Source organism: Beggiatoa alba B18LD, assembly GCF_000245015.1.
Lineage (GTDB): Bacteria > Pseudomonadota > Gammaproteobacteria > Beggiatoales > Beggiatoaceae > Beggiatoa > Beggiatoa alba.
This window is the reverse complement of sequence record NZ_JH600070.1, coordinates 1,872,308-1,956,533: the sequence shown is the minus strand read 5'-3', so window position 1 is coordinate 1,956,533 and position 84,226 is coordinate 1,872,308. Positions and strand designations below refer to the sequence as shown.

The window sequence follows — 84,226 nt, the reverse complement described above, 5'->3', positions numbered from 1 at the left end:
ACCCATGGCCAGATATAGAATCTTGCCACGCTAAAGTGGTTTATGACATTACAGGACAGGTGCAATTATTAGTGCCTTTTGTCGATATTCCTGAAGCGAATGTGATTTATCAAGCATTATTAACACAAAGTAGCGATGACACATTTACCTTAGTACACCTGAAAGAAGTTCGTTTAAATCGTTTAGAGCCTTTAACAGGCGCATATTTTGGCGCAAATATTGACTGGACAAATGCAAGCGTACAAGGCACGAATGACAGTTTCGGCTTAAACCTCAATGCGTTTGTTCGTTTTGAAACCTTTCCCATTTCTGATGAAGATGGTCAATGGTTAGACCAAAGTATTGAACAAATTAAAAATACGGGTACAGGCGCAATGATGATTCTGACGTTAGAACCTCATGCAGGCTTATCCGTTGTTACGGCAGAGGAAGCAGAAAAACTCGCGCAACGGCTTAAAGGCTATAACGATATGGGTGTGCCTGTCTTAGTGCGGTTTGCACATGAAATGAATGGTTCTTGGTATTCATGGTCGCAACAACCTCTTGAATATATTCGTGCTTTCCGTGCTATCGCGGAAGCAATACATCGTGTGACGACAAACTCAGCTATGCTGTGGGCCCCAAATAACGGTGGTGGTTATCCATTTACAGGGGGCGTTTATGAAGCAAAACCAACTGCAAGCGATTTTCATCTATTAGATACCAATGGTAATGGTGTATTAGATAAAGCCGATGATTCTTACGCACCTTATTATCCAGGGGATGACGCGGTAGATTGGGTGGGCATGAGTTTATACCACTGGGGAAGTGCTTATCCATGGGGTGAAAATGAAATTCCTGAGCATGGCAAATTTATCGCTCAATTAACAGGAAGATATGTAGGCTACTCAGGTGATGAGAGTATTGTTCCTGATTTTTATGGTATTTATGCTGAAGGAAAGAATAAACCGTTAGCAATTCCTGAAACAGCCGCGTTATTTGTGCCTGATGGGCAAGGCGCAGACGAAGAGCAATTGATTAAACAACTATGGTGGCGACAAGTCTTTGACCCAACTTATCGAGAACTGTATCCCAAAATTAAGCTGATTAGTTGGTTTGATTGGAGTAAAACAGAAAGTGAAATCGGTAATCGTCTGGTGAATTGGCGGATTGGTCATGATGGTTACTTAACTTATATGTTTACAGAAGATTTATTCCGCTCAGGTGTTGGGATTTTTATCCGTAAATAACACAATTGTGTACCTTACTGATGTTTAACGCATTAGTATGAGTCAAAGGATACTATTGATATTGATAGTATCCTTTTTTTATGAGCTGTGTTTATCGTTTGTGAATTGGGAGTAAGCATTCATGACATTTTCTTTATGGCATATTGCCGAGTCAGATAAAGTCGCACGTCCTGTGGGAGAAATAGGAAATAAACAAGTTGTTTTTGACAGTCTGGCATTGGCTCAGGATTTTATTCAATTATTACCTGAGGCAACAATGAAGGGCGTGATTGTTATTATTGATGATGATAAAGAAGAAATCGTCCATGCTGAGGATTGGCAAACGTTGTGCGCATGGATGAAATCGGAGGGTAATAAATAACCTAAGTTCTGCGAGATTCTTTTAAAAAGACAACAGTTTGTCTGAATCAGAATTTTCAGGATTAAAAGATTGTCTGAATCAGAATTTTCAGAATTAAAAAGACAAGAAAATTAAAAGAACCTAAGTTCGGCGAGTTTTATAAAATAAAACAGAGACCTGCTAGGTTTTCAAAACCTAGCAGGTCTGTTGGAACACGCGAAAAGGGTTGACGGACTGGCAGAGATTATTCTCTTTTTTTTCATCAAGATTCACCAGAAAAGATTACAACATTGTCTGAATCAGGATTTTCAGAATTAACAGAATTAGCAGAATTTAAAACCCTTAAACCAAAAAGTAAGATGAATCATGCTTTTTAATTCTGCTAATTCTGAAAATTTTGTGAATTCTGATTCAGACAAATCGTTGTTTTTTTAACAGAAACTCGCTAGAACTCAGGTAAAGAATAAAAATTATGTTTTTAATTCTGCTAATTCTGAAAATTCTGTGAATTCTGATTCAGACAAAAAAAGACCTGCTAGGTTTTTAAAACCTAGCAGGTCTCTGTTTTACTTTAAAAATATATTACAACTCATGCAATTAGCGTTTAATAACTCGTAAAGGATAATCAGGCCATTGTTGTTTTAATTTTTGATAGATTCGTTTCACTTGTTCTTGGTCAGTGTAACGCATACCTAAGCCCTTTTCGCGCCAGCCTCCCCCTGCATCATCCGACCATTCTTTGGGGTGGTCTTTATTAAAAATGAGACAGATAACATAAGCCTCTGTGGTCGGTTTTGTCGCTTTTGGTTCAGCTTTGGGCGTTGCAGGTGTCACTTTTTTGGCGACTTTGGCAACGGGAGCTACCGCCGATTGGATGGCAGGTGCTTTATTATTCATTGCAGGTGGTTGTGACGGTTTTACGGGGCTAGCGTGTTTAACCGTTTCTGTCTTATTTTTTGGAGGTGGCGTGGCTGTTCGCGCTGGGGCAGACTGCGCAATTTTTTTCTCCATATCTGCAAGTAATAGGCTTGCTTTTAGTTGATTTAACTCAGCAAGATATTGTTCATCTTCATCCAACTCTTCTGTTGGTTGCTGTGGTTCGTTTTCGTGTAACAACTCTTTTTTTAATTTGTGAATTTCCTCAAAATAGCGTCTTTCGTTATAGTCTTTAACTTCATATTCTGTCTCGATTTTATGTAGTTTAGCCTCTAGTCGACTGATTTCGTCCATATCACGTAGTGTCGCGTAATCAAAATCTTCTTTTTCGATTTGATAAGAGTCTATCCTGCTTAATACAGATTCGAAATCATGTACGATGCGTTTAAAATCGCGTAGTTTTTTTAAATCGCCTTCTTGACGCAATTGCTCTACTTCTAGCCCTTTTAAACGATTGCGTAGTTGTTCCGTAATTTTTATCGCCACTCTTGTTGCTCTCCAAGACAGTACTTTATGTTTATCCTTCCTGTGTGACGCGCAATAATTCTTCTACAGTGGTATTGCCTGCTAAAACTTCTTGCGTGCCATTGTGCAACATGTTGTGATGTTGTTGATGCGCATAGTTTTCTAAGGCATGTTGTCCTGTTTGGTCGTGAATCATGGTGCGTAAGGTACTGTCGATATCAATTAATTCATAAATGCCTGTTCGTCCTTTGTAGCCGATATGATTGCAGTGTTTGCAACCTTGGGCTTGGTACAACATGAAATCCCTTGTGTGATGTTGTAGGGTGTGTTGTTCTAGTTCTGTTGCTGGGGTTAAGGTTTTGCAGTGGGGGCAGAGTAAACGGACAAGGCGTTGTGACATCACTGATAAAAGACTGGATGACAGTAAAAAGGGTTCTATACCCATATCCCGTAGCCGTGTCACTGCACCAATGGCGGTATTAGTATGTAAGGTCGATAATACTAAGTGCCCTGTTAAGCTGGCTTGTACGGCAATTTGTGCCGTTTCTGCATCACGAATTTCCCCTACCATAACAACATCAGGGTCTTGCCGTAAGATTGCGCGTAAACCTCGCGCAAATGTCATATTCACTTTACTATTTACTTGTGTTTGTCCAATACCATCTAGGTAGTATTCAATTGGGTCTTCAACCGTCATGATATTACGGCTATGGTCGTTAAGATGGTTAAGCATGGCGTACAAGCTGGTGGTTTTGCCTGAGCCTGTTGGGCCTGTGACTAAAATAATGCCATGTGGTTTCATCAATTGGGTTTGTAAGCGTTCTAACATGGTAGAAGGCATCCCAATATCTTGTAAATTAAGTCGTCCTGCCTGTTTATCTAAAAGTCGTAAAACGACTCGTTCGCCGTGTCCGCTTGGAATTGTTGAGACCCGCACGTCAACTGCTCGTCCTGCAATCCGTAGGGAAATCCGTCCATCTTGTGGTAAGCGTTTTTCAGCAATATCCAGTTTTGCCATTACTTTTATACGCGAGACTAACAGCGGGGCTAATACACGTCGGGGTTGTAGGACTTCGCGCAATACGCCATCAATTCGAAAACGCACGACTAAACGGCTTTCAAAAGGTTCGATATGAATATCGGAGGCGTTTTCTTTAATTGCTTCTGATAACAGGGCATTAATTAAGCGGATGATGGGGGCATCATCACTGCTTTCTAATAAATCTTCAGGTTCTGAAGAGAGTTGTTGGGCAACTTGGAATAAATCTAGTTCGTCGCCGATACCTTCCATCATTTGCATGGATTGATTCGCCTGTTGCTCATAATGGCGAGTGAGCAAAATATCAAATTGTTCATTGGATATTGCTTCTAGTTGCAAAGGGCGTGCTAGAAAACGGCGAATCTCGTTTAAAGTCTGTAAATTTAAGTCGGCACGGTAATATAAATGGGCTGACTCATCTGTGAGTTGTTTGAGGATAACACCGTGTCGCTTTGCAAATGCAAAAGGTAACGTAACAGACATGTTCATAAATGATGGTAATAAATTGATGTGAGATAACAAAATTAAGTTATTAAACTTGAATTCAGTGAGTAAAGTTTTAAAACTTAGTCGCTTATGATGGAAAACTTAGGCTAATTATTTCATTGTATTATAAAAATGCGGGTGAAATAATAAATTAAAAAATAAATCCTTTTTTGCAATGAGATGCCCATTGATACTATAGATGTAAAGTGATTTCTCGCTAGGGACTCTAATATAAAATAATAGAATATTCTTGATATTTGTGGGTTAATGTGAATCCATGCAATTGAATATTATGTATTTTCCACGACTGATTGCTGTTAATCCGCCTGCTGTCGGTGGCGATGAATAACAAAGTTGCCTACTTATTTGCTATGATGTTTAAAGTATTCACTTTGCACATGCTATGCATTTACAATGAAAGATAACAACTCTGCTCCTGCACAAACACCGTGGTTGACTCTCCAACAGCAATACTGGGATATGTGGCTAAACCTCACTCGGCAGTTGTTGCAGGCGAAAGCTGATACAGCTTCTACAGATGAACCCGACAGTTTACAAAATATCGCCCCTTGGCTTGCAAACATTGAGTTGTGGTGGCAAGCCCTTTCCCCAATAATTCCTAGCGAAAATCAAACCATCCTTCGTAAGTTTATCGATCAAGGTAAAAATTATTTTCAGTTTAATCAAGAATTTTTTGAAATTTTTCAATCTTTTAAACACGATGGTGATGATACAGAAGAGAGTATTTTGCACATTGAAACCGCTTTGCAGACATTGCGCGATAATCTTCTGAAATATTTGCAGGAACAAAAAAACGTACCGGGTTTTTGGAATCTTCCATTAGATAATTGGGGGCGTACATTTTCTGCTTTATCGCAATTTCCAAGCGATTTTTTACAAAACGTGAAAACAGGGTTAAAACCTGAGCAATTAGCGCAACAGGAAAAATTAGAGCACCTTTTATCAATGCCTGCCGTTGGTTATACCCGTGAATGGCAAACACAAATTCAAAAAGGCTTGCAATTATTATTAAACTATCAAGCGGCACAGCAGGATTATAATCATCAGTTTCAATTGATTATTATTCATACAGTAGCGTTATTGCGCGATAGGTTACTTCAACATGTACAGCAAAAAACGGCAATTAATAGCTTACGGGTGTTATATGATGAATGGGTTGAATGTGGCGAATTAGCCTATGCGGATATTGTCAAAACGGATGAGTATAGCGAAGTGAATGCCCGTTTATTAAATAGCTTGATGACGTGGAAACAGCATGAGCAGCGCATGATTGATGAAATCTTAGGCACGTTAAATATGCCTACACGAAGAGGCTTAAATACGTTACATAAACGTATGCAGGAAATGCGGCGAGAAATTAAAAAAACGCAGACTGAAACGAGTGAACCTAGCAAAGAAGTCTTGTCGTATGAAGATTTAAAAGATGAAATCAAAGTTTTGCGGGCAGAAGTGGAGTTAATTAAACGTACAGAGAAAATCGAAAAGAAAAATATTGCACCACGTCAACCCCCTAAGCCTACGGATAAGCCATCGTAACAGGGTATAGGCTGCTTTAATCATTTTTTATGATGTACTTATCCGACTTGTGTTTATTGGCATATATCCCCACCGTAATTAATAATCAGCAATTCTAAGTTGAGAAATATGGTAGTGCTAAACATGTCAGGTTTTAAACGCGCTAATCCTGATTCAGACAGATTAATGAGTAAAACTTGACTGGTTTAGCACTACCTAATTTGTTAAGTCTGTTCTCTGATAGAACTTAATGAGTTAATTATCAGGCGGTGCATCATGTCAACATCTATCACTAAAACCTTAGAACGTTTGGAAAAATCAGCACGCTACGCAATTGGCGTTCCCTGCGTCGCGTTGGTGGACAATCATCGAATAGAAGTTATTTCTAGTTTACGGGGTGGTTTTGTCACCTTGACGTATAAGCAGAATTATCAAGTGGTGAGTCGTAATGATATTCTGTTGTTAAGCGTTTAAAATCAGTATTTTTATTTTTTATTAAATAGTTACTTCACTTTGTATCACTTCTTTCAATGGGCAAGGCTTGTTATGATGAATTGCTTTCGCCATATACAACAACAGGCCTCCCAATTTCTCAACGCTCTGCCATTCATCAACCAACCATGTGGACGATAGCAACTCGAGAACTACGCGCCCTTTTTTATTCCCCGCTTGCATGGATTATTTTAGGCGTAGTGCAATTAATCCTTGCTTTTCTATTTGCGAAACAAGTTGAACTGTTTTTAAGTCCGAGTGTACAAGCACAAATTAATCACACGCCCAATGCACTTGGATTAACAGATATTGTGGTGGGTTATCTTTATGTTTGGGCGGGTATGTTGTTTTTACTGATTACCCCATTATTAACCATGCGTTTAATCAGTGAAGAACGTCGCAACAAAACCTTAGCCTTGTTACTCTCTGCGCCTGTCTCAAGTGCTGATATTATTTTAGGAAAATATTGCGGATTATTACTCTTTTATCTCTTGCTGATGAGTTTGCCCGCCTTGATGTCTTTAAGTCTTTTACTCGGTGGGCATTTAGACCTTGGACAATTAAGCCTTTGTGTGTTAGGGCTTGGCTTGCTTGTGGCGGCAATGAGTGCGATTGGTTTATACCTATCCACATTAACCCAACATCCCATTATTGCTGCGGTGGGGACATTTGGATGTTTACTATTTTTATGGATTATCGATGTTTTAAGTGATGCGCCAAACAGTGTTTTAGCCTATTTATCATTCGCAAATCATTATCAGCCCTTATTGCAAGGGATATTAAATACACAAGATATTATTTATTACCTGATTATGATTGGCTTATTTCTTTTGCTGAGTATTTGGCGATTGGACAATGAACGTGTGCAATAAAAGTTGATATTCATAGGGTTCAGCCGTTTACATGCCTGTCATCAAAAAAGCCAAGATGTTAAACTATAAGAAATTTTCCATTCATTTCTACTGTGTATTTTAATGGTTTAAAACAGTAAAGCGTTTGGCATAGTGCATATTGAGTGCATAAGGAACTTTTTATGTCGGAAACTCCAACCATACAAAAGAAAACGTTTGTAGAAAACTTAATGACCGTATTGAGTCATTTACGATTTTATAAAACACCGTTTTTTTTAACCTACCGCCCGCACAGCTTTGTTTTAAAGGGTAAAGATACACGAGAGGTTATGCGTTTAATCAAAGCGGGCGATATTCTATTACGAACACATAATGACTATTTAGATAATCGTATCCGACAAAAAACTTTTACTAATGCAGGCTTTTATTTAGGTGAAGTGACTGACAATCATTTGCGCCAACTTGCCAAGGTTGAGAGACCTGAGCAGTATGCGACGGGCGAACAAATTGTAATACACGCGCAAGCGGATGGTGTGGTATTAGAAGATTTAATCCAATTCTGTCGTTGTGACGCGCTGGCTATTTTACGCTTTCCGTCACAAATCGTTTTACAACAGGGCATGAGCGCACCTGAATTGTTGTTGCAATATTTTGATGCCGAATTAAATAGTGCAACTAAAAATCCTTATTTGCCTGTGATTCGTGCAGAAAAAGATATTGTTACGCGCTTAACTCGTGGGGAAAAATTGCCGTATGAGACGCTATTTAAAATTTTTTATCGAGTTGCTTTAAGTCAATTATCCACGCCAAATACGTTTGATTTCGGTTTTGACCATTTTCATAACTTTAAAGCAACAGAACTGATTTATTTTATTATGAAAAGCATTTGCTGGAATTACGGCATTGAACCGCAGATGCAGAAAGTTTTATTTCAACAACGACGTGTCATCGAACCTGATGCGTTTACGGCGACAGAATTAGAAGAAGTTTGGAAAAAAGTGGGATAACACATGACAGATTCAAGCAATGATATGCTGATTAAAATACGGGGCTTGTGCTTTTCACGAGGGCAACGGGTCATTTTTGACAATATTGATATGGACATCCCACGTGGTAAAGTCACCGCCATTATGGGCCCAAGTGGTACGGGAAAAACGACGTTATTGAGTTTAATCGGACGACAATTGCGCCCACAAGCAGGGTCGTTAATCGTTGATGGAATGGATGTTAATAAAGTATCGTTGCATGACCTGTATCAATTGCGGAAAAAAATCGGCATGTTGTTTCAAAGTGGCGCGTTATTAACCGATTTAACCGTTTTTGAAAACGTTGCCTTTCCTTTACGTGAGCATACGCAGTTGCCTGAATCCTTAATTCACCACTTAGTTTTGATGAAATTGCACGCAGTCGGATTGCGAAATGCACGGCATTTAATGCCCAGTCAATTATCGGGCGGCATGGCGCGACGGGTTGCGCTGGCGCGGGCGTTGGTGTTAGACCCAATGATGATTATGTATGATGAACCTTTTACAGGACAAGACCCTATTTCTATGGGGGTTTTAGTACGTTTAATCAGTTCGATTAATAAATCATTGGGGGTGACAAGTTTGATTGTGTCGCATGATATTCATGAAACCGCCAGTATTGCCGATAAAATTTATATTATTTCTAATGGAAAAGTCGTCGGTGAAGGGCATCCTGATGAATTAAAACAGTCAGAATCGGCATGGGTTAGACAATTTATGAATGCAGAACCTGATGGCCCTGTCCCTTTTCATTATCAAGGGGTGGATTATCAAACGGATTTATTAGGCGCGGAGCAGGGATAAGTCATGCTAGACCATTTACAAGCTATCGGTCATCAAACACTTGCCATTTTTGAACGGCTTGGGCGTAGCGTCATTTTTATGCTGAATTTGTTATCGGGCGTACCGAGTTTATTCATGCGCCCCCGTTTAGTGATTGCTCAATTATATTCTGTTGGGGTGTTATCACTCAGTTTAATTTTAGTATCAGGCTTATTCGTTGGTATGGTGTTGGGTCTGCAAGGCTATAATATTTTAGTAAATTTTAATGCAACAGAAATGTTGGGCGTGATGGTTTCTTTATCTTTGTTGCGTGAATTAGGGCCCGTCTTAACCGCTATTTTATTCGCAGGGCGTGCAGGCTCTGCATTAACCGCAGAAATTGGTTTGATGAAAGCAACAGAACAGCTTGCGGCAATGGAAATGATGGCAGTGAATCCCTATCACCGTGTGATTGCCCCGCGATTTATTGCGGGTTTATTCGCCATGCCTTTGCTCGCTGCCATGTTCAGCATGGTTGGGATTTTTGGCGGGCATTTAGTCGTTGTTAATTTATTAGGTGTTGATGCAGGTTCTTATTGGTCACAAATGCAAAGCACCGTTGAATTTTATGATGATATTTTTAACGGCTTACTGAAAAGTTTCGTATTTGGGATTGCGGTAACGTGGATAGCGGTATTTGAAGGCTATGATTGTATTCCAACTTCTGAAGGCATTAGTCGCGCAACCACACGCACCGTAGTCTATTCTGCATTAGCAACCTTAGCATTAGATTTCATGTTAACCGCTTTAATGTTCAACGATATTTAAAATTCATGCCGAAGAAACCGCTGATTAATCCTTGCCCCTGTGGTTCTGAACGCCCCTTGCAACAGTGCTGTTTGCTCTATATGCAGGGGGAAGTTTTTCCCCCCACCGCAGAAGCCTTAATGCGTTCTCGCTATACGGCATATGTCTTGGGAAATACAGATTATTTACGCGCTACTTGGCATCCTGAAACGTGTCCCACGACGTTAAATTTAACCGAAGCTCATCGTTGGACACGTTTACAAATCGTTAAGACACAAGCAGGCAGTGCAACAGAGACACAAGGTGTTGTCCATTTTAAAGCCTATTACAAATTGCCGACTGGACGGGGCGGTCGCTTAGAAGAAATCAGTCATTTTGTTCGAATTGGTCAACAATGGTTTTATGTCGATGGTCAATTATGTGAATAATTGGCGTGATAATTGCCCATCCTTACAAATAAACAATTTCTACCCTATTCCTTGTGAATGCGTAACAGCTATCATTATTTCTAGGAAAAACTCCTTTATACTAAGCAACAAGAACTAGGATCAACCGCCCCACGCTCGCACCGCATACCGATACATCGGGGTTATACGGTCAACAACCGCCGTAGAGGATTAGATTGCATGGCAGTGAACAACCCTCGTCACTCTCGCTTTTTCTGGCGTTCATCCGCAATGTTTGGCATTCTCGACAATGAATGTCAATTTAAAGAAGTGAACTCTGCTTGGGAAAAAACCCTAGGGTTATCAACTGGGCAATTGTTAGCAAAGACTTTTTTTGCTTTCGTGCATCAGGAAGATCAGCCTTCTACCAAATACTATTTTGAGCAGTTAGAAAAAGGCATGGCATCTGTGTCATTTGCCTGTCGCTTCCGCCATCACGACGGCTCTTATCGCCAGATTCTATGGGAAATTAACGGTGCCGCTTCGCAAGAATATGCTTATCACGCTGTAGGGATGGATATTACAGGACGTGAACAGCCGATGATTGCGGATGAAATCCTTAGTGTGCTGCAAGAAGGCGTGGTCTTACAGTATGCAAATGGCACGATTGGCGCGTGCAACCCCAGTGCTGAACGAATTATCGGTTTACCTGCTGAACAAATGATGGGCTGGACACTGATAGACCCTGATTGGCGTGCTATTCATGAAGATGGCTCTCCTTTTCCAACAGAAACCCATCCCGCTATTTGTACACTCCGCACGGGTCAGGCTTACTCTGATGTTGTGATGGGGGTTGTTAAATCGGATGAAAGTATTTTTTGGTTACGCGTTAATTCTTACCCGCTGTGGCGTGATGATGTCACCACCCCCTATGCGGTGGTTATCTCTTTCTCAGACATTACCCATTATAAAGAAAATGAATTAGCCATTCGGAAGGAAATTCAAAAACGGAATAGTTCCCCCGAAGCGGCAAGCGATCATAACTATGAATTATGGGATTGGAACTTAGATACAAACGAAGTGCACTTTTCCAGCCGTTGGAAAAAAATGTTGGGCTTTGAAGAAGCTGAATTGCCTAATCATATTGATACATGGCATCAACGCATTCATCCCTCTGACTATAAAAAAGTCATGGCGGATATTCAAAATCATTTAGAAGGTGTAACCCCTGCTTGTGAAAATACCCACCGTTTACAACATAAAGACGGAAGCTATCGCTGGATTTTAAGCCGTGCCGTTGCCGTACGGGATGCTAACGGTAAACCACAACGTATCGTCGGTACGCATATCGATGTTACTGAAACTCGGCGTGTTGAAGAGGAATTACAGGAAACTGAGAAAAAATATCGGCAGTTATTAGAAGTCGAAAATAATGCCGTCTTTTTAATTGATGCGGACAGCACCGAAATTTTAGAAATCAATAAAGCCTCTGTCCAAATGTATGGATATGGGCGCAATGATTTATTAAAAATGAAGACGTTGGATTTATCCGCGCAACCTGAAAAAACAGCAAAATCTATTAAAAAAGGGCTGAAATATACCTCTCAGCAGTATCATAAAAAAGAAGATGGGACGGTTTTCCCCGTAGAAGTCACTGCAAATCCATTTATTTGGCGGGGTCGTCAAGTCTTAATGATTATCGTCCATGATATTACCGAGCGACAAAAAATTGAGACTGCGTTATGGGAAAGTGAATCCAAATATCGTCAACTGTTTGAAGCCTCTTCTAATCCGACGATTGTGTTTGATGCAAACACACAACAGATTTTTGATGTCAATCATGCCGCTGTCGATTTATATGGGTTTAGTAAAGAAGACTGGTTGCGTTTAAAAACGGAAGATGTTTCGGCTGAATCCATGAAACAACGTTCAGCATTTGGCGGTGGCATAACGAAAAAAGTACAAACGATTCCACTGCGTTGGCATCGGAAAAAAGACGGTACAGTCTTTCCCGTAGAAATCTCCACAGGCAACACTTACCTATTTCAAGGGCGTTCCTTAATTTGTGCAACCGTGCGCGATATTACCGAACGTAAAGCAGCAGAAGAAGCCTTGCGTAAAGAACGCGACTTTATCAATACCCTTGTTCAAGCCTCACCTGCTTTCTTCTTTGCCCTTGAACCTGACGGCAAAATTCGTTTAATGAATAAGGCAATGCTGAATGCCTTAGGCTATAGCTTGGAAGAAGTCACTGGTAAAGAATATTTAAGTTTTGTTCCTGAAAATGAACGCGGAATTGTTGCAACGGAGTTTGATACCCTGCGTAAATCGATGCAACCGTCTTTATTAGAAAGTCACGTATTGAGTAAAACAGGCGTGCCTTTATTAGTAGAATGGCATAGCCGTGCGATTGTTAAAGCAAATGGCGCGCTCGATTATATTTTTGGGGTTGGTATCGATGTCACAGAGCGGAAAAAAGCACAAGGACATTTACGCTTATTTAAATCCATTATTGAATCATCTGCCGAAGCAATTTTTGTCAGTAATCCTGAAGGACAAGTCGTTTATGTCAATCCTGCTCATGAACGCTTAGTCGGTTACACAACAAAAGATTCACGGCAAATGAATTACCGCACCTATTATTCTGATTCCTCACTGATGATTTGGGAAAGAGATGTACATCCTGCATTAGAAGAAGGGGGAAGTTGGGAGGGTGAATTAGAAGTTCATACGCAAGACGGGCTAATTTTCCCCGTTTGGGAACGGGTGGATGCAGTACGCGATACAGCGGGTAATATTCTGTTTAGCTTTGGTTTATTACACGATATCAGTGAGCAACAACGCACACGAGATACCTTATATAAACAAGCAGAAGAAAATCATGTGATTTTAAACACAATTCCCGCATTTATCTGGTATCGAGATAAAGAAAATCAGTTAATTCGCCAAAACTTACTGGCAGATACAACCTTTGGTTTAGACAATCCGTTAGTCATGCAGTTAACCGATGGTAAAGATGTTTTACGTAACGGGTTAGCGCAATTAGGTATTTTACAGACTTATCCGACTAAAACAGGTGAAGCAATCCGCTTAAAAATTGACAAATTGCCATATCATGACAGCTTAGGGCGTGTCAGTGGGGTGATTATTTATGCAACGCCGTTGCAAGATAATTTAACGACCACATTGCCAATTAATAAAGTTCCTGATGATAGCGTGTATGAAGCCCTACATAACTTGCCATTTATGCTCATGGCATTTGATAAAGCGGGCGTTTTATTAGTCTGGAATACTGAAAGCGAAGTGATTACAGGCTATAGCAGCGAGGAAATGTTAGGCGACCCCGCTGCCTTGAAGCAGTTATATCCAAGTATCGACCAACTAGATGATATTCTTTTAAACCCCAGCAACAAATCTCCATTCCAGTGGGAAAGTTTACTGACGGCAAAAGATGGGCAATTAAAAACCGTGGTTTGGTATAACTTAGCGCGTTATTTCTCACTGCCTAAATGGTCTGCATGGTATTTAGGATATGAAGTGCCTTTAGAGCCTCAAGCATTGGATACTTCATATGATGATGAAGTGATGTTAGCCGCTGTTTTCGATGCTAGTAAGGTCGGGCTATGCTTAACAGATGATCGTGGTCGCTTTTTACGTGTTAATCGTACTTATGCAGAATTATATGGTTATCGCCAAGAAGAATTATTAGGGCAACCATTTACTTTGGTTTTACCTTCCAATACGCATAGTGAAGCAGTGCGTGAGTATTACAGTTTATTGATGACGAATGAACAAGCCATCATGCATAAACAACGCAGTGAACAGCATCGCACAGGGAATATTTTTGAAACTGATGTGATGGCAAGCCGTGTTGTGTTAAATGATAAACGGCGGTTATTATTGAGTATTGTGAATAAATTAGCGAGTTTTGAAAAACTCTCTTAATTTTGTGTAATTTGATGCAGTTTATAACAAAGAAAGGCAGGTTAAATACCTGCCTTTCTTTTTTAGTAGTGCTAACCTGAGTTCGGCGAGTTTTATAAAATAAAACAGAGACCTGCTAGGTTTTCAAAACCTAGCAGGTCTGTCGGAACACGCGAAAAGGGTTGAAGGACTGGCGGAGATTACTCTCTTGTTTTTCATCGGAATTCACCAGACTAGATTAAAACATTGTCTGAATCAGGATTTTCAAGAATTAACGGAATTTAAAACCCTAAAACCAAACATTTAAGGTGAATAACGCTTCTTAATTCTGCTAATTCTGAAAATTCTGTGAATTCTGATTCAGACAAGCTGTTGTCTTTTTTTTTAAACTCGCCAAACTCAGGTTATGTTTGAATTTTTTTATTAAAAACAGTCATATATCGCACTTTGTATTATTGCCATAACGTTGCACTTTTTTGTGTAACACACGCCCGCGCCCCGTCTATATCACCGCACAATAACGGGATTTTTGCTTGACTTTCCAACTGTTGTGCATAGTTTGGATGCAGAACGTAAATACTATCGTCGGCAATTTGTCCTTGCTGAATCTGTTGCAAGGTCTGTTCGCAAATTGTTTGCACCTGCACAATATTCACTCGTGCCGCCCGTCCGCTATTAAACGTTAGTCCATACTTAGCCGCTAAATACGCATAAGGGGTAGCTTCTCCAACCGACATCCCGCAAATATTCGGCGACCCCATCATCACGAGATGATGATAATGCGGAGCTGCTTTTTCCCATAATGGATTTTTTAATGGATTGTCCCATACAAACGCTTTACTATCTTGTTGATGGGCTATATTGGCGTAATGTAAAGGAGATAAATCAATCGCTTGTAATATAAGTATGAGGAGCAAACCAAAGATTGCCGATTTTTCCTGAAATCTATGGATATATAAGACTAAAGCACTAAAAAGAATAAAATAGTTGACCGTCCAAAAGAAACGCCCCGACGATTGAAAAACATTTAACAGCGAAAAATATTGACTGTTCCAATCCCATAACACTTTATCCGCAAATGTCCCTTTATTGCTTAATGCAAGCAGGGTAAAACCGACGCAGAGTAATAAGAGTGGTAGGTAAAATAAGACCGTTTTCTTTTGGGGTGGATAACGAAAAAGCGCGTAAATTGCCCAAACACTCAGGAAAATACCGCCCAGTCCAAAATAATTAATCCCTTCATATTGTCCCCCTGTGGCTTTAGGAATTGTAGGGAAGCTCAAGGCAAATCCCATGGAATCTAAAGGGGCTAGCAAATTCATGGAGTAGTAGCCCAAACTGGTTTGAGTCGCAACGCTTTGTGTACTTGGAATTAAAAATAATCCAATTTGCCACCATGCAACAAAAACTAAAGCAATGATTAAGCAAAAATAAAAAATACCTTGCTTTAATGACTGTTGTCGCTCTATGCCCATAATGCGCCCATAAAAAGCGACCACTAATCCGCAAACCATCGCTGTTAGATAAGGGTGAATCATTGCACTGAGTAGGGCAAGCAATCCCCAACGCCAAAACCAAGCACGGGCAGAGTAATGTTGTGCGGGAAAACTATATAAATATAATCCAGCTAGCAGTAACCATTGGGAACATAAAGTAATATGTCCAATTCGGGTTAATAAAATCGGACTGAGCACAAATAAACTCGCGCCTAAGGTTTGTAACACTAAGCTATCTGTAATACGACGCAGTAATAATGCGCCAAAAATACCTTGTAACATAAAACATAAGCATAACCACAAGCCTAAATATTGAAACTCATACGGTAGCCATGGGTTAAATAATTTAAAAAATAATGCCATTAATGGCACTGTATCCGCGTAGCCAATCGATGAACCCACAGGATAGAAATAAGTCGCAATTTTACCGAGTGGAAATTGCCATGCTTCAGCGCGAAAAAATTGCCACGCAAGAAAATTAAATTGCCAATCTTGATTAGGTTGCAATATCCAACCAATTTGACGAGGGTCTAAATAAGACAAGCCTAAGGTATGAAAAAATAGAATAAGCCCCGTTAATCCTCCCGTCATAATTCCTAACAGAGAATAACGCGACTGTGGGGCGAAAATACCTATTAATCCACATAAAAGAGTAAATAAAAAATAGGTAATATAATGACTTAAGTTGTGGTAAAGTGTTGGGTTGGTACTATTAGGAATATACGTAAGCCATAACAAACCCAGCAGATAAATGCCTAAAAGTCCCCAATGAAAACGTGAAATTGTGTGCATGAGTGAAATAGTGAAAAGTTTCCCCTCTAAAAATAGGGCTGTAACGAATCAGGATGAATAAACGCTTAAGGTAAAACACCACTTGCACCTGCATTGATTATTTTTAATAAACTTTCTTGACTATTCTGCAGTTGCAATTGCATGGTTTCATCCAATCTTGCTGTGCTGTGTGCAAACAAATTTAAATTAAACGTTGCAAGCCATAACTGATTATTTGCATCTTCGTACAACATAATGCGGTATGGCATCAACATCGCGTAATCTGGTGCACGACTGACTAGTGCTAAACTGTTTTGCAAATCCGCCAATTCAAAAATTTCTAAAAAACGCGCTTCTTTACCAGAAAGTTCACTAAAACTCTTTGATAATGCATGTCGAGCAACTAAATTCATCCGATTTTGTGGGGCAGCCGTTTGAATCGATTTAATCACATCCTGAATTTTTACGCCTTGCTCTATTGGCGTTTTTACCATCATGGCATCTAACATATCAGACACTAAGAGACGCTCGATAAATTGCCCAAAGAACGTCATAAATTGTGTGTCGAATTTTTCAGTTGCCTGTTGTCCTTGGGTATAAAAAAACAAACCCGCACCAACAACTAAAACACCTATTAATGCGAATAAGTCCCGCAATAATGTTGCTACCCAACGAATGGGACGCATCAATTGCCATTGCTTACTCGGTGTGGGGAGTTGAGGATAAATAATTTTTTCTTGCATCATATTTCAAGGAACAATGGTGGCAAATAAAATTGTCATTTTAATAATCAACAGATTACTGTTGTCATTTATGGAGGTATTGTTAATGCAACGACGACTTTTACAAATTTATTGTTTTATCTGGTTAAGCTTGACTTACACGTTGAGCTATGCAGTAGAAGAAGACAGACAACCGCAAATTTTCGGCACTCATGCTGCGGGATGTATTAAAAACGCAGGCAGATTACCCCCAGAAGGGGAAGGCTATCAACTGATACGCTTAAGCCGACAACGCTATTATGCCCATCCTAGCCTAATTTATTTCCTACAAAGTACGGCAAAACAGTTTTTTAGACAAACCCAACGGCATTTATTAATTGGAGATATTGGACAAGAAGGCGGTGGCGCAATGTCGGGACATGGTAGCCATCAAATTGGTTTAGATGTCGATATTCTTTTTTTACAACCGCAAAAACCTCGCTTATGGAGCGTGGCAGAACGGGAGAAATTCGCCCCAATTTCCCTTTTAAATACCGCACAAACAACATTAGATAAACACCGCTGGCAACCTGTTCATGAATTCATGGTCGAACTGGCTGCAATGCACCCACAAGTCGAGCGTATCTTTGTCAATCCACTGATAAAAAAGCATTTTTGTGAACGCTATCCCAATGTAGCATGGCAAACTAAAATCCGCCCGTGGTGGGGACATGATGGTCATTTTCATGTGCGCTTACGCTGTCCGACAGATAGCCCTCAGTGTTATGTCGCTAGCCCTTTGCCTGCAAATGATGGTTGTGGAAAAGAGCTTGACTGGTGGTTTAGCGCGGAAGCGACTCGGAAAGCAGAACAAAAATATGATAAATCTAAACCCAGTAAACCAAAAGTAATGCCTACGGAATGTAGCCTACCGTAAAAACAAACCGTATTCAGATATAATAAGACGATTTTCACCTTGTGCGATAGTTGCGCATTTAACCCTTTCTATTCATCCTTCTACGTTATTATTCCCATTTATGTATGTTCATCATTGAAGTTGTTATTTTACTCTTATTAGCAATTGTCATTTTATTGGCAATTTTTGGTAAACACCTCTCTATACCCTACCCTATCTTATTGGTTATTGGTGGATTAATACTGGGTTTTATACCAGAGTTACCAAAATTAGAACTTGACCCACAACTGATTTTTCTCTGCTTTTTACCGCCTTTACTCTATTCAGCCGCATTATTTACATCATGGCGTGATTTTAAAGCGGATATGAGCCATATCAGCTCCTTAGCCATTGGTTTAGTATTTGCCACAACATTTGGCGTTGCCCTCGTTGCCCATTGGGTGATTCCCGAATTAACGTGGACAGCCGCATTAGTGCTTGGGGCGATTGTTTCCCCCCCTGATGCCGTTGCAGCGACCAGTATCACCCAACGTTTAAACGTACACCCGCGTTTAGTGGCAATTTTAGAAGGTGAGAGCTTAATCAATGATGCCAGTGGTTTGATTGCCTACCGCTTTGCTGTTGCGGCAGTTGTTACGGGGAGCTTCTCCTTTTGGGCTGCGAGCTTACAATTTATCACTGTTGCCGCTGGGGGTGTTTTATTGGGGTTAGCGTTCGGTTGGATACTCGCGTATATTCAAAAACGCTTAAACGACCCGCCTGTACAAATCACCTTATCGTTACTCACCCCCTTTATGGTCTATCTTTTTGCGGAAGAGTTACACCTATCGGGCGTATTAGCAACGGTTGCAACAGGGATGTACATCGGCAGACATAACCCTGAAACCTTAGAACCGACAACCCGTTTAGAATTAGCAGCCGTCTGGCAAGTGGTTGTCTTTGTGTTAAATGGATTTGTATTTATTATTATTGGTTTACAACTACCATTTATTTTAGAAAATATCCTCAGTGAAAAACCTTTAATGACATTAATGTGGCAAGCAAGCCTTGTCAGCATTGCCGTTATCGTTATTCGCTTACTGTGGGTATTTCCCTCCGCTTACTTTCCACAACTCTTGGGCTATCTCATCCCCCGTTTGCGAAAAAACCATGCAGAACAGCCACCATGGCAAGCGGTATTAATGGTTGGCTGGTCAGGAATGCGTGGTATTGTTTCACTGGGAGCAGCCTTAGCAATTCCGCTCTATCTGGCAGATGGGCAAGCATTCCCTGCACGGGATTTAATTATTTTTCTAACCTTCTGCGTCATATTCTCCACCCTTGTTTTACAAGGTTTAACCCTGCCTGCTGTTATTCGCTGGCTCGGTGTTACCGATGATGGGGAATCCACTAAGGAAGAAATACAAGCACGAATTAAAGGCTTACAAGCAGGGATTGAACGCATTGACAATCTAGTTAATGAAGGATTAGCCCATGTTCCTTATGAAAAATTAGCCTATATTCGTTACTGGTATGAAGACCGTGTGAACCGTTATATTGCCCGTTTAGAAAATCGCACGGATGAAAAGCAAGCGGCTTTAGATGCTGCCGTTGCCCTGCTACAAAGCGAAGCCTTAAAAGCAACACGCCAGAAAGTGATTAGCCTACGCAATGAAGGCAAGCTCAGTGATGAAGGATTAAGACGAATTCAACATCAGTTAGACCTTGTCGAATCACATATTCATCATGACATGCTGACCCTAGAACACTCGTTACGCTTGAAAAATCATTAAACGAGAGCAAATAAGGCTCAGTCAACCGCATTAACAGGTTGCAGGTCGTAAAACCATTTATTGCGCTCGTACCTGCAACCATCCATTGAGCGCGACAATTTCACTATCACCTATCCCTATGATAGGCAAAGGTAAAATGATTTAAGATGTCCAGCATCAGTTATGAAATTTTCTTTATTCTTGTCTTAGTTGTTTTAAATGGCATCTTTGCCATGTCAGAAATGGCGATTGTTTCCTCACGTAAATCACGGTTACAACGCCTAATTAATGAAGGCGATAAAAAAGCTATTGTAGCGTTACAATTAGCCAACGAACCTAACCGTTTTTTATCTACGGTACAAATTGGAATTACACTGATTGGGATTTTAGCGGGCGCATTTGGCGGCGCGACAATTTCTGAAAAACTCTCCAACTACATCAAGAACATTGATTTCTTAGCACCTTACAGCGATTTTATCGGATTAGGTATTGTTGTCTTAATTATCACCTACTTATCGCTGATTGTGGGTGAACTTGTTCCTAAACGGATTGCCTTAAACAACCCTGAACGCATTGCCAAAATTGTTGCAATTCCCATGAGTTGGTTATCAATTATTGCAACGCCGTTAGTGTTTCTACTCAGTCTTTCAACCGAAAAAGTATTGAAATTTCTGGGAATGTATCACCAAGAAGAAACCCCTGTAACAGAAGAAGAAATTAAGGATTTAATCGAACAGGGCACACAAGCAGGGATGTTTCATGAAGCGGAACAAGTCATGGTTGACCGTATTTTTCGCTTTGCAGACAGACGCATTACCGAAGTCATGACCCCCCGTGTTAGCCTCGTGAGTTTAAATATTGAAGATGACCTAAGCACCAATCGGGAAAAAATTCTGGAAAAGAGACATTCACAATTCCCTGTTTGTCAAAATAATATCGACAATATCTTAGGTGTGATTCATGTAAAAGATTTATTAAGCTCTCTCTTAACAACACAACAGATTGATTTACAATCAGGATTAATCGAACCTTTATTCTTTTCAGAAAACATGTCGGCATTAAAAGCCTTAGATTTATTTAAACAATCAGGCAAACCCGTCGCTTTCGTGGTGGATGAATACGGCAATATTGAGGGCATGGTCACATTAAACGATATTTTTGCATCCGTTGTCGGCAATATAGAGTTGCAAGAAGAAGACCCTAGCAAAGCAGTACAGCGTGCTGATGGTTCTTGGTTACTTGATGGCATGATGCCGATTGATGAAGTAAAAGACGTGTTACAACTGCAAAAGTTACCTGATGAAGAAAAAAATTACTATCGGACGTTAGCAGGCTTTGTACTCACCCATTTAGGCGATATTCCCCATGTCGCGGATTACTTTGAATGGAATGGCTTACGCTTTGAAATCGTTGATATGGATGGCAAACGCATCGATAAAATATTAGTAACCTTAGTGAGTTAAGCAACGGTTAGCGATATTTATAAAATCAGGTCTTTTTTTGTCTGAATCAGGATTTTCAGGATTTAAACCCCTAAAACGGAAAACTAACGCGAATAAATCTTTTAAATCCTGTCAATCCTAAGTCAGGCAAACTATATAGCCTGAGTTCGGCGAGTTTTATAAAACAAAACAGAGACCTGCTAGGTTTTCAAAACCTAGCAGGTCTTTTTTTGTCTGAATCAGAATTCACAGAATTTTCAGAATTAGCAGAATTAAAAACAATTAAAAACATAATTTTTTATTCTTTTAATTTTCTTGTCTTTTTAATTCTGAAAATTTTGATTCAGACAATCTTTTAATCCTGATTCAGACAATGTTTTAATCTTCTCTGGTTAATCCTAATTAAAAACAATAAATCAGCAAGTTACGCAGGTAAATATTGAGCCAGATTTCTATCAGGATTTAATAAGTCATTCACTAAAGCAACGATGTGAGGTGAACTGTCTTTAATATAAGGTCTTAATCGCTCCTGTAAATCTGTTGGCTTAAGATTGGCGAGTGTCCAAATCGCTGTTTCTCTTAATAATGCATCGCTTGCATTCTCAAGTACTTTACTAACAATCGGTTGTAAATTAGTGCTGGATAAATTCCCCACTGAAAAAAGGGCGCAGGCTTTTGTCCATGTACTGACGGCAATCGGTGTGCTTTCTAGTAATTCACGCAAACGTAATTCACGGCTTTTATGCGTTTGTGGAAAGAGATTATTTAAGCGGGCAAGGCGTTGCGTTGGCGTTAAATTGTCTAATAAGGGAAATATTAAGTTTTTAATATCATGGCTGATAATATTATCTAGTGCTTCTAACGCATAAGCACGTTTTTCCGTTGATTCATCACTTAATTCCCGTTGCGCTTGGAAAATCGATTTTGCTGGGTATAAATAAGCCAGTAAAAAGAAAATTAATTCCTGACTTTTTTGTATTTCATGATACAAACTTTGTACTAATAACGCGGTTGTTTTATCTATGCCCATGTCTTGAATACTGGCTAACCATAAGGTGATATGTCGCACTTCACGCTCGATAAAAAATTCAATCCGTTGTTCTTCTTCTGCACCACTGACTTGATAACCAGAGGCAACAAGCGATTTAAGCAGTTGGCAATAGACTTCTCGACGGGGCGGAGATAGCAGTAGTTTTTTAAGGAATTGAGTTGTTTCTATACCACCAATACGAGCGCACACTTTTAGGATTCTAATTTGCACAGTGTAGTTATTTTCTTGTCGGGCGAGTTCTTGTTCTAAAGTTGGCAGTGCGACTTCGCTAAATGCGACGAGTGCCACTGTTGCTGCTTCGCGGGTATCCGCATGACTGAGGTTATCTATAATCAAGGGCAATAATTTTGGATTTCTTAGCTTGCCACAAGCTGCGAGTGCTGAACGGCGGACACAGACATTATTATCATGTAACAGTTTGATAAGTGGTCGATAAAAACTAGTAATACCGACTTCTCCTAAAATATCTGCTGCTAAACAGCGGTCTTGTGCTTGTAAAGAAACCAGTAAGCCATTTAGTGTCTCGCCTGCAGCTAATACGCCATCAATTCCCCCATTTTTTAGTAAGCCAACAATCGCCCCCTTTTTAATATTAGGGTTGTTGACGTTGGTATAAGTCGCTACATGTTCAAAGGCTTCCGCGTCACTGATTGCGCAAAATGTACGAATAGCTGTACCTAACGCGGCTGTATTTTTTTCAATTAATAAGTGTTGATTAACGGTTTTTACAGCTTCGGTCACATTGTATTGTTCAATTTTCCGCAGGGCATGAATGCGTACTTCGGGCTGTGGATGGTCTAGTAGCTTGATAAAAAAGTTATTAATATTATTATGTTCCATTTCCTCTAAGGTGTTTAAGCAGTAAATAACTTCGCCAGCAAGTGGACTTTCTAAACCTTTTTGGAGAACGGCAACGCTAGAGCCATCTTCTAAGGAGAGTGATAAACCATTTAAACGGCGGTTACTGAGTGCGTTCATTAAAACGCGGGTGTAGTTTTGGCGGAGAAAAAATGCAATGGTGATCCATGCAACCAGTAAAATTAAAAAGAGCATTGCTAAATGCAAAGCGGAAAGCGTTGTGATTGTGGTAAAAAGTAGTAGGAATATCCCCGTTAGACCAATCGCCGCTGGCTCAACAATAGATTCACGTACCCCTTGAAGCCGTAACCGTTCTGCAACAGGAAAGGGTTGATAAAGAATGCGAAATGTCGGGGATTCAAATGCAGTGCGGAGGACTTCATCTAATAGCTTTGTGAGGGTGACAAGCCATAAAAACGCGCCAACCGTGCCATTTAGTACACCAATGGTGACAGATAAGCTCGTTGTTATAAAAACCATGACAGGGAGAGATAGTAATCCTACCGTTAGACCGTAGAGCGTGAGTAATCGCCCTGATAGTAAGGCACTACTGAGAAAGTTTATAAAGCCTAATAATGCGAAAAATAAACCGAAAAAGCTCGCTAGGTCTTCCTCGCGGGTGTAGTGTGCGCCCACTGTGTCATAAAAGATAAAATCGACAAAGTAGTAGCCCATAGAGGATATGGCAGAAATACAAAAGAATAAGATGACATAAGGTTCTTTAATGAGAAGACCTAAGGGTTTTCGGGCAACTTCTTCACCATTATCATTTTTTTCCGTTGTTATTAAAAAACTATCAGGGCAACTATGGGCGATATAACGCAAAATCCCCAATGCACCTGTTAAACCAATCAGCGAAATTAAAAGTAATTGTGTCGTTCCTATCCAATTGACTAAAAACGTGACTGAAGCCCCGCCTAAGATAATTGCAACAATGTCACCTGTAGAGGTTAAACCAAATAAGCGTTTGCCTTGACGGACATTAAAAATTAAGCCTGCCAATGCCCAAAACTCTAACGTTAATAATATCCAATGCACACCTTTCCAAATCATCATTGCGATAGCAAAAAAGGGAGCAATTGCGGCTATTTCTCCAAAAAGCAAGAGAGAAACATAAAAGAGGAGTAAGACTATCCAGAGTAGCCATAAGGTATAACTTAATAATTTATCAGGAGATAATTTAGCCTCTAATTTAGAATACATTACACCAAAGGCTATCGATAAACTGGCTGTTGCCATATAGACATATGGCAAATAGTGTGAGTCAAACTCTCTTAAAAAAAGTGTATTTGCTGTTGTTTCAAAAAAAACGGTTGAAACGCCCTTAAAAAAAGAATGTATCAAGAGTAAAAGTAGGGGAAACCCTTCACCAGCGCGGATATTTAAAGCATTTGCTAATACACTTTTTAGCATGGACATGCACAACCTATCGTAATGGTATAAAACGATTTAAGTATAAGAGCTGACTTAAAACTTTTTATAAATAAATTAATATAATATCAATGGTGAAATAACTCAGGAGTCAATCATCTCTCTCCATTTTTTAGGCAATTTTACCAATTTCTGCTTTTAGGCATTAGTTTTTTCTACTCACTTACGCTAAGGTTCAGATTATGAAACCAACACACCTTATTATTGCGGTTTTATTGATAATTATCGCAGGGATGGGATTTTATCAATATCATTTGTCGACTCAGATGACCGTAACGCCTACAACAACACAACTACCAAAACGGGTTATTATCGTGACCGAGGCAAGCTATCCACCGTTTAATATGTTGAATGAAAAAGGGGAAGTAGAAGGATTTGACATCGACTTAGTAAAAACACTCTGTGAACGTGCTCATCTTGAGTGTACGGTGACTGCCCAATCTTGGGATAAAATTGTGACAGGGTTACAAACAAAACAATATGATGCAATTGTAAATAGCATGTCGATTACACCTGACCGTAAACTTTTTCTTGCCTTTAGTAACCCCTATCAATCGAACACCCTCGCATTTGTTGTTCCTATAGACAGTAATATTCACAAAAATAATGAATTAAAAGGAAAAACAATTGCGGTTCAAAAAGAAACCGTCAGTGCCCATTATTTAGAACCTGCGGTTAATTTTGGCGTGTTACAGGTCAAAGTATTTGAAGAGCAACAAGCTGTTTGGGACAGTTTAATTAAACACGAGGTTGATGCTGTCTTAACGGATAAATTGCTGGCGTACACATGGTTAAAAACAGAAGCAGCAAAACCATTTCGTTTTACTGACGAGTTTATTGTCTCTGAGGACAAAATTGGGATTGCATTCCGTAAAGAAGATACCGCATTAATCGATAAATTTAATCAAGCACTTGCTGATGTCTTAAAAGATGGTACTTATAATAAATTGAATACAAAGTACTTTCCTTTCAGCATTTACTAGGTAAAAACACTTATCATTAGTTGGCTGTACGGTTACAATCTAACTGTATGGCTAACTGTCTCTTATTTGGATACTGACTAAAGCGTTATAACGGTTCTTCTTAATTGTTAGTGAATGTCCAATCATTCACGACTTGTGATAAACAGATGGGCTGAAACATTTAAATTTTGTTATTTGTATTCTATATTTAGTATTTTCAGAAGTTTCTTAACGCTATCAAATATCCTGATAACTCATTAAGCTTATTACAAGATAATACAGAATTATCATGGTAAAAATACGTTTTAAAGATAGATAAAATCAAGCCAACTTATTTTAAGATAAAGTAACTTAGTTAATTAATTTTGTTAAATAAATGTAATAAGATACATTTGTTTAATAAAGATTGATAGTATTTTACAAAATCGTTTTATTAATCACTTGATTAGTAATAATCAAATATTCTTTTAAATATGAGTAAAAAAATGTTATTGCTACATGATATTTCTATTAAAAGTAAATTACGTTTTATCATTTTGCTAACCAGTGGTTTCGTTCTTTTGCTCGCATCGACTGCTTTTATCGTTAATGAAATGCTAACGTTCCGTCGTAGCATGGTACAAGATTTGTATACCCTAGCAGACCTAGTCGGTCTCAACAGTGCGGGCGGATTATTGTTTAAAGATAATAAAGTCACACAAGAAACGCTCGAATCGCTAAAAGTTAATAAACATATTGTTTCTGCTAGTATTTTTAAAGATGATCACATTAGTTTTTCCAGTTATGCCCGCGACAATAATTCAACACAAATTACGCCAGATTTATCCGTTTTACACCGTTTAGCAAAAGACATTAATACGTCAGAAATTTATTTTTTTAAAGATGACTATGTAGAAGTTTATAAAGAAATTTTTTATGAAGGCGAAAAAATCGGTACAACTTATTTACGTTCTGATTTATTAGAACTGAATGAACGCATTAGTTGGATTGCCATGATTACCATTTTAGTATTAATGGTTTCGCTTTTATTTGCTTTTCTCCTTGCCTCGCGCTTACAACGGGTTGTGACTAAACCTATCGATAATTTGCTCCACACCATGCAAAACGTCTCGGAAAAAAATGACTATACGTTGCGAGGAGAAAAAATTAGTCATGACGAACTTGGCGAATTAGTCGATGGCTTTAATCGGATGTTACAACAAATTCAAGGTCGTAACACAGAACTTGCCAAATATCGGGAACATTTGGAGGATATGGTTATCGAGCGCACAACAGAACTTGCTGAAGCCCGTGACCAAGCCCTTGCTGCTAACAGAGCAAAAAGTATTTTTTTAGCCAATATGTCGCATGAAATCCGTACCCCCATGAATGCAATGTTAGGCTATACTCAAATTTTACAAAGAGATACAAAATTAACAGATGAGCAACGACAGTTTTTACAAACGATTTTAAACAGTGGTAATCATTTATTAGGTCTGATTAATGACATTTTAGATATTTCTAAGATTGAAGCAGGTGCAATGGAACTGCGCGAAGAAAACTTTTATCTAAATGAATTTGTTAATGATATTGCCGTCATGTTTAAAATGCGTTGTGAACAAAAACGCTTAGGTTGGCGAGTAGAAACAACCATCAGCCAAGATGTGATGGTACACGCAGATCAGGGCAAATTGCGTCAAGTATTGATTAACCTGCTAGGAAACGCCGTTAAATTTACAGATCAAGGGGAAGTTGTCCTACAAATTAATCATTTAGAAGAAGATTTTTATTGTTTCGACGTGATTGATACAGGAGCAGGGATTGATAGTAGTTCGATAGAAAATATTTTCGAACCCTTCCAGCAAGATACCGCAGGGCTAGAAAAAGGCGGAACAGGCTTAGGGTTAGCCATTACCAAACGTCAAGTTGACTTGATGAATGGAAAAGTAAGTGTTGTTTCTGAATTAGGTAAAGGTTCTACGTTTTCCGTGTATTTACCCTTACCGCAAGGGGTTGGTGATGTCTTAAAAGAAGTGGAAGAACAACGCATCAGTCATTTAGCGGAAGGTTATCATGTTATTGCATTAGTCGTTGATGATATTAAGGAAAATAGAAATATTCTCAGCTATTTCTTAACAGAAATAGGGGTAGAAGTGCATGAAGCAGTCAATGGACAAGACGCACTCGATAAAGTTGCGGCTAAAATGCCCGATATTGTTTTAATGGATATTCGAATGCCTGTCATGGATGGCATGGTTGCAATTCAACATCTTCATGAACGTTACGCAGATAAAATGCCTGTTTGTATTGCAATTTCTGCATCTACACTCCGCCATCAAACACAACCATTATTAGATGCGGGGTTTCATGATTTCATATCTAAACCCTTCCGTTTTCAAGCGATTTGTACCTGCTTAAAACGCTTTTTACAAGTCGAGTTTGAATATAAAGACATTATCGAGAACACACAAAATACTTCCGAACATCCAGCAGAACTGAATTTATCACAGGTGGTATTGTCTAAAGATATTTACCATCGTTTACAAGAAGCCGCTGAACTAAATGATTTAACCGATTTAGAACAAGTCATTGAAGAACTGAGTCTAGGAGAGAACGAAAACCATAAACAACTTGCCAAAACCTTCCAAAATTTATTAGCAAATTATGATATAGATGGCATTCTAGAACGCTTAGGAAATATTCAATATGAGTGAGCAACAGTTAGATTTAAGTAGCGCAAGAGTGCTGATGGTAGATGATACCCCCGCAAATATTGATGTACTCCGCAAAGTATTGACTCCTGAAGGATACAAATTATATTTTGCCAATAATGGTGAAAAAGCCTTACAAATTGCTGAAAAAGCCTTACCCGATTTAATTCTATTAGATGTGATGATGCCGGGGGGCATCGATGGTTTTACCACCTGCACGTACTTAAAACAAAAGCCCGCAACTGCCCATATTCCTGTCATTTTTATTACCGCTAAAACAGATACACAAGACATGATTGAAGGATTTCGTGTTGGGGCGGTGGATTACATTACGAAGCCTTTTCGTCAAGAAGAAGTCTGCGTTCGTGTTCGCACACACTTACAAACTCGTATCTTAATGTATCAACGGGATAAACTGATACAAGATTTAAAAACCAGTGAAGAACGTTTCCGCTTATTGGCAATGTGGTCGCCTGCGGGTATTTTTCAGGCGGATTTAACAGGAAAATTTACTTATACCAATCAACGTTGGCAATCTATTTTTAACGTTAAAACGCATGATACAGAGGAATGGTTAGCGGTTTTTTTACCAGACAGCCGCGTAAATTTTAAAAGTGCATGGCAAAGCTTTTTAGAAAACCCCGAGCACACAAAAAAATTTATGCATAAATGTGCATTACAAATTGCTGATAATAGTCGGTGGGTACAAATTATTGCAAATCCGTTAGTGCAAGATGGCAAATTAGTGGGTTATGTTGGGTCTATTGAAGATATTACGGATTTTAAATCACGTGAAGAACAAATGCGTTTAGCGCAAGAATCGGCAGAAGAAAAAGCCCAAGCCCGTGCGGAATTTTTAGCGGGGATGACCCATGAATTACGCACCCCACTGAATGCCATTATTGGCTATAGCGAAATGTTGTTAGAAGAAGCAGACGCAAAAGAAGATGGAGAAGATTTAGAAAAAATTACTTCTGCCAGCAAATATTTATTAAATCTTATCAATAATGTACTTGACCTCTCCAAGTTAGAAGCAAATAAAATGACGGCGAGTTTAACGCAAGTTGATATCGTGCATTTAGTCAAAGATGTCGTTTCTACCATTAGCCCTTTAGTGACAAAAAATCAAAATACCTTATCAGTTGAAATTCACCCTGATATTAAAGAGATATATGTAGATGATACAAAACTAAGGCAGGTACTTTATAACCTTTTGAGTAACGCCTGCAAATTTACCAAAGCAGGTACAATTCACCTACATGTATATCCTGATAAATGGAATGAACAGCCAAGTACCTGTTTTGCTGTAACTGATACAGGCATAGGCATGACCGAAGAACAGCTAAAACGCCTATTTAATAAATATGCACAAGCAACAGATAATACCGCCAGCCAATACGGCGGTACGGGTTTAGGTCTTGTATTAAGTCAACAATTTTGCCGTTTACTTGGTGGTGAAATTACCGTCCACAGTGAAGAAAATAAAGGCAGCACATTTACCGCCATTATTCCTGAACAAACTCCCGCACATCCTTAACATTTACTAGTTTTCCTACAAAGTAACCTGAGTTTGGCGAGTTTCTTTAAGAAAAGATAACGGCTTGTCTGAATCAGAATTCACAGGATTTTCAGGGTTAAAAAGCGTCATTCACCTTAACTTTTTGGTTTGAGGGTTTTAACCTGAGTTCGGCAAGATTTATAAAATAAAACAGAGACTTGCTAGGTTTTCAAAACCTAGCAGGTCTGTCGGAACACGCGAAAAGGGTTGAAGGACTGACAGAAATTATTCTCTTGTTTTTCATCGGAATTCACCAGACAAGATTAAAACATTGTCTGAATCAAGATTTTCAGAATTAACAGAATTTAAAACCCTAAAACCAAAAATTTAAGGTGAATAACGCTTTTTAATTCTGCTAATTCTGAAAATTCTGTGAATTCTGATTCAGACAAGCTGTTGTCTTTTTAAAAGAAACTTGCCGAACTCAGGTTAACCGTACCATAAAGTGATTTAAATCTAGGACTGGCAGTCCTTCATGTCGTTTTATAATACGTTTGCTATATCAATTATCTCGCCGTACTCGGGTTAATACTTGAATGTCTAACCTCTAATTCAGACTGGTTAAGTAATTCGGCTAGCAATAAATTGGCGACAGCGTTCTGAACGGGGTGCGTAAAATACTGCTTGAGGCGTGCCTTGTTCTTCAATAATCCCTTGATGTAAAAAAAGTACTTGTGAAGAAACTTCTCGCGCAAATCCCATTTCGTGGGTAACTATCACCATCGTGCGCCCTTCTGCGGCTAGTTCTGTCATAACTTTTAAAACATCGCCCACTAATTCAGGGTCTAAGGCTGAAGTGGGTTCATCAAATAACATCACGTCGGGATTCATTGCAAGGGCGCGGGCAATGGCGGCTCGTTGTTGTTGTCCACCTGATAAGCGGAGCGGGTACTCGTGTTTACGGGCGTATAAGCCGACTTTTTCTAACAGTTGTTCTGCCTGTTCTATCGCTATTTGGCGGGGGATACGTAATACATGGATAGGGGCTTCTATGATATTTTCTAATAGGGTGAGGTGTGACCAGAGGTTAAAACTTTGAAAAACCATGCTAAGGCGGGCGCGAATGCGTTCCACTTGTCGCGGATTGCTGGGTTTTAGCGAGCCATCGCGTTGTGGGCTTAAGTTGAGTGTTTCACCATGTACAATAATTTCCCCTTGGTTGGGGATTTCTAATAAGTTGATACAGCGTAAAAATGTGCTTTTCCCAGAGCCTGACGAGCCTATCATCGAAATCACATCGCCTTTTTGTGCGGTGAGTGACACGCCTTTGAGCACTTCTAATGTACCGAAACGTTTATGTAAGTTGTTGACGATTAGAGCAGGAACATCGCAAGCATTGGGATGATTTATCATGTGTTTGTCTTGTGGGTGCGCAAACAGTAATGGCAGTTTTAGCGGTCTAACTCATCTAAGTCTAAGAGTTTGCGTGAAATCGTGTTAGATAAAACGTGCATTTCTGTGACTAATTTATGCACTCCGTCCATATCGCCTACTTTTTTTAAGTCTAGGGCTTGCTTGCTGATTTGGTGAAAGCGTTCATGGGGTTCAAATAGGCTGGAGAATATCTCTTTTGCTATGGGGTTGTTCAGTTGAGAAACTTCGTTATCTCCATCACCGTATAACCATTTTCCTAATTTGCAGTCATGGCAATCAGTGCCTTGAAAATCTCCTTTATCGCTTAAAGTCGCATCGATTTTTTTTAAGTATTGGATGTGGTCATTCAAGCGCATAAGAAAAAATGCTTTACTTGCCATGGTGTATCCTTTCGCAGTGGTTAAGGGCTGTTATCTTGCGCACGTAAACAGGGGTCAAGGGAAAACATGAGGGATTGTAGTAGTAAAGAAACATCTCGTTTTGAGCGCGCATCTACATCAAATAATGGGGGCTTTATATTAAATTTTTTTAGTCGCTCATGATAGTCTGTAATGCGTGGATAGGCATTTACATCCATACGAGTAATGCCAATGGCGACTTTGGTGTTGTGGATAAATTCATTAAACTTACTTACAAAAAATTCTAGGTCGTCTAAGGGATTTATCCGTGCATTATCAATGAGTATGATAAGCCCTAATCCGCCTTCTGTCAGTATGTCCCACATAAAGTCAAAGCGTTCTTGCCCCGGTGTTCCATAAAGGTGAATTTTGTCTTGATTGGGCAGGCGAATAACGCCGTAATCGAGTGCGACGGTAATCGTTTGTTTATAGCGGTGTCCTTCGTTACGTTCTTGGGCTTTTGCTTCGGTGGTAACGACGGGAATGTCACTGAGTGCCGCAATTGCGGTGGATTTGCCCGCCCCTGAAGGACCTGTGAAGATTAATTTATAGTTGCTCATGAACGTGTCTCCACTGGTTAGAATTTACCGCGTAAATGTGAAAGAACACGTTGAAATAACCCTCTTTTTTCATAGGATTGTTCTTGTTCATCACGGATAGATTCTTGTAATTTTTCTTGTGTTGTGAGTTTGAGCGTCGTTGCTGCACTGTAAAATGCGAATACGTAGCGTTGGCGGATATTGAGTAATTGAGCCGTTGTCAGGAGTGGGTAAGCGCGACTTGTCCACAATGCGGCAATTTCCATGGCATGGGGCGTTAGTTCTAAGCGGGTGAAATTGGGCCAATGGGTTAAAGACACGGCTTTTTGTAAATCTGTTCCCGTTGGTAAGCGTCCGCGTGCTGTCCATAAAGTTATTTTCCAGAGAAAACTTTCAATACTTTGGCGGTTAAAATGTTGGTGACTAATTAGTTTTTTTAGTTCTTCTTGTGCAATGGGCGTAATTTTTAAGCGCGTTGTGTTGCTCAATGGCATTAAGGTCATGGTGCGTAATTTACTTTCTGTAAAATTTTGCCCAAATAAAATGATGGATTCATTGGCTAACATAAGAATCGGTTCTGCAAACCCTTGTAGTAACATAGCAGGGCTTTCATGTTGTTGTGTTTGTAAAAACGCTTTTTCAAAGAAGCCTTGTAGATAATCTTGTGGATTGTAATAGGCGCGTTGTTGGCTTTCTGGGTCATTGGGGTCTATGTCTTTTGAGTGACCACAGAGAATATGCAGTTGTTCTTCTTCTTGTTCTAATGCTAAGGTGCTGGCTAAACGCACGTCATATTCTTTTTGTGTTGCGACAATAGGCGCAAAGTTTGTCGCTGTTGTCTTAGGTAAAGACAGCGATAATTGTTTCAATTGTGCAAGTGCTGTCAATAATTTGTCGACTTCAATGGGTTTTTTGACAAAGCAACAGGCTTTATCTAAGGTTGCAGGTTGTTGTAGTGCAACGATAATAGTAGGTAAGAGGGGAGTTTGTTGACGATATTCTTTCCAAACGTTATCAGCATTTAGACAGTCCTTATCAAAAATGCCTGCTTCTGCAAGATTCAAATCATCAACTAAAGTATATTGTCCTCGTCCTGGCCCTTTGAACACCAGCTCAAGTAAATGACGCGCCTGTTTATCCATTCCTACTGTGGCAATTTGTAAGGAATTATGAGTTGTTTGGTGCATTGTTGGCGAAGGGGAGGCATGTAATAACGCGGTCATAGTAGGTTATCCATACGCTCGTCAAATAGTGGAAAAGTTCTTATATTCTGAACAGCTAAAAACATGCCAGTCTGTTTTATTGGGTTTTTTCTTTTATTTATAATAAGGTTCAAGTGATAACAGTAAGTTCGCTTAAATGCAAGTGACAACGTTGTAAAACTAACTGTTTAACACGACCACTGTTTTTTAGACTAACCTTGAGTTCCGCGAGCTTCTTTTAAAAAGACAATATAGTAAACGCACTATAAAACGATGCGGAGGACTAGTAGTCCTGTGAGGGCTGCTAGTCCTATTTTAACCTGAGTTCGGCGATATTTATAAAATAAAACAGAGACCTGCTAGGTTTTTAAAACCTAGCAGGTCTGTCAGAACACGCGAAAAGGTTTGAAGGACTGGCAGAGATTATTCTCTTGTTTTTCATCAAGATTCATCAGACCAGATTAAAACATTGTCTGAATCAGGATTAACAAGATTTATAGTAACCGTACCATAAAGTGATTTAAATCTAGGACTGGCAGTCCTGTGAGGACTGCCAGTCCTTCATGTCGTTTTATAATACGTTTGCTATAAAACCCTTAAACCAAAAAGTCAGGTGAATCACGCTTTTTAATCCTGAAAATCCTGTGAATCCTGATTCAGACAAACTGTTGTCTTTTTAAAAGAAACTCGCCGAACTCAGGTTATTTTATTGAGGAGTATGATGGGGGGAAAATATTGAAATACGGATGGTTTTATCGTTGATATTGTGACGATGGGAGTGCGAAATATCCTACTTCTAACGGGTGGCAGGTTCAAAGAAGAACCTAGCAACACTCGTCAGATTTTTTAATCATTACTGTTGGTCTAACTTAACTTGTCTAATTCTAATAGTTTTGTGGTCAAGGTATTAGACAGTACGTGCATCTCTGTCATTGCTGCTTGCGCACCTGCGTCATCACCTGATTGCTTACAGGATAATGCTCTATGCCCAGCGGCATGAAATTTTTCGTGTGGTTCTAACATACTGTCATAAATTGTTTTCGCCTTATCTTTTTCTTGTAAACTGGCGATTTCATTAAGTGCTTCACCATAAATCCATTTACCTAACTTACAGTCTTGGTGGGTCATGCCTGCAAAATCACTTTCACCTTTTAATGCAGCATCCATTTTCCGTAAGTATTGTATATGGTCGTTTAGCCTGAGCATAAAAAATGCTTTATTCGCCATCAGCATAACTCCATTTTAGCATCAATGTTTTCTTATCATGCCTTACATGATTTTGCTAATTGATGCAGCAGCACGTTTGACATCTAAGAAAATTAAGCCCAATTTAGCCGTTGGTTTAGCGACAACAGAGACGACCGTATCAGGGCCCGCATGGGTTAATAAGACATATCCTTTATCACCTTTGATTAGTACTTGTTCTAACTCACCTCTACCTAATTCATGGGCGGTACGATCACCTAATGACAACATAGCAGCCGCCATTGCACCAACACGATCTTCGTCCATCGTACTAGGAAGCATTGCGGACATAATTAATCCGTCCGTAGAGATAACAGCCGATGCTTCGATATCCGCTGATGTGCCGTTTAGTTCGCTTAAAATTGAACGAAGCATTTCTTCACGCATTGCATACTCCTTAAGGTATATAAGATTTCCTAATCAACCAATAAATCATGCTAAGTGCTGATTTTGCAGTTAGTGTTGATGCGACATCATGCCATTGTTACCGTCATCAAAGCTATCGAATATCGCTTTCAAAGCCCATTATAGTACGGTATTTGTTAGAAATGTGTAGAGTTTGCGTGTGTTAGAATTTGCTAAAATACTAACGTACTTTATTTAATTAAACAAAGTTTTTTTAAAGTACAAACTCATAGCAAATTGGTTCTTTAGATAAAGTTTTTGGTAGTGCTAAACAGGTAAGGATGAGTTGTAATGATCAATGAAAAAAATGATAGCTCCCACGTGATTTTGCAATTTCTTAGAGAAGGATAACGTTTTGCGAACTAAGCGACTGACTCGCTGTCTCAATGTGTTAAATCGTTCTATATGATTAGTTAAACCTGTCTCCTTCCCAACCGTTCGGTGACGTTTACTGGGTAATACCCCTTTATACGCCTCCCAAAAATCCGTATAACACACTGCACATTGACGATAAACGCCTAGAAGGGATTTCCATCATGCTGACGCACCACTCTTATCTCGTTTTCCAACCACTTCTCTTTCACGACGCTTACCCACGAATGACCTCATCGCACTCTAATTGCAACGCTCCTTCGGTTCACATAACGTTGTAGCCATGTCCCTGAAATGCCTGCAAGGGAGAGTTTTTCTTTTAACAATCTCTCTACCTGTTCCTAGCTCTCTTGGCTGATTCGCTTTGGGTTGGCATTTTCTACAAATTGGCGACCACACCCACGACATTTGTCGTTTTGTTTGCCTAAATGCGTTTTTCCCTTTTTAATCACATGAGGACTTTGACATTCGGGACAATCTGGCATTTTGCGTTTTGCGTTCTCTTTTTCTGGGAGGTTCTTTATATCCTATCAACCTTACCTGTTTAGCACTATCAACGTTTTAACTCAGGTAGTAAATGGGGTTGTATGGTTTGCAAAATCCCTTTAAAAATTTTGGGACTCCCTGCCACAATATTACCTGTTTTAAAATAGTTAAACCCGCCACTAAAATCGCTTAATAATCCCCCCGCCTCTTCTACTAATAAAACGCCTGCGGCAATATCCCATTCTTGCAAGCCAATTTCCCAAAATCCATCTAAACGACCACAGGCAACATAGGCAAGGTCTAGCGCGGCAGAACCTGCACGGCGAACATCGGAAACCATTGGAAACAAGGCGCGAAAAGTTGCCATATAACTGTCGATATAGAGCGGATATTTAAATGGAAATCCTGTTCCAACTAACGCATCGTCTAAATTGGCTAGTGATGAAACACGAATTCGACGGTCATTTAAAAATGCTCCTGCACCGCGAGAAGCGGTAAAAATTTCTTGTCGTAAAGGGTCATAAACAACGCCCTGTTCAATACGTCCTTGATAACGTAGGGCAATGGAGACTGCAAAATGAGGCGAGCCGTGTAAAAAATTACTAGTCCCATCTAAAGGGTCAATAATCCATTCATAATCGCTATTTTTGGGGTTAGTTTGTAATCCACTTTCTTCAGCAAGAATCGTATGTTCGGGGTATGCGCGTTGTAGCGTTTCGATAATGATGGCTTCGGCTTGTTTGTCTATGTTGCTAACAAAATCCCCCTTGCCTTTACGATCTACAGTGTAGTTTGAGCCTTGTTCTCGAGCGCGAACCATCAGCGCACCAGCAAGGCGGGCGGCTTTGATAGCAGTATTTAACATGGGGTGCATAACAGCGAATTTCCTTTAACAGCTTATTGAATGTGGGCAAGTACAAATTGGGTGATTTCTTGTAAAACGGTTGCGATGGCTTGATTCATCGCTTTTGCGCCCCCATCGGCATCAGGTGTATTGGTGGGGGCGACTGCTTCAAAAACACGGGTTGCAATAATTTGTTGATGTTCCATGTTAAGCAGTTGTGCTCGTAGCATAAAACGCACTTGATTGTTTGGGCTTAAAAATTCTTGTTGAATACGTAAAATTTCAGTATCTAAGCGGTATTCACCGAGCATAGAGGCTGTGGAGGCGGATAAAACCGCACCGAATTTGCCCGTTGCTTCTAATCGATTGACAAGTAGTGGCAATAACATGCGGGCAGGTGTATCAACCCATTGAGTATGGTTATAAGTTTCTAAGGTTGCAGGAGTACGGATGTAAGTTTGTTCAACACGGTCATAGCCTGAAGTGGCTTGTGGCATAGAGACTAATAGGGTTTTGCCTGTTTCTGTGAGGGTGATTGTTTGTAATGGCAAATCAAAGAAGTAGTTTTGAACGGGGATATCTTCTTTTCTCAGGGGATTACATGCGCTGATGCTGAATAATAATAGGTAGATTATCCCATGATAAGTCTTCATTTTTCTCCGGGTCCTCGTGCAGATTTAGATTTTCCAAAGAAAATAATGTTTGGATTACGTTCTAATTCACGACTAAGCCCGCGTAAATTAGCAATCAGTTCGCGTAATTCTCGTAATGTGTTATTGACTTCGGGAAGGGTTTGTTGCGTAAAGCTATCAATACCGCGTTTACTTTGATTGACCGTGATTTCTACCCCTTGCGCGGCTTTAGCGATAGCTTGAGTTGTTTTGCCAATGTCTGAACGGCTTGCGTCAACAACGGTATTGATAGTATTGGCTGTTTTGGTGAATTGTTGCGCAGTTTGTTCTAAAGAACTCAAGGTTTTTGCCAATTGATTAAGCAGATTAGGCAAGTCTTTAGTCACTTGTGCACTATTTTCTAAGGTGTTGTGTGCTGAGACTAGGGTATTATCGATTAAAGTGGAACGATTGGCTAAGGTATGAGTCAGCGTTTCTATATTTTGTAGTGTCTTAGCAATCATCGTGCGGTTCTGTTGAGAAAAAACATCATCAACAGAGGTCGTTAGATTTTTAATATCAGCAAGTATCCCATCCGTTGCAGTCGACACTTTATTGAGATTACCCATTAATTCTGAAACAGCTGTATCGAGACGGACGAGCAAAGAGGGTTTAGTTTTTAACTCAGGGTATTCATCACCGATATCGGGTTCTTTTGATAAAAACTCTCCTGTTCCACCTGTTAACTCTATGTATGCAAGTCCTGTTAAACCTTGGGATGAAAGTGTCGCCGTTGTATCTTGACGAATAGGGGTCGACCATTCAATTTTAAGCAGGACTTGGACTTCATCAGGGCGATTAGGGTCTAGGCTGATATGGTGAACATAACCCACCTCTACCCCTTTGTATTTTACGGGAGATTTAACATTTAACCCTGAAACGGATTCATGGATATAAATTTGATAAGTGATATAAACCTTTTCTTCTGTACCGACCGTTAACCAGAGTACAGACGCTATCATGACAATACTCAGGATAATCACGAATAAGCCGACAAGGGCATAATTAGCTTTGTTGTCCATTGTATAGATATATTTCTTAATGAAAGCAGTAGATTATTTTTTGTGTAATCGCGCTTTCATTTCAGCAAGTTCTAATTGATATCCCCCTGAGAGAATGGGGAAGCGACACCAACTGCGCGGATCTAAGTTTTCATCATCTAAATGAAAGCTCGGCGCGTAGCGTTCCCTTTTCCATTGATTTCGACTCCACAGGGTAAAAAAACGTTCTACCCATGTCAAAAGTTGTGTTTCTTGATAATCAGGGAAACGAGTACGCAATAATTGAAAAATTTCTCGCGGAGTTTGTCTATCACGTATCGCAGCTTTTTCAATCACATTCAGTAGATTATACGGCATTAAATCCTCTTCATCCGTTTGCTGCTGTTTTCCTTGCGTATTCGGACGTAACTCTGCTGTTGGGGCTTGTTGATTAACCAATGCAAGCGCGGGAATTGCGCCTAAACTGATAGCCCCCTCGTGTTCTAACCAACGTAACCAATGGCGGAGGAAATCTTTATCAATCCCTGCCAATGGGCTTAAACCGCCCGCCGTATCCCCGTCCATTGTGGCATAACCGAGTGCGACTTCTGAACGATTACTGGTTGCGAGTAATAAGGCATTACGAATATTGGCAATTAACCAAACACTAGGGGCGCGAGTGCGGGCTTGAATATTTTGCAAGGCTAAATCATCTTTTTCCCATGTTAAATCATAGCGCGTCGCCGTACTGACAATTTCCATATAGGCTTTAACCAGTTTATTAATATTCAACTCTAAATAATCTGCACCAAGTGCTTGCGCCAATGTTGCAGCCGCTTGGCGGGTTATTTGCGTTGAATTTTCTGTTGCCTGATAAACACAAGTCAGTAATTGTTTAACCATATCGCCAATGGTTGTTTGCGGTAAGGTTTTAATATAAGGCAATTTATTACAAAATCCGCGCACGCCTAACTCTTCTAGCCCTAACGCCACCATTAAGCGCACTAAACAAGCAATAGCAGAAGAATCCGCCCCACCGCTAAGGGACACGACAAAACCATGAGAACGACTTTTACGTAAATAATCGAATAAGCCTAAACTAACCGCCCGTGTAAATTCTTCCTCTTTCAAAGTCGGGCTTGATTCCCATGATGGCTGTTGTGTTGTTCCGCCTTGAGTTGGTAAATATTCAGGATAATTAAACGGGACATAAATACGGGTGTCCAAATTGGGAACACAATCGCCCGTTCGTGCTTGCGAAATACGGGTTAAATCGACATCAACCAATGCACTAATTAATTGCAAATTAGCAAAACTAAAGCGTTTACTGGTTGCTAATAACTGCCCCCCTGTTGCGATTAAACAATCGCCGTCATAAATTGCCCGTCCCGCCTCGTTCCCCAACAAATTGGCATAAACATAACTGACACTAAACGCCCGCGACCCTTCTAAAACAAAACGCTCTCTAACAGCATGTTTATCAAAAGCAAAATGACTCGCACTGGGATTTAAAATAATATCCACGCCTTTCTGCGCAAGCCGAATACCAGGACGATTAGCAACCCAAGCCTCTTCACAAATTTCAAAACCAATCCGCACGCCACCACAATTAAAATAAATATCGCCTAATGGGTAACGTTTGCCCTGTAACTCGATTTCAACATAAACACCAGATGTCCAAGGCTTAAACCAACGGGGTTCATAATGAATCCCATCCCCTGCTAAAAATTGTTTTGCGACAAAACCACAAATCTCACCATTCACCAATAAACAAACCGCATTATAAATACGATTTTGATAATTAATCGGCAAACCAACCGCAACCACCATTTCTTTTGTATGGGGGACTATTCGATGCAACACCTGCTGAGATTCAATCAACGTATTCGGAGATAAAAACGCATCTTCACAACCATAACCACTGATACACAACTCAGGTAAACATAAAATACTCACTTTTTGCGCCCGTGCTGCCTCAATCGCCGCAAGGATATTTTGTTGATTCCCTATCCAATCTAAAGGCGTTTGATTCAGTGCGGCTGCACCCACTTTGATGTATTTCATGCCCGATATCCCTAGTCTTTAGTCGCGCAGACTTCAAATCCTGTTTTAATTTCCAAAACTAAAACAACAGATTGATATTGGAAAACGATATTCAATAAGACAAACGATAAACTATCCGTTTGCAATGAGAAATGATGAGAAACTCAATAACCACACGCGCCCCGCCCTAGTGCTAAAGACCAAAGCGGAGCGCGTCTTAAGTTATTTTATCACTCTTTGCGGGTATATAATAATTGTGTGATTTGCTCAGAGACTAAACCAATTAAAAATATAAGGATAGCGGTTGTAAACAACACCGCGCCCATATTCGTAAAACGACCATCTGTAAAAAAAGTGTAGCCATAATAAGACAATGCCAACAAGAAAAAAGCCACACTCAACGAACCAAATAATTTTAATGGCGCGTATAACGTCCCAATTTTAAAAATAATCAATAAAAACCGTACCCCATCCCGAAATAAACGAATATGACTTTTACCAATCCGTTTATGTGCCACAATCGGAATATAACTCACACTATAACCTGCACGGAAAAATGCCATTGTAATCGTGGTCGGATAAGAAAACGTATTCGGCAATAACGATAAAAATTCCTTAAACAGCTTCGCCCGCACCGCCCGAAAACCCGATGTTAAATCAGCAATCGGCTGTTCAACCATCCAACTGGCTAAACGATTATAAAAAGTATTCGCAAATAAACGCGCCGTACTTGCCTGCGACTCCATGCCCCGCGCCCCGACAACCATATCATGCCCCTTATCAATCTCAGCCAATAACCGCTGAATATCTGCGGGGTCATGCTGACCGTCAGCATCCATAAATATCAAAATATCCCCTGTTGCCTGACGCGCCCCTGTTTTAATCGCCGCACCATTGCCTTTCCGATAAGGATGGCGAATAACTTTTGCCCCCATCCGTGTTGCAATCTCTGCCGAATTATCAGAAGAACCATCATCTACCACAATAATTTCTGCATGAGCATACAACGCAGTCAATTTTTGCAAAGTCCCTTCTAAAGCACCTGACTCATTTAAACAGGGTAAAATAATGCTAAGGCTTGTTGTTGTCATTTTCCTTCCCAGAAAAGTTGTTAGCGTTCGCAGGTTGTTGTGCGAGCAAAGCCTCACGAGTTAAGGCTTCTAAATTATCCAATTCACTGCTAAATAAATGACGATTTGTCAAAGTTAAGCGTTGGCGCATAGACTGAATTTGTTCTAAAACAGCCTGAAAATCCCGCATCTCAAATAACCAACGAATAACATTATAATGCAGCTGCGCATCATACGCTAAAGCCAATGATTTGTTAGCAATTTCTATTGCTAATGGCAAGTTTTTCTCGAAAAATAATAAATCGCTATAAATTGCATAAATATCTTTGCGATGTATAGAACTCTTTGGATTCTGAATTAAATTTTCTAAAATCGTATGCACTGTTTCACGAGAAACTAACGCACACTGTTGTTGCTTCTGCAAACCAACAATAGCATTAACCCCTTCTAAAGAACCATTACTCACACGACCTGTTTTGGTTTTTTCCAATAAAACAGACATATCAGGTGTTTGTACCTGTTCACTAAAACAGCGAAAAGCTAACCATAACAAATAAGGTGCACTATCCTCAGGACTTTGTGCAATCATCTGTTCATGATACTTCTGCGCTTGCGCAAATTGCCCAAAACTGGCCAAAACAGAAGCTGCCTGTGATTGCGCATAAAAAGATTGCGGTCTTTCTTGCGCCCAGACAACGGCTTGCTTAATCGGATTACTCCAAATATCAACTTCTAAAGCTGTTTTAAGCCCCATCATGACCACCCACAACCCCATTACCCCTATTAATACATGCCGTATAATCGGTTTCTCTATCCGCTGAATACCCCAGACAAAGCCATAAGCCACTATCCACAACATGCCAACCATCGCCAAATAGTTACGATGTTCAAAATAAATCACTAACGGAATAATGCTTGATTCTAAAAGATGACCACTAAAAAACCATAAAATCCCACTGGCAACAACCGTAAAACGCTTACGCCAATATAACGCCCCAACAAATAAGCCCCCTAAAAAAACGACTGACAATAAAGTTGTTATCGGCGTGAATAAAGCGCGACTAATAGGAAAATCATCTTGAAATAACCCGAAAGGATTTGTATTAATGAGAAAAATTTTAGATAAATAATCAACAAGCACATGACTTTGCGTTAATAACCGTTCAGTCAAATTAAAATCTCTAATCGTATAAATAGTTAAAAAATCATCAATTTTTGTTCCTAAATACCCTAAAAATAATAAAGTTGGCAAAAATAGAAAAAGACTTGCCCATATCCACCAAATACGGGGCTTAGGGGCAACGGTCAAAATACTCACTTCTAACGCTAACAGATAAAAAAGAATTAACACCCCGTTTTCTTTACTTAATACAGCCAATAACCCGCCACCCACTAAACCCAACGACATGAAAAATAAGGCTTGATAAGGTTTAACCGTTATCCATTGTCGACCATATAAATAAGTCATAATGCCAAATACAGTGAACAAGGTGGATAACTGCGTCATCCGTTGCACAACATACAAGGTTGTAGAAACATTTAAAGGATGAATTAACCACAGGCTACTACTTAATAAAGCAAATAATAACGCTTGATTTTCCGTCACTTTTAAATATTTTGTCAGTTGCAACGACAATATAAATAATAAACAACCGATTAATAAATGAATTCCTAAGTTGACTAACTTAAAAACCCAAACATTATTGGCTTGCCATGCGTCAACCTGTAAGGCAAAACTTAATAAAGAAATGGGTCTGCCCAATTCCCCCGCAATCCCTTGCCAAACAAACTTATTCCAATCTTCAGCCGTTTTAACACTGTTTAACTCACTCAAATTACTATAATCGTCAAACAGCACACCGCCTTGTAAACCTGACCAATACAAGCAGCCACAGAGAAATAACGCAACAATCAATCCTAAAAAATAACGTGTTTTTAAAGTCAAGTGCATAAAATTCATCGTAATAAATTAGTTATAAAAAGAGGTTCAGCATCTCTCACTGTGTGGGCTGCCCTTGCTCATTTTTAGGGTTAGAAAGCGCGATTTTAGCAATTTCACGTTGCCAAAAATCTAATTCATCTTTATAAATCAGACGTTGTAAAAAGCTAAACTGTTTTTCAATGTCAGCAAATGCCTGCACCGTATCTGCTTGACGATTAAGGCTTAATAGCCAAGCTAACCGCCAAAAACGATAATCAGGTGTGTCATCTTTTAACGCAATGGCTTGTTCAATCCCTTGCAATGCTTGCTCAAATTTTGATTGATGACTATAAAATAGAGACTGTAATACATACAAATTACGCTTATAACTGCCTGTTTGCGGGTTTTCTAATAAATATTGCAAGGTTTTTTCTACCGCTTCTACTGAGATGGCTTGACATCGCCCCGCCATTCGTTCATTAACAATGGTATTTAACGCCGCAATAGAGGCAGAATCTGCTCGCGCTGTTTTTACCTTATCATATAAGGCATTAATTTCTACATCGGTTAAATTTTCTTGGAAAAAACAACGTCTGCCATATAACAACAACATGGGGCCTGTTGCATTGGGAAATCTCACCAGCATTTCACGGTAAACTTGTTCGCTTTCTGCCTCAAATCCTAAAGAAATATACACAAAAGCTTTTAAAGACTGAGCAATGCGTGAATCTGGATGTTTTTCAGCCCATAAGTTTGATTGATATAAAGGGTTTACCCAAATTGTCGCTTGTACCCAGCAAAGATAGACCGCAAAACTTAACCATAATGCCCCTGAAAAAATGATAATCCCCTGCATTTTGCTTTGTTTAAGATAGTTATATAACCATAAACAGCCATACACCAAACCAAAACTAACCCCAACAAGGGGTAAATAATTGCGATGTTCAAAATACAGCATTAAAGGGATAACGCTAGATTCTAATAAATGTCCCGCAAAAAACCATAGAACACTGAATGAAAAAACAATAACCGTTTTTCTAAACCAAAACCCAGCAATTAGGAAAGCTAAAACTACCCCTGTGGTAAATAAGGTAATCGATGGTTCTAACAAGCTGTGAGAGAGCACATAGTCATCATGTGCTAAACCGAATTGCTCAGGATTTACAAGTAAAATTTGTAATAAATAATCAAATAAAACCCGCGATTGTGTTAATAATCGTTCAGTAACGGTAAAACCTAATGTGATGTAATTCTCGTGTGTTTTTTGGCTAAATCCAACGCTATACAACAGGTAAGCAATTAATAAGGCGCAAGGTAAATATAAAAAAACAAATTTCCAAGATTGCCAATAAACAGGGGTTTTTAACGATTGTAATAAGGTAAATTCTAAAACTAATAAGTAAAAGACTAATAAAACACCATTTTCTTTACTGAAAACTGCCAAAATACCGCAAATTACAACGGCACCGCTAACCGTAAAAAAGCCGATTTTTAATTTGTCCGCAGCTAATAAAAAACGTCCTTTTAAATACAGCACAATCCCCAATAAAATAAATAGGGTAGAAAGCTGTGCCATGCGTTGCACAACATATAAAGTTGTCGATATTTGAATGGGGTGGAATAACCAAATAGCCGTTGCTAAGAAAATGAGAATATGGCGTTGATGCGGAGAAAGTGCTGTTAATGGTGCAATAAGTACAAATATCCAAAAAACTAAGCTACCGTTTAATACATGAATCATTAAATTCACATATTTAAATGCTTGGATATCTGACCACGCATGATATTGTAATGCAAAGGATAAAAGAGAAATCGGGCGACCTAATTCCCCTGCTCCACCTTCTGTTACGAATTGACCAAATTTAAGCCAAAAATTATCTTCACTAAAATCTTTTAACGCATTGAGATTAGAAAAGTCATCCAGAATAAACATTCCTCCTAGGTAAGGGAGTAAGAGTAATACATGACTAATTAGTAAAAGGAAAAATAAAAACCCTAAAATGAATTCTGCGATTGAATAATGATTTAATAATTTCATGGCATAAGTGCTAAGGCTAAATTTTAGGGAGATTGCTCTACTGAAGAAACGCGCTCAAGTTCAGCTCGCCAAAACGCAATTTTGTCTTTATAGATATAGCGTTGTAAAAAGTTAAAATTTTTCTCAATTTCCACGAGTGCTTGTTTTGCCTGCGTAATTTTTCTTAAATTAATCAGCCAAGTCACCCGCCAAAAATAATGCGCTGGTTTATTATCATGTAGTGCAATCGCTTGGTCGAGACTATTTAAAGCGGCTGCAAACTGGGCTTTATAGGCATATAAAATAGACTGTAAAACATAAACATGACGTTTATGAATACTGGTAGATGGATTTTCTAATATAGCGGTTATTATCTTTTCAGTGACCGCTAAAGGAATCGCTGTACATTGTTGGTTTACTTGTTCAGTCACTATCACACTTAAAGCGGTTAATGTCGCTATATCTATTTTGGCTGTCTTCACTTTGTCTATGAAGAAATCAATTTCTACGGGGGCTAAAACCCGCTGAGATGAGAAGCAACGTCGGCTATACAAAAAAACAGTTGGTGAGGCTATTTCTGGAAATTTGCCAACCATTTTGTAATAAGTTTGCTCGGCTTCAGTTTCTAACCCAAGAGAAAGATAAGCAGAGGCGCGCATCGTTTGTGCGACTAATGAATTGGGATGTTTTTCTGCCCATAAATTTGCTTGATAGAGCGGATTAGCCCAAATTTTTGCTTGTACAGTACATAAGTAAACGGCAAATGATAACCATAACAAACTAAAAAAAACAATGAAATAGCGTATATTGCTTTTATTAAGATATGTAAAAAGCCAAAAAACACTATAAACAAGTCCAACGCTAATGCCCATTAATGGTAAGTAATTCCGATGCTCAAAATATAGCACGAGGGGAACAACGCTTGATTCTAATAGATGTCCAGCTAAAAACCATAACAGGCTAAAAGAAAAAATGAGGTACTTTTTTCTTAATCTAATCGCGGAAAGAAAGAGGATAATGAGGGAAACACTGGTAAAAAGAGTTATTGGCGGAGAAAGTAAGCTCCGAGAGGACATATAATCATCGTGCATTAAGCCATACTGTTCAGATGTTATTAATAATATTTGAGATAAATAATTAAACAGAATGCGACTTTGTGTTAAAAGTCGATCAATAACAGTGAGGTCTAAAGCGGTATAACTGGCATGAAATTTTTGGCTAAACAAAACACTAGCGAGTAAATAAGTAATTAATAGTAAACAAGGTATATAAAGAAAGCTAATTTTCCAGTATTGCCAATATCTTGGCGTTCTTAATTTTTGCAATAGTGTAAATTCTAATACTAATAAGTAAAAAACGAGTAATACACCGTTTTCTTTACTAAACGTAGCGAGAATTCCGCCCAATATCACGCCACAACTCACACTAAAAAAACCTAAACCCAAACGATTATCCGCTAATAAAAATCGCCCTTTTAAATATAAAAGAATTCCCAATAACATGAATAGCGTAGCAAGTTGTGCCATACGTTGCACAACATATAAAACCGTTGATATTTGTATTGGATGGAATAACCAAATAACAGTAACTAATAAGGCAAATGAATAACGTAGGGAGTTAGATTTTAAGAATAGCGGTGTCAGTAAAATGAGTATCCAAAAAATTAAACTGCCATTTAATAAATGAATCATTAAATTCACATATTTAAAGGCTTCAACTTCTACATTAAACCAAGATTGATATTGTAGTGCGAAAGAGAATAAAGAAATCGGGCGACCTAATTCCCCAGCACCGCCTTCGGTTATAAATTGGATAAGTTGTCGCCAGAAATTATCGGCATTGATATATTTCAACCCATCAAGGTTTGGGAAATCATCAAAAATAAATCCCCCGCCTAAATAGGGAGATAGCATAAATACATAGCTAATTAAGCATAAAAAAAATATCCCGCTAATTGTATAAGTTTGTAAATGAGGCGTTTGAATTAATGTCATAAGCGGGTGAATCAATTGAATGGATACTGTATTGATAGATTAGGTTAATCAGACAGCCCCACAAAATAAAAAACCCACCTTAAACTTAAGGTGGGTTTTTATGAGCCTAACTATGCAAGATTATTTGCAGTTGGTAGGAACATATTTGTAGATGTCGGCAGCAGGATCAGCGTAGCAAGTCCAAACTTTCTTCGTGGTGTTATAACCTAATTGGACTTTACCATTGATTTTGGTAAAGCTGGACATTTCTGCGTAGTAGGTTGCTAAACCAGTGTCTTTGTCTACGTTTTTGACGTATTTACCAATGGTTTTTGCGCTGATGGATTTGATTGGTGGGAATGTGCCTTTGTTGCTGTACCATTCTTCAACAGGGGTTTTTAAACCACCGAGTAATTGGACGGCTTCAGAGACTTGGGCTCTCTTGATGTAGTCGGTGTAAGCAGGAATTGCGATAGCAGCTAAAATACCGATAATCGCGACAACGATCATGAGCTCGATTAAGGTAAAACCTTTTTGAGTGGCTTTCATGGATGTTACTCCTAAAATTCGGTTAAAGTTTTTGTGTTGCCTGAGTAGAGTATTCAGTTTTTACTGTTCAGGCTACTTTCCTAGAGGCATAGAATGTGCCAATTTTTTAAAATCAAATAAGCTATTTATTTTATTAATTAAAAATTTGTATTATTCAGTAATCCCATTATCTGTCTATTCCTCACTTGTCTATTTTCAGCAGGTTTTATTGTTGTTCAACAGCACTTTTAGTGAGGAATTGTTTTATTCTCAGTTGTCTTCTTTCCTCACTAGGGGATTTGCCTCTATCATATAACGTTTTTTTTAACTTCTTTTAGGGAAAATCATGTCTGTCGAAACTGAGTTAAAACTGCGTTTTACGCCAGAAGATGCAGAAAAAATTAAGCAACATCCTTTATTAGTTGCTGTTCAACAAATGGGTGAACCTCAACGGTTGTATAACACTTATTTTGACACTGCTGATTGTGCATTATTAGAACGTGGTATTGGCTTGCGCATACGCCGTTTAGGGGATAAACGGATTCAAACCGTTAAAACAGCTGGGGCAGTCGTCAGTGGTTTACATCAGCGGGAAGAGTGGGAAACAGAAGTTTATAGTGATACGCCTGATTTTAAACTAATGCCAAAAAATTTATTGCCCAGTCGGTTTTTACATAAAAAAAATTTAAGAAATATTCTACCCATTTTTACAACCGATTTTGTACGGCAAATTTGGTTAATCGATTTTAATGGTAGTCATATTGAAGTCGCACTGGATCAAGGAGAGGTTAAAACCCTCACGAATCGTGTCCCCTTGCATGAGATTGAATTAGAGTTAAAAGCAGGGGTTGCAGAAAATCTTTATTTACTTGCCTTAAGTTTTCAAGATTATGTGCCTTTAATCATTGAGAATAAGAGTAAAGCAGCTCGTGGGTATGGGCTTTATGCCCCACGCTCTCCCCAATTTTATAAAGCGCAAGATGTCACCTTGACAGAACAGATGAGCGTTGAGGAAGCGTTCTCTCAAATTTTATGGCAATGTTTGGCGCATTTGCAGGCAAATGAAAATATGGTGTTGGCAGGCACTGACCCTGAGGGGGTGCATCAAATGCGCGTTGCCTTGCGACGGTTGCGCTCTTGTTTAAGTTTGTATAAACCGTTAATTCCTGTCAGTAGTTATGCTGAATTGCAGACGGAATTAAAGTGGTTAGGCAGTATTTTAGGAATGGCGCGGGATTGGGATGTATTCCATTTAAATATTCAGCAAATGAGTGCATCTGTTCATGATGCGCAGGTCTTAGCAGAATTACAGTCGATAAGTAGTGATTTTAAAAATCGGGCTTATGCATTAGTTCGTCAAAGTTTGCAAACACCGCGTTATAGTCGCTTATTATTATCTTTCAGCAGTTGGTTAACACAAAAATCTTGGCGGACTTGTGTAGATGAGACGGTATTAAATACGTTAGCGCAACCTGCTAGTCATTTTTCTGACCAGATATTAAGTTCATATGATAAGCGTATTAGTAAACGGGGCAAAAACCTGTTACAACTTTCTGCTGAAAAGCGTCATAAATTAAGAATTTTAATTAAGAAAATGGTTTATGGAAGCCGTTTCTTTGCAACGTTGTACCCTTCTAAATCGACGCGAGAATTTATTAAATCCTTGGCTCTTTTACAGGATGATTTGGGGATATTAAATGATTTAAATGTTGCAGATGAGTTATTAACACAGGCGGGAGTTGGTTTAGAAGCACCCATGCGCTATTTTCTAAAAGGTTGGTATGCGCATCAGCAAGCGAATCAATTGGAAACACTTTTTACGCATTGGCAGACATTTCAACAACAACGGGCTTTTTGGAAGTAGTGGCAAACAGATTAAAATAGACCTGAGTTCGGTGAGATTTTACGGAAAAGACAAGAGGCTGTCAGAATCAGGATTCACAGGATTAACCCGATTTTCAGGATAAAATCGGTTTAAGGTTTGTAATCCTGCGAATTGAGTTAATCCTGAAAATCCTGATTCAGACAAAAACAGACCTGCTAGATGTTGAAAACCTAGCAGGTTTGTTTTATTCATGATGCGTCAAAAAGTTTAATAGACTTAAGACTTATCTATAAATCAAATACGCTTAATTGAATGTCTTCTAACGCTTGGGCAATGCGGCTGCGTAACGTATTGATAGGTGAAAGGGCGATATCCATAAAAACAACACGGGCATGATGTAAAGGCACATTACGCTCAATAATGCTCAAAATCCCTTTATTGCCTAAGCTGTCGATGTAACTGTTATATAGATTTTTATCAACGGGCATTTCTGCCATGCCTTTAGATTCTTCGCTATCAATGCCTAGCTCTGGCAATTGTAAATAAGTAATGCCCAATGTGGCGCAGGCTTCATTCAATGTTTCCTTGTTAAATGCCATATCGCTGCTAATCGCATTTCGACGAATATCCACTAAAACGGTTACATTTGCTAATTGCAATAGCTCGCTTACTTGTTCCCAAGTACGATGTGCATATCCCATTGTAAAATGTTGATACTGATTAAGCCCTAAACGGCGATAATTCCAAACTAATTTTGCGTGGAATTGTGCCTGAATGGATAAACTCTCAGCTTCTTTTGCTGTAGAAATGGGGGAAGGTGTTGCTGTCTCAGGCGTATATTGAGGCAAGACATCGATAACTTCAGATTGACTCTCTTCTTGTTGCGTCAACTCTTTAACGATTTTTTTAACCAATGACGAAGTTGGCTTGCCATCGGGTGCCATTTCTACCGCTTTTTGCCATGCTTGCCGCTGTAGTTCAGGCTCTAACTTTACCAGCGGACGCGCTTGCGCCTCATTGTGTGGCATTGATAAACCGACAGGGCGTAAATTTTCGGTCACTTCAAACGCCTGAATTAAACGGTCAGCTTGACGACGAACAAAACCCCATTTTTCTTGGCAATACTCTTCAAAACTATTAAATTCTGCACGGTATAACCGCTTATCACGAATGGTTAATAAGGCTTCTCCAATGTCATAAAAAGTTTGTAATCCTGCTTTTACAATCGCCTCATGTTGGGCGAGTGCTTGAAATTCCTCAGGGCTTAAAGGGCTATCAGTTTGTTCTATTAAATTTGTCATAAGTCTTAAAAATATTTCTGTAAAAAAGAGAAAAGGATAAGTAACTATTTATAAATATTCACTTTTATATGCGGTGGCAAAATTTTTGCGTTTGACCTTTTACAGCATTTATTCCCGTTTTTATACAAGGTCAGCCACCATGCTACAAAAAATAATAACAAGCCTCTTCAGCATTCGAGAGGGCGAGGGCATGTTATTGCTCTTACTATTGGTGCAGTCCTTTTTTAATGATGTATCCGTCTTATTCTTTGACACCATTGCGAATACCTTATTTTTAGCGAATTTCGGTTCTCAACAATTACCCTACGTTTATATTTTATCTGCATTTGTTATTGTTATCGTAGGGATTTTTTATGCTCGCCTAGAAGCCTATTTATCCCCTACCCGTTTACTCATCACCATGATGTTTATCCTCTTATTTGCCGTATTGGGGTTTTATCTCTTTGCTTTACTGAGCAACGCAGATTCACTCGGCATGTTATTGATGATATGGCGGGGTGTGCATTTTACGTTAATTAATCTCGTTTTTTGGGCATTAATTGGATTTTTATTTAACGTCAGACAAGGCAAACGTTTATTTGGCTTAATTATTGGTGGTGAAGTTGTTGGTGATGTATTAGGCGGTATTACGGTTACACAGTTAGTTTCTGTCATCTCTACTGTGCACCTCATTCTATTTTCAGCGATTTGCATCGTGTTTTCGCTGATATTTATGTTTTACACCATTCATTATTATGCACATCAATTTCAATTAAACCCCGAAGAAGAACCAGAAATCGAGCGCAAACCCTTACATAAACTCTGGCAAGACCATTATTTAAAACTCTTTTTTATCCTCTCCATTATTTCCACCATTGGCGCGAATTTTACTGACTTTATCTTTTACGATACCGTAGAAGCCGCTTACAGTAGCGAAACAGAAATTGCTGCATTTTTCGGAACTTATTTTGCCATTCAAGGCATTATCAACCTACTCTTTACTACCTTATTATCAGGCAAATTATTAACCCATTATGGCGTTGGTTTAGGCTTAATCGCGCTTCCAACAAGCGTACTTTGCGGTTTAGGATTAGCCAGTGCTTTTGCACAACTAGAGACATTACCACATAGTTTTTTCTGGATTATTGTCGCAACCACTATGGCAGATGTTGTACTACGTCTCTCTTTAGAAACGCCGACCTTTAGAATTTTATATCAACCTTTTCTTTCTGGAGAACGCTTATATATTCAAGGGTTACGTGAATCTATTGTTGAACCATTAGCGGTAGGATTAGCAGGGGTTATTTTACTGATACTCAATAACTTCTTTCATTTATCAGGCTTGCAAATTGTTTACATTAACTTATTTATTCTACTTGCTTGGATAGCAACCGCAGCCCTGCTCCGTAAAGAATACACCAGCGTTTTACTCAGTGCCTTAGCTAAACACAAATTAGGGCGCGGCGCGTTAGAACTACACGACGGCTCAAGCATTGCTGTTTTACAGAAAGGGCTTGCAAGCTCACGCGCAACAGAAGTGATTTATTGTTTAGAACTCTTAGAAGAAATTGAGCATCAATCCTTGATTGATACCCTGATTAAACTATTAGAACATCCTGCTCCCTCAGTACGGGTTCACGTATTATACAAAATAGAAAAACACCCCATCCCCCGTGCATTAAACATGGTTAAAAAATGTATTCAACAGGAAAGTCATTCCGAAGTGATTGGTGCAGGATTACGCACTTTATGTGCATTACAAGAAGCAGAAGCCGTTGAATTTGTGCTTCCATACTTACAACATCCTGATACTGAAATTAAAAAAGGTGCAATGGTTGGATTATTACGCAGTAGCGGACTTGACGGTATTTTAGCCGCAGGGGAAACCCTCAACCAATTGTTATCCTCTGCAAATGTTGAAGAACGAAAGTTCTCGGCAAATGTGCTGGGCAATATTGGTATTACAACCTTTTACCGCCCATTACAAACCCTATTACAAGACCCCGATATTGAAGTCAGACAACAAGCCATTATTGCAACCAGCAAACTCAAAACAGTTAAATTAATTCCATTATTAATTGATAATTTAAGCCACTACGAACTACGTAACCAAGTTACACAAGTCTTAACCCAATTTGGCGAACAAATTCTACCTGCCGTTGAAGAAGCCTTTGAACGAAATCTATTAAATAACTTCTCCCGTGTTCGCTTATTACGGGTATGCGGTCGTATTGGTGGCTTGAAAATTCAAACTTTTTTACAAAAACAAACGGCTTTCCCTGCACAAGATGTCAGACAACAAGTTTTTGAATCCCTAGTTAATTGTGGTTATCGCGCGTTAGGAAAAGAAGCGAGACAACAAACTGTTAATTTAATTCATCAAGAAGTTGCAAATATGACCGCTTTACTAGCGAGTGTGCGAGATATTGGCGATGCGAGCGAAGATGCACTATTAATCCGTGCCTTACAACAAGAGATTAAAACAGGCTTAATGCAGACATTCTCCTTACTCTCTTTTCTCTATCCACGTCGGACTATTCAACGGGTTAAAGCCGAGCTATTACTTAGTTTACCCAAAGCCTTTTTACAAGAACGTCGCGCATATGCACTTGAAGCATTAGATAATTTATTACCACAAGACTTAAAAGGGCTCATTTTCCCTTTTTTAGACGATGTTCCCCCAATTGCGCAACTACAACGCTTACAAAATCAGTTTCCACAAACAGCTCTCAGCCGTGAGCAACGTTTATTAATGCTATTAACACGTCCAACCGATAAAGGCAGTACATGGACGCGGGCTTGCGTATTATTCAGTATTGGACAAAATCCTGAACCGCTGTTCTATGAAGCCGTTAAACATAACGCAAACTACACTGATTTTGTGGTGAAAGAAACCGCAAATTGGGTATTAGCAAAATTTACACATCCACTTGATACAAGCATACAAGTTGCACAATAAACAGGAAAACAAGACAGTGACTAATTTCTAATACAACCCCAGCTTTGCAATATTTATGAAATAAAACAAAGACCTGATAGACTTTCAAAATCTAGCGGGTCTTTGTTTGTCTGAATCAGAATTCACAGAATTTTCAGAATTAAAAAGCGTGATTCGCATTAATTTCTTGGTTTAAGGGGTTTAAATCCTGTTAATTCTGATTCAGACAAGCTGTTGTCTTTTTTAAAAGAAATTCGCCGAACTCAGGTTACATTATGCTTTTGTTCTAATTTCATCAATAAAGCGTGCAGAAACGCCATTAACCAAAGAACGATTAATCATCGGATGGTCTTCATCTTTTGCCCCGAAATCCGTATCAGGATGATAAGCAATCACCACTAATTCATCATTCGCATCAGTATGAAATGAATGAATAGTATCTGTTGGAATGACAAAAATATCTCCCACGACTAACGGCACTTGATGGTCAGGTGTTGCACAAATCCCATGCCCACGAATAACCATCCCTATCCTAACACTGGGATGTGTATGCGGAGTTTGATGCGTATTTACAGGGAAAAACAGCGCGTTTAAGCACGCATCCCCAAATTTAACAGGAGGCACTAATAAAGAATCGGTACACCCATCGATATACCGTAACCGCCCTAAAGGTTCAACTTCTCCGCCAATACTGAACATGCCGCGATAATTCAAGCGTTCAATAATAATCGCTTGCCCATTCATCGCCTTAATTTCGCCCGCAGTCACACACGCATACATCCCCGCATAAACAGGCAAATTATAATGTCCTGTTAAGACACTATGTCCTTGATGCTGATATAAAAAACAAGTGCTATTTTCAGGTACAGTAAATTTAGCATTGCCTGACAATTCATACAGCTTAGAAGGAAATATATCCGTTGATTCGTCATATAATAAATTTACTTGAGGAATAACGCTGGAGGCAGGAAATTTAAATAAATTAACGATATGCATAACTTCAATAGACATCCCATTGATAAAAATTAACTTAAGAGTGAGTGCTCCGCTATTGCGAGCGGCTAAAGGCTATTTAACTCTGTTGACTTCGTCAATTGAGAATTACCCTGTTTAAAACAATCTAATATTAAATTGATAAAAATCAAGCAAATAAATATTTATCAATGTAAACAGTGTATTATTTTTATCTTCAAGTATTCACATCATAAAGGTATAATTAAAAGTTTTTAGTCATCGTTTAGAATTTATGCTAAAGCTCTAAAAACCCCCCCTGTCATCAGGTCTGTACACTGACTTCATAAAGGAAAGGGAGCTATTCGTATAAATTCTTTAGTATTTTTAGGTTGTCTTCTGCTTTCTTTTTGATGGGGAGGTACACAAATAATGGAAGACAAAATTGCTTTGCACGGGTTCAATAACCTAACTAAAAGCTTAAGCTTTAACATTTACGATATTTGCTACACACAACGTGCGACCGAGCGGGAAGAATTTCTCGCTTACACCAATGAAATGTGTAGCGCGCAAAAATTAGAAACGATACTTTCTGATGTCTGCGATATCATCGGCGCACATGTCCTAAGCGTCTCCACGCAAGATTATGAACCTATGGGCGCGAGCGCGACATTTTTAATCGCGGAAGAGCCTGTTTCTCAACCTGTTACCCTCAAACGTCCTGAACAAACTAAGCCTAAAAGTAACAATCCCTTTTTAGTCGCACACTTGGATAAAAGCCATTTAGCCGCACATACCTATCCTGAAGGCAGTTCTAAAACGGGTATTTCTACCTTCCGCGTTGATATAGACATCGCTACCTGTGGGCATATTTCCCCCTTGAAAGCGTTAAATTATCTCCTACGGGCGTTTGATTCTGATGTCGTTTCTGTTGACTATCGCGTGCGCGGTTTCACCCGTGATGTCCGTGGCAGAAAACACTTTATAGACCATAAAATTTACTCTATTCAAGAGTATATCGCCTCAGAGATTTTACAACGTTATCAGACAGTAGATATTAACGTCTATCAAGAAAATCTCTTTCATACCAAGATGCTCTTAAAAGATGTCAAACTCACCGATTATCTATTTGGGATGAAAGATGAAAATTGGAGCGAAGCCGAACGGCAACGTGTCACGACTTTGTTACATCAAGAAATGACAGAAATTTTTTACGGCAAAAATATTTTCCACGCCTAACCCCTGTCTTTTCTCATCAAAAAGGTCGAGAAAAAGGTCGAGTTTTTATGCGATAGCGTAAGCTGCTATGCATCACAAAACTCGACCTTACTTATTTTGATAAGACCGCATTCGAAGGATTCAGTATGTCTGTTGATATTACACACGATTTTTATAACGGTTGGTATTTAGAACGTAGTCGTGGCTGGGCGTTAGGTTTAGCCTTAGAAAACAAATTGTTCGAAAAACAATCTGCTTACCAAAAAATCACCGTTTACCAAACACAAACTTTTGGCAAACTCTTGTTATTAGATGACATTATTATGGTCACGGAACGCGATGAGTTTGTTTATCATGAAATGATGGCACATGTCCCACTGAACGTACATCCTAACCCTGAGCGCGTGCTCGTGATTGGGGGCGGAGATGGGGGCACAATTCGTGAAATCGTCAAACATCCCGCTGTTAAAGAAGCCGTATTAGTTGAAATCGATATCGATGTGATTAATACCGCCCGCGACTATTTCCCCAGTATTGCCAGTGAATTATCTAACCCAAAAGTTAAAGTATTGGCAGAGGATGGCGTTGCTTACATTCGTAATAATCAAAATTACTTTGATGTCATTATGATAGATTCATCCGACCCGATAGGCTTTGCAGAAGGTTTATTTCAGGCTGATTTTTATCAAGATGTGTATAACGCCTTAAAACCCGATGGCATTATGACCAATCAAACCGATAGCCCTTTGTTATCGCCGATGATTGTGGAAAAGACTTATTGTGAAATGCAGAAAGTTTTCCAACATTTATTTATGTATCAAGGCTATTGTTTAACTTATCCCGGTGGATATTGGACATTTGGATTTGCCTCAAAACGGTATCACCCCTTAAACGATTTTGACCCTAAACGTGCTCAAGCGAAGGGATTAAAAACCAAACATTACAATAGCCATTTACATAAAGGAGCGTTTTATTTGCCCAATTTTGCCCTAGCCACTTTACCCGCGACTTGTGAACAAGTTCATTGGGTGCATGGATAATCAGTTGTAAAACAATGTATAGTAAATGTAACCTGAGCACAGAAAGATTATTTTAAAAACAACAGTTTGCCTGAATCAGAATTCACAGAATGAGCAGAATTAAAAAGCGTGATTTGCATTAATTTCTTGGTTTAAGGGGTTTAAATCCTGTTAATTCTGAAAATCCTGATTTAGACAAACGCTTGTCTTTTTAAAAGAAACTCGCCGAGCTCAGGGTATTTTAGAAAAATCGTAATAATTCATTTTCAGGATGATTCATCTTTATTTTTTGCTAATTCATGTTGCATATCAGGTACCATGCCATAAGGTAATACCATCAGGACTTTGGGTTGTTGGCTTGTGCCTTGTGCTTGGACAATCACTTCATAGGCTTGCTGATTACGTAAGCCAACCTCTTCAGTTGTTTCTTCGGTTTCTTCATCATAAGTGGTTTTTGTTTCTAATGGTTTTTGTGATACAGCTCGACTTTTTGGCTCAATCACTATGGTGTAGTAATTACTGGATGCAAAATTAATCCATGGTATAAATTCAGCAATTTGATTGGGTTTTAAAACATTATTAAAATCTTGTTGGGTTTTTATCTCTTTGGTTTTACGTAATTGAATGATTTTATCAACCGCTTCAGCATCTAATCCTGGTAATAATAATAAGGCTTCGCGCGTTGCTAAGTTAGGATTAACGCCCGTAGAACTTCCGTAAACGGTGAACGCGGAATACATGGAAACATTTTTAAAAACATCTTTAAAGCCTTTAATCAACAGTAATTCTTCTACGGTTTCAATCACGCCATTACGGGGGACGTAAGGTGGTTCTAAGTCTTCATAGTAATCTTTTTCCGCACCGCCTAAGCGTTTCATATCATCTGCGTCGACCCAGTCTTGCCATGCATCGTCTAATTTAGATAATTCTTCGGGTTTATCACCAATGATTTTTTTAAGAATTTGCCGCATTTGTTGCGTGGTTAGGCGTTGTACATTGATTTTTCCCACTTCGTCGTAAATACGCACATTAACGCTATCAGGTTGTGTATAAGCAAGATTTAGCACTTGTCCATTAAATTTATAGGCGGGATTTTTGCGCTCGGCAGGTGACAGTTTATTTTCGGGGTCATCTGGTGACAGGGGCATACGGGCAAGCATTAGTTCCATTTGTGCCATATTCAGGGCTTTGAGTGTATCGCTCCATTGTTGAAGATTGTCTTGGTTGTGAAAAACGGTTTTTGCAGACAAGCGCGTTTCGCTGGCTAGGACGGCAACAAGCACAGCAGCCATTGCTACAAACCAGAGAATCGCAATAAGAATAAAACCTTGTTGAGGGGGACGCATAGTAGGCTCTGTTTTTTTGAATATGGTGCGAGTGACTCGCACCGTGTGTTTTTATGCAATAGTAATGCAGAAAAAAGCGTTTACCATTTTATTGAGCGGGTTGTTGTGTGGCGGATTCTCCCGCGTAGGCTTGACGACCAACAATGCTTTCAATAGCATCCATAAAGTTGTTGCCCAGTGTGTAAACATTCATATCATTAGGCAGATAGCCTTTAACGTTTTGGTGAGCGGACGCTAATGATTTAGCAATTTCAACTTTCACATAAGAATCAGAGCCTTCTACTGCAAATGCACTGAGTTTTAAGCGTTGGGCTTCTGCTTCGGATTTACCAATAGCGATAATCCCTTCTGCTTCTAAGATGCGTGCATCTCGTGTACCTGTAGCTTCAAGGACTAATTTTTGTTGTTGGGCTTCTGCATGTAGAACGACTTGCCGTTTAGAGGCTTCGGCAGCAAGCATTGATTGTTGTGATTCTTTTTCAGCGTTTAAAATCCCGACTTGTTTATCGCGTTCTGCTTCGACAACACGGCGTTTTAAATCGGCTTGAGCTTCTGCTTCTGCGCGTAGGGCTTCGGATTGGGCGGCTTTGGTTTGTTCATCCGCTTTTAAACGACGTTGGGTTGCTACCTGTCTTTCGGTGATTTCTCCAATATATTTGGGGTCTAGGCGGATGCCTTCAATCACAAAGTTTTCTACAATCACTCCTCGGCTTCGTAGTTCTCCGCGTTCATCAACCAGTGCGGTGAATATATCTGTTTGTAATTTCACTAAGCCTTGACCTGAATAGGCTTCGATAGCGGTGCGTTTAGTTGCTTCATCCTTCACGACGCGCATAACGACGGGGCGTAGCATTTTTTCTTCAATATTGTCGCGGACAGTTCTGTGAATATCGACGACTTTTGCAGCGTCTATACGCCATTGCACATTAAGGGATATGTGCATGTCTTGTCCTTCGGAGGATTGAACAAGATAGGAGTCTTTTTCCCGTCCTTCTGCAAACTCTTGATTATAAGCCTTATCATTCATGACAAAGACTTGTAGTGATAAAGGATAAGTAAACATGGTTTGCGAAAACCCTGGAAATAAAAAGTAGGTTCGTGCGGGATAAGGCTCAACTTGTACCCCGCCTGTCCATGTTTCTAAAACGCCGACTTGATTACCGTTGACGGTTTCTATTTTTAAAAGTAAAGGCATCAGTATGCTGATGGCAACTAACGATATAATCAGTCCTATTAACCAGCCAATTCCTGTTTTTATCTGAGAGATGAAGCCACTAGTGGCAGGCAATTTACTATTCATTGTGATGAACTCCTTTAGGATGGAATAAATAAGGTTAAGACTTCATTTAAAAAACGTTGTCCTGTTGGGGTTGTTTGAATTTGTTCTCCTGTTTGTGTCAACCAGCCACGTTGTTGTGCTTCGGTTAAATAATCGCTTAAACAGCTTGGTGATAAGCCTGTGTGTTGCGTAAATAATGACAGTTCAAATCCTGCATTTAAGCGTAGCGCATTGAGCATAAATTCAAAAATGGCATCCGCTTTGGTGATGGATTGTTGAGTTGCTAATACTGCCGTTGTTTGTGCAGTTTCTATATAAGTGCGGGGATGACGTTGTTTACTATAACGGGTAATTGTGCCTGTAGCTGCATCAGAAATTTTGGCATGTGCGCCCGCACCAATCCCCAAATAATCACCGAACGTCCAATAGTTGATATTGTGTTGACAATACTGCTGATTACGAGCATAGGCTGAAACCTCGTATTGTTCATAGCCTTGAGCGGCTAATAATGTTTGTCCTGCGTTTTGAATATCCCAGCAATTATCATCATCAGGCAAAACAGGCGGATGGTGATAAAACCACGTATTAGGCTCTATGGTTAATTGATACCATGATAAATGTGACGGTTGCGCGTTGATTGCGATATTTAAATCAGTTAAGGCAAGCTCGACCGTTTGTTGGGGTAAACCAAACATTAAGTCGAGATTAAACTGCTTAAATCCTGCTTGATGAATGGCTTCAATAGCTTGCAAAGCAATTTTACTGTCATGTACACGTCCTAACGCTTGCAAAGCGGTATCAGAAAAACTTTGAACGCCTAACGATAAACGGTTAATACCTGCTTGGCGGAAACCTTGAAAACGTGCATTGTCAACCGTGCTGGGATTGGCTTCAAGCGTGATTTCTGCCTGTGGCAACACACGGATACGGCTACGAATTGCCATTAATAAGCGGTCTATTGCATCGGGTGAAAAAATGCTCGGTGTTCCTCCGCCAAAAAAAATACTGCTGACTGTTCGCCCCCAAACTTTGGGTAAATCTTGCTCTAAATCAGCGATTAGCGCATCAATATAAGCCTGTTCGGGTAAGGCATCATTGACCTCGTGTGAGTTAAAATCACAATAAGGACATTTACGTACACAATAAGGAATGTGAATATATAAACTCAATGGCGGTAGGGTTGTAAAATGAAACATGACAAATCATTAGCTCGTAGAGAGTGATATACTAAAAGTGTATAGTTTAGGCTAATTCTGTGAAAATATTACGGTTAGTAATTAAACGCTTCAAGGAATGGAAAACATGAAAACCATACAAATCAATTTACCCGATGACGTACTTGCCCGCTTTGAAAAAGTTGCCGCACAACGGGGCGCGGATTATACCAGCGTCAACTCAGATGAAGTAAAGGGTAAAGATGCCTTATTTACTGATTTAATTGTGCTAGGTTTAGACGACTTAGCCGCAGGGGAGGAATTCTACCCTGATGATGTAGAAACTGAATAAGTCAGTTATTAAAAAAGGGCGAACGATTTCGCCCTTTATTTTAAGCGTTAGAAAATTTGCTTTGTCATTAGGATTTTTATGAGCGATGACGAAATTCTCAATACGGCTGGAATACGACGAGAATGGATGTTACGACAAGAAGGCTTACAAGAAGAAGCTCAAACGATTTTACGACTACTGCTCGAAAAACGTTTTGCCCACGTTCCGCCATGGGTTGCAGAAAAGTTGCAACAAGCGACAAAATCACAACTTGAAAACTGGACACTGCGCATTTTAGACGCGCAACACATCGAACAAATTTTTGATGTATAAAAGACCCAAAACACACATTACACTTTACCAAAAACAATCAATATAATTACTTACGAAAAGCACGAACCGTCTTTTTTCGTGTTTTTCGTGTCTTTCGTGGTTCAAAAGCAAGTTTGTCGAACCCCTTTATCTCCACAAACAACAATAACGCAAGGCTCTCGTATGACAACAAAAAAATACGTTTACGCATTTACCGAAGGCGATGGCAAAAACAAAAAATTACTTGGTGGCAAAGGCGCGAACCTCTGCGAAATGACCCAAATCGGCTTAAATGTTCCCCCAGGTTTTGTCATTACCACAGAAACCTGCTTAACCTATTTAGATAATCCACAACGCATTCTCCCGCCTGAGGTTATTAACGAAGTTAAACAACACATCCAAGCCTTAGAACAAACCACTAAAAAAGGCTTTGGTAATCCAGACAATCCCCTGCTTGTTTCCGTCCGCTCTGGCTCTGCTATCTCCATGCCAGGGATGATGGATACCATTTTAAACCTAGGTCTAAATTCCCAAACCTTACAAGGCTTAATTAAACAAACTGATAATGAACGTTTTGGCTATGACGCTTACCGCCGTTTTATCCAACTATTTGGAAAAGTCGCGCTTGGTGTTGCCGATGAACACTTTGATAAACACCTAGACGCAATTAAACGCCGTGCTGCGGTTAAAGACGACGTGAGCTTAAGCGCGAGAGACTTAAAAGAAGTCTGCGCCTTATTCTTACAAGTCGTACAAGAAAAAACTGGGCGACCCTTTCCTGAAGATGTATTTGAACAATTAGAAATTGCCATTAAAGCCGTGTTTAACTCATGGCTAGGAAAACGCGCGATTGACTACCGTCGTCAATTCAATATCACCCCCGAACAAGCCAACGGCACCGCCGTGAACGTCGTCGCTATGGTCTTTGGCAACATGGGCAACGACAGCGCGACAGGGGTCGGCTTTACCCGCAATCCAGGTACGGGCGAAAACCAAATGTATGGCGAATATCTCGTCAATGCACAAGGCGAGGACGTAGTCGCAGGGATACGCACCCCCAAACCTGTGCAAGACATGGCAAACGAAATGCCCGCGCTGTACGCCCAACTGGTCGAACTCAGCCACAAACTCGAAAGCCACTACCACGAAGTCCAAGATTACGAATACACCATTGAAAAAGGCGTGTTGTACTGCTTACAAACTCGTAACGGCAAAATGAATGCGACCGCCTTAGTCCGCACCTCCGTTGAAATGGAAAAAGAAGGCTTAATCAGCAAAGAACAAGCCCTACTCCGCGTCAATCCTGAACACTTAGAACAACTATTACACCCCCGTTTAGACCCCGACAGCACCACGCACGCCGTCGCGCAAGGCATTCCCGCCTCCCCTGGTGCAGCGGTTGGCAAATGCGTTTTTGACGCTGATCAAGCCGAATTATTAGGCAAATCAGGGGAAAAAATTATTTTAGTGCGCGAAGAAACCAAGCCCGAAGACATTCACGGCTTTTTCGCCGCCCAAGGGATTTTAACCAGTCGCGGTGGAAAAACCTCACACGCTGCCGTTGTCGCCCGTAGCATGGGCAAAGCCTGCGTTGCAGGTGCGGAAAATATTCACGTCGACAGCAAATTGCGCCAAGCGATTATTGGCGATAACGTCATTCAAGAAGGCGATATCATCACCATCGACGGCTCTACGGGCAAAGTCTATTTAGGCGCAATTCCCACCATTCCGCCCAAATTCTCCCAAGAATTAAAAATCTTGCTCGGTTGGGCGGATGAAATCGCCCGCTTGAAAGTCATGGCAAACGCCGATACACCCGAAGCCGCCAACAAAGCCGTTGAATACGGCGCGATGGGTATCGGTTTATGTCGTACTGAACGCATGTTTAACGCGGCTGACCGCCTGCCCATCGTGGTTGAAATGATTCTTGCGCAAACCCCACAAGAACGAAAAACTGCGCTTGACCAACTTTTACCAATTCAACGCGCTGACTTTACTGAAATCTTCAAAGTTCTTGCCCCACATCCTGTCACCGTGCGCTTGCTTGACCCACCGATGCACGAATTTCTACCGACTGAGCGCGAATTATTGGACGAAATCGCCCATTTACGTGAACTTTATGCCATCTCCAAAGGTGTAGAACATTTAGCCAGTGCCTCACGTTTCATGCGTGACCGCGAAGGCGGGGCATTAAAAACTATTCCCGCGCCCTTTGACAGCATTAACGCTAATTTAGTCAGCGATGCGATTAGCAAAAAAGAACAAATGTTACGCAAAGCCCGCGAGTTGCACGAAGTCAACCCCATGCTAGGACATCGGGGTGTGCGTTTAGGGATTACTTATCCTGAAATTTACGCCATGCAAATCCGTGCGATTTTTGAAGCCATTGCGGTTTGTCAAAAGGATAAAGTCGCGGTTAATGTTGAAATCATGGTGCCACAAGTTGCGACCGCGCAAGAACTTACCCACGTGAAAAAGCTCATTGATGGTATTCGCACACAGGTGGAAGCTGAACAAAATGTAACCTTACAATTTAAGTTCGGCACGATGATTGAAGTTGTTCGTGCATGTATGCGGGCAGGGAGTTTGGCAGAGTTAGCCGAATTCTTCTCATTTGGTACGAATGATTTAACGCAAGCAACATTCTCATTTTCACGCGAAGATGCAGAAAATAAATTCTTGCCTGACTACACCAATTTAGGCGTTTTACAAGATAACCCGTTTGAAGTTTTAGACGTAAAAGGGGTAGGACAATTGATGGCGATGACGGTAGAACGCGGACGGAAAACCCGCCCCAATATGAAAATTGGGATTTGTGGGGAACAAGGCGGACATCCTGAATCTATCCGTTTCTGCCACTATGTCGGTTTAGATTATGTCTCTTGCTCCGCACCCCGTGTGCCAATTGCGCGTTTAGCAGCAGCACAAGCGAAGTTGTTAGAGCAAAAGTATCAGATTGAGTGGTAAATCCCTTCATCTCGTTCCCGCGCTCCCGCGCGGGAATGCATGTTGCGTCACATTAATCATGTGAGTCTGATGATGTTTAATACATTAAAGCCTATGCGTTTTGTATTTGCTTTATTGAAAAATTTTTTACTTTTCTTATACTTATTATCTATACTGATAAGCATAATGTTCGTTTTTTATATATATACCGTTTTTTTGCCACATCTTCCAACTATCAAAGAAACATATAACGCAATACCTGAACAGCAAAAAATTTTTCTTACTTCTCATCAAGACATTTTTTTATGCAGAAAAAACAGTAAATCACTTTCAATTCCTGTTGCAAAATCTCTAGTGAAACAATTCTTATGGACAAATAAGATGAAACTAGCAGAGTGGCACATTCAATTTTTTCTTTGGAATTACCTTATAAAATGGTCATTGAGTGAAAACGAAATTCTTATTTTATATTTTCACTATGAGTTACTACTTAATCAAAATAATAATATGGAAATTTTAGCAAGGGATTTATTTAACAAAGAATTAAATACACTCACAATCAATGAAACGACTGTTCTTTTCTGTACTATGAAAAGAATTGCAGGACGAAAATATCCTTGTTCGCTTTGTATAGAACCTATCGGAAACTCTTAAAAGAAAGCAAGATAAGTAATTATTTTTTAATCAGTAAATGTGGCAAATATAACTCATGTGGTCTAAAACTGGTCTATCTCCGCAATTACCTCAACCTGAGTTTGGCGAGTTTTATAAAGTAAAACAGAGACCTGCTAGGTTTTGAAAACCTAGCAGGTTTGTTGGAACACACGAATCGGATTGACCAGACAAGATGAAAAGATTGTTTGAATCAGGATTTTCAGAATTAACAGAATTTAAACCCCTTAAACCAAAAAACTAACTTGAGTAACCTGAGTTCGGCGAGTTTCTTTTAAAAAGACAACAGTTTGTCTGAATCAGGATTTTCAGGATTAAAAGATTGTCTGAATCAGAATTTTCAGAATTAACAGAATTTTCAGAATTAAAAAGACAAGAAAATTAAAAGAATAAAAAATTATGTTTTTAATTCTGCTAATTCTGAAAATTCTGTGAATTCTGTGAATTCTGATTCAGACAAAAAAAGACCTGCTAGGTTTTAAAAACCTAGCAGGTATCTGTTTTATTTTATAAATATCGCCGAACTCAGGTTTGAGTAAATCTTTTTAATTCTGCTAATTCTGCTAATTCTGCTAATTCTGAAAATTCTGTTAATTCTGATTCAGACAAAAAAAACCTGCTAGATTTTGAAAATCTAGCAGGTTTTATATTTAACATGCTGAATAATAAAATTATCAGTTTGTTAATTTTTTATACAGATTCTTTCGGGGGGACATAGCCCTCTGGTGGTTTTACTTCGCCGCTAAATAAAAAGCGTTCCATTTCTTCTTCTAACATCTTACGCGCTTGTGGATCTACAGGGGACAAGCGGTATTCGTTAATTAACATCGTTTGGTGTCTTAACCATAATTGCCATGCTTCTTGTGAGGTATGGTTAAAAATCCGTTTGCCTAATTCACCAGGATAAGGCGGGACTTTTAACCCTTCGGCTTCCTTACCTAATTTTGCACAAAAAACGGTGCGTGTCATAGTAACAATGCTCCTGTCGTTTTCGCTAATTGTTTTAAAAATTTTACCACAGGCGTGGCAAGCCCTATAGTGGGTGGGTTATACAAATCGTACCAGCAGGTATGCAAAAGTGATATGGTCGGTGGTGTTTGATTAATCAGTAGATATAGGGGCGTAATCTCTAAATGAAAATGGGTAAAGGTGTGTTTGAGGTTAGTTCCTTGCTTTATTTGATAGTTGTCTAGTTGTAGCTGGGTTTTCATCCATGTTTCTACTTCTTTTAGTTGTGTGCATTCAGGAAATGCCCATAAACCACCCCAGATGCCTGTTTGTGGTCGTTGTTGGAGTAAGACGCATCCGTCAGGACGTTGAATAATTAAAAAGATCGTGTTTTTCGTCGGTAAGGTTTTGCTGGGTTTGCGAACTGGGTAAGCCGTTGGATTACCTTGTTGATAGGCGAGACAGTCTGCTTGTACGGGGCAGGTTTGACAAGCGGGTTTTGTCCGTGTGCAAACGGTCGCGCCTAAGTCCATGATGGCTTGGGTATAGTTTGCAACTTGGATATTTGGGGTGTGTTGTTCTGCTAGTTGCCAGAGTTGGGCGATGGTTTGGCTATCGGTTGGGGGATTGGGTATCGCGTGGTAGCGACAGAGTACCCTTTTTACATTGCCGTCAAGAATGGTTTGCCGTTGTCCTTGGGAGAGTGCCAGAATTGCGCCTGCCGTTGAGCGACCAATTCCTGATAGAGCTTGCATGGCTTCTAGTGTGTTGGGGAATTCGCCTTGATAGTGTTCGCAGAGGGTTTGGGCGGTTTTGTGTAGATGGCGAGCGCGGGCGTAGTAGCCAAGTCCTGTCCAGTGGTGTAGCACTTCGTCTAGTGGTGCATTGGCTAGGTCGTGTATGGTTGGGAAACGTTGCATAAAGCGTTCGTAGTAGGGAATCACGGTTGTAACTTGGGTTTGTTGTAACATGATTTCGGAAACCCACACTCGGTAAGCGGTGGGGTTTTGTTGCCATGCTAAATTTTTGCGTCCTGCTTGTTCAAACCAAGCTAGTAGGTGTTGGCTAAAGGTGTCGTGCGGGTGCATAAGGTTGAGTGGAATATGTTAAGAATTAGAAGTCTTTCCATTCGCTATTTTTTGTTGCGTGTGGGTGTAAATCTTTTTGCATCGCTCGATGTTGTGTTGATGGGGTTTTAGGTTTTGTGGTGGTGGGGGTAGGCGTTTGTGTCGGTGGTGATGTAAGGGTTTTTGCAACTTTGAAAAAGCTGACTTGTTGTTTTAAGGCGCGTACTTGTTCCATCAGTGATTGACTGGTTGAGGTGGATTCTTCTACCAGTGAGGCATTTTGTTGGGTCATTTCGTCCATTTGGCTCACTGCTTTGTTGACTTGATGAATACCTGCGGATTGTTCTTGGCTGGCGGCTGATATTTCGGCAATGATGTCGCTGACTTTTTTAACCGCGTTGACAATATCGGTGAGGGTTTCGCCTGATTGGTTGACTAAACGCCCGCCTTCTGTGACTTTAACAACGCTATCGCGGATTAAGGCTTTTATTTCTTTTGCGGCCGCCGCGCTGCGTTGGGCAAGGTTACGTACTTCAGTTGCAACAACCGCAAATCCGCGTCCTTGTTCGCCTGCACGGGCGGCTTCTACGGCAGCATTTAGGGCTAATAGGTTGGTTTGGAAAGCGATATCATCAATAACGCCAATAATGTCGGTAATTTGTTGGCTACTTTGATTAATCGCATTCATGGCTTTAATTGCTTCGCCGACAACTTCTCCGCCAAGTTCCGCTTTTTGACGGGCAACGGTTGCTAATTGGGTTGCTTGATAGGCGTTGTCTGCATTTTGTTGGACAGTGCTTGTCATTTCTTCCATGCTGGCGGCGGTTTCTTCTAATGAGGCGGCTTGTTGTTCTGTGCGTTGGCTTAAGCTTATTGTGCCTTCGGAGAGTTCTTCAGTGGCTTTGTTTACCGTGTCTGCGCTGGTGCGTATCATGCAGATGACATCTGTTAATTTTTGTACGGTTGCATTTGCATCTGTGCGTAGTTGTGCAAATGCGCCTACATAGTTGGTTTGTACGCTTTGGGTTAAATCTCCTTTCGCAAGGGCGGCAAAAACGCGCATGGTGTCTTGTACAGCTTGTTGATTGACCGTGATAATTTGGTTTAAGCTCTCGCTGACGATTTTTAGAAATCCTGTTTTACCTTCTAAATTAATGCGTTGTTGAAAATCGCCTTGTGTTGCTGCATGAATGACGGCATTAATTTCTTGTTCCATTAGTAATTGTTCAGTGATGTTGTTAAATTCGGCGACTGTGCCTAAACGTTTGCCTTGTGTGTTGATAACAGGGGTTAAGTAGGTGTCTAAACGGGTTTCGCCCATTGTTAGGGTAAATCGATGACTGCTGATTAATGCGGCTTCTAATGCGCGTTGTTTTTCGGGGTCGTGGTAAAAAATATCGATGGGTTGTCCTACTAAGTTTTCCGCATTAAAAGATTGAAAATAAGGGTCTTTCCGAATACGTTGGGTTTCTTGGGTAAATAGTCGGGTAGCAGCGTGGTTGCTGTAAATCAGTTTGTAATGGTTATCGGCAATTAAAACGGCTGTTGTAACATTATCTAAAGCACTGGTAATGCGTAAGGCTTCTTCAGCGATTCTTTTATCTTTTGTGATGCGTTCTTGTAGTTGTTGTTGCATATGGGCGAGTGCTCGAGAGAGTTGCCCAATTTCATTTTCATGTGTGATTTTAATTTGATTGTCTAATTTTCCGTTGGCAATGTGGTCAGCAACTGTGATGGCATTGGATAAGCCTTGTATGACCCGTCGGCTTAACGTTAGCATCAGCGGAATAAGTAAACATAGGGTAATAAAGACGGTTGCAATAATACTGATGCGGCTGCGTAATAAAATTTTTTCTAAAACTGTTGTCTCTTCTTGTGCTAGTACTTTATAAAATCGGTCTAATTGGTCTAGGGCGGTTAATGCAGGGGTATCGTCAACTTTTACAGTAGCATCAATGTCGGCAATAGACTGTTCTGCTTGCCCCATTTCAATGACAATTTGTAAATTTTGTTGATATGCGTTTGCAACTTTTTGAACTTCTTCTAAAAACTTTAATTCGTCTGGGGTTACATCGGGTAATTGTCTATACTGTGTCAGGATTGTTTGTAATTTGTTAAAAGATTCGTTAAACCCTGTCACATATTTTGTCTGTTTGCGTAACACTAAATTTTTAAAATGATGAATCATTCCCCCATAGCCTAAGTGGGTACGAATTTCTTCTAAATAATACATACGTTGTGCAACATAAGTTTGAAAATGATTCCACTGTTCATTAACATTGCCCGTTTCCCGATAAGTAATTCCCGCAATGAGCAGAAAGATGATGATGAGTAAGAACAAGACGCTGCTAAATTGTGTTTTAATCGTTTTAAAATAGGCAAGGGAAAACATAAGGCTATCCTCATCATATGGCGGTTATTCAGAATAAAGAGTAGTCATCAATCGTTCAATGACGGGTTATCATAATACGTGTGGAGCTGCTTCTCTTCATCTATTGATGTATCGCTAGCTTTGCAATTATTCAATCGTACAAACTATAGGTTAAATGCAACGTCTTCAACGTCAGGCATAACATATGATGAAACCACAACTTTCCCCAATTGATAAATTAATCAATAGTTTTGATAAAGGTTTGCGAACTGTTTTTGCTGAACCGCAAGGAACACATCGTAAAAATCCAGCGCGACAAGTTGAGGAAACCAGCTTAAGCGATGCAGATAAGCAATTATCTATCCGTTTAATGCGGGTGAATCATGCAGGAGAAATCGCTGCACAAGCTTTATATCAAGGGCAAGCCTTGACCGCTCACGCTCAACAAGTTCGTGACAGTATGCATCAGTCCGCTGTTGAGGAAAATGATCATTTATTGTGGTGTGAAAAGCGTATTCAGGCATTAGGCGGTAATACCAGTGTTTTAAATCCACTTTGGTATATTGGTTCGTTTACTATTGGTGCTGTTGCGGGTGCTGTTGGGGATAAATGGAGTCTGGGTTTTGTTGCTGAAACTGAAAAACAGGTGATTGCGCATTTAGACGAGCATTTGCAAGCATTGCCACCAGATGATCAGAAAAGTCGTGCCATTTTGGAACAGATGAAACAAGATGAAGCGCATCATGCAACGATTGCATTAGAAGCAGGTGGCGTGCCTTTACCCATGCCAGTGCGTATGGTAATGAAAGTTACCGCTAAAATAATGACAAGCACAGCTTATTGGGTGTAAATCAGTTATGACTAAAGCGATTTTTGGCGTACTGTGCTTGCTTAGTCTTTTAACGGCGTGCAGTCGTGCGATTTATGGCGTGCCTGCGGAACAGTGGGAACAGATGAGCGAAACAGAACGCCAAGTTACGATTGACCGCTTTGAACGACAAGAAGCTATCAATGCGCAAACACGTGCTCAAGCAGAGGCAACACGAAAAGCGGTAGAAAAAGCCCGCGCAGAAGCAAAAGAGTTTGAAAGACAATGTATTGAGTCAAAAGAACAGACTGAAGAAGAATGTCGTAAGCTAACGCGCACCCGTTTTGGACGCATTTTTTAACTTTCTCACTGTTGCACTGACTGCTTGCTATCATGATGCGTTTTTTTACTCGAATGTATTACAGCGTGGCGATGTTGCGCCATCATCGCCATTTGCTTGCGCAAGTGAATAACGCGCCTAAAAAAATCAGTCGTGTTACTGATATTTCTCCGCAACAATTGCATGAACAAGGCATTAATGTGCTGGTTTTAGATTTTGATGGCGTTCTTGCCGCTCATGGTGAACATCATCCCAATCAAGGCTTAAGCCTATGGTTAGATGAATGTGTTAAAGTTTTCGGCGCAGACCATATATTTATTTTATCTAATAAACCGTTACCGAGTCGTATTGCATATTTTCAACAACATCATTTTGGTGTGCGTTGTATTAAAGAAGTGCGTAAAAAGCCTTATCCTGATGGATTAGAAATGATTATGCAGTTAACGGGGCAACCTGCAACCTGCATTATGTTAGTGGATGACCGACTGTTAACGGGTGTACTTGCTGCCTGCATTGCACAAGTACAGGTTGCTTATATCTCTAAGCCTTATGTCAATTTAAAAAAACGTCCTATTCAAGAACTCTTTTTTATTGGCTTGCGTGTCGCTGAACGACGCTTGATTAAATGGTTTAGCCATTTATAAATTATTTAAAAATAACGTATTAAATCGTTTCTTATCACCTGTTTTAATCCCTTCCCATTCTCTAAAACGCTAATTTTCTCATCATCATAATGCTAACTATTAGGTGAGAATCCTGACACTATGACACAATGATAGAGACAAGATTTTTATGTTTTAGACGTAAAAATAACCCCAGTTCTGCGAGTTTCTTTTAAAAAGACAACAGCTTGTCTGAATCAGGATTTTCAGAATTAACAGAATTTAAAATCCTTAAACCAAGAAATTAATGCGAATCACGCTTTTTAATCCTGCTAATTCTGAAAATTCGGTGAACTCTGATTCAGACAAAAAAAGACCTACTAAGTTTTGAAAACCTAGTAGGTCTCTATTTTGTTTTATAAATCTCGTAAAACTCAGGTTAAAAATCAGATGATAGATACTTGTGTCATCATCTTGCTGTAAAAATAGCCGTTCAAAAAAAGGTAAGACTAAAGTTATGACAAAACGCCCCACGCCACTCATGCGTCCGCCACTTTCTAACCGCAGTGATGTTTCCCAAGGGCGAGAAGCATGGCGAATCCTACAAATTATGTCAGAATTTTTGGAGGGATTTGAGCAATTATCTGATGTTGTTCCCGCAGTCACGTTATTCGGTTCAGCACGTTTTCCCCCTGAACATCCTTACTGTCAGATGGCAGAAGAGATTGCGAAATCGCTATCGGATGCTGGATTTGCCATTATTAGTGGGGGAGGGCCTGGAATTATGGAGGCTGCCAATAAAGGCGCGTTTGCGGGACATTCTCCCAGTATTGGCTTAAATATCACCTTACCTCACGAACAGAAAGCGAATAGTTACCAAGATATTGCCCTTAATTTTCGCCACTTTTTTGCACGCAAAGTGATGTTTGTGCGCTACTCTTCTGCTTATGTTGTGCTTCCTGGTGGATTTGGCACGCTCGATGAGCTTGCCGAAGTGTTGACCCTTGTACAAACGCATAAAATTCCAAGTATCCCCATTATTCTTGTTTGTCGTGAATATTGGCAAGGTCTGATTGATTGGATGCATAATACGCTGATAGTACATAGAACCATTTCGCCAGAGGATATGAATCTCATCACTATTGTGGATAGTGCGGAGATGGTGGTTAAAACAATTTTTGATTACTACGAAAAACGTGCAGAAAAAGCCGAAACAGTAACCGATTTATTCAATTTATAGACGATAGGGATATTATGATGCGTAAGATAAACTATTTATTCCTTCTCCTGCTCTGTTTGTCGGGAGTGGTTCATGCTGATAAAGATGCGCCTAGTCCTCCTAATATTCTCAGCAACTCCAAAACACCCACAGAAGCAATGCCTCCTGTCAATAATGACCAGCCTATCGAGCGTATAGAGCCAGAAGTAACAATTATTCGTCAAGCTGAGAAAACTATTCAAGAATACCGTGTTAATGGACAATTGACGATGGTCAAAGTTACCCCGCAAGTAGGGCCTGCTTACTACCTACTTGATATGGATGGGGATGGTGTACTAGAAACAAATCGTTTTGCACTTGATGAAAATAATCATCTCAATCAATGGATTTTATTCTCTTGGTAAATCATGCACCGCCTGATAAACACCTGTATTCACGCCTGACAACTTGAGGATTTATGTCGAAACTCATTTACAACAAAATAACCATGATAGCCCCCGCACAAATTGCCAACTTTGGCGGATTGTTTGACCGTGCAGGCAAACTTTGCCGTCGCCCTCCGCTGGGTGCATATGACGCAGAAGGTGGGCCTGGTAATTGGATGCAAATAGAACGTTTATCAGGTAAAAAAGGGCTTATTGAACTCGATATTCTAGTGCGTAAATGTGATGCAGATGGTTTTTGGGATGACCCTGTGACATTTAGCCAATTGTTAGATGAAATCAATCGCCATCCAGAAAAAGACGTTGTGCGCTTATTGACCCAAGCCACTTGTCAACAAATTGCAACGTTAAGCGAAAGACCCATTGAAGATGGTTTCCGCATTACCATCATTATCCATACACCCAATGGGCAAACAGGGTTAGGATTAGGCGGTAGTGCCTCTAGTGCAGCCATTGTTATCGGTATTGATGCCTTATATGGTTCTCCCATTGCGGATAGTTCAGATGGACAACGTCGCTTACTCCGTTTAGCTGCGGAAGGTGAACGGATTGCAGCAGGGCGAATTTTCTTCGATAACGTCGCCCCCCTCGTGGTGAAAGGGGATTTAATTTATATTCCGCCCAGTGTTGGTGATAGCCCCAATGTCCTCGCGCTCAACTGCCCGCCTAATTTGCATGTTGTTACAATTACGCCTGATTTTGCAATCAGCACTTCACACATGACGGCTGTGTTAAAAGATAAAACCGTCGGTTGGCAAGTCGCAGAGTCTGCGGGAGACCATAAGATGGAAGTGATGCGTGCGCTGATGAGTCAAGATTTAGGCTTATTATTGAAACATGCAACCAATACCATTATTGAGCCTATCCGTGGGCAGCATATCAAGGGCTATAGCACTGCAAAACAAGTTGTACAGGCTTTAAATGCAGATAATCCTGAAAGCCCACGTTATGCCCTCGGGATTAGTGGCTCAGGCCCTACAATGTATGTGATGACGGGGTCAATGGAGGAGGCAAACCACGCAGGTTATGAAATTCATAAAGCCTTAAATGAACGGGAACAAGTTTATAGTTGGTGGTTCTGTCACAGTGTCAATCCAAACGGTGCAGAAGTGATTGGGCGTGAAAGCCATTAAGTATAGTAAACGTATCATAAACGTGAGTTCGGCGAGATTTATAAAATAAAACAGATACCTGCTAGGTTTTGAAAACCTAGCAGGTCTGTCGGAACACGTGAAAAGGTTTCACCAGACAAGATTAAAACCTTGTCTGAATCAGGATTTTCAGGATTTAAAACCCTTAAACCAAGAAATTAATGCGAATCACGCTTTTTAATTCTGCTAATTCTGAAAATTCTGTGAATTCTGATTCAGACAAGCTGTTGTCTTTTTAAAATAAACTCGCAGAACTCAGATTATCATAAAGTGATTTAAATTTAGGACTGCCAGTCCTCGGCATCTCCTGAAAATCCTGTGAATCCCGATTCAGACAAAAAAAAGACCTGCTAGGTTTTCAAAACCTAACAGGTCTTAATTTTTCTGCATGGGCGGATGTTTAAGCAGGATGGTGATGGCTCACATTTTCAATAATGGCTAATTCTTGAGAGTTTAATAATTTATCAATATCAAGAAGAATCACCATTTTTTCACCAACAGTGGCGAGTCCTTTTACAAATTCGATGCTGATAACACTGCCAAAATCAGGAGGCGGTTTAATATCACTTTCAGCAATATCGTACACATCAGAAACGGCATCGACCACAATGCCCATGGTGCGTTCTCGTCCTGAGGATAAGACCTTAAGCACAACGACAACTGTCATTAAGCCATATTCTTGACGTTCTAAACCAAACCGCAGGCGTAAGTCTATGATAGGAACAATAAGCCCACGTAAGTTGATAACACCACAAATATAGTTAGGTGTATTAGGAATACTGGTTACTTTTGTCCAGCCTTTGATTTCTTGCACGCGAAGAATATCAACGGCATATTCTTCTGTAGCAAGAACGAAAGTTAAATATTTATTAATAACCTGCTTTTTTTCTTCGTTCATGTCATCAGTTCCTGCGTGATGCGTGGGCGAATTCGGGGGAAGGCTGTTTGCTGATGAAAAAGGCGTATCAGTCCTGCAATATCAATGATAAGGGCAACACTCCCATTACCAAGTATGGTTGCACCAGAAACACCTTCCACTTGTTTGTAATTACTTTCTAGGCTTTTGATGACAATTTGTTGTTGCGAAAGTAATTCGTCAACGAAAAGTCCAATTTTTTGTCCTTCTCCTTCTACAATGACTAATAAGCCTTTGTCTAAATCTGTAATATCCGTTTGAATATTAAAAAGTGAGTAGAGGCGAACAATGGGAATATAGTCATCACGGAGTTTATAAACTTCGGCTTGTCCTGCAAGACTACTCACCAGTTTTTTATTGATATGTAGCGATTCAATAATGGAAAGCAGGGAGAGGATATAAATTTCTTGCCCAACTTTCACCAGTTGTCCATCCAGAATAGCGAGGGTGAGCGGTAAACGAATGGTGAATATAGTGCCTTTGTTTTGTTCCGAGCGGATATCAATGCTACCGCCTAACATGCGAATATTGCGTCGAACCACATCCATCCCCACACCACGCCCTGAAACATCATTAATCTGGTCGCTGGTAGAAAGCCCTGGGTGAAAAATAAATTCATAGAGTTCTTCTGCTGTTGGGGTTTCTTTAGGGTCTATCAATCCTAGTTTTATCGCTTTTTGATGGATTTTTTTCAGGTCAAAGCCTGCTCCATCATCGCTGATTTGAATGATAATATTGCCACTTTGGTGATAGGCATGTAGGTGTAGAATGCCTGTTTCAGGTTTGCCAAGTTCCAGCCGTTGAGCAGGAGATTCTATGCCGTGGTCTAGGGCGTTGCGGACAAGGTGAACCAGTGGGTCATTCATTTTTTCAAGAACCGTTTTATCAAGTTCTGTATTTTCGCCTGAGAGTTTAAGTTCTACTTTTTTATTCAGTTGTACGCTCAGGTCATGCACCAAACGGGGAAAGCGATTAAAAGAATAACTGATAGGTAACATGCGAATGCGCATGACACTTTCTTGTAGTTCGCGGGTGTTACGTTCTAATTGAGTCAGTCCATCGCGCAATTGGGTGAGTTTAGAGGGGTCAAAATTCTCTCCAATTTGATCAAGCATAGATTGGGTTATTACTAATTCTCCCACCATATTGATAAGTGCATCAATTTTGTCGATGCTGACACGGATTGAATTATCATTGCCTGATGCGTTACGAGTGTTATCGCGGTTTTTCTTTTTTTCAATGGGAAACTCTTCAAGCTCTTCAGGGTCTAAATTGGGTAGATTAATCGCTTGCGAGGTATTAGTGTCTGCTTGCGGTAGCTGGTTTAGATTGCTAGAAACCGCCTCAAGCTCGTCGATAAGTTTAATGACTGGCTCTGTTTTTTGTACGACAGATACTGCTTCTATATCATTGGTCGTTATAGAAGATTCATCACTGCTTTGTCCCCTATCGCTTGCACTTGATGTTGTTGCAGAGGAAAGCGCGTCGAGTGCTGTAATTTCCAGATAACAATCACCTTCTACCCATTCGAAAATTTCATCGATAGCCGTGCGAGGAATATCACCGTAGAGTGTTAATGTCCAACTTAGATAACATTGTTTAGGGTCTAGGTTTACAAAGGGCGGTAATTGTTCAGTATTAACCTGTATTTCAATGCGCCCAAGTGTTGCAAGTTCACGAAAAAGATTAACAGGATCATTACCTGTTTTCAGTAAGTCTGAATGCGGTTTAAAAACAATGCGCCAGCCTTTTATCTGAGGGGATGTTTTATTTTCGGTGACAATAGGCGCGACAACGGATGTTGTTAAGAGAGATGAAGCGGGCGGGGCGGTGTTTTCTGCTTCTACTATTGTTGCTTCTATGTTGCTAAGGGTTGGGACAATTATTGGTTGAGGCACTTTCAACATAGTTTCTAAACTCAGTTGAGCCTCTTGAATAGCTTGTAAATCCGTTTCGTTATAACTGATATTTTCTTTTAAGCGGGTGAGCATCATACGCAGGATGTCAACCGCTTGTAGTAAAACATCTATTGTTTCTTGAGTTACCCAACGTTGATTAGTACGTAAGCTATCAAGTAACGTTTCTGCCGTGTGAGCAAACTGTACAACTTGTTCAAATTTAAAAATACCCGCGCCACCTTTAATCGAATGCGCCACGCGGAAAATACTATTAATTAACTCCGTATCAACAATACCAATATCTAAATCGAGTAAGTTTGCTTCCATGGTGTCGAGACTTTCAAAGCTTTCCTCGAAAAATAATTGGCGTACTTCTGTCATGTCTATTGCCATGATATTTATCCCAACACTTTACGAATTGCCGCTAGCAGTTTATCAGGGTCAAAAGGCTTATTAATCCAACCTGTTGCCCCGCTGGTTTTTGCGAGTAATTTTTTTTCAGGGTCTGTTTCTGTGGTTAATAATAAAATGGGTTTGAATTGATAAGCAGGAAGTGTGCGTAATTCTCGCACTAATGCTAACCCATCTAGTTTAGGCATATTGATGTCGGTAATAACTAAATCAAATGGATGTTCTTTCGCAAGCGCGAGAGCCTGTTCGCCATCATCTGCCTCAGTCACGCTATAACGCGCTTGCGTTAGCGTAAATGCGAGCATTTGCCGCATCGATGTAGAATCATCACTGATGAGTATTTGCGTTATTTTCATGTAACCGTATAACTAATAATTGATGAAAAATAATAAATCACTTGCTTTAGGCTGATGGCATATCATACAGACTATTTTTACGAATTGCCTTCCCCTTGGTATGGGTGAGAACACAAGGCATTTAAAGGTATTTCATTAAATAATGATAAAAGCATTTATTTAAAATAAATCCTATAGTTACTGCATATTAAATGTGAACATCATGACTCATAAAATGCAAAAAAATATTGTGCATATTACGTGCTAATTTCTCTGGGTCTAGTGTTTTATACTGTTTATTCATACATTATAATGAGAATTTATGAAGTGGCAGAATTGTGTAACATATATTGTTATCAATAATTTTATGGCTTATTTATCTTGTAGATACAAACTACCTGCCAATTTGAATTTTTTGAGGAGAATAATAAATGTCTAGTGTCAATAAAGTAATTTTGGTGGGTCGTTTAGGCAATGATCCTGAAGTACGTTATAGTGCTTCTGGCTCTGCGATGGCAAATATTAGTTTAGCAACCAGTGAACAGTGGAAAGATAAACAATCAGGGCAAAAGCAGGAAAAGACAGAATGGCATCGTGTAGTATTTTTTGAACGTCTAGCCGAAATTGTGGGCGAATATCTGCGTAAAGGCTCTTTGATTTATGTAGAAGGCAAATTACAAACCCGTAAATGGCAAGATAATAACGGTCAAGAACGTTATACCACTGAAATTGTGGCGCGAGAAATGACCATGTTAGGAAGTAATAACCGTAATAATGAAGGATATTCTGCGGATTATGGTCAAGGACAAGGCAATAATAGTAATTATGCACCACCGCCACCACCCGCAATGCAATCCAACACCCCACCCCGTGCAAACCCTGCGCCCGCTACTAACCGCACGCCACAACCCGCCGCAACGAACAATAATCCGCCCCCTAGCGATTTCGATGACGACATTCCCTTCTAAAAAGGTCTTGAGTATATAATCCGCTTCAAAATAATAGATAGAATGTCAAAACAAATAGGGCAGATAAGTGATTACTTACCTGCCCTATCTATTTCCTACATTCAAATAAGACGCAATAACAACTTATTTTTGCTCAGTGCTTGTTGTCGCAGGGGCTTCGGGGGCTGGCTGAATTGCTAAAGAAGTAGCAGGCTGTACCACTGTTTTTGAATTAGGAGATACCGTTAATTCTTTCACAGGGTTAACAGCACTTGGGTCTTTTAAAAATTCACGCAAGCTTGGGATACCTTCATCCATTAAATCGCAAGAATGAAGTGCTGTTTCCTCACAAGAAACACAGTTAAAAATGTCCATCAGCACATTTTGCATAGGCGGTCTGAAATTATCAGGTAAACGATAAACCCGAATTAACAAAGCTTCGCTTGCTTGTTGCAAGGTTTCCTTTTTCGCCTTACAAGCAGTTTTATCAGCCTCTGCCCGTAAAGCTGTCATGTCCCGTCCTTGTTTAGTGAGCGCAACTAACTCATCTACAATGCTATTTGCCTCAGTTATCGCCGCTTCATCAGATTTCGCCAAACTGATACTGCTATGTAAAACCAACAAACTACTTAAAAGAACAGAAAAGTAAAAACGCATTACTGAATAACTCCTATAAAGAAAATGGAATTTTTGGTTGAATAAATAGACAATATGAGATTTCACTCATTATATATCTTTTGTAAATAAGAATCGTTAGAATAATCAATAGGTGTTGTCACCTAATCATAAATAATAAATTTAAATACAGGGAGCAGTGCTAGCGCTTATGTTTCAATCTAAAAAAATCAATGGGTTTTCCTGTCTATTGTTAGCCTATGTTGGGTTAGTGACAGGATGTAGCCAACTAAGTGATGTTAAAGAAGCCAATTTACAACCAGCACCTTTAGACTTATCTATTCAACAAGATGACTTAAAGACAGAACTTATTAATTTTCAACAAAGTAAATTAGTTGACCCTGTCGGTGCTTTCTCCTTTTCCTATGACACTGTTGTCAGCACTTTAGCGGAACAATCTGTTTCTATTGCTTATTTAGACGTATTACAACAATCAGGCACTAAAAATAGTTTCTCTTATGACAAAGTCGTCGAAATTTTTGTCGACACCTTAGGACAAATGGCAGAAGCGGAAGAAGATGATACTCAACTTTTAGAATCTGCTGATAATCCTATTTCTTACGAACAAGCCCGTTATTTACCGCTTAAAACTCGTATGAATTTAGTGCTTGCACAGGCAAATAAAGCATTAGGGACGCGCTACCGTTTTGGTGGTAAAAATCTCAGCGGTTTTGATTGCAGTGGCTTAGTCTATTACGCACACAGCAAAATCGGTATTTCTCTACCCCGAACTGCACATGATCAATATCTTGCCTCGTTACCTGTGAAAGGCGAAAATTTACAACCAGGTGACTTAGTTTTCTTTAAAACCTCTCGTGCTAAACGAATTAGTCATGTTGGCATTTATGTCGGCAATAATCGCTTTATCCATGCCCCTTCCCGTGGTAAACGGGTGACTGTGGACAGCCTAGCTAGCGGTTACTATGCAAAACGCTTTGTCAGAGGCGGGCGCGTAGTTCTCGGCTAAACAACTATCAAAGCGGGGGAAAAACAACACAGAATGTTTTTAATAGGGCTTGTGTAATAACATCAAGGTCACAATATTGGCAAACACTCGAAAAAGAAATTTTTTAGACTGTATCTAAATCAGATTAAATTGGATACAATGACTCAATAATAGATGTTATTACAGTGCTTGGAAAAATCCCTTATTTTTTAAGGTTTTTCCTGATTTTTACCTATCATCAAACGATAATCAAGGAGTTTGAACAATGACAGTTTTAGTTGGACACGCCGCCCCAGACTTTACTGCTGCCGCTATTTTAGGCAATGGTCAAATCGTTGAAGATTTCAACTTATCCGCCACCATCAAAGGCAAACCTGCCGTTATTTTCTTCTACCCCTTAGATTTTACCTTCGTTTGCCCAACCGAATTAATTGCATTTGACAAACGTTTAGAAGAATTCAAAAAACGCAATGTCGAAGTCATTGGTGTTTCTATCGACTCTCATTTCAGCCATTTAGCATGGCGCAACACCCCAGTCGAAAAAGGCGGCATTGGGCCTGTGAAATACACCTTAGTGGCTGATATCAATCACAGCATCGTTAAAAACTACGGTATTGAAGCTGCTGGTGGTGTTGCTTATCGCGCTTCTTTCTTAATTAACAAAGAAGGCAAAGTCGTGCACCAAGTTGTCAACGATTTACCCTTAGGACGTAACGTTGATGAAATGTTACGCATGGTTGATGCCTTACAATTCTTCGAAGAAAACGGTGAAGTTTGCCCTGCTGGTTGGAAAAAAGGGGAAGTTGGCATGAAAGGCTCACCCGAAGGCGTTGCCGCTTATTTAAGCAAAAATGTTGAGGCCTTATAAGCAAATCTTTTTGTTTGAATTAAGATTTTTAGGATTAAAAATCTGCTTATTCGTACAAAAATGATTAAGTAATTTTAGGACTGGTAATCTTTCAAAGACTGCCAGTCCTTTTATTTTTTCTTCATCAGGATAAGGAAAAAAAAGCAATAGCCGAAGCGTAGGAATTGGTAAGAGTGAATCTTAAATTTTCTGTCTGCATTTATCCGCGCGTTTGCTCATGCCAAGTTTTTCATAAAGTGCAATCGCTTGTTGCCAATAGTCGCGGGCGGTGTCGGGGTGATTTTGGGCAGTGTGCAATTCGGCAAAGGCTTCTAGGGTTTCGGCGATACCTTCTTGATTGGCAATTTTTTTAAATTGTTGTTGTGCTTGCTCAAAGTAATTCTGTGCACTGGCATATTCGCCTGTTTGTATTGCGAGTAATCCTAACATTTTGAGGCTATCAGTTTGTCCAACAGGTTCATGAATCGCTTGATAAATGCATTGTGCATCTTTAATTAACTTTTCAGCTCGTTCAAGTTCAGTTTGTTTTAAACATACTTCACCTAAACCTAGAAGGCAGTTCGCCTCACCGATTTTCTCGCCAATCAGACGGAAAGTGGACAGAGTTTGTTCATACAGTCTCCGTGCTTCCTCTAACTCCGATAAACGTAGATACACATCGCCCAAACTTCTCAGACACTGTGTCTCACCGCGTTTAGCACCAATCAGACGGTAAATGAGCAGGGCTTGTTCATACAGTCCCTGCGTTTCCACGAGCTCCGATAAACTTAGATGTGCATCGCCTAAACCTTGAAGACAGTTCGCCTCACCGAGTTTCGCGCCAATGAGATGGAAAATGGACAAGGCTTGTTCATACAGTCCTTGTGCTTTCCCTAACTCTGATAAACGTAGATGTATATCACCTAGTCTTTTCAGGCAGTTTGCCTCACCAAGTTTCTTGCCAATCTGGCGAAAAATGGGCAGGGCTTGCTCATACTGTCCCCGCGCTTCCCTTAGCTCTGATAAATTTAGATGCACATTGCCTAATCGCCAAAGGCAGTTCGCTTTTAAATAGTCTCTTGTTTCTAATGTTAAGTTGATTTGTTGCAACTTTGTCTTTGCATCAAAAGGACGGGAATATATAGAATCAATAACTCCTTCCCAATATAAAACTGTATGCTTTCCTAAAGTATTTAATCGGTTATCATCAATATGTTCATGCAAAGTACGCGTTAAAACTTCTATTTTATCGTAGGCAAAATTAGGAGGGTTGTTCCATTTGCGTGCTGTTTCATATAACTCATCCACCCCAATTTCTGGCTCTGCAATCACTTGATGATAAAGCGTTTCAATTCGCCATGTAGTCGATTCTTGGTCTTGTTGTTGGCAATACTGAAAAGCACGCTGGCTGATTTCACGATAATTATCAGGATTTTCTTTCCATAATTTATCCAATAATAAAAGGCGAGTTTTTTCATGGACATTAAAAAAACTATCTTTAGGATAGGCTTCAATAAAAGAAAGTTGGGTTAATTCTTGAAATTCTGCTTCTGTTAAAGAATCTGCTAAGAGGGCATTTAAAAAATGCTTATCAAAAAAATGTGGAATGGCGGCTGCTTCAACTGCGGCGCGGATTTTAGGCGATAATTGCGCAAGACTGAATTCCAAAAGCAAAGCAGGGCGTTCTGATTCATCCGCCGCTTGCACACGAGTTAAAAACTCTAAATATTTGTTATCCATATTTTTTAAACTCGTGGGAAAGATTCAATAAATTTTTTAATGTCAGCAGGGCGACCTTGAAATGCCCCACAAATTCCTGCTAAATAAGAATGTGGCTCAATGCCATCAGGAAAACGTCGTTTCATTTCCGTTACCACAGGCAACCAATGTTCGGCTTCTTTTACCCCATATAAATCATACAAATCACAACAATCTGTCCACTCGCTACAGGTTTCTACATTCGGCACACTTTGCCCCGCCATCACCAAGCGCAACGCAGGCAAGCGCACCATTCGCGTTAATAGCCGATGTAAAAAATTTTGCATTTCTTCGATACTTTTATCATAAGTATCTATTATAAATAACAAAGGCTTATCCACGCTTTTCATATCCTGCAACCACGCATCTGTTAAATGCGCTTGTCGGTCTTTACGCTCTTCAGGACTACCGATATTAATCACCTGTTGAATAATATTGCCATTGCCTTCAATTTCATTATTATCAATTTTGCCAATGACTTGTGGGCTTAAACTAGCGAGTTGTTGTCGAAACGCGCCGAGTCGTTCCCAGCCTAACTTATCAATTAATAAGGAAAAAATATCAACAACTCGAATTTCAGCATCTGCGCAATTCACAACGATTTTATGCACGGAGTCAGGAACTTGTCGCCGACAAGCCTTTAATAATGTTGACTTTCCACTGCCTGACTCTCCCCGATAAAACACAATTCGCTTTTCACATTGGGCTTGCCACAGCGCGGAAAAGGCTTGGCGTTCTTTGTAATAATTCGCCATTGTTTCTGTCATAGTTTGTTTACTCGCCTAATTTATTTTTATTTCCTTCTATCTCATTGTCGTCGACTTTTCCAGCGTTGCTTGTTTTTAATGTATTCCCATCACCCTTGATTTTATTACGACTAATGCTAGAAGTTGCTTGTTCATGTGCGGTTAATCCGCCTTCTAACCCTTTTTTGCTGGCTTTGAAATTTGCCGAGCTAATACGGTCTTTTAAGAGAAAAACAACAGCAACAGCAATGACAACAACACCAAGCACAATAGCAACAATCACTGTATCACTCATGATAACCTCGCATAATCATAGAAAAATATTCACAAATTATAGATAAAAAGCAGTGTAAAAAAGGGACATTAAGTATATGGCTTATTCTCCTTTTTTTCACGGTAAATATAGATAAAATGCTATTGTTTTAACTGTATTTTGCTTGCTGAGTATATATGTTTATGGTTTTAGGCGTTTGAGTCTTAGCCAAGCAGTGTTTTGGTAACAAGAAAAAATTTAACTTGTTTTAAAAAGCTGTCAGACTTTTATTTTATTTAGA

General features: G+C 39.8%; 68 protein-coding genes and 1 pseudogene. 33 read left to right on the top strand and 36 right to left on the bottom strand.

Features of this window, described 5'->3' with window-relative positions; translation table 11 throughout:
- Both BEGALDRAFT_RS07950 and BEGALDRAFT_RS07945 read left to right on the top strand, forming a co-directional pair.
- On the top strand, positions 1–1,229 hold a 1,229-nt coding region (locus BEGALDRAFT_RS07950; RefSeq protein ID WP_002685493.1), incomplete at its 5' end, for a glycoside hydrolase family 26 protein.
- Between the two features lie 121 nt (positions 1,230–1,350).
- Complete coding sequence (locus BEGALDRAFT_RS07945; RefSeq protein WP_002685492.1) at positions 1,351–1,590, top strand: hypothetical protein; 240 nt, start codon at positions 1,351–1,353, stop codon at positions 1,588–1,590.
- A 576-nt stretch (positions 1,591–2,166) separates the two neighbouring features.
- Here BEGALDRAFT_RS07945 and BEGALDRAFT_RS07940 read toward each other — a convergent pair.
- Both BEGALDRAFT_RS07940 and gspE read right to left on the bottom strand, forming a co-directional pair.
- On the bottom strand, positions 2,167–2,991 hold the full coding sequence (locus BEGALDRAFT_RS07940) for a hypothetical protein (protein ID WP_002685491.1): 825 nt from the start codon (positions 2,989–2,991) through the stop codon (positions 2,167–2,169).
- A 31-nt stretch (positions 2,992–3,022) separates the two neighbouring features.
- A complete protein-coding gene (gene gspE, locus BEGALDRAFT_RS07935) occupies positions 3,023–4,498 on the bottom strand; it encodes a type II secretion system ATPase GspE (protein WP_002685490.1) in 1,476 nt (491 codons plus the stop codon).
- Between the two features lie 411 nt (positions 4,499–4,909).
- Between gspE and phaE the strand changes: the two genes are divergently transcribed.
- From phaE to BEGALDRAFT_RS07895, 8 genes are all read left to right on the top strand, one after another.
- Complete coding sequence (phaE, locus tag BEGALDRAFT_RS18140; RefSeq protein ID WP_002685489.1) at positions 4,910–6,052, top strand: class III poly(R)-hydroxyalkanoic acid synthase subunit PhaE; 1,143 nt, start codon at positions 4,910–4,912, stop codon at positions 6,050–6,052.
- Between the two features lie 255 nt (positions 6,053–6,307).
- The gene (locus BEGALDRAFT_RS07925; RefSeq protein WP_002685488.1) at positions 6,308–6,505 is read left to right on the top strand and encodes a hypothetical protein; all 198 of its coding nucleotides are present in this window, start codon (positions 6,308–6,310) and stop codon (positions 6,503–6,505) included.
- Between the two features lie 56 nt (positions 6,506–6,561).
- A complete protein-coding gene (locus BEGALDRAFT_RS07920) occupies positions 6,562–7,395 on the top strand; it encodes an ABC transporter permease subunit (protein WP_002685487.1) in 834 nt (277 codons plus the stop codon).
- A gap of 161 nt (positions 7,396–7,556) precedes the next feature.
- Positions 7,557–8,381 carry a hypothetical protein gene (locus BEGALDRAFT_RS07915; RefSeq protein ID WP_002685480.1) on the top strand — a complete coding sequence of 275 codons (825 nt, stop codon included), beginning with the start codon at positions 7,557–7,559 and terminating at the stop codon, positions 8,379–8,381.
- 3 nt (positions 8,382–8,384) lie between these two features.
- Positions 8,385–9,203 carry an ABC transporter ATP-binding protein gene (locus BEGALDRAFT_RS07910; RefSeq protein ID WP_002685479.1) on the top strand — a complete coding sequence of 273 codons (819 nt, stop codon included), beginning with the start codon at positions 8,385–8,387 and terminating at the stop codon, positions 9,201–9,203.
- Positions 9,204–9,206: 3 nt separating this feature from the next.
- Positions 9,207–9,989, top strand: a complete 783-nt coding sequence (gene mlaE, locus BEGALDRAFT_RS07905; protein ID WP_002685478.1) for a lipid asymmetry maintenance ABC transporter permease subunit MlaE — start codon at positions 9,207–9,209, stop codon at positions 9,987–9,989.
- Between the two features lie 5 nt (positions 9,990–9,994).
- Positions 9,995–10,396 (top strand): YchJ family protein, encoded by a 402-nt coding sequence (locus BEGALDRAFT_RS07900; protein ID WP_002685477.1) that lies wholly within the window; start codon positions 9,995–9,997, stop codon positions 10,394–10,396.
- Between the two features lie 198 nt (positions 10,397–10,594).
- Complete coding sequence (locus BEGALDRAFT_RS07895) at positions 10,595–14,299, top strand: PAS domain S-box protein (RefSeq protein WP_002685476.1); 3,705 nt, start codon at positions 10,595–10,597, stop codon at positions 14,297–14,299.
- Between the two features lie 431 nt (positions 14,300–14,730).
- Here the strand turns inward: BEGALDRAFT_RS07895 and BEGALDRAFT_RS07890 are convergent, their stop codons facing one another.
- Both BEGALDRAFT_RS07890 and BEGALDRAFT_RS07885 read right to left on the bottom strand, forming a co-directional pair.
- Complete coding sequence (locus BEGALDRAFT_RS07890) at positions 14,731–16,566, bottom strand: DUF6311 domain-containing protein (protein ID WP_002685463.1); 1,836 nt, start codon at positions 16,564–16,566, stop codon at positions 14,731–14,733.
- A gap of 65 nt (positions 16,567–16,631) precedes the next feature.
- On the bottom strand, positions 16,632–17,291 hold the full coding sequence (locus BEGALDRAFT_RS07885) for a hypothetical protein (RefSeq protein WP_002685458.1): 660 nt from the start codon (positions 17,289–17,291) through the stop codon (positions 16,632–16,634).
- Between the two features lie 82 nt (positions 17,292–17,373).
- Here BEGALDRAFT_RS07885 and BEGALDRAFT_RS07880 point away from each other — a divergent pair, with 82 nt between their 5' ends.
- The 3 genes from BEGALDRAFT_RS07880 to BEGALDRAFT_RS07870 all read left to right on the top strand — a co-directional run bounded on the left by BEGALDRAFT_RS07880 (position 17,374) and on the right by BEGALDRAFT_RS07870 (position 21,376).
- Positions 17,374–18,183 carry a penicillin-insensitive murein endopeptidase gene (locus BEGALDRAFT_RS07880; protein WP_002685456.1) on the top strand — a complete coding sequence of 270 codons (810 nt, stop codon included), beginning with the start codon at positions 17,374–17,376 and terminating at the stop codon, positions 18,181–18,183.
- Between the two features lie 104 nt (positions 18,184–18,287).
- Positions 18,288–19,934 (top strand): Na+/H+ antiporter, encoded by a 1,647-nt coding sequence (locus tag BEGALDRAFT_RS07875; RefSeq protein WP_002685454.1) that lies wholly within the window; start codon positions 18,288–18,290, stop codon positions 19,932–19,934.
- Positions 19,935–20,080: 146 nt separating this feature from the next.
- Positions 20,081–21,376, top strand: a complete 1,296-nt coding sequence (locus BEGALDRAFT_RS07870; protein ID WP_002685453.1) for a hemolysin family protein — start codon at positions 20,081–20,083, stop codon at positions 21,374–21,376.
- 403 nt (positions 21,377–21,779) lie between these two features.
- On the opposite strand, the gene BEGALDRAFT_RS07865 is transcribed toward BEGALDRAFT_RS07870, so the two are convergent.
- Positions 21,780–24,683, bottom strand: a complete 2,904-nt coding sequence (locus tag BEGALDRAFT_RS07865; RefSeq protein WP_002685452.1) for a HEAT repeat domain-containing protein — start codon at positions 24,681–24,683, stop codon at positions 21,780–21,782.
- A 194-nt stretch (positions 24,684–24,877) separates the two neighbouring features.
- On the opposite strand from BEGALDRAFT_RS07865, the gene BEGALDRAFT_RS07860 reads away from it, so the two are divergent.
- The 3 genes from BEGALDRAFT_RS07860 (at position 24,878) to BEGALDRAFT_RS07850 (ending at position 29,884) form a co-directional block, all read left to right on the top strand.
- On the top strand, positions 24,878–25,678 hold the full coding sequence (locus tag BEGALDRAFT_RS07860; RefSeq protein WP_002685451.1) for a transporter substrate-binding domain-containing protein: 801 nt from the start codon (positions 24,878–24,880) through the stop codon (positions 25,676–25,678).
- 464 nt (positions 25,679–26,142) lie between these two features.
- A complete protein-coding gene (locus BEGALDRAFT_RS18135) occupies positions 26,143–28,350 on the top strand; it encodes an ATP-binding protein (protein ID WP_002685449.1) in 2,208 nt (735 codons plus the stop codon).
- Positions 28,343–29,884, top strand: coding sequence for a response regulator (locus BEGALDRAFT_RS07850; RefSeq protein ID WP_002685447.1), 1,542 nt, complete (start codon positions 28,343–28,345; stop codon positions 29,882–29,884). The genes BEGALDRAFT_RS18135 and BEGALDRAFT_RS07850 overlap by 8 nt, the downstream gene beginning before the upstream one ends.
- Before the next feature lie 582 nt (positions 29,885–30,466).
- Here BEGALDRAFT_RS07850 and BEGALDRAFT_RS07845 read toward each other — a convergent pair.
- From BEGALDRAFT_RS07845 to BEGALDRAFT_RS07775, 16 genes and pseudogenes are all read right to left on the bottom strand, one after another.
- Positions 30,467–31,258, bottom strand: a complete 792-nt coding sequence (locus BEGALDRAFT_RS07845; protein WP_002685445.1) for an ABC transporter ATP-binding protein — start codon at positions 31,256–31,258, stop codon at positions 30,467–30,469.
- Between the two features lie 38 nt (positions 31,259–31,296).
- Positions 31,297–31,659, bottom strand: a complete 363-nt coding sequence (locus tag BEGALDRAFT_RS07840) for a CZB domain-containing protein (RefSeq protein WP_002685443.1) — start codon at positions 31,657–31,659, stop codon at positions 31,297–31,299.
- A gap of 20 nt (positions 31,660–31,679) precedes the next feature.
- Positions 31,680–32,237, bottom strand: a complete 558-nt coding sequence (locus BEGALDRAFT_RS07835; protein ID WP_002685441.1) for a GTP-binding protein — start codon at positions 32,235–32,237, stop codon at positions 31,680–31,682.
- Between the two features lie 17 nt (positions 32,238–32,254).
- Complete coding sequence (locus tag BEGALDRAFT_RS18130) at positions 32,255–33,439, bottom strand: hypothetical protein (RefSeq protein WP_002685440.1); 1,185 nt, start codon at positions 33,437–33,439, stop codon at positions 32,255–32,257.
- A gap of 843 nt (positions 33,440–34,282) precedes the next feature.
- Positions 34,283–34,645: a CZB domain-containing protein gene (locus BEGALDRAFT_RS07825; protein WP_002685438.1), complete on the bottom strand. Its 363-nt coding sequence runs from the start codon at positions 34,643–34,645 to the stop codon at positions 34,283–34,285.
- Between the two features lie 42 nt (positions 34,646–34,687).
- Entirely contained in the window at positions 34,688–35,050 is a 363-nt protein-coding gene (locus BEGALDRAFT_RS07820) for a roadblock/LC7 domain-containing protein (RefSeq protein WP_002685436.1), read from the bottom strand.
- Between the two features lie 285 nt (positions 35,051–35,335).
- Positions 35,336–35,925: pseudogene (locus tag BEGALDRAFT_RS18760) on the bottom strand (IS1 family transposase).
- A 68-nt stretch (positions 35,926–35,993) separates the two neighbouring features.
- Entirely contained in the window at positions 35,994–36,800 is an 807-nt protein-coding gene (locus BEGALDRAFT_RS07815) for an inositol monophosphatase family protein (protein ID WP_002685434.1), read from the bottom strand.
- A 23-nt stretch (positions 36,801–36,823) separates the two neighbouring features.
- Positions 36,824–37,423: an ABC-type transport auxiliary lipoprotein family protein gene (locus BEGALDRAFT_RS07810; RefSeq protein WP_002685432.1), complete on the bottom strand. Its 600-nt coding sequence runs from the start codon at positions 37,421–37,423 to the stop codon at positions 36,824–36,826.
- Positions 37,420–38,463, bottom strand: coding sequence for an MlaD family protein (locus tag BEGALDRAFT_RS07805; protein ID WP_002685430.1), 1,044 nt, complete (start codon positions 38,461–38,463; stop codon positions 37,420–37,422). The genes BEGALDRAFT_RS07810 and BEGALDRAFT_RS07805 overlap by 4 nt, the downstream gene beginning before the upstream one ends.
- 33 nt (positions 38,464–38,496) lie before the next feature.
- On the bottom strand, positions 38,497–40,485 hold the full coding sequence (gene nadE, locus BEGALDRAFT_RS07800) for an NAD(+) synthase (protein WP_002685424.1): 1,989 nt from the start codon (positions 40,483–40,485) through the stop codon (positions 38,497–38,499).
- A gap of 209 nt (positions 40,486–40,694) precedes the next feature.
- Positions 40,695–41,555 (bottom strand): glycosyltransferase family 2 protein, encoded by an 861-nt coding sequence (locus BEGALDRAFT_RS07795; protein WP_002685422.1) that lies wholly within the window; start codon positions 41,553–41,555, stop codon positions 40,695–40,697.
- Positions 41,536–43,485 carry a hypothetical protein gene (locus BEGALDRAFT_RS18125; RefSeq protein ID WP_002685419.1) on the bottom strand — a complete coding sequence of 650 codons (1,950 nt, stop codon included), beginning with the start codon at positions 43,483–43,485 and terminating at the stop codon, positions 41,536–41,538. Before BEGALDRAFT_RS18125 ends, BEGALDRAFT_RS07795 begins: the two co-directional genes overlap by 20 nt.
- Positions 43,486–43,531: 46 nt before the next feature.
- Complete coding sequence (locus BEGALDRAFT_RS07785; RefSeq protein WP_232281976.1) at positions 43,532–45,388, bottom strand: hypothetical protein; 1,857 nt, start codon at positions 45,386–45,388, stop codon at positions 43,532–43,534.
- A gap of 128 nt (positions 45,389–45,516) precedes the next feature.
- Entirely contained in the window at positions 45,517–47,466 is a 1,950-nt protein-coding gene (locus BEGALDRAFT_RS18120; RefSeq protein ID WP_002685415.1) for a hypothetical protein, read from the bottom strand.
- A gap of 120 nt (positions 47,467–47,586) precedes the next feature.
- Entirely contained in the window at positions 47,587–47,994 is a 408-nt protein-coding gene (locus BEGALDRAFT_RS07775; RefSeq protein WP_002685413.1) for a pilin, read from the bottom strand.
- A gap of 325 nt (positions 47,995–48,319) precedes the next feature.
- Here BEGALDRAFT_RS07775 and BEGALDRAFT_RS07770 point away from each other — a divergent pair, with 325 nt between their 5' ends.
- On the top strand, positions 48,320–49,837 hold the full coding sequence (locus BEGALDRAFT_RS07770; protein WP_002685411.1) for a CYTH and CHAD domain-containing protein: 1,518 nt from the start codon (positions 48,320–48,322) through the stop codon (positions 49,835–49,837).
- Between the two features lie 248 nt (positions 49,838–50,085).
- Here the strand turns inward: BEGALDRAFT_RS07770 and BEGALDRAFT_RS18115 are convergent, their stop codons facing one another.
- Positions 50,086–51,099, bottom strand: coding sequence for a DUF488 domain-containing protein (locus BEGALDRAFT_RS18115; RefSeq protein WP_002685407.1), 1,014 nt, complete (start codon positions 51,097–51,099; stop codon positions 50,086–50,088).
- Between the two features lie 139 nt (positions 51,100–51,238).
- Between BEGALDRAFT_RS18115 and BEGALDRAFT_RS07760 the strand changes: the two genes are divergently transcribed.
- Positions 51,239–54,037 carry a HEAT repeat domain-containing protein gene (locus BEGALDRAFT_RS07760; protein ID WP_081484156.1) on the top strand — a complete coding sequence of 933 codons (2,799 nt, stop codon included), beginning with the start codon at positions 51,239–51,241 and terminating at the stop codon, positions 54,035–54,037.
- A 252-nt stretch (positions 54,038–54,289) separates the two neighbouring features.
- Here the strand turns inward: BEGALDRAFT_RS07760 and BEGALDRAFT_RS07755 are convergent, their stop codons facing one another.
- The gene (locus tag BEGALDRAFT_RS07755; protein ID WP_232281975.1) at positions 54,290–55,012 is read right to left on the bottom strand and encodes a cupin domain-containing protein; all 723 of its coding nucleotides are present in this window, start codon (positions 55,010–55,012) and stop codon (positions 54,290–54,292) included.
- Positions 55,013–55,399: 387 nt separating this feature from the next.
- On the opposite strand from BEGALDRAFT_RS07755, the gene speD reads away from it, so the two are divergent.
- Positions 55,400–56,206: an adenosylmethionine decarboxylase gene (speD, locus tag BEGALDRAFT_RS07750; RefSeq protein ID WP_002685403.1), complete on the top strand. Its 807-nt coding sequence runs from the start codon at positions 55,400–55,402 to the stop codon at positions 56,204–56,206.
- A 125-nt stretch (positions 56,207–56,331) separates the two neighbouring features.
- Positions 56,332–57,225, top strand: a complete 894-nt coding sequence (gene speE, locus BEGALDRAFT_RS07745) for a polyamine aminopropyltransferase (protein WP_002685402.1) — start codon at positions 56,332–56,334, stop codon at positions 57,223–57,225.
- Between the two features lie 245 nt (positions 57,226–57,470).
- Here the strand turns inward: speE and BEGALDRAFT_RS07740 are convergent, their stop codons facing one another.
- From BEGALDRAFT_RS07740 to hemW, 3 genes are all read right to left on the bottom strand, one after another.
- On the bottom strand, positions 57,471–58,550 hold the full coding sequence (locus BEGALDRAFT_RS07740) for a type II secretion system minor pseudopilin (protein WP_002685401.1): 1,080 nt from the start codon (positions 58,548–58,550) through the stop codon (positions 57,471–57,473).
- 88 nt (positions 58,551–58,638) lie between these two features.
- Positions 58,639–59,850, bottom strand: coding sequence for an SPFH domain-containing protein (locus BEGALDRAFT_RS07735; RefSeq protein ID WP_002685400.1), 1,212 nt, complete (start codon positions 59,848–59,850; stop codon positions 58,639–58,641).
- Positions 59,851–59,864: 14 nt separating this feature from the next.
- Positions 59,865–61,025 (bottom strand): radical SAM family heme chaperone HemW, encoded by a 1,161-nt coding sequence (gene hemW / locus BEGALDRAFT_RS07730; protein WP_002685399.1) that lies wholly within the window; start codon positions 61,023–61,025, stop codon positions 59,865–59,867.
- Between the two features lie 106 nt (positions 61,026–61,131).
- On the opposite strand from hemW, the gene BEGALDRAFT_RS07725 reads away from it, so the two are divergent.
- From BEGALDRAFT_RS07725 to BEGALDRAFT_RS07710, 4 genes are all read left to right on the top strand, one after another.
- The gene (locus BEGALDRAFT_RS07725; RefSeq protein WP_002685398.1) at positions 61,132–61,335 is read left to right on the top strand and encodes a hypothetical protein; all 204 of its coding nucleotides are present in this window, start codon (positions 61,132–61,134) and stop codon (positions 61,333–61,335) included.
- 78 nt (positions 61,336–61,413) lie between these two features.
- Complete coding sequence (locus BEGALDRAFT_RS07720) at positions 61,414–61,647, top strand: DUF4351 domain-containing protein (RefSeq protein ID WP_050978424.1); 234 nt, start codon at positions 61,414–61,416, stop codon at positions 61,645–61,647.
- 162 nt (positions 61,648–61,809) lie between these two features.
- Positions 61,810–64,593 (top strand): pyruvate, phosphate dikinase, encoded by a 2,784-nt coding sequence (gene ppdK / locus BEGALDRAFT_RS07715; RefSeq protein WP_002685397.1) that lies wholly within the window; start codon positions 61,810–61,812, stop codon positions 64,591–64,593.
- Between the two features lie 39 nt (positions 64,594–64,632).
- Positions 64,633–65,226: a hypothetical protein gene (locus tag BEGALDRAFT_RS07710; protein WP_157237563.1), complete on the top strand. Its 594-nt coding sequence runs from the start codon at positions 64,633–64,635 to the stop codon at positions 65,224–65,226.
- 708 nt (positions 65,227–65,934) lie between these two features.
- On the opposite strand, the gene BEGALDRAFT_RS07705 is transcribed toward BEGALDRAFT_RS07710, so the two are convergent.
- From BEGALDRAFT_RS07705 to BEGALDRAFT_RS07695, 3 genes are read right to left on the bottom strand one after another with little or no spacing between them, the layout of a single operon-like run.
- Positions 65,935–66,213, bottom strand: a complete 279-nt coding sequence (locus BEGALDRAFT_RS07705) for an oxidative damage protection protein (RefSeq protein WP_002685392.1) — start codon at positions 66,211–66,213, stop codon at positions 65,935–65,937.
- Positions 66,210–67,280: an A/G-specific adenine glycosylase gene (gene mutY, locus BEGALDRAFT_RS07700; RefSeq protein WP_002685390.1), complete on the bottom strand. Its 1,071-nt coding sequence runs from the start codon at positions 67,278–67,280 to the stop codon at positions 66,210–66,212. The genes BEGALDRAFT_RS07705 and mutY overlap by 4 nt, the downstream gene beginning before the upstream one ends.
- A gap of 25 nt (positions 67,281–67,305) precedes the next feature.
- Positions 67,306–69,651 (bottom strand): methyl-accepting chemotaxis protein, encoded by a 2,346-nt coding sequence (locus BEGALDRAFT_RS07695; RefSeq protein ID WP_002685388.1) that lies wholly within the window; start codon positions 69,649–69,651, stop codon positions 67,306–67,308.
- 184 nt (positions 69,652–69,835) lie between these two features.
- Between BEGALDRAFT_RS07695 and coq7 the strand changes: the two genes are divergently transcribed.
- The 6 genes from coq7 to BEGALDRAFT_RS07660 all read left to right on the top strand — a co-directional run bounded on the left by coq7 (position 69,836) and on the right by BEGALDRAFT_RS07660 (position 74,175).
- A complete protein-coding gene (gene coq7, locus BEGALDRAFT_RS07690; protein ID WP_002685386.1) occupies positions 69,836–70,480 on the top strand; it encodes a 2-polyprenyl-3-methyl-6-methoxy-1,4-benzoquinone monooxygenase in 645 nt (214 codons plus the stop codon).
- Between the two features lie 7 nt (positions 70,481–70,487).
- Positions 70,488–70,799, top strand: coding sequence for a hypothetical protein (locus BEGALDRAFT_RS07685; RefSeq protein WP_002685384.1), 312 nt, complete (start codon positions 70,488–70,490; stop codon positions 70,797–70,799).
- 32 nt (positions 70,800–70,831) lie between these two features.
- Entirely contained in the window at positions 70,832–71,422 is a 591-nt protein-coding gene (locus BEGALDRAFT_RS07680; RefSeq protein WP_002685382.1) for a YqeG family HAD IIIA-type phosphatase, read from the top strand.
- A gap of 475 nt (positions 71,423–71,897) precedes the next feature.
- The gene (locus BEGALDRAFT_RS07670; protein WP_002685380.1) at positions 71,898–72,620 is read left to right on the top strand and encodes an LOG family protein; all 723 of its coding nucleotides are present in this window, start codon (positions 71,898–71,900) and stop codon (positions 72,618–72,620) included.
- Between the two features lie 14 nt (positions 72,621–72,634).
- Entirely contained in the window at positions 72,635–73,003 is a 369-nt protein-coding gene (locus BEGALDRAFT_RS07665) for a DUF2782 domain-containing protein (RefSeq protein WP_002685378.1), read from the top strand.
- Positions 73,004–73,056: 53 nt separating this feature from the next.
- The gene (locus BEGALDRAFT_RS07660; protein ID WP_002685376.1) at positions 73,057–74,175 is read left to right on the top strand and encodes a homoserine kinase; all 1,119 of its coding nucleotides are present in this window, start codon (positions 73,057–73,059) and stop codon (positions 74,173–74,175) included.
- A gap of 418 nt (positions 74,176–74,593) precedes the next feature.
- On the opposite strand, the gene BEGALDRAFT_RS07655 is transcribed toward BEGALDRAFT_RS07660, so the two are convergent.
- Genes BEGALDRAFT_RS07655 through BEGALDRAFT_RS07645 form a run of 3 tightly spaced genes read right to left on the bottom strand, consistent with a single transcriptional unit; the run spans position 74,594 to position 77,774 of the window.
- Positions 74,594–75,091 (bottom strand): chemotaxis protein CheW, encoded by a 498-nt coding sequence (locus BEGALDRAFT_RS07655; protein WP_002685374.1) that lies wholly within the window; start codon positions 75,089–75,091, stop codon positions 74,594–74,596.
- Positions 75,088–77,400 carry a chemotaxis protein CheA gene (locus BEGALDRAFT_RS07650; protein WP_002685372.1) on the bottom strand — a complete coding sequence of 771 codons (2,313 nt, stop codon included), beginning with the start codon at positions 77,398–77,400 and terminating at the stop codon, positions 75,088–75,090. The genes BEGALDRAFT_RS07655 and BEGALDRAFT_RS07650 overlap by 4 nt, the downstream gene beginning before the upstream one ends.
- A 5-nt stretch (positions 77,401–77,405) precedes the next feature.
- Entirely contained in the window at positions 77,406–77,774 is a 369-nt protein-coding gene (locus tag BEGALDRAFT_RS07645) for a response regulator (RefSeq protein WP_002685370.1), read from the bottom strand.
- A 410-nt stretch (positions 77,775–78,184) separates the two neighbouring features.
- Here BEGALDRAFT_RS07645 and ssb point away from each other — a divergent pair, with 410 nt between their 5' ends.
- Positions 78,185–78,721 (top strand): single-stranded DNA-binding protein, encoded by a 537-nt coding sequence (gene ssb, locus BEGALDRAFT_RS07640; protein WP_002685368.1) that lies wholly within the window; start codon positions 78,185–78,187, stop codon positions 78,719–78,721.
- 123 nt (positions 78,722–78,844) lie between these two features.
- On the opposite strand, the gene BEGALDRAFT_RS07635 is transcribed toward ssb, so the two are convergent.
- Entirely contained in the window at positions 78,845–79,357 is a 513-nt protein-coding gene (locus BEGALDRAFT_RS07635; protein WP_002685366.1) for a hypothetical protein, read from the bottom strand.
- A 169-nt stretch (positions 79,358–79,526) separates the two neighbouring features.
- Here BEGALDRAFT_RS07635 and BEGALDRAFT_RS18110 point away from each other — a divergent pair, with 169 nt between their 5' ends.
- Both BEGALDRAFT_RS18110 and BEGALDRAFT_RS07625 read left to right on the top strand, forming a co-directional pair.
- Positions 79,527–80,342, top strand: coding sequence for a C40 family peptidase (locus tag BEGALDRAFT_RS18110; RefSeq protein WP_002685364.1), 816 nt, complete (start codon positions 79,527–79,529; stop codon positions 80,340–80,342).
- Positions 80,343–80,586: 244 nt separating this feature from the next.
- Positions 80,587–81,189, top strand: a complete 603-nt coding sequence (locus tag BEGALDRAFT_RS07625; protein ID WP_002685360.1) for a peroxiredoxin — start codon at positions 80,587–80,589, stop codon at positions 81,187–81,189.
- Positions 81,190–81,369: 180 nt separating this feature from the next.
- Here BEGALDRAFT_RS07625 and BEGALDRAFT_RS07620 read toward each other — a convergent pair whose 3' ends face one another.
- From BEGALDRAFT_RS07620 to BEGALDRAFT_RS07610, 3 genes are read right to left on the bottom strand one after another with little or no spacing between them, the layout of a single operon-like run.
- Entirely contained in the window at positions 81,370–82,908 is a 1,539-nt protein-coding gene (locus BEGALDRAFT_RS07620; protein WP_002685358.1) for a tetratricopeptide repeat protein, read from the bottom strand.
- Positions 82,909–82,913: 5 nt separating this feature from the next.
- On the bottom strand, positions 82,914–83,693 hold the full coding sequence (locus tag BEGALDRAFT_RS07615) for an AAA family ATPase (RefSeq protein WP_002685356.1): 780 nt from the start codon (positions 83,691–83,693) through the stop codon (positions 82,914–82,916).
- A 7-nt stretch (positions 83,694–83,700) separates the two neighbouring features.
- On the bottom strand, positions 83,701–83,967 hold the full coding sequence (locus tag BEGALDRAFT_RS07610; protein ID WP_002685354.1) for a hypothetical protein: 267 nt from the start codon (positions 83,965–83,967) through the stop codon (positions 83,701–83,703).
- Between the last annotated feature and the right edge of the window lie 259 nt (positions 83,968–84,226).

Excerpts from the sequence above, each read along its gene's own strand:
- BEGALDRAFT_RS07945 (WP_002685492.1), top strand. The coding sequence starts at position 1,351 with ATGACATTTTCTTTATGGCATATTGCCGAGTCAGATAAAGTCGCACGT.
- gspE (WP_002685490.1), bottom strand. The coding sequence starts at position 4,498 with ATGAACATGTCTGTTACGTTACCTTTTGCATTTGCAAAGCGACACGGT.
- phaE (WP_002685489.1), top strand. The coding sequence starts at position 4,910 with ATGAAAGATAACAACTCTGCTCCTGCACAAACACCGTGGTTGACTCTC.
- BEGALDRAFT_RS07925 (WP_002685488.1), top strand. The coding sequence starts at position 6,308 with ATGTCAACATCTATCACTAAAACCTTAGAACGTTTGGAAAAATCAGCA.
- BEGALDRAFT_RS07920 (WP_002685487.1), top strand. The coding sequence starts at position 6,562 with ATGGGCAAGGCTTGTTATGATGAATTGCTTTCGCCATATACAACAACA.
- BEGALDRAFT_RS07915 (WP_002685480.1), top strand. The coding sequence starts at position 7,557 with ATGTCGGAAACTCCAACCATACAAAAGAAAACGTTTGTAGAAAACTTA.
- BEGALDRAFT_RS07910 (WP_002685479.1), top strand. The coding sequence starts at position 8,385 with ATGACAGATTCAAGCAATGATATGCTGATTAAAATACGGGGCTTGTGC.
- mlaE (WP_002685478.1), top strand. The coding sequence starts at position 9,207 with ATGCTAGACCATTTACAAGCTATCGGTCATCAAACACTTGCCATTTTT.
- BEGALDRAFT_RS07900 (WP_002685477.1), top strand. The coding sequence starts at position 9,995 with ATGCCGAAGAAACCGCTGATTAATCCTTGCCCCTGTGGTTCTGAACGC.
- BEGALDRAFT_RS07895 (WP_002685476.1), top strand. The coding sequence starts at position 10,595 with ATGGCAGTGAACAACCCTCGTCACTCTCGCTTTTTCTGGCGTTCATCC.
- BEGALDRAFT_RS07890 (WP_002685463.1), bottom strand. The coding sequence starts at position 16,566 with ATGCACACAATTTCACGTTTTCATTGGGGACTTTTAGGCATTTATCTG.
- BEGALDRAFT_RS07885 (WP_002685458.1), bottom strand. The coding sequence starts at position 17,291 with ATGATGCAAGAAAAAATTATTTATCCTCAACTCCCCACACCGAGTAAG.
- BEGALDRAFT_RS07880 (WP_002685456.1), top strand. The coding sequence starts at position 17,374 with ATGCAACGACGACTTTTACAAATTTATTGTTTTATCTGGTTAAGCTTG.
- BEGALDRAFT_RS07875 (WP_002685454.1), top strand. The coding sequence starts at position 18,288 with ATGTTCATCATTGAAGTTGTTATTTTACTCTTATTAGCAATTGTCATT.
- BEGALDRAFT_RS07870 (WP_002685453.1), top strand. The coding sequence starts at position 20,081 with ATGTCCAGCATCAGTTATGAAATTTTCTTTATTCTTGTCTTAGTTGTT.
- BEGALDRAFT_RS07865 (WP_002685452.1), bottom strand. The coding sequence starts at position 24,683 with ATGTCCATGCTAAAAAGTGTATTAGCAAATGCTTTAAATATCCGCGCT.
- BEGALDRAFT_RS07860 (WP_002685451.1), top strand. The coding sequence starts at position 24,878 with ATGAAACCAACACACCTTATTATTGCGGTTTTATTGATAATTATCGCA.
- BEGALDRAFT_RS18135 (WP_002685449.1), top strand. The coding sequence starts at position 26,143 with ATGTTATTGCTACATGATATTTCTATTAAAAGTAAATTACGTTTTATC.
- BEGALDRAFT_RS07850 (WP_002685447.1), top strand. The coding sequence starts at position 28,343 with ATGAGTGAGCAACAGTTAGATTTAAGTAGCGCAAGAGTGCTGATGGTA.
- BEGALDRAFT_RS07845 (WP_002685445.1), bottom strand. The coding sequence starts at position 31,258 with ATGATAAATCATCCCAATGCTTGCGATGTTCCTGCTCTAATCGTCAAC.
- BEGALDRAFT_RS07840 (WP_002685443.1), bottom strand. The coding sequence starts at position 31,659 with ATGGCAAGTAAAGCATTTTTTCTTATGCGCTTGAATGACCACATCCAA.
- BEGALDRAFT_RS07835 (WP_002685441.1), bottom strand. The coding sequence starts at position 32,237 with ATGAGCAACTATAAATTAATCTTCACAGGTCCTTCAGGGGCGGGCAAA.
- BEGALDRAFT_RS18130 (WP_002685440.1), bottom strand. The coding sequence starts at position 33,439 with ATGACCGCGTTATTACATGCCTCCCCTTCGCCAACAATGCACCAAACA.
- BEGALDRAFT_RS07825 (WP_002685438.1), bottom strand. The coding sequence starts at position 34,645 with ATGGCGAATAAAGCATTTTTTATGCTCAGGCTAAACGACCATATACAA.
- BEGALDRAFT_RS07820 (WP_002685436.1), bottom strand. The coding sequence starts at position 35,050 with ATGCGTGAAGAAATGCTTCGTTCAATTTTAAGCGAACTAAACGGCACA.
- BEGALDRAFT_RS07815 (WP_002685434.1), bottom strand. The coding sequence starts at position 36,800 with ATGCACCCCATGTTAAATACTGCTATCAAAGCCGCCCGCCTTGCTGGT.
- BEGALDRAFT_RS07810 (WP_002685432.1), bottom strand. The coding sequence starts at position 37,423 with ATGAAGACTTATCATGGGATAATCTACCTATTATTATTCAGCATCAGC.
- BEGALDRAFT_RS07805 (WP_002685430.1), bottom strand. The coding sequence starts at position 38,463 with ATGGACAACAAAGCTAATTATGCCCTTGTCGGCTTATTCGTGATTATC.
- nadE (WP_002685424.1), bottom strand. The coding sequence starts at position 40,485 with ATGAAATACATCAAAGTGGGTGCAGCCGCACTGAATCAAACGCCTTTA.
- BEGALDRAFT_RS07795 (WP_002685422.1), bottom strand. The coding sequence starts at position 41,555 with ATGACAACAACAAGCCTTAGCATTATTTTACCCTGTTTAAATGAGTCA.
- BEGALDRAFT_RS18125 (WP_002685419.1), bottom strand. The coding sequence starts at position 43,485 with ATGCACTTGACTTTAAAAACACGTTATTTTTTAGGATTGATTGTTGCG.
- BEGALDRAFT_RS07785 (WP_232281976.1), bottom strand. The coding sequence starts at position 45,388 with ATGTTTATTCTGGATGACTTTTCTAATCTCAATGCGTTAAAAGATTTT.
- BEGALDRAFT_RS18120 (WP_002685415.1), bottom strand. The coding sequence starts at position 47,466 with ATGACATTAATTCAAACGCCTCATTTACAAACTTATACAATTAGCGGG.
- BEGALDRAFT_RS07775 (WP_002685413.1), bottom strand. The coding sequence starts at position 47,994 with ATGAAAGCCACTCAAAAAGGTTTTACCTTAATCGAGCTCATGATCGTT.
- BEGALDRAFT_RS07770 (WP_002685411.1), top strand. The coding sequence starts at position 48,320 with ATGTCTGTCGAAACTGAGTTAAAACTGCGTTTTACGCCAGAAGATGCA.
- BEGALDRAFT_RS18115 (WP_002685407.1), bottom strand. The coding sequence starts at position 51,099 with ATGACAAATTTAATAGAACAAACTGATAGCCCTTTAAGCCCTGAGGAA.
- BEGALDRAFT_RS07760 (WP_081484156.1), top strand. The coding sequence starts at position 51,239 with ATGCTACAAAAAATAATAACAAGCCTCTTCAGCATTCGAGAGGGCGAG.
- BEGALDRAFT_RS07755 (WP_232281975.1), bottom strand. The coding sequence starts at position 55,012 with ATGCATATCGTTAATTTATTTAAATTTCCTGCCTCCAGCGTTATTCCT.
- speD (WP_002685403.1), top strand. The coding sequence starts at position 55,400 with ATGGAAGACAAAATTGCTTTGCACGGGTTCAATAACCTAACTAAAAGC.
- speE (WP_002685402.1), top strand. The coding sequence starts at position 56,332 with ATGTCTGTTGATATTACACACGATTTTTATAACGGTTGGTATTTAGAA.
- BEGALDRAFT_RS07740 (WP_002685401.1), bottom strand. The coding sequence starts at position 58,550 with ATGCGTCCCCCTCAACAAGGTTTTATTCTTATTGCGATTCTCTGGTTT.
- BEGALDRAFT_RS07735 (WP_002685400.1), bottom strand. The coding sequence starts at position 59,850 with ATGAATAGTAAATTGCCTGCCACTAGTGGCTTCATCTCTCAGATAAAA.
- hemW (WP_002685399.1), bottom strand. The coding sequence starts at position 61,025 with ATGTTTCATTTTACAACCCTACCGCCATTGAGTTTATATATTCACATT.
- BEGALDRAFT_RS07725 (WP_002685398.1), top strand. The coding sequence starts at position 61,132 with ATGAAAACCATACAAATCAATTTACCCGATGACGTACTTGCCCGCTTT.
- BEGALDRAFT_RS07720 (WP_050978424.1), top strand. The coding sequence starts at position 61,414 with ATGAGCGATGACGAAATTCTCAATACGGCTGGAATACGACGAGAATGG.
- ppdK (WP_002685397.1), top strand. The coding sequence starts at position 61,810 with ATGACAACAAAAAAATACGTTTACGCATTTACCGAAGGCGATGGCAAA.
- BEGALDRAFT_RS07710 (WP_157237563.1), top strand. The coding sequence starts at position 64,633 with ATGTTGCGTCACATTAATCATGTGAGTCTGATGATGTTTAATACATTA.
- BEGALDRAFT_RS07705 (WP_002685392.1), bottom strand. The coding sequence starts at position 66,213 with ATGACACGCACCGTTTTTTGTGCAAAATTAGGTAAGGAAGCCGAAGGG.
- mutY (WP_002685390.1), bottom strand. The coding sequence starts at position 67,280 with ATGCACCCGCACGACACCTTTAGCCAACACCTACTAGCTTGGTTTGAA.
- BEGALDRAFT_RS07695 (WP_002685388.1), bottom strand. The coding sequence starts at position 69,651 with ATGTTTTCCCTTGCCTATTTTAAAACGATTAAAACACAATTTAGCAGC.
- coq7 (WP_002685386.1), top strand. The coding sequence starts at position 69,836 with ATGATGAAACCACAACTTTCCCCAATTGATAAATTAATCAATAGTTTT.
- BEGALDRAFT_RS07685 (WP_002685384.1), top strand. The coding sequence starts at position 70,488 with ATGACTAAAGCGATTTTTGGCGTACTGTGCTTGCTTAGTCTTTTAACG.
- BEGALDRAFT_RS07680 (WP_002685382.1), top strand. The coding sequence starts at position 70,832 with ATGATGCGTTTTTTTACTCGAATGTATTACAGCGTGGCGATGTTGCGC.
- BEGALDRAFT_RS07670 (WP_002685380.1), top strand. The coding sequence starts at position 71,898 with ATGACAAAACGCCCCACGCCACTCATGCGTCCGCCACTTTCTAACCGC.
- BEGALDRAFT_RS07665 (WP_002685378.1), top strand. The coding sequence starts at position 72,635 with ATGATGCGTAAGATAAACTATTTATTCCTTCTCCTGCTCTGTTTGTCG.
- BEGALDRAFT_RS07660 (WP_002685376.1), top strand. The coding sequence starts at position 73,057 with ATGTCGAAACTCATTTACAACAAAATAACCATGATAGCCCCCGCACAA.
- BEGALDRAFT_RS07655 (WP_002685374.1), bottom strand. The coding sequence starts at position 75,091 with ATGAACGAAGAAAAAAAGCAGGTTATTAATAAATATTTAACTTTCGTT.
- BEGALDRAFT_RS07650 (WP_002685372.1), bottom strand. The coding sequence starts at position 77,400 with ATGGCAATAGACATGACAGAAGTACGCCAATTATTTTTCGAGGAAAGC.
- BEGALDRAFT_RS07645 (WP_002685370.1), bottom strand. The coding sequence starts at position 77,774 with ATGAAAATAACGCAAATACTCATCAGTGATGATTCTACATCGATGCGG.
- ssb (WP_002685368.1), top strand. The coding sequence starts at position 78,185 with ATGTCTAGTGTCAATAAAGTAATTTTGGTGGGTCGTTTAGGCAATGAT.
- BEGALDRAFT_RS07635 (WP_002685366.1), bottom strand. The coding sequence starts at position 79,357 with ATGCGTTTTTACTTTTCTGTTCTTTTAAGTAGTTTGTTGGTTTTACAT.
- BEGALDRAFT_RS18110 (WP_002685364.1), top strand. The coding sequence starts at position 79,527 with ATGTTTCAATCTAAAAAAATCAATGGGTTTTCCTGTCTATTGTTAGCC.
- BEGALDRAFT_RS07625 (WP_002685360.1), top strand. The coding sequence starts at position 80,587 with ATGACAGTTTTAGTTGGACACGCCGCCCCAGACTTTACTGCTGCCGCT.
- BEGALDRAFT_RS07620 (WP_002685358.1), bottom strand. The coding sequence starts at position 82,908 with ATGGATAACAAATATTTAGAGTTTTTAACTCGTGTGCAAGCGGCGGAT.
- BEGALDRAFT_RS07615 (WP_002685356.1), bottom strand. The coding sequence starts at position 83,693 with ATGACAGAAACAATGGCGAATTATTACAAAGAACGCCAAGCCTTTTCC.
- BEGALDRAFT_RS07610 (WP_002685354.1), bottom strand. The coding sequence starts at position 83,967 with ATGAGTGATACAGTGATTGTTGCTATTGTGCTTGGTGTTGTTGTCATT.